Genomic DNA, 106,754 nt, shown 5'->3' on the forward strand with positions numbered 1-106,754 from the left:
CCCGCTAGGGAAACCCCAAAGGGGCGGACACCATCTTCTCCGGCATACCTGCCGCTACGCTACGGGAATGCTCCCGCACTGCTCCCGGACCGGTTCGGGAAACCTTCGACCCGCCTTCGGCTGCGCTTCGACTATCCTTCGACTGTTCTTCGACTCGCAGTCGAACAATAGCCGAACAACAGTCGAAGAACTCCCGAAGATGTCCCGAAGCTGTCCCGAACAGATCTCGAAGAAATGCCGAAGAAATCTCGAACACCAGTCGAAGCCGACCCGAAGAAATATCGAACACCCTCCGAACCAATTTCGGGCAGAACCAAAGAAATATCTCGCTTATGAAAAACTGTTTATCCTTAGGGTAAAATAAACATCTCATATAAAGCTCGGGAAGCAGAGCCTAATATATTTATAAAAATATCCAAAAGCCCTTCGGCATGGAACCGAAGGACTATGGAACAATATTATTACTTAATCGCGGCGAACCATTCGTCAAATTTATCTCCTAAGAATAATGCACCCTTTTCTTTACCGCTTAACGCATTCAAGAAAGACGTAATCCACATCACCAACACCAAAATCGCACCAACTAAGGCTACAATCCAACCTAAAAATGGTATAATAGCGACAAAACTAGATGCAATACCTGTCAACATAATACCTATACTCTGCCGAATATGAAAAGTGCCCAAGCTACTTTTGGCATTGCTATTCATAACAAGAGCGACAACCAAACCAATCCAAGTTAAATACGCTACAATAGCGGTCGTCTTACCATCACCTTGCGGTGCAGGAGGTGGTGGTGTTTGTTGTTCAAAATTTTCCATTTTTTAAAATATTTAAGTTTATTACAGTAAAAATAGAAAAATTATTCAAAAAAACAACGATACTGTTTAAAGGGAAAAGAGTGTTTAAGCGGAAAAAAAAGCTTATTTTCTAAACACCCAATATTTCTGTAGCAGAAAATTAAAAGATAACGAAACGACAAGTTCCACTGCTAATTTGGAATAGAAAGGATTCCAATGTAGATAATCAACCAGCAAATAAATTCCAGTAGATTTCAAGGAAATACTGCCTATGACAACCAGTACGAATTTCCACAACTGATTGCCAATAGGCTGCGTAGTACTTTCAAATGCCCAATATCGATTTATCGTAAAGTTAACAATAGCGCCTAACGTGCCGCTTAACACATTTGAACCATGGGCGGAGAAGCCAAGGACTTGCAAGCAGAAAGTATAAATGGCAAAATCAGATATTCCACCGATAAAAGCAGAAATCTGTGCTTTACCAAAAGAAAGGAAAAAGTTACTCGCCCTATCCCTTTTGTTCATAAGTTGCTGCTTTCTTCTCTTTCTCCTCCTTATCTTTCAAATCGCCCAAATCAAGTAATTTTTTAGTATCCACACAATTGATGATAAACAGAAAAACACAGATCAGAATCACCAAATAATTGATGCTTCCCGGGAAAATAACTTCAGACAAAAGCACCGCACATATAATCACACGGATTTCGGTAGGGCCTAACAAACCAGCATCAATAGTATATTTATCTGTAATACGATAGCGAAGTTGCGAAATAATCATTGCCCAACCATACAAGGACACCAATGCAAAACCCGAATATTTAAAATCATCCGGAGCATAAAGAACATAGCCCAGACCAATAAATACCGTACTCACCCAATCCATCACAATATCCAAAGCAAAGCCATACCATTTTCGTGATTTATTGCGATAATATGCTATACGACCATCCAGCGAATCGCCAAACCATTGCACAAAAAAACCAACGATTCCAAGAAGCAACCAAGGACGAGCAACATATTCCGCCATAAGAAAACTACCTAAAATCATCAGTGAACCGAAAAAACCAATACCTGTTAGCCCATCTGAAGATATCCACGAGGGAATCTTAGGCACCAGGTAAGAAATAAATTTTTGTTCAGGATTACTTAAGATATTTGTTCTTTTCCTATCTTGGAAAAGCTTTTTATTAATTTGTTGACTCATTATAACCAATTATTTTCTTTATACCAAAGAAGACTCTCCTGCATCCCCTTACGCAAATCATATTGAGGGGAAAATCCCAATACAGTCTTTGCTGCAGTAATATCACAGCCCCAGTTCTGAGCAGTTAATTCATTTAAACGTTCAGGGTACAAGACGGGAGTTTTTTTAGACCCTTTGTACAGCCATTGTGAAAAAACAGCTGCTTTTTCCACGACGACGTAAGGAACATGTATACGCAACAGCTTCTTTCCCTGACTTTCCTTGAAAGCTTCTGCCATAGCATAACGGGAATACACTTGACCATCCGTTATATTGAATGTGCAATAACCCGATTGGGATGCAAAACAAGCATTCAACAATACTTCGACCAAATCCTTTACATAAATAAACGATAGTTTCTGAGGAGCTTTTCCCACATAGGCATCAACCCCTTTATTCATTGTATCAAACAGAATGAACAAATCTTTTTCTCGTGGTCCATATACGGCAGTTGGGCGGATGACAGTAATAGGTTTGTCCGCAAATTTAGATCTCAACATCTCCTCTGCAGCCTTTTTACTTCTACCATACACCGTGACAGGTCGATAGGGAGAGGATTCATCAATCAAGGCATCTTCATAGCCCACTGGCCCGATAGCAGCCAAACTACTGACAAAAACCACTCGTTGAGGCATATTCAAGGAAGAAAAAGCAGCTTGTATAAGGCGTTCTGTATGTCCCACATTTACTTCCCACATTGCCTCCTCTGTTTTAGATTTGGTCATTGCAGCAGCATGAACAACATATACATACCCTTCCTCATCGAATAATTGACGGAGATTTGTTAGGTTCTTAAAATCAGGGTAGATAAATTTATGAACAAAAGGGCGGATACTATTGACATCACTGCTCTGACGTACCGCAGCGTGTACTTCAAAACCCGACTGAAAAGCCAATTCTACAAGATGACTTCCCACAAATCCACTCGCCCCGGTTATTAAGATTTTTTTGCTCATAAAGCTTTTTCATAAAGGCGATAACGCTTATAGAATTCAGCGTTTATCTGCTCGATAGCATGGTTCATCATATAATTATGATCCAACATCCACGAACATTCGGCAGCTTCAATACCCGAAGGAAGGGCATTTTTTATGATACGGCCATATAGGCAGGCCTCAATACCCAACTTTCTATAACTTTCCAGCACGCCTAACATCAGGACACGTACTGTTTTAATTTTCTTTAATCCAAACAAAAGTTTGAAAATCCCGAAAGGAAACAAGCGCCCTCGTTTTATCTTAATAAGCACTTCGTTCACATTTGGCACCCCCAACGCAAAGCCTACAATCTCATTCTCTTTTTCAGCAACAATACAATACTTCGGATCAACGATCATTTTCAAATCCTTCGCCGTATGGCTGAATTCATCGTCCGTCATTGGCACAAACCCTAAGTTCTTATCCCAAGCTTTATTATAAACACGCTTTATTTTTTCGGCTTCGTTGTTAAAATCCTTCAAATTAATTTGTCGGAGTACAATTCCCGATCGTTTAAGCCGCTCTTCCAATTTATCAAGCAGCATAACCGAACGTTGACTAGCAGTGCTTTTCGTTACCAAATAAGCCCGCAAATCAACCTTTTTCAGGTAGCCTGAGTTGACCAACAAGTCAACATAATACGGCTTATTATAAGGCATCATCGCCATCGGAGGACGGTCAAAACCTTCCACCAACAGACCGCAACTATCATTTGTAGACAGGTTAATCGGTCCGACAATATTCTTCCCTCCTTTTTCTTTAACCCACATTTCTGCCTGTCCCAACAATGCATCAGCCACAGCTTGATCATCGACCACGTCAAAAAAACCAAACTGCCCCTCTTCTACCTGATTAAAAGCATTATGATTAGTATTCCAAATAGCTAAGATTCGACCAACGATACGATCGCCCTTATACGCCAAAAAGGGTTGGGCAGAAGAATGTTTATAGAAAGGGTGTTTATCAGGCGATAATAAATCCTGTTGAGAAGCAAACAATTCAGGCACATAATTTGGATCATCCGCATATAAATCATGAGGAAAATCAATGAAAGCTTTTAGTTGCTTTTTCGATTCAACAGGAACTATTCTCACCATTGTGTTTTACTTAACTAATAAAAGTTTCAACCTCTAAGGTTTTGAATACTTTTGTCATTTTATCGATAGCTTCATCAATCTGGTCGAAGGTATGTGTAGCCATCAATGAGAAACGAATCAATGATTCTTCAGCCGGAACTGCCGGGGCAACTACCGGATTCACAAATACGCCATTATCTTGAAGCATTTTCGTCACGTAGTACGTTTTATCGTTATTACGCACGAAAATCGGTAATATCGGACTTTCGGTAGGACCTAAATCAAATCCACTTTCCAATAGCAGCTTTTTAGCATAATTAGTATTATCCCATAACTTTTCAATGTGCTCCGGTTCCGCTTGGATAATTTCCAACGCTTTCAATGTAGAAGCTACCGAAGCAGGCGTCATACTCGCACTGAACATCAACGAACGTGCCCTATGCTTCAAATATTCAACAGTATCTTTATCTGCAGCAACAAATCCGCCCAAAGAAGCTAAAGATTTACTGAAAGTTCCCATAATAAGATCCACTTGATCCGTCAAACCAAAGTGGCTGGCCGTGCCTGCCCCCTTATCACCTATCACCCCTAAACTATGTGCATCATCACACAAAATCGCCGCATCAAATTCGTTCGCAATTTTCACCAACTCCGGTAGGTTGACGATATCCCCTTCCATACTGAAAATGCCATCTGTTGCGATAAGTTTAAAACTTTCTTCAGGTAAACGTGCTATTTTAGCACGCAGGTCTTCCATATCATTGTGAGCGTATTTGATCACTTTGGAGAATGAAAGGCGACTTCCATCAATAATAGAAGCATGATTACGCTCATCCAATAAAATATAATCGTTGCGACCTGTCAAGCATGACAATGGCCCTAAATTAGACTGAAACCCAGTACTGAATAGCACGGAAGCTTCTTTACCTACATAAGCAGCTAATTTTTCTTCCAGTTCAACATGGATATCCAATGTTCCGTTTAGGAAACGGGAACCGGCACATCCTGTACCGTATTTTGCTAAAGCTTGTTGAGCCGCTTCAATGATACGTACGTCGGTCGTTAATCCCAGATAGGAATTAGAACCAAACATCAGAACGCGTCTCCCATCTATCAGGACTTCAGTGTCCTGCTTTGATTGGATAGGTCGAAAATAAGCATATAGATTATTTGACTTGATTGGCTCCAGTTCGCTCTGTAAGAACTTAGCTGTTCTTTCACTTAACTTTCCCTTGCTCATGCTGTAGGTATTTCTTTTTCTTGTGATATTCTATTTCAAAAAAGTCATTATTTTTATTTTTGACTCTTTAGCAATAATCGTCAAAAATAAAATAATAAACAAAAAAATACAATTTTACTTTTTTAAGGACGTTAATTAAGTATGTATGTGAACATTACACCAACTTCCCTAAAAAATATAACCAATTGTATTCTATCTTACACTCCAAAAAACCGCTGCAAACATACAAAACTTCATCGGATTTAGTGTAATCAAAAAACATATCAATCTCATAAAATTAAATTATTGTTAAGACATTAGCAATAGTTTGGCACGAAAAAAGTATGTTAAAAATTTAAATTAACTATTTTTGTCGTTTAACAAAGTATAAAATGGCTATAGCAGCAAATATCAATATAAAAAATAAACGCGCATCTTTTGAATATCACCTTATAGACCGCTATGTAGCAGGTATCCGTCTTTTAGGCACTGAAATCAAATCTATTCGCGAAGGAAAAGCGAATATTAACGATAGCTTCTGTTCTTTCTTCGATGATGGATTATACATCCGCAACATGCATATTGCAGAGTACTCCTTTGGTTCTTTTTACAACCATGAAGCAAAACGGGACCGCCAGTTGCTTTTAACAAAAAAGGAATTAAAGAAGCTAAGAGAAAAGGGTGAAGAGAAAGGTTTTACGATCGTTCCACTACGGATTTTCATTAGTGAACGCGGCTTTGCCAAAGTAGAAATTGCCCTTGCACAGGGTAAAAAAGACTTTGACAAACGAGAAACTATTAAAGAACGTGAGTCAAAACGAGAACTTGATCGTGTAATGAAACGATAGTTAATGTTTTAAAACATATTCTCCGGGGGTTAGTCCTTCACGCTGTTTGAATATTCGGATAAAGTAATTAACATCCGAAAAACCGGCTGAGAAACATGCTTCTTTCACGCTTTTGGAAACTTGAAGCATCTTTTTAGCATACTTCAAACGTTCCCGGATCACAAACTCAATTGGGCTGATACCGAACTCCGTCTTGAAAGCTCGAGAAAGCGTGCTTTTACTCATTCCCACCCGTTTACAAAGCTTATCGACCGAAAGTTTCTCCGTTATATTTTCTCGGACATACTGTTTGATGTGTGTAAATACCGAACTGTTGCCCGCAGTATTCTCTTCCAACACCAAAAGCCCCTGCAATTGCATAATCCGGATCAACAGCTCTCTAAGCACTAAATCGGCTAAAGCCTCTTTATGCATATCGCCACTAAGACTAACCTGAAATAGACGGTTTGTCAATCGACAGAGTTCCTCGCTATTGCTGAAATGAAACTTATCCAGTTGAAAGGACCAATGCGTGCTTGTTTCTCGATTCGGGTAGAATTCATTCAGATAGTTTACGACCTCATCCACCTTTTTAGCATCTATCGTAATGGCTGTACACTGCGCAGGTTCTTCCATGCAAGCTTCAGGAAAGTCGATGGACATTTTGGTATATTCCGGCAAGAGCAAGGTTTCGCCCGGAAAATAATCAAAAGACACCTTGTCCTGAAAATGCATAACCTTTTTACCTTGTATCATATTAATGATAACCAATTCACTGAATTCCAAAGGCACAGACATACTTGCCTCATAGGTTTCGAATATATTCAATTCAAAATCATGGAGAGTATAGGCCCGTCGGTTCTCAACGAGCGAATTGAGTTTGTTTATCGATGAAAATGGCAATTTGTCCAGTGCATTTTTTGGGTTCATTTGGCCTCCGGCTTTAAAACACGTCCTTTATCAAAAATAACAATTATAGTATTATTACGCAAAAACTGCTGGGATTATTGTGCTACTCTTTGGCACAATAATGCTACACAAAAAACTTCCTGTCGCCTAACTTTGGATAGCATACCAGAAATAGAGGGAAAACAAGGGGATACAGGAATGAGGAAACCTTGAATAAAGTAAACATAAATTATAACAAATAGTTAAACAATATGGCAACAATTCAAAGACCAACGTTCAAGGAACGTTATGACAATTACATCGGTGGAAAATTCGCAGCTCCAATTTTAGGTAAATACTTTGACAACATCTCCCCTGTGGACGGCAAAGTATTTACCCAAGTTGCACATTCTACCAAAGAGGATCTAGAATTAGCGGTAGATACCGCAAGTAAAGCATTCAAGACCTGGAGCAAAACTTCTGTTACTGAACGCAGCATCATTTTAAACAAAATTGCTGACCGAATCGAGGAAAACTTAGCATACATCGCTGCAGTAGAGACCATTGATAATGGGAAAGCTGTTCGTGAAACTTTGAACGCGGACATTCCATTAGCTATTGACCACTTTCGCTATTTTGCAAGCGTAATCCGCGCAGAAGAAGGTTCACATACCGAATTGGATGCCAATACGGTCTCCTTAATTGTCCACGAACCAATCGGTGTTGTAGCCCAGATCATTCCATGGAATTTCCCTATTCTTATGGCGGTATGGAAACTCGCTCCGGCGTTAGCCGCAGGCTGTACAGTAGTATTGAAACCCGCAGAAAGCACCCCAACCTCTATCTTGGTCTTGATGGAATTGATTGGAGATTTGATCCCTGCAGGAGTAGTCAATGTAGTCAATGGATTTGGAGCTGAATTAGGACGGGCTTTAGTAACCAATCCAAAGGTAAGCAAAGCTGCTTTCACAGGCTCTACTGCCACAGGTCGCTTGGTGATGCAATACGCTACCGAAAACATCATTCCTGTCACATTGGAATTGGGCGGAAAATCTCCGAACGTATTCTTCAACTCTGTTATGGATGCAGACGATGACTTTTTGGACAAAGCTGTAGAAGGCGCTGTATTATTTGCTCTAAATCAAGGTGAGATCTGCACCTGCCCTTCTCGTCTTCTTATCCAGGAAGATATATATGACCGCTTTATTGCCAAAGTTATTGATCGAGTCAATCAAATAAAAGTTGGTGATCCGTTAGACCCCACAACCATGATGGGTGCACAGGCTTCTAAAATCCAAAAAGATAAAATTATGTCTTACCTCAAACTTGGCAAGGAAGAGGGAGCTGAAGTCTTAACAGGCGGCGACGAAAACAATATCGGAGAAGGCTTTGAAAATGGTTATTATATTAAACCCACCTTATTTAAGGGACACAATAAGATGCGCATCTTCCAAGAAGAAATTTTCGGCCCGGTATTAGCTGTAACTACTTTTAAAACAGTTGAAGAAGCTATTGAGATTGCCAATGATACATTATATGGGTTAGGTGCCGGTGTTTGGACACGTGATGCACATGAGCTGTACCAGGTACCTCGCGCTATACAAGCTGGTCGCGTTTGGGTTAATCAGTATCATGCTTATCCGGCAGGCGCTCCATTTGGAGGTTACAAACAGTCTGGTGTAGGACGCGAAAACCATAAAATGATGCTGGCACACTATCGCCAAACGAAGAACATGTTAATTTCGTACAGCAAACAAAAATTAGGATTCTTTTAGAGAATAAAGATGAAAGAGCAAGGATGAAGGACTTTAATCGTCCTTTGTCTTTGCTCCTTGTCCCTTATTCAAAAAACTACCACTATGATCAAACGTATAGACGCAACCGAAGAAGCAAAAAAACTTATCCATGAATTAGCTGAGAAACATGGCGACCTCATGTTCTATCAAGCCGGCGGATGCTGTGAAGGCACACAGCCCCAGTGTTTTGAAAAAGGTGGGTTCTTCCCCCGCATGAATGATGCGATGATCGGACTTGTCGAGGGGTATGAATTTTGGGTAGATAGGGATTTATTTGAATACTGGAAATACGCTCATTTCACGTTGGACGTTTTGGATGGCTTTGGTCCTGGTGGTTTCTCGCTGGAGACCCCATTAGGCAAGACTTTCAAAGTGCACTATCGGTTATTTACTGAAGATGAACTAGAGAATTTAACCGCAGTCAAACGGAATGAGTAACCTGTTGACTCTACTCCTAATCCAACCCCTCTAACACCGGCATTGGCTTTTTATCATCATCCAAAGCGACAAAAGTAAACATCCCTTGGATAGCCAATTCCCGGCCTTCTTCGTACATTTTCTCCAAGAAAATCTCTACTTTCACTTTCAGACTTGTCCGGCCTATACTCTCCACCCGAGCAACGGCTTCAATAATACTTCCGTTAGGAATAGCTTTTTCAAAATCAATCCTATCGGTCGAAACAGTCACCAAGCGTTTACGACAGAAGCGTGTCGCGGCCATAAAAGAAACCTCGTCCATAATGGCCATAGCTTTACCTCCAAAAAGTGTATCGTGGTGGTTGGTTAAAAAAGGAAACACTGTGGTACATACACGTGTTTCGGATTCCCTTATTCGTTGTTCTATAGTCATCTTTTTAGTATTTGAGATGTGAGTATTGAGATATGCGACAGAAATTCAAAAGTCTTTAAGACTAATCAATTTCAAATCTCTAAATTCTTATATTTCCAAATTAACTCTCCACGTCAACTCCGATACCTTTTAACAGCATCGAGGCATTGAAGATCGTACATTTCCCATCTTTCAACTTATAATCAAAAAGCATCTCGCCTTCCTTTACCTGTATGTCGAAATGGTAATTTTGAACCTTCCCGGGATATTCCTCAGCCAATGTCGCCAATTGCAAATCGTGTGTTGCGACCATGCCCTTCGCTTCATACGCGATAAGTTTTTTAATAATCGCACGCGACCCTAAATATTTATCGACAGAGTTTGTTCCCCTAAGCATCTCATCAATCAAAAAGAAGCTTTTCTTATCTTGTTCGACCGTTTCTAATATATATTTCATCCGATCCAGCTCAGCCTTAAAGGTGGATGTACTTTCATTCAGCGAATCTTTGATCCGCATATAAGTAATCAGTTGGTGGATAGGTAAGATAAAAGATTGGCTACAAGTGACCGCCCCGGCATAAGCAAGCACAGCATTTATCCCTATTGTCCGCAAGAAGGTACTCTTCCCTGCCATATTAGATCCTGTAATCAATGCAATAGCATGTTTCTCACTGTTATAATCATTGGCAACAGCGGTGTTCGTAGAAATTAATGGATGGTTGATACCTTTTGTCGATATAATATCCGTCAATGGGTTATCCAATAAGACTGGAGTAGCCCAATCCGGGTGATTGCGTTGCAAAATAGCAAGTGAATTGATTGCTTCAAACTCAGAAACCACATCAAAAGCGATCAATACCTGCCCTTGATACTTTTCTTTCCATTGCACAATCTTCATCACATATTTAAAATCCCATAGAAACAGCATATTGAGCAGAGCACCCATCAGCATATTATTACGTGCATCTAAATGGTTAATCAGGGTTGCTAATTCTTTAAACGCCCTGGAAAGCTTTGTGTCATCAATTAGGAGTTTTTCTTGCGCAGCTTTCAGCTTAGCAGCCTTAAAAGAACGCCCCTCAATACATGCAATTCCTTCGGCATACGCCATAAGCACCTGCCCTACTTTATCAATCTTGCTCGAAAACAAGCCCACTCGCCCCGCCATTCCCAAAGTCCAGAAAAGATGGATAAGTGCTAAGCCGATTACCAGCCCCCAAATCGGCTGAACAAAAACAGAATAGAAGACACCCGCCAATAAGATAAAAGGTGCAACGGTTACGTATAAACGCATAAAGGCATTTCCAAACTGTAGTGCTGAGTCTATAAAATACTTTTGCAAAAAGGCTTTGGCTTCCCATTCTTGCCCTAAATTAAAAATCAACTTGGATTGAAAACGCTGACTCCATTCAAGATCATTGGCAATTTCCTTGGCAGCGGATTGCCTTTCCAATATCTCCCCCTTGCTTGCTGCTTTCCGTAACCAATCAGCCAATTGAAGCACGCCCATACCCGTGGCACATCTATTCAATAAAGTAAATAGGGAAAACGGACCAAAAATATCCAAATCCGAGGTGTAAGGATGCTTTCCATCTTCAAACGTACCGCCTTCGCTATAGATGGTTTTCCGGTGCTTGGCCAGTTCTAGCTCATTTTCATTCACCCTAAGGAATGCCTGCTGACCTTCTCTATGCTTTTCCAGCTTACTTTGCCGATTAACTAAGAAAGCGAACAACAAGACAATGAACAAAGTCAAGCCTAATACCAACCCAATGCTATTCTGCTGGAAAGAGTAGAACAACAATGCCCCTCCTCCCAAAATCACCGCCAAACGCGCTAAACTATTCTGATTGATAGCTTTGCTAAGGCGCTGTATCTCCGCCTTGGCCAGTGCTACGTTATGTTGATAAGTTTGATATATCATATTTTAAAAAAGTGATAGTGGTCATGGAAAAGTTTATTACCAAGCTTGGTCGCCGACAAGTGGTACAAACCGGAACGTGTCCAACTCTATACGTTCAAAGTCATTCTCCCCTACGCGTAAAATAGTAACCATTTTTTGCGATTTTTCATCGCCAACAGGGATGACCAGCAAACCACCTAATTTCAATTGCTTCAGCATAATTTCAGGAACAAAAGGAGCTCCTGCCGTAACAATGATTTTATCATAAGGAGCATGTTCAGGAATTCCTTTCGAGCCATCACCTAAAAAGAAATGTGGCCTATATCCTATATAAGGCAACACTTGGATAGTACGTTGGTATAAATTTTCCTGTCGTTCGATCGTGTAAACATCAGCTCCCAACTCCATTAAAACACAAGTCTGGTATCCTGAACCCGTACCGATTTCCAGAATCTTGTCTCCCTTTTTAACATGTAGGAGCTCGGATTGATAAGCCACAGTATAAGGTTGCGAAATAGTCTGACCATCACCTATTGGGAAAGCAATATCCCTATAGGCTTGATTCCAAAATGTCTCATCAAAGAAAAAGTGGCGGGGAACTTTACCTATCGCCTGCAACACTCGCTTGTCTTCTATTCCTCGTTTTTCAAGATGTCTAACAAGTTGTTTCCTCGCCCCTTGCTCACGGTAATTATCTACAAATTTATAAGCCATTGTTCCCCAAAAATACCATTGTTAGCCCACATTTTACCTATCAATTTGCAAAATGTTTACACTCAACCTCCTATAAAATGGATGTGTTTCCTTATATTCGTCATATAGCACAACGTAATTAAATAATGATGAGAAAACTACATGTATTTCTGTTCCTGATAGGCTTTGTCTTGACTTCAACCACTTTTGCACAATCCCAAAAAGGTGATATTAACAACGATGGTATCATCAAAGTTTTAGCTATCGGCAATAGCTTTTCGGAAGATGCCCTGGATAATTATCTGACAGAATTAGCCATTGCGACTAATAAAAAATTGGTTATTGGCGATCTATATATAGGGGGCGCTCCTTTAGACCTTCATTTAAAGAACCTCATTGCGGATGCATCCGCCTACCGTTACATTAAGATTGATGAAAAGGCAAAAAAAGAGGTACGAAAAGACGTGAGCATAGCACAAGCAATTGCAGATGATAATTGGGATTATATCAGCTTTCAACAAGCCAGTCCTTTATCAGGACAATATGAAGTCATACAAGCCAGTCTGCCGCAAGTCGTACAATATGTTCGTGAACTTGCGGGTGCTGATGTAGTTTTTGTCTATCATCAGACATGGGCATATCAACACGATTCTGACCATGGAGGGTTTGCTAACTATAACAGGGATCAAAAGCAGATGTACAAAGCAATTGCTGACGCAACGAAACGAATTCATAAATCCCGAGATTTTAAATTTATCATTCCGGCAGGAACAGCGATCCAGAATGCACGAACCAGTTCTATTGGGGATACCTATACCCGGGACGGCTACCACCTCCATTTGGATTACGGGCGATTCACAGCCGCATGCACTTGGTATGAAAAGTTATTTGGGGAAGACGTCCGGAAGAACCCTTATAAACCTGAACAGGTAACGGACTTGCAAGCAAAGATTGCCAAAGAAGCCGCGCACAAAGCGATTAAGAAACCGTTTAAGGTTTCAAAGGTGGCGTTGTAATGTATATTTATACTTCCGAAGTTTTGAAAACTTCGGAAGTATAACCCACTTAAAAATACCTTAACACTTCAGCTACCACAAAGTTGCTTCCACCAATAAAAATCAAATCTCCCGATTCATATTGTGATTTTGCAGTATCTAGTGCAGACTGTACGGAGTCGTAAGACTCCCCTTGTAAGTTAAAAATTGCTGCTTTTTCTTTAAGCTCCATCGCTGGCAAGGCACGAGGCATATCGGGCTGACAAAAATAGTAAATAGCTTCCTGTGGCAATTGCGGCAACATATGGTTTAAATCTTTGTCCCGCATAGCGCCAATCAACACATGAAGTCTTTTATAAAGTGTCCGCTGCAGATTCTTCACAACCTCTCGCACCCCATCTTCATTATGTCCCGTATCACAGATAATAAAAGGTTCTTCAGAAAGCGTTTGCCAACGCCCTTGTAGACCTGTATTTTCTTTGACATGCTGTAGCCCCGCTTTCACATCCTGTTCATTTAACACCCACCCTTGATTACGCAACACGTCGAGAGCGGTCAATACGCCTAATAAATTTTTTTGTTGATAGCCTCCAGCCAGATCCACTTGCCAGGATTGTGGTTCTCCAATTGCTTTATTCTTCATCTGAACAAGCAACCCTTTTTTATTTTTTTGTGTTCCCAACACCTCCAATTCATCTGACGCAAATCGTAAAGGAGCTTGTAGCGCCGTTGCCTTTTCTACAAAAACCGAAACCACTTCTGGATCTTTCTCTGAAACTACTACGGGTACCTTCTCTTTAATGATGCCTGCTTTTTCATAAGCAATCTCGACTAAAGTATCGCCAAGCAGATTCATATGATCCATACCAATATTGGTAATTACACACAATTCAGGATGAATAATATTGGTACTATCCAAACGCCCGCCCAGTCCTACTTCTATCACAGAAATATCCACTTGCTGCTTGGCAAAATAGTCAAACGCCATCGCCACCGTGACTTCAAAAAAAGACGGAGCAATGTGTTCTATAAATTCCCGATTCTCGTTAACAAAAGAAACAACAGTTTCTTCGGCAATCATCTCGCCGTTGATACGGATACGCTCCCGGAAATCCAATAAATGTGGCGATGTATAAAGTCCTACCTTGTATCCTGCCGAGGCCAATACCGATGCCAACATGTGGGATGTTGAGCCTTTGCCGTTCGTACCGGCGACATGAATGCTTTTGAATTTTTGGTGAGGATTATCTAATTTTTCACAGAAAAGAATAGTATTATCTATGTCCTTTTTAATGGCTGAAGCACCATCACGGGTAAACATAGGTAATCGAGCATATAAATACTCGATTACCTCTGCATAAGATGTCATCATATATTATCTTAAACGGAAGTTGACAGGGACAATAAAAGTTTGGGACTCAGGCGCATTTTGCAGGACATTCAGCTTTGCACTTCTAAATGCCCGTTCCAACATCTGAATAACATCGGACGAGACATACGTAGAACCTGCAACACCTGCACGTGCATACATCACGTTTCCGTTTTTATCTACTCTTACCTGTACATTTACTTTCCCCTCAAATTGCCCTTTATCTTCAATTTTAGGAGATACCGCCCAAAATCGGCTAGCTAATGTTATCGGTTGGTTTCCAAAACCAGAACCACCTTCGCCATAATTACTAGCAGTGGGATCTCCCAAAGCACTTCCTTGATTACCAGCTACCGAACCCGTTCCATCTCCTCTACTCGTTGCGTTATTCTTTTTGCCTTTATAAAGAGCATTCGGATTGACCGCCGGTGTAGCGTCTTTCTTCTCTACTGTCGCTACATCGGCATTGGCTTTCACCGGTTTTTCATTCTTAGGAAGTGCAGGTGCATCTTCCATATCCTGTGTTGCTACATTTTTATCAGCCACCTGCTGGGATGGTGTAGGGACAGGAGTATTAGTTTCATCTATTTTATCTGGACGTACATTATTGGCATTTTCATCCATAGAGGGCTCTTCAACACTCATAAAATCATCACCCATTCCCTCTTCTGCCGTACCGTAGTTTACAATGATACCTCCCATACCATACTGCGGAATTTCCCCTCCGAATACAATAAAAAAGCCTATAAGCACTAAGACTCCCATCACTAAGGACGAAAGCCCCAAGGCTTTGGGCATATTGTTCTCTTCTTGCGTATGATAATACATATCTTTTATTTTTTGTCGCTGAATCGAGGAACTGACCACCTGATAAATCGTATAAGTCAATTAACCCGTTCAACGATTAAACAGTTAACTTATTAATCTTTTTTAGGCTCTGTCGCCAGAACCAATTTCACTTTATTTCTATTAGCCACATCCATCACAGCAATCACATTTTGGATTGGCACTGAACTATCCGCGTAAAGCATAATCGTCAGCTCTTCCCCATTGACAATCTGCGACTGGATCATCGGTTCCAATTGGTCTAAAACAATAGTTTGTTTATCCACATGATAATTCAAATCTGCAGTGATGGAGACCGTCATCGTTTTCTTTGCCACAGATTGCTCTCCTGCACTTGACTTAGGCAATAACAATTTTACTACCTGTGGATTGGCTACCGCTGAGGCCAACAGGAAGAACAACATCAGGAAGAACATGATATCATTCAGCGCTGCTGTGTGCACTTCGGCTGTAGGTTTATGTCGTCTATTTCTTAAATTCATTATTAAACAGTTTTCAGTGGGCAGTGATAAGTTGTCAGTAGTTAAAATACATTTTCAAATCACCTGATTTCCAAATTTCTATGCTCCCGGTTCGTCCAATAAGTCGATAAACTCCACCGCATCCGTTTCCATACGTAATATTAAACGTTCCACCATCATATTTAACACATGATAGCCGATATAAGCTAAGATACCTACTGTTAAACCTGATGCCGAAGCAATCATCTTCACATATAAACCACCTGACACCGAGCCAATATCGATACCACCTGCAACCTCAACATCACGAAAAATCTGGATTACCCCAAAGATTGTTCCCACGAAACCAAGCATCGGCGCAATACCGGCTATAATTCCTAAGATGTTAATGTTTTTCTCTAGTTTGGATACCTCCAATTTCCCGGCATTCTCAATAGCGCCTTCGATATCCTTGATTGGACGGCCAACACGACCTAAGCCTTTTTGCAACATACGCGCCAAGGCTGAATTACTTGAACGACAAACGGCAATAGCAGCATCCAATCTACCGGACATCACATTGCTTTTGATCTGCGACATCAACCCTGAGTCCGATCTGGATGCCTTACGAATAGTAAGATAGCGCTCGAAAAAGATAACAAGTCCCAAAAACAAGAGGAAGACAATAGGAATCATAATCCATCCTCCTTTCATCAATAATTGAATCAGGTTCAAATTCTCTTCTGTTGTTGCCAATTGTACCGCTTGTTGCTGAACCGTGTTCAAGGAGTCCGCCACTAAATTGTCTTGCATGAATGACATAGTCTATTTATCTAATTATTATTTACTTTTTAAAACTGTTAAATTATGTTCATTTCAACGATTAACCATTTAAACAATTAATCATTTCATCTTTTAACCTCTTATTTAATCTTATCCGGCCAAGCATCTTTTATGATATGCTTCTGCACATATTTTAATGCGGAATCTACTTCCGCTTTCGTTGCGTATGAATCCCAGATTACTTTCTTCCGATTCTTCGCCAAGTTACTCGGAATCACCTTTACCCTCGGATAGCCCGCTTTATGGTAAGCCTCAGCTTGCTCATAAGCCTGTGCCAAAGTCTTATGTGAACCGATAACAATTTGCCAATAATGATGTTCTGGAATCAATGCTGTTTTTTCCTCAACATCGTTTACCAATGTGTCTACCGGCAACGTTTGCGATGTGTCCGATGGTGGTACTATGGAATCGCTTGGTGAAAGTACTTGTTCTGTCGTATCGTGGCTATCGGCAATTTGTACCGGCAATGTTTCTTTCGGTTTCGTTCCTGTATTTTGATAGCTAAAATACAAGACAGCGATAATACCAAGCGCTACAACAGCAGCTACCACATACCATATTGCATTACTTGATTTACGTTCCTCTTCACGATATTCTTCCGTTTCAACCTCAGGCAAAATCACTTCTGCTGCAATAGGTTGTTCCGCTTCCGGCATTGCCGTCGGTTCCTCTACAATTTCCTCCGGTTCGGGTGTTACTGCTATAGGTTCCACAGGTGTTTGTTCCTGAGAAACGATTAGTGGTTGATTCGGCAGTGCTTCTACAGGCTGATAATCAAACCCGGATAAATCCAAAGCCTTGAAAACGTAACTATCGCCATAGCTAACCAAATACCCCAAATCATCGAGCTTCGCTTGTCCTTCATTCTGGATAGCTTCTATTAGCAGGACTACTGCAGACTCTACCATCCGCTCAGCCTCTGCTCTGTCTACTACGTGCAGTTGCTGTGTATATTGGATAAAATCATAGCCCTTATCACTTGATCGGTCAAAGTCGATATAACTTATTGGCGGAAGGTAAACATTCCGTTTTTCATCGTACGTAGCCGAGGTATGGTTGCGCTTGAATGTGCCCAACCCCTTGACATAGACCTCTGCCTGTCGTTTTAATAAGTTATATATACTCTTACCTAAATTCATCCGATATTATCAAGACGCAAAGTTATAATCTTCCGCTGTTAAAATGAAAAATTTAAACCGCCTAATACATTAAATCCTAGACGAGGATAGTACAGGTAGGTTTGGTATTCTGTATTGAACATATTATTCGCTCGCACGAATACACCTAATTGTTTTGTTGCTTTATATTCCGCTCCTGCACTTAGATCCACGAAAGCCGGAACTTCTGCTTTTTTGAAAGTGCGTGGAGCAGGCGTAGGGAATCCCGTTGAAGCAGGAATATCATCCCAATCTTTTCCATAGCTCAACCCATGGAAAAGCACTTCGGCATCGATATATAACTTCTCAGAAATATTGAATCGCGCATTACCGGCTAAGCGGAGCTTAGGTGTATGCCAAGCCTCTTCTTCTTGTGCGGTAGTATACTGGTCGATGTTCAAACGTCCACCCAAATTAATCAACTCGGAAAGACGAATATTCAACTCCCCTTCGATACCGAAATGTTTAACCGATTTGTCGCCATCACCATCATAAACCATATCAAAACGGAATGGTGTAGATGCGTTATTGGCAAATAATGGCATATTTTCCAGTTGGCGATAAGTAGCTTTTACTTTATAACCAAATGTTGCGCCGGCATTCCCCTTGATACCTCCGAAGAAATGCAGACGTTCAACCATATTGCGAATCACCAAGTTTTCGCCTAAGAATGGATTTTGACGAGCAAATTCACGATAAGAGGCTTTCTTCACGCCACCGTTCACACCTCCGAAAATATGGAAGTATTCAGGTGCTAAAGCGAAATCAACTTCTGCCGCAGGGAAAATGTTGAAGCTGGTGCTATCGCCAAATTCCGGCACAAGATTCGCACCCAAGGTAATTGCGTAGTTATCTCCTTTAAAACGGATATAAGGGTTTAAAGTCGCTAAAGAGTTTTTGGTTTGCCCGGTTCCAGCTGGCGTATATGTACCATCTACCGTATTGACGTCCACACTTAAGTTGGCACCAATATTAAACGCACGCACACGCTTATTCAAATAAGCAGAAACCGCAACTGATGTTTCTTTTGCATTATATTTATCACTGAAAGTATAGGCATCTAATTTAGCCGAATAGTTGAAGGCGTCTTCATTATTCGGGTCATAGTTGCTAGTCAGCTCACCAGTGAAATAAATATCATTGAATGTCTGCTTTTCGGGAGTACGGTTCAATGATGTTATGCCATCGTCAGCCATCGGAATGCCATAGAAATTGGTTGCATAACGGTTATAACCGACAACTCCATCCACTGTAAACTGTGGCAATATACGGCGACCGAAAACACCTACTTCTTGACGTGAAAATTTCTGTCCGTCGAGACTTCCTTTTTGTCCCAGATGCTTCACGAAACCGCCTACCCGCATATCCTCATACGCATCGTAGGAGAAATAGCCTTCACCCAAAATGGTATTGAAGTTACCGATACCAAATTTCACATAATTGTCCGTCTGATCCTTTGGTGCAGAGAATGGTGTTTCCTGTACATCCAGTTCCTTCAATCCGGTATTGATATCCAATTTTTTATCGGGAATGCTGCCATAGCTCAGCTTTGGCATATAGCTACGCTTATTGGTCATATCCGGGCTACGACGTATTTTTACAGCGTCAGCCAAAAGCGGTTTATAATCACGCACGACATCAAAAGAATCTATAGTTACCGGCTTTTCAGGCTCAGTTTGCGCATATGCCTCCCCACCTAGTCCAAGCAATAAAGCTACTACTGCGTAATTTCTAAATACTGTTTTATGCAATTTCATGTAATGTTCGTGTTATTTCAATTTTTCCAAACGTGATTTAGCCTCTTTGATGACCCCGTCTGTTTCATCTTCATAGTTATCGATAATACTTTCCAACGTGGTTTTTGCCTGAAACTTATCGCCTTTAGCAGCATAAGCATCCGCCATTAAGATAAATCCTTTTGCTACCCAATAATCATATGACGAGAACGTATTTGAAATATCAAATGCCGATTCTATCGCCTTATCATATTGTTTGGCTTTCAGCTGCTGCGCAGCGACCAAATAGCGTGCTTCAGCCCCTGTTATTGTTTTACTTTTCAGTGCTGCCAGATTAAATTCTTTCAGCGCGTCTGCATCTTTATTATTCGCAGCATACGCTTTTCCTGAATACAAATGAGCTAAAGCGATATCTTCTTCAGATGATTTGTCGTATTCCTTCAACAACTTCGCATAATTATGTGTCTCCACATAATCTCCTACGTTGTAGAAACTAATCAGCAAGTTTCGGATTGCAAATCCATAGTTGGATTTATACTCCGATGTCAACTCCAGTTTACGCAATACCTGAACAGCTTCATTGTAAGCTTTATTCCGCAAATGCAGATTAGCGACTGAAATCAAAGTCTGCTCTGTATAGGCACTGGTCCAATCATTCATAATGATATTGAAATCGTGTAGCGCTTCCTGGTCTTTGTGCAAGCGTGCATTACTTTCTCCACGGATAAAGCGCGCATGCTTCTCATTAATAGGCTTCGGATATTTATCAAAATAAGCATTCACGGCCTCTACTGCGCCTTGGAAGTTTCCTCTATCAAATAGGTTCTTCGCTACGCCGAAAGCATGAGAATCTTGCTCTGCCGTACTCAAATTACCAATATTGGTACTGGTCGCATAACGTATATATCCTGCAGCATCGTCCTTATCAAGGTAGATATTCTCAATAGAACGCATCGCTTGACGTGCTTCGTCCGTCGTTGCATATTGATCCACCACACGTTGGAATGTTTTCAATGCAGCATCGTTATCTCCCTTATCATACTGTACCAAACCAATAGTTATCAATGCACGTGGAACGTAGCTACTTCTTGGGTATTCTTCCACCATTTTTTGCAAACCGGTGATAGCTCCATCATAATTTCCAGTCAGGAAGTACGTATACGGAATTTCAAAAGCGACATCATCTGCATAATTCGATTTCGGAAATTTCTGCACAACAGATTGCAACGTCGCGACCTTACCGCTATTGTCGCCTTGCAAGCCTTGAATAATCCCCAATTGGAACAAGGCATAATCTTGACTTGGTGCTTTAGAACTGATTAAACGATTATAATATTCTTTTGCACGACCGTAATTTTTCGTTCCAAAATACGAGTCTGCCAAACGCGCAATAGCGTCATTGCGTGTATTAGCCTCGATACCATCTTTACCACCTGTAGCTAAGAAACGCTCAAAATAGTTGGCTGCGGTGCTGTATCTGTCATTACGGAACGCTGCATAAGCCAATGCATAATTCGCATAGCTATACACATCTGTTGTACGGGCCGCTGGCAACTGCAGGAACTTATTGAAATTGGTTACTGCTTCACCATATTTACGCACTTCGTACATCGCTTCCGCTTTCCAATAAATCGCCAAAGCATAGATTTCTTCATCATATCGATTTGCTTCCGAACGCATGAACATCGAAATGGCATTTTCAAAAGCACGTTCGTTGTAGAACTCCAGTCCACGGTAATAGGTCACTTTCTGATAAGCAGCATTTGCCTCTTTACCACGACTGCTCAACCCTTCCAACACATCTACCGCTGCTCGGTAATTTTTGGTACTCAAAAGCACCTCTGCTAATAGGGTTTTAGCTTCTTCCTGCTTGCTTGGTGTACGGTAAGTATCTAAGTACTCTTGAATAGCATCCAACGCCACTTGGTGGAATTCTAATTCATACGATAGCTTCGCGTAATTAAATAAACCTTCTTCTTTCAATTGCGGGTCGAAGTCTAATTTTGAAGCCCGAAAGAAAGCGTTACGTGCACTTTGTTTATTGCCGGTTTTCAAGAACGCGTCTCCTAAAGTGACCATTGCACTTTGGTAATATGCGTCTGGCTCTGTAAGCTTTTCCAATTCCTGAATAGCTTTTTCATAATCACCTAACTTGTAGGCGATATAACCGATTTGGTAACTATCTTGGTTGTTTTGGGTCTTTCCTTGGTCCTGTCCTTGGAATTTATCGTAATATTCTTTTGATTTCTGCAGGTCGCCTTTAATGAAATAGGTGGCTGCTACAACACGAAACATTTCGGTTTCATGCTCCTGCTTGGTTCTATCCAATATCGGCAACGCGTAGCTTAACACATCATCATACCGCTTGTCCAAGAAATAAAGCGCAGTAATATAATACGGATAGCTATTTTCGTAGGTTTTGGAACCGTTGAGTCGTTCAAATTCGTTTAATGCCGTTTTATATTCTGCATCTAAATAAGTTAGATAGGCATAATAATAAATAGAAGCTTCCTGATACTGGCTTTTCTCATCTTTCAAACGTTCGAAAAGCGGTTTAGAAGACATGTAATCATTGGTCATGAACTGGGCATAGGCCAGTTTGAAACGGTATTCTGTATTTTCCGCTCCAGCAAGGTTTTTGCTGTCTATTTTGTGGAACCATTCGATAGCTTTGGTATAATCTTGTTTCGCATAATAAGATTTACCAATCTGGAAATACGCAGCTTTCGAATTCGCACTTGCCGGATAATCTTTAATATATTTCAAGAAACGATTTTCCGCGTCCGAATCGCCTAATTCCAAAGCACAAATAGCCTGATAATAGCGTACATTCTCTTTGAGCATAGTCAACTCTGCCGTCTCATCCAGTTGTAAACTGGATTTTGTCCGAATGTCTTCCACCTTGTCAAACTGCTTTGCTGCCGAACTATATTTCCCTCGTTCGAACAACTCCATACCAGTCTTATATGCGTTGTTGATATCTTGCCAAGCTGTCTGCTGGGCAAATGAAGCGGTACTCATCATACCCAACGCAACCCCTACACCATAGATTTTTTTATACATACTTAATATTAAGTAAAAAATGAACTTGTGCGTGCTTATCTGCAAAAGCAGGATTAACCCCGTTCACGCAAGTGTCATTGTCTTTGAAAAACAATTTATTCTAATGAAAAATATCAAAATTACACCTATAGTACATTCCTTCTGAATGACACTATATTCAGCATACTAAATTAACAGTAAAGTACCAAGTTTTCCGCAAAAGTTGTTAACATCTGTTAATAACCGTCTTTATAACGCGTATATCGTCCAAAAAATATGCCTGGGGTGGTTTTGTCACCCGTATTTTCACATTTATTAACGTTTGGAGAGTAACAATATGAAGTGTCTGCTTCTCTTTTAGCTTGGAACTTTCTCGTCCCCGCCCGTCCGAGGATTCAAGCTCACATTCTCCTTTTGCATTTCTAATGCAACCGTCGTAGTACGTACTCGTTACCGCTATCGCTTAAACGAATACGAGGTAGAACTGGTTCGATCGTGTCGCTCGGATCTATAAGAAAAGGAAGCCAGAAGTTTAAAAGCTATACGCAACTCCCGTGTACACGGGTTATCGCCTATTATTAAACACAAAATTTAGCTTGTGTGCTGTATAGTCTTCAAACTTTCGGACAGAGGAAATGAGGATAAGTTTATCGGTAATCGCATGCGAGATGATTGCATGGTCAAAAGGGTCATTGTGATTTTTAGAGATACGGAGCCCTGCCAGTGTCTTGGTATGCTCTTTTGCGAATGGGAGGATTTCTATAAAGTAGTCTTTTTCGATAGCTTTCTGCAGTTCTGTAGAGGTTTTATATTTTTTAGCTTTAATCTTGCCAATACGATAGAGTTGTAAAAGTTCTGTAACCGAAATAGAACTGACATATAACCGATTATTATAATCTTCCATCAAACTCTTAACATCAGAAGAAATATCATCCAATTCCGATGACATTAAAAACATCAAAATATTCGTATCTAACAGATAACGCGCCATGCCGTACTATTTCAAAACAGCTCTCATATCTACGATTTCAATACCTGGATCATTTTTATATTTCAAAACAGCCTCCCAGGTTTTAGATATTCTTTTTGCAGGCGCTTTCTCCTCTGTTTTTACTGCTGATTGTATAGCTTTTTTCTTTTCTATTTTCTTTACTGTTGCTCCCATATCGCTAATATTTAATTCCTACCCAACCAAAGATAAGGTATTTTTAATTAAGACTATAAACAAGAAGAATCGTTTAAAACAGATTATCCGCGCTGTCCAGCCAACAAGTATAACACTGCCATACGTACTGCAACACCATTCTCGACTTGATCAAGGATAATTGCATGTTTGCTATCAGCTACGTCAGAGGTGATCTCCACACCACGGTTGATTGGCCCCGGATGCATAATCGTGATTTCTTTATCCAGTGAATCCAATATCTGTTTATTCAGTCCGTACAACATGGAATATTCGCGCAGGGATGGGAAATAAGCAATATCTTGGCGCTCCAACTGAATACGCAACATATTCGCGACATCACACCAGTTCAAAGCTTTCATCAAATCATGTTCTACTTTAACACCGAGCGAGGTAATATACTTCGGAATCAATGTCGTTGGTCCGCATACCATAACTTCTGCACCTTGTTTTTGTAGGCATAAGATATTGGATAACGCTACGCGAGAGTGCAAAATATCTCCAATTATAGCTACCTTACGTCCAGCTACATCACCAAAACGCTCGCGGATAGAGAACGAATCCAACAACGCCTGTGTAGGATGTTCGTGTGCACCATCTCCGGCATTGACAATCTGTGCATCCACATGTTTGCTCAAGAACACCCCTGCTCCTGCATACGGATGACGCATCACAATCATATCCACTTTCATCGCTAGAATATTATTGACCGTATCAATCAGGGTTTCTCCTTTACTAACAGATGATGACGATGCGGCGAAATTAATCGTATCGGCAGATAAGCGTTTTTCAGCTAGTTCAAAAGAAAGGCGTGTACGGGTAGAGTTTTCAAAGAAAACATTGGCAATAGTAATATCGCGCAAGGATGGAACTTTTTTGATTGGACGATTAAGCACTTCCTTAAAATTGGAAGCTGTGTCCAATATGAGTTGAATATCGTTTTCGTTTAGGTCTTTGATACCCAACAAATGTCGCGTAATTAGCTGTTGCGTTGTTGTAGACATGTTGTTTTTAATTTTCTATCGTCCTTATTGTTTTTCTGTCACCAATTCGATGCTATCGACTCCGTCCACTTCTTCCCAGCTAACAATTACTTTCTGCGAGTCGATGGAGTCAACCTGTATACCGATATAGTCTGGCTGGATAGGAATCTGTCTGGAAAACCGACGGTCTACCAGCACCATCAATTCCATCTTGCCCGAACGCCCAAACGCTTGCATAGCGTCCATTGCCGAGCGGATAGTTCTACCTGTCCAAAGTACATCATCAATCAGAATTACCGATTTCCCGTCCACCATAAAATCAATCTGGGTGCTGTTGGCGGCTAATGGGCTGGATCCTTTCATACGAAAATCATCCCGATAAAAGGTAATATCCAAAATCCCCAGTTGCACCTCCACTCCTGTTATAGATTTGATTTCCTTTTGGATACGTTTGGCTAAATATGTACCCCTTGGTTGGATACCGATCAAAACCGCATCAGAAAAATCACCATGATTTTCAATCAGTTGTTGACAAAGACGTTTGATTGTTATCTGAAACTTAGCTCCTTCTAATAAATTCGATTGCTTCATGATGGGAATGTTTAAGCAAAAATAGGGTATTTTTTTATACTTCCGAAGAGGAAAATTATACTTCCGAAGTCATGAGGACTCCGGAAGTATAACAATATTACTGACCAGCAGCTTCAAAATAATGTCTATATACATTGAACAAGTCGTTCACTTCTTTTTTCAAAGCTTCTTGACTGGTTTCATCCAAGACTTGCTTGTAACGTTGTATGGATGCCAAACCGAAACGCATATTGCGGAGTTCCAGATTGGTTTTGGTTTCTGCGATGGCTTCATAATATACCATATTTTCGCGGATGAATTTCAGGTTACGTCCCACAATCTCATTGGCCTTGTCTACCTCACCTACTTTGTACATAGCATCCACCAGAGATACGTAGCTCATGACTTCCGACATCAAGAAAGCTCTTTTAGGCATATTCTCGTATGCATTGTTCACCAGATTTTTTACCTTCTCCTGCTCTCCGGCAGATAATAATTGCTGCGCAGTCTGGCCAAATATACTACCGACATACATGCTAATATAGCGGTAAGAATCCGGATCAATATAAGATGCTTTTCCTATATTGCCCCAAGAGAACTTGTTCATAATGTTGTCATAGATCTGGTCAACATTTTCAATAGCACTCGGGTCGCCTTCCTCCAAACCAAAATCAACAGGCATCAAACGATAAGCAAAACCTTCACTAACCATAAAACGATCTAAGCCCATATAGTTGTCTTCTGGTGTCGTAATCGTGAAATAAACTGGACGTTTCCAATTGTTATTTGCTAAGATAGACAACATGGACAATTCTGCACGGCTGACATAACGTTGGTTATACGTCCAACGCATAGTATCCACAATATTGGATTCCCAATCTTTTGGGACCACGTTATTGGCAATAACAACATCCTTGTTTACCGCAAGTTCCATTTTTTGCGTTGGAAGAATATTGACAAATTCACCATTTTGCAATTGTGCTTTGTTCTGCGGATTGTCCGAAAGCATAACTTTCAACAAATCCTCTACAGGTACATAACCTGGGATATTGTAGTCATTGTAATAAATCACATCACGCACACCGTCTTTAATCAACTGAGGGTCGATATTGATCGGCAAGGCATCTGCATCATTCACTTTTTCCATCATCTGTCGCATGTACCAATCCGCGCTCAGCAAACTCAGGTTCACCACACGCACATCCGTACGGAAACCTTCAACCTCTTGCGCATACCATAAAGGATACGTATCGTTATCACCGTAGCTGAAAAGAATAGCATTCGGCGCACAAGATTCCAGATAGTTCTTCGCCATATCCAGCGCCAAAGATTTCTCCGAACGGTTATGGTCATCATAGTTCTGCGCGATCAAGATAACCGGACCAGCCAATACACCTGCCGCGGTAGCTACTAATCCCGCTGTTTTTGCGTTCACTTTCTTGGACATCAAGAAATCAGCAATAGCCAATACGCCCAAACCTATCCAGATAGCAAAAGCATAAAAAGAGCCTGCATAGGCATAATCCCTTTCCCGGGGCTGCATTGGTGTCTGATTAAGGTACAAGACAATAGCCAGCCCTGTAAAGAAAAACAACAAGCCTACCACACCGGCATCACGTTGCCTGCGATTGAAATGCCAAAAAGCACCTATCAGTCCTATAATTAATGGCAGGAAGAAATAAGTATTGCGCGATGGATCGGTTTTTGCAGATGTGGGCAATGCGTCCTGCCCTCCCCACAACAGATTATCAATCGGTTTAATCCCGCTTATCCAGTTGCCTTCTGTATTACCACCTTGTCCCTGTTGGTCATTTTGACGACCAGCAAAATTCCAAAGGAAATAACGGCCATACATATGCCCAACTTGATAACCAAAAAAGAATTTCAGATTGTCTGCAAAAGTCGGGGAATCATTAGGCCCTAAGCCCAAATAGTCTCTATAATAAGTCGGGTGACCGTTTTTCTCCGAATAAATCCTTGGAAAAAGGGTCTCCTTATCATATGTATAATCCGAGGTACGCTTCGCAACGACATATCTGTCGCCATCTTTACGGTACACTTTTTTACCCTCGGTCATATCTGTAGGCCGCGAGTCAAAAAACCTTCCTTTAAACAAAGGCTCATCACCATACTGTTCACGGTTCAGGTAACTCAGGAAAGTAAAAGCATTGTCTGGATCACTATTATTTAGTGTCGGATTCGCCTTTGCACGAATCATAATCATTGCAAAGGAGCTATAACCGAAAAGAATAAAGGCAACACTTAGAAGTGCAATATTCAGAATAGGCTTTGCCTTTTTAATAGAATAGAAAATACCGTAAACCAACCCGCCTATCACCAATAGCGCAAACACAGCCGCTCCGCTACCGAAGCCCATACCTAACGTATTGACGAAAAACAGGTCAAAATATGCCGCTAACTTAATCGAATATTGAATCACGCCCCATAGGATAAGCCCTAAGACCACCACACCAATCCCCAAGGATTTTAAGATACCTGCAGACGTGCTTTCTTTTACCTTACGGAAATAGATAACCAAAGCGATTGCTGGAATCACCAAAAGGTTCAACAAGTGTACGCCGATCGAAAGTCCCATGACATATGCGATCAAGACCAACCAACGGTCTGCCCCAGGTTCATCTGCTCGCACTTCCCATTTGAGGATTGCCCAGAAGACCACAGCCGTACATAAAGATGACATGGCATAAACCTCTGCTTCCACTGCGGAAAACCAAAAAGTATCGGTAAAAGCATAAGCTAAAGCTCCTACAGCTCCCGAAGCCATCGTGATAAACAATTGTTGGCTTGTCAACTCTTTTAGGCGATCTGGCCCTACAAAGATTTTCCTGGCCAGAGCTGTGATTGTCCAGAACAAGAAGAGAATCGTTAGTCCACTCGACACTGCCGAGCCCACATTCATCCAAAAGGCTATTTTGGTGACATCACCCATCGCAAAATTGGAAAAAACATTTTCTACCATTAGGAACAAAGGTGCTCCTGGTTGATGGACAATCTGCATCTTATATGCCGAGGCAATGAACTCCCCACAATCCCACCAACTTACCGTACGTTCAACGGTGAGTATGTACACAAAAGTGGCAATAGCAGCGCAAATCCACCCCAAAAGGTTATTAATCTTATTGTAATTCATTCTTATTACGATATAGTTATCCTAAATTTCGGCTCGAAAATAAGGAATACTAAGCGACAATGAAACTTTATTTACAATTTTAACGAAACCTTTACCGGTATAATACATACCACCTCCGCAACTTCCATCATCGCCATCTCTTCCAAATAAAAAATATCCAACTGAAAATCAGTCTCAATACGTCTTTTAGCAAAAAAAGTTTTGGCAATAATAAAATCTGCCTTATATTTGCATCGTCAAAACAAACAAGCACTGTTTCTTCTGACAATGATTGACCCATAGTATAAGGGTAGTACAAGTGATTTTGGTTCATTTAGTCTTGGTTCGAATCCAGGTGGGTCAACAAAAGAGGTCAGCAAATGCTGACCTCTTTTCGTATATTTACACTTATGCAAGCACAGCACGATACAAATCACCCGACCATCTTATTCTATGATGGCGATTGCGGATTTTGCGATCGCACGGTGCAGTTCATGCTCAACCATGAGAAGGACAGCAGCTTACGATTTTCCCCATTACAAAGTGCTTTTGCAGAAGAACTTTTCCAAGCTCATGCTGTTACCCATGATTTTTCTTCCATCTTGGTGTACCATCAAGGCAAGTTCTACCGCAAGAGTAAAGCGGTTATACTTCTTACCTCTTTTCTTAAGCAACCTTACCTCTTTTTAGGCAGTATAGGAAAGTGTATCCCTGATAGGTGGGCCGATTGGATGTACGAAGGCATAGCCAGACGGAGAAAAAAACTCTGGCCAACTGCAAGTTGCGTATTGCCTTCACCAAAAGATAGGCAACGTTTTTTCCACGATTCTGGAAAAACACAGCAAATCGAACAAGTGTAAAAACAATTTTGTTTTCACAAACTATTAGCTAACTTTGCGCCCTATAGGAGACGTGGTCTTTTTGAAAAAGTTTTGTCCCATAGTATAAGGGTAGTACAAGTGATTTTGGTTCATTTAGTCTTGGTTCGAATCCAGGTGGGACAACTTTCTCAGTTGCATAATGTTACGGAAATAAAATTTTCAATTAACCCAACATAAAATTCGCATATAATGCCTTTGCAATTTAACACGGTAAAACTGTTCGCCGGTTCGGGAACGGTAGAACTCGCAGAAAAAATCGCTAAATCTTATGGCAAGCCTTTAGGCGACATAACCTTATCCAAGTTTAGCGACGGAGAAATCCAGCCATTTTACAATGAATCTGTTCGCGGAAGTGACATTTTCCTCATCCAATCCACCAACCAACCTACCGACAACCTTCTTGAATTACTGCTTATGATTGACGCTGCAAAGCGTGCTTCAGCGCATTATATCACAGTCGTTGTTCCGTATTTTGGTTTTGCACGCCAGGACAGAAAAGACAAACCACGTGTGGCCATTGGCGCAAAGCTGATTGCCAACTTGATTATGGCAGCTGGAGCTCACCGCATCATGACGATGGACCTGCACGCAGCGCAGATTCAAGGGTTCTTTGATATTCCGGTAGATCATCTTGACGGTTCGATTATCTTCGTTCCTTATATCAAGTCGCTAAACCTGCCAAACCTGACTATCGCCTCTCCTGACATGGGTGGTTCATATCGTGCACGTACGTTTGCGAAGTTCTTCAATGCAGAAGTTATTATCTGTGACAAACGCCGTAAACGTGCCAACGAAATCGAATCCATGTCGATTATCGGTGATGTAAAAGGGCAAGACGTCGTATTGATTGACGACATCTGTGATACAGCCGGCACATTATCCAAAGCTGCCGCTTTAATTATGGAGAACGGTGCAAATTCAGTTAGAGCTGTGTGTACACACGCTGTACTTTCCGGCAAAGCATATGAGACAATTGAAAACTCAGTATTGTCTGAAATGATCGTGACAGATACGATTCAGTTGGATGCCGAAAAAGCAAAAAACTGTAGCAAAATCAAAGTTTTATCTACAGATAAATTGTTTGCTGGCGCAATTAAAAATGTCAACGAACACGGTTCTATTTCCGACTTATTCGAAATAAAATAAAGGGTCAAAGGCTATGGTAGTGAAGATAGTGATGGATTACGTTGCTTACCTCCATAGCTTTGATAACTTTAAAATAAGGGATAGCAATTAAAGTTTTTACATATCAAATAATAAAACTATCTTTGCACCTCAAAATTTAATAATTTATAACAAATGAAATCAATTGCTATTAGCGGTTCTGCAAGACAGAACGTAGGGAAAAGAGATGCAAAAGAATTGCGTTACGAAGGAAATATTCCTGCAGTTCTTTATGGTGGTAAAGAGCAAACCCACCTTTCTGTATCCGCAGCTGATTTGAAACCGGCTCTTTACACAGCTGATGTTGTATTCGTAGAATTAGACATCGACGGTAAAAAAGCAAGAGCTATCGTTCAAGAAGCACAATTCCACCCACTTACTGATGTGGTAACTCACGTAGACTTTTTAGAATTGTCAGATGACAAAGAAGTTTCCGTAAATATTCCTATCAAATTGACAGGTACTTCTCCAGGTGTTAAAATGGGGGGTAAATTGGTACAGAAATTACGTAAACTACGCGTAAAAGCATTACCAAACAACTTGCCTCAAGTTATCGAAGTTCCTATGGAATCTTTGGAAGTTGGTAAATCATACCGTGTTGGTCAAGTAACTTTAGAAAACGCAAAAGTATTGAACAATGCTGACGATACAATCGTATCTGTTATCATGTCTCGTGCATTGCGTCAAGCAGAGCAAGAAGCAGCTAAAGCAGCTAAAGGCGGTAAAAAATAATTTTAGTAGTTAGTACTAGCTACTTTAAATAGAAAAGCACCGAAAATTTTCGGTGCTTTTTTTATACTGCAAACTTTTTTGTCATGCCGACACACTTTCCTTATTTCCGCAAATAAATATTGCCGTATGTGGATTTGAATTGGTTGGTTGGACCATTGCCCAAGGATGTCTTAATATGATGACGGAAATTTTTAAACTCCACACTACTGAATTGAACATCCAAGTTGGAATAAATTGTTCCGTACGAAGTTTGGGCAGAGAGTTCGCCCATTGACTTTGTTTTTATGGTGGCATCTATTCCCCCGTATTTGGCATCTACGGTTATATTGCCATCAAACCCCTTCACCTCAACAAGACCATAAGTCGATTCTACACGCGCAGCTAACTTCCGAGGCACCTTGATTTTCAACTGAATTTGCATATCTGCCCCTATATTTACTGTGCTAAAAGTACGGTTATGCGTTTTCTGATAACTTGTAAATTCTTCTTTGGTCTCAAAAGTAAGTGTATCTTTTCCGTCAATAGCCTTTACCCGAGACGGAATTTCCTTCGGGTTAACACTGCCCTCCAATACAAACTCCTCTCCTTCCGTGGATTCCCGCAATTGAAACCTATCATCGTTTTTTCCATCATTAATGTTGACAGTACCTGTCACAAGAACCTCATCACCATCCCAAGTCTCTAACTGGATAAGCTTAGGGTAATCAAATTTGAAGGAAATGCTTTTTCCCGTCGGAACATTATAACTCTTGCTTATCGGAGTCTGTGAAAAGGCAACACCATTAGCAATACCTATCACTATGAGTATCAATCTTTTCATTTTGTTCTTAAATATATCCTATCATGATCTGAACGAAGGTCAAGAGGTGTCCCTCCATTATTTATTTTACCGACAACTTGATTACTGTACCGAATCATCTCTCCTTCTTGTTGAATATTAATATTCAATTCTGGAGCTACCAGCAGTTCTCCATGCCTGGTGTTCATCTTCAAATCTGCATGAATATTCTGAGGGACAGTGACATCAACAGCCCCGTGGATAGACACAATGGATATAGGGCCTTTTACATTTCCGCTAAAGACAGCATCGACACTACCATGAACCGTTTTTATCGTAGCTGGCCCGGTAATATTTTCAAGCTCAATATTATTGAATTTGGTAGACACTTCGACCTCACTCTGGATATTTCTGAACACAGTCTTTCCCCCTCCTCCAAAATGAGATTGATGGTCAAATGCAATCGCCATTCCATGCGGCACCAATATTTTCATATTTAGTGCACTCGCACTATTCAATTGTGTTACTTTGACTGCTCCATTTTCCTCCGAAACATTAATACCAAGCCCTGTATTATCTACCACGCCCAATCCATTGATCGCGCGCAGACCTTTCGCTCGCTCATCCTCTCCCCCAGGCTTTCCTAAGGAAGAAAAAACAATCTCATTCCCCGAATACCCCTCAATGACAACCCCAGCAAGATCGACCTCCAACTTCCCGGTACGCTTTGCCAGCTTATACGTCTTAACTTGCTCGTTTTGGATGTCGTCATTTGTCTGCGCAACCCCATATAGGGCAAACGAAAGCAAAGACATCATAATTACAAACTTCTTTTTCATATATTACTTTTTAATTTAAATGGTGTTACTATTTTATTTTAACAATACTGCATACGCCATGTCTTTGACAAAAGACTCTGCCATTGGATCCTCTGTCAACGCCACTAACTTTTGTTCCACCTCGATCCGTTCACTCATATTGCCAAGATTTGAAATAATATCGATCAGTTCAGTCTGAACAATAGGATCATCCTGCTTCACAAAAGCTTTTATTAACAAATCTGACGCTCGGGATTCCGTTATGTGGGCTACCAGTACATCGACTGCCGCTAGCCGAACATTACTATTTTCATCATTTATTGCATATTCCACAACCACATTCATCAGTTCATCATCAATATGGTTTAGCTTATTGGTTTTTATCAACCCCGAAATCCTGGCACTTGGAGATTCTTCGTCTGCGAGCAACTGCAGAACAGCGTCTTTCTCAGTTTGATAAATATCCCCCTTAACTTCTATAGATAGCGGTTCTTTACGTTTGGGAGCCAAAACAAGCGTTGGCTGCACTTTACTCTTGGTCTCTTCTTTTTTTTGTAAAGAACCTGGCTCCTCTGTAAAACTTACAGGCTCCTCTTTTGGTGTAGAATGCTTTGTTTTAGCAACTTGCTCCGTCGGTATTTCTTTGTTCTGCAACAAAAACAGACCTATCCCAAACACAAGGAGAACAGATGCTACTATCGCCCAGCGGGTCAGTACATATAATCTTTTGATTTTTTCATCTGATGCATTCGGTTTTATCTGCCCACTAATCTTTTTCCAGATTTCTGCTGAAGGCTCTAAATCATCAAATTCCTCTCGGTGCTTATCAACAAACTTTTTCAACGGATCATTCATGATAACTCCTCTGTTTTAACTTCTGCATTATTTTTCTCTTAGCCCTGTGATATTGACTTCTGACTGTATTGTGAGACAGTCCGAGCAACTCCCCAATCTCCTGCTGGGGCATATCTTCAAAAAGAAACAGGTTAACAATTGTCCTCGTTTCTAACGGAAGCTCAGCTATTGCCTGCTGCACATCCTCAATTTTACCTTCTAAAGATTGCTTTGCACTAATCTCCTCCTCGCTCGTATCTATAATTGTGGCATCCTCAATTACCGTAAAGTAAATCTTCTTCTTTCGGAGCTGTGATATGGATCTGTTAATCGCTACGCGATTTGCCCACGCCGGAAAACTACGCAGTTCTTTCATCTTAGGCATTTCGGAGAATACCATTAAGAAAACTTCCTGCAACAGGTCTTCAGACTCCTGGACGTCGCCTAGCAAACGGTAGATAGAATTGAAAATAGATTTTGCATACCTATGGTACAACATAGTATAACCATCCTCTTTCCCCGACAAACATCGGTCTATTAGTTCTTTATCACTTATGTTATCTGAAGCTACCGCTTTCAATTCATCCAATCTTTAAACTGTTTCTACTATATAGTCGCAAGATAAAGGGAAATGTTGCTCATTTTTTATTTATTTTTTGCCCCCCCCCCCTTTCTCCATATGCAGTTCCCGATACTCAATACTATTCCTTATTTTTGCAGGTATGAATTATTTAATCGTCGGATTAGGAAATATCGGTAAAGAATACGAGGACACACGTCATAATATAGGTTTTATGGTAGCGGACGAAGTTGCTAAACAAACAGGGGTTAGCTGGTCATTAATGAAACTGGCATACTACACAGAATTCAAGCAACGTGGCAGGAACGTGTATATGATCAAGCCCACAACTTATATGAACCTGAGCGGAAAAGCAATGAACTACTGGATGCAGCAATTGAAGGTCCCAATCAGCAACGTATTGGTGATTGTAGACGATTTGGCTATTCCTTTTGGCTCTTTACGGATAAAACCCAAAGGTTCTGCCGCTGGACACAATGGCCTACGTTCCATTGAGGCGACTTGCGGCGGACAAAACTATGCACGCCTACGCTTCGGAATTGGCGACAACTATCCGAAAGGACGACAAGTTGATTACGTTTTAGGGGCCTTCGACCCCGAAGAGCAAAAAGAACTTCCCGCATTGATTGATCATGCTGTTAAAATGGTACAGAGCTTTGTGAATATTGGCGTCGAACTGACAATGACCAACCTCAACACAAAATAGTCTGTAGATAACATCCATCCGAAATTATAGAAATTTCGGATGGATAAACCGCCTATCACCGAATTGCATAAATTTATCTGGAAAACACCATATTTTTCCGTATATTATTTTCGAGATAAAAAAACTCATCGTACAGGCAGAAGCTAAAGTGAATGAGCTGAAACAACGTACGCTATCGCCTCTGCTGATTCAGTAACAGTTTATCGAAAAGTAGGACGGTTCTACAGTCCTTTACGGGAATACACCGGTTTTCTTTAAAGATTTGAAATAATAAAAATAGCCTTTCTTGCTCACGCAAGAAAGGCTATTTTTTATCGATCTAATTATCTCTCTTATTTCTTCGTATGAATCTCTCTTTTTGTACCCTTACCCTCCTTTTTTCCCGAACCGATTTTCCATTCTATCTTTTCTTCCGGAACAGCTTTGAACTCATTTTTGGACACAGCCTTTCCATCGATAAAAAACGTATCATCGTCTGAGTAATCCACAGCAGCTATACTAACTTCTGCTTTTTTGCCGACTACGACGATTTCTTTCATCTCCTTACCGCTGTCTTTATTCTTTTTAGTTGTAATCAGCAGAACACCATCCTTTCCTTTTGAGCCATAGAGCGCTGCCGCAGACTCATCTCTGAGTACCGTCACGGATTCGATGCTGTTAGGGTCTATCTTTTGCAAAGTTTTATCGTCTTTCTCCACTCCGTCTATTATAATCAGAGGAGAACCATTTTCACCGACACCTTTTACACGAAAAGAACTAATCCTAACTTTGTTCAACGTTGAATCTTGCCTCATTCCAAAACCCAATATTTTTCCGTTGGATAATGACAATTCTCTCTCTTCTGCTTTTTTCTTCTCTCCAAAAGCTTTCACGGTTACTGTTGGATTCTTTTTGTCTTTCAGCGTAATTTCAACAACACCGTCTTTTGCATCCGATCCGAATTTCACAACAGCTGTTTCATCTTTCCAAACATGGATAGATTCGATATCGTCAGGCTGTATATCGTTTATATTATACCCCTTCGCTTTCCTTTGTCCGTCAACAATAAATAAAGGCTCTTCAATAGAGTTCTTACGAAGTACAATCCGAGAGAACTGACCGCTTGGCACAAGTGTCCCAGTATAGGATTTCGTCTTGATATTGACATAATCATAAGCTGTTTCCTTTATATCACCAAAATCAGGAAATTTATCATCTTTATTTTTTGCATCAAAATTCACAGAAACAGATTCAATATCTTCTGCTTTCAATTGCTTAATCTCTTTAAAGGAGACTTCTTTACCATCCAGAATATACCTTCCCTGACCTAGCTGTCTAGAAGAATCAGATGTCGGCCTTGCTTCAAAGACTTTCCTTTCGCCATCTTCAGCAACAAAAACAAGTTTGGCAGTATCTGGCTTCTGCAACATATTCTTAATCACCGCCACTTCCGTTTCTCGCGCCAGCTCTACAACTTCGGTGATCTTTCCATCCGCTTTGCTTACTGTAAATGCTCCGGCAGCAAAAATAACCAGCGGAAGAATAAAAGCATATTTACTCAACTCCAACTTGGAAGAACGTTTCTTATTCATCATACTAATGCGTTTTTTGAGTAACTTGAAATTAAATTGATTAGATACACCTACCGCCACACCTTGTTTCGATACGTTCAACAAGGAATATTGGTAGGATTGTTTGTCCACCCCTTTATTGAGTACCTGTTGATCCGTCAGGAATTCCAGATTTTGACGAACGGCTTTCCGCATCAACCATACCAAAGGGTTGTACCAGCAAACACTTAGCAGTAACTCAAAAAACAGAACATCAACTGTATGCAATCCCTTCACATGGATATCTTCATGCTCAAAAATATCATACAGCTCTACATCCTGATGTTGCTCTTTATTAAGGTATATACGATTGAAAAAGGAAAACGGAACAATAGGAAACAGAACATTCCGATAAATATAGGCTTTCCAGGAATCTTCTACAGAATGTAAATGTATACGCAACAGACTCAACAGTTGCAACAGTAACTTACCAAATAAGAAGATCGCACCGGCACCGATAGTAACATAAAGTACAGTCTCAATCGTCCAGTTTTGAGAGATAACTTCCTGTGCAGGCAACATTGGTAAAAAATCTACTAACTCGCCAACCGGTTCGACATGCCTTTGAAACCAAGAACGGATATCTAAAAACGGATAAATTAAGGAAAAAGCTCCTCCCAGCAGGAAGTACAGACGGTTTAACTGATAAAAAGTCAACGATTTTAAGAGCGCATAATACCCAATATACACCACGCCCAACAAGATATTGACCTGTACAATATATGTCAATAAAGAATCCATAGTCCTTAGGTTTTATTGTTCTTAATCATATCCATGATTTCTTTCAGTTCGTTTTCGGACAGCTTTTCTTCTTTCACAAAGAAAGACACCATTTCCTTATAAGAGTTTCGGAAATAATCGCCTACAAAATGGTTCATAAATTTCGCTTTATACTCACTTTCCGAAATAATAGGCTCATAACGCTTTGCATTGGCATATTTAACAGCTTTCACATACCCCTTACGCTCCAGGTTCTTAATGGTTGAGGCCAATGTAGTATAAGGTGGTTTCTCTACTTTTAAATTATCCAAAACTTCTTTTACGAACCCGCCATTCAACTGCCAGATGGACAGCATCGCTTCTTCTTCTTGTATAGTCAACTTTTGCATAATCAATATATTAAATTTTAGCAATTTTACGAAAAAATCGTAATTAACCAAATTTATTTTAGCTTTTTTTAGATATGAGTATGTAATACCCTTGTTGCAAATAGGGGTGAGAACAGGCAACGTTGATTGTGTAAATTTCAATCCGCCTCGGATGAAAAACCTTATTCTTACCGCAAACTAACGTTATATTATTATTAAGTTTCTCTTTTGAAGAAATAGAGAAAACTTATAAGAGACATCAATAAACCAACATCACATAACCTTTTTCTATATAAAATGACGAAACCGTGTTTTTTAAATAAATTGTGAAAACGAAATATTATTTTCATTTTTATACATTTGTACAATAAGTCAAAATTAAATATGTCAGATAAAGCAACAATAAACGTAGAAGGTTCAGCCTACGAACTTCCTATTATCGTAGGAACGGAGAATGAGAAAGCCATTGACATCTCTAAATTGAGAGATCAATCCGGATATATTACTTTAGACCCAGGTTTTAAAAACACAGGAGCTACCAAAAGCGCTATCACTTTTTTAGATGGCGAGCAGGGCATTCTTCGCCATAGAGGTTATTCTATCGAACAATTGGCAGAGAAATCTACATTTTTAGAGGTCGCTTATTTACTGATCTATGGGGAACTCCCCTCTAAAGATCTTTTAGAGAAATTCCGCACAGACATCCGCAAACAAATGATGATCCACGAGGATATGAAAAATTTCTTCGTAGGATTTCCTTCTAAATCCCATCCTATGGGTCAGCTTTCTTGTTTGGTCGGTGCTTTGTCCGCATTCTACCCAGAATCACTGAACCCAAACCCTACAGAAGAAGAGGAAAACAAGACCATCATCAACTTGTTGGCAAAGATGCCTACAATCGTTTCATGGATTCATAAAAAATCACTAGGTCAGCCAGTGGTTTATCCTAAGAACAACTTTGGCTATATCGAGAACTTTCTGAATATGATTTTCGGCGAGGTAACAGGCGAAACAACCTTTGACCCTGTTGTCATTAGCGCCATGCATAAGTTATTGATTCTACACGCAGATCACGAACAGAACTGTTCTACATCAACTGTACGCATTGTTGGTTCATCCAACGCTAACTTATATGCATCGATTTCAGCTGGCATCAATGCGCTATGGGGACCACTACATGGTGGAGCCAACCAAGCAGTAATCGAGATGTTGGAAGCAATCCAGAAAGATGGTGGCGATGCTGAAAAATATCTTGCCAAAGCCAAAGATAAGAACGATCCGTTCCGTTTAATGGGCTTCGGTCACCGTGTTTATAAAAACTTTGATCCTCGTGCAAAAATCATCAAAAAGGCATGTGATGATATCTTGGAGAAATTAGGTGTAAACGATCCCGTATTATCCATTGCAAAACAATTAGAAGAAGCGGCACTGAACGACCAATATTTTATCGACAGAAGGTTGTATCCAAATGTAGACTTCTACTCGGGTATTATCTACAAAGCCTTAGGTTTTGACTCCGAAATGTTCACCGTTTTGTTTGCTTTGGGTCGTCTTCCAGGATGGATTGCTCAATGGAAAGAAATGCGTGACAACAAAGAGCCTATCGGTCGTCCACGTCAAGTATATACTGGCGCAACCGCACGCGATTATGTCGATATCGAAAATCGTTAATAAATAGAACACATAAAAAAGTCCCGAAATGAACTTCGGGACTTTTTTTATCAATATCAAAGGCGAAAAGTTCGTCGTCACGTCATTGCGAGGAAACGAAGCAATCTCGTGACGGAACAAACACAGATTGCTTCGTCATACTTCCTCGTCCCGAATGCTTTCGGGAACGAGTTTGTTCAATGGGTTAAAAATTTTCCAGACCCTCTCTATTTTTTCTGGAAACGCATAATAGCGATATCACCCATTATGAAATGTAAGGCATTATCTTGTATATCAAATCTGTTTACCTTTTCTAATGCATCTACAAATACACCTTCCCCTTCTCCTGGGCAAGCCATTTTAGTCATACCCAAAGGAGAGAATCCAATATTATGCCCTTCAACAGTTACATTTCCGGTAAAATTATTACAGCTGCTATTCCCTGTTACTTTGCTTGAACCAGCTTCGAATGTCAGTATAGGTTTCTTCTCAGGATAAAGCGCAGTGAAATCCTTTCCATCAGGATCCATGACATAATCCAATTCCCAAGTGCCGTCAAGCAGGGCTATATCATTTTCCTTCGTTTCATTAGCCAGTTTGAACTTCGCAAGCACAGAACCATTTTCTGAAGAAAACACTAAAGTATCGTTCTCCAAACGGTAGTTCTCAGCTTTGCCAAATAGATTTCTTAATCCATTTTCGGCACTCATATCCTGACAGGCCATCATCGTTGACACCCCCATACTGAATTTAATACCGTTATTCTTCGCCCACTCGTATTTACCACCGATACCGTTACATCCTCCACTGGCCGCATAAGTGCTATCTTCTGTACGTAATTCTAAAAAAGGCACCTTCCCATTTACCTTGTCAGCAACAGGATTTCCTTCCAGCTCTATTAATTGCCATTTCTTACCGACAATATCTGAAGTAGCTACTTCTGTAGCTTTCTTCACAGAACAACTGCTTAACATTGCGACCAAAGCTATCATCATATAGCTTACATTCATTTTTTTCATAAATCTATTCTTTAAATTCTACATTGCTATCATCCAACGAAAAACCTTGTTATCTCGCTACAGAATCAACAGAAGAATATATTTTCCTCTTGCTCGTTAAGACGACATTTCCCAACGATATGCAACAAGCATGCCATATTCGCAAAATATTATTCCACAAAACAATCTTTATTAAAAAATATTATTCTTATAAAATCTATTTTCCATAGCTTTGTAGCAAATTATAAATGAGCAATACAAACTTACATTTGGTTTTTGATTCTATTTACCGATTCTTCACAAAAGAATCCAGTAAAGATGCTTTACGGAATATTTTGGCAATCTGCATTCCTGCCGTATTACTATTTTATACCACAAACTTAGACATTGCAATAGCTTTTGCTGTAGGCACTTTATTAGCTTCATTAACCGACTTGCCCGGCAACAGACAGGACAAAAAGCAAACTGCACTTTGGTGCATCCCTTTATTTTTCATAGCAAGTACGAGTACAGTCCTTTCCCTACATGACGCATTATGGTTAACACCTATACTATTAACCTTATTAGGTTTTGGGTGCGCCTTGTTACTGGCCTTAGGAAGCCGAATCGCTACCGTCGGGACATTAACACTAATTGTAATAAGCTTTACTATAGGGTTAAAACCAAACTCTCCTTTAATTTTTTCCATCTCCTTTTTTACGGGTACAGTCTGGTTCTTTTCCTTATCACTTCTGCAAGTATATCTACGCCCCTATCGTTCGTTGCAATACGCCATGCGGGAAGGGTTCAGCACATTGGCACAGCTTTTACGTACAAAGGCCAAATGTTACGACACGGAAATCTCCCTGTCTCAGGTATACAATGAGCTCAGCTTAGTACATATTCAAGTCAGCGAACAGCTGGAGAACGTCCGTTCGCTGCTACTGCGCGAATCCACGCTATTAACATCCGAAGACACCTCTCCTTCCCATTGGTTATCAAAAACATACAGCCTTATCGATTTATACGAGCTGATGATGGCGGTGGACAACGATTACGAAACCATTCGGGAGCAATTAAAAGACACGGCTGCTTTGCCCATTATCCGGAAAGCTATTTACGCCCTATCTGACGAGATAGAAGCTTGTAATGGCACCCACATTTCGACCAGAAAAGTAGCGTACAATCAACATATTATTTCGTCCTGCTTAGGGGATTTGGACAATCTGCAACGCAAAGCTTCTCCTGATATCCACCTGTTGATAAATCCTGTTATAAGCCATATCCGGCAAATCTTAACCATCGTAAGAGACATACAAAGCAATATGTCCAAGGCAGAGCCTACCTCTGTTCCAGATGTTCATTACCAACATTTTATACCAGCTCAGCCAAAAATCAACACACTAAGAAAACAGCTAACTTTCCGCTCTCCAATTTTTATATATGCACTGCGGATGGCACTGCTTTTAGGCTGTAGCGGACTTATCGGCTATTTCCTACCTGAATATAAATATGCTTCATGGATGATATTAACCATCATATTGGTCGCACGCCCAAGCTACAGCAATACGCAACGGCGAAATTATCAGCGAATAGTCGGTTCTGTACTTGGTATTATCATCGGTATGATACTGACCTTTTTCATACATTCGCCTTTACTGCTGTTATTTCTGGCGGCGCTATGTCTTTATGGCTTTTTCCTATTCAACAGACCAGACTATTTGGTGAGCGTTATATTCGTTACCATCGCAATCATCCTTTCTTTAAATGTGCACGAGGGAAATATTTGGGATATTTTAGGAAGCCGATTTGCATTCACATTGTTAGGTTCTGCTTTTGCAATTTTGGGCTGTTTTGCCCTTCCTATTAATCAACGTCGCATGGTCAGCAACGTGACCGACAACCTATTGGACAATTTCCGGGGTTATCATCAGAAAGTGAAGGAAGCCCTTCACGGGGAAGCTGTCAGTACCTACGAATTGCGCCTAGTTCGCAAGCATGCACAAACGACTTTAGCTTTATTCTACGACCATGCCGAGCAATTCCGAAAAGACCCAATCAATCGCCGTAAGGATCGTCAGCAGATGAACCATTTCCAAAGCCTGGCGTATCGGATTCATGCCCATTTATTAGGAATTACCGTGAGCTTGACCAAGTCCTCTATTTCCTCAGAGATGGAAAACAACCTCCAACAACGACTACATTTTATACAAGAACTTCTTGAAGATTTACACGATTCAGCACAACAATTTTCTCCCACACCTAAATAATCTACCAATCCAGTATATTTTATTAAAAAACTCTTTCTTTTCCACCATTTTCCGTATGTTTGCATGCAATTAAGAATTATTCTAAAAAAAGGAATTGGCCGACCTGCTGCTACATATCATTATCCCAATTGCAATATTTCTTTTTATTGCCGGATTTACGCTTTTTGCAGTATATGCTGAGCGAAAAATTGCCGGATTTGTGCAGGACAGGCTGGGACCAATGGAAACAGGCAAATATGGTCTGATACAGACTATTGCCGACATCCTCAAGCTTATTCAAAAAGAGTTTATCACCCCATCTGCTGCCGATAAGGCACTATTCCTAACCGCTCCAGTTATTATTTTCGTGGCGGTATTTATCGGATACAGTGTAGTTCCATGGGCACCTGATTTTCTGCCCACCAATACCAATACTGGATTGTTCTTTATTCTAGCCATTGTCTCCATCGATGCCATCGGTATTTTGATGGCAGGCTGGGGTTCCAACAACAAATACTCTTTATTGGGTGCGATACGTGCCATTGCGCAAATGGTATCTTACGAAATACCGGTAGGGCTATCCTTGATTTCGGCGATCATGATTACCCAAACCTTAAATCTTAATGAAATTGCAGACCTACAAGGCATTCATTCACCGGAAATCATCTATTTCATGGGGTTTTGGGATGTAACCGACATCGGTGGGCTGTTTGCTTGGCATATCTTCCAAGCGCCACACCTTTTAGTCGTGTATATCATTTTCTTCATTGCGACACTTGCAGAATGTAACAGGGCACCTTTTGATATTCCAGAAGCAGAATCCGAACTGATTGGGGGTTTCCATACAGAATATGGAGGGATTAAATTTGCTTTTTTGTTCTTAGCTGAGTATGCCATGATGTTCTTAGTTTCTATACTGGGCGTCATTATCTTCTTAGGCGGATGGAATACCCCTCTGCCCAACATCGGCAGCTTGCGATTGGCCGATTGGACGACCGGTTTAGGCTGGGGACTTTTCTGGACAGTAAGTAAGTCACTTTTAATTGTAGGTATCCAGATGTGGGTACGCTGGACTCTCCCCCGCTTTCGGGCAGACCAGTTGATGACCCTCTGTTGGAAAATATTAATCCCGGTCGCTTTCGTATGCATGGCAATCTCAGGATTATGGCGGATTTTAGTTATTGTATAACGCTTTGGTATTAAAAACAACCATACAAGGATTTTTAACTGCTGTCAAAGGGCTTCTTTTGACGGTACGCCACCTTTTTGCTGCCCGCAAATCGCGGGAGACGATAGACATACGGGATGAAAAATATTTCGAAAAGCAGGAAGGCGTCACAACCGTACAATATCCCAAAGAAAAAATGCCTATCCCCGAGGTAGGGCGCTATCAACTGCATGTAGAGATTGACGACTGTATCGTATGCGATTTATGTGCCAAAGCTTGTCCCGTGGACTGTATTGCTATCGAATCCATCAAATCTCCCGAAGCTATTGGCAAAACTTCCGATGGCAGTGTGAAAAGATTATACGCAGCTCAGTTTGATATCGACATGGCTAAGTGTATGTATTGTGGGCTTTGTACAGTAGTATGCCCCACAGAATGTATTACGATGACCAATCAATACGACAAAAGCACTTCGAAATTAACAGACTTAATATATGGTTTTACGGAGATGACCACGGAAGAAGTTGCTCAACGCAAGGAAGAGTGGACCCGTTTCCAAGCTGAGAAGGAGGCAGCAAAGAAAAAATAAGATGGAAGAAATACTCTTTTATGCCTTTGCTACTTTAGCGATCACCGCAGCACTTTTGGTGGTCAACATCCGAAACACTGCTCGGGCACTATTCCTATTCTTCGTCGTGCTATTTGCTATGGCCGGACTCTATCTTTTTGCTTTAGCAGATTTTGTAGCCATTACCCAGATTTTAGTCTATGTCGGCGGCGTGTTAATTTTACTGATATTCGCCTTTATGCTATCCAATAAAGAACTATTAGCAGACTTACAGAACACTTCCAGGAAGTTCATTTCATTGCCAAATTGGCAATCGGCTCTTCTATCGCTTGCCTTTCTGAGCGTGATGCTCTATGCTTTCTGGGGATGGAAACAGCACACCCCCGATTGGATTATAGAATCTCAACGACAGGGTACGGTTATCCAAGCTACGGACAACAACATTGGAACCCTTGGGTTCAAGTTCATGACACAATATGTGCTCCCTTTTGAAGTGATTTCGATTTTTCTCATGATGGCATTGATCGGTGCTGCCCACTTATCCAGAAAGGGGGATAGCGTATGATTACTTTAACCCATTTCCTTGTCGTCAGTGCTTGTATATTTTGTATCGGACTCTACGCTGTTTTAGCAAAACGGAACAGCATTATGATTTTAGTAGGCATTGAGTTGATGATTAACGCTGCTATTTTGAATTTCGTAGCCTTTGGGAAATACGACAAACTTCAGTATGGAGGGCAGGTTTTTGCTCTATTCGCTATTGTTCTGGCGGCGGCAGCTGTGGCTGTAGGGTTGGCCATCATATTGAACGTGTATCGACACTACAAAACCATCAACCCACAGAAAATAAACGAATTAAAAGATTAGTTTGGATTCCTTGATGCACATATCGCCCATTTATGCCAGCATGCTTGTCGTGCTATTGCCTTTTTTGGCTTTCCTTATACAGGCTATCTTAGGGAAGAAATCTATTTCGGGCAATATTAGCTTGGCGGCTATCATATTAAGCACAGTTATTAGCCTATGCATCGTATTTTTTGAGGTGTGGAACCAATCTCCTATCAACGAAAGATGGGCTTGGTTTACCATAGGTAAAAACACCTTTTATATTGGGATATTGCTTAATAACCTAACCGTATTGATGCAACTATTGGTCTGTGTAATTGCACTTCCTGTACACATCTATTCCCGGGCCTATATGAAAGATGATGCAGGCATACATCGTTATTGGATGTATCTCAGCCTTTTCTGTTTTGCCATGTTAGGTCTCACGGTTTCCATCAATCTTTTTCAGCTCTATATCTTTTGGGAATTGGTTGGCTTTGCTTCTTACCTGCTTATTGGCTATTGGTTTACTAAAGAGTCTGCGGCACAAGCAAATAAAAAAGCTTTTCTAATCAACCGTATAGGTGATATTGGTTTTCTGATTGGTATTGCATTGGTTTATGCCCATTTTGGCACATTGGATTTGGTAGAACTGTTTGGCAAAGACGGCAACACAATCTTGGTTGATAAAAATGTTGCTTGGCTGAGCATTGCCGGCATAGCCTTTTTCTTGGGGGCTATGGCAAAATCCGCACAATTCCCTTTGCACGTCTGGTTGCCTGATGCGATGGAGGGGCCGACCTCCGTTTCTTCGTTGATACATGCCGCAACCATGGTGGCTGCTGGGGTATTTTTACTCTCTACCGTATTCCCATTATTCAATACATTTGTGCTCCTAATTATCACCATTATTGGTTGTATTACGGCCCTTTCTGCTGCTATCTTTGCGTTGGCACAATACGACATTAAAAAGATTCTGGCCTTTTCCACCATCTCTCAACTGGGTTTTATGATGGTCGCCGTGGGTATTGGTGCATGGGATGCTGCTATGTTCCATTTAACCACCCACGCCTTCTTCAAATGTTTACTGTTCCTTTCCGCAGGTGCTGTCATCCACGAAATGGCACATTTTAAAGCACATGAAAAATTGGATATAGATCCACAGGATTTACGCAACATGGGGGGCTTACGAAAATATATGCCTAAAACTTTTGGCTTAATGGTGATTGCTTCTTTAGCCTTGGCAGGTTTTCCATTAACCTCCGGTTATCTTTCCAAAGATAGTATTGTGGTGTCGGCCTATGAGTGGGCATCAGCGTTAGGAACCTGGCACCTTCTTATTCCTTTGACCTTGATTACAGTCAGTATCCTTACGGCTTTCTATATTGGACGTTTAATATTCAAAGCCTTCTTTGGTCGTTTTGCGTTTGAACAAAATAACAGCAGTCCAGCACTTCATGAAGCATCATCGACAATGCTCTGGCCTATGGGCTTTTTAGCAGCATGTTCTTTATTTGTTGCCTTTGGATGGACCCCCATAGATTACCATAATACTTGGCTGATGCATGGGTTTCATGTGAAAAGTACTGCAACTGCCATTCCCATGGCACATAGCATCATTCCACTTATATTGACCCTTGGAGCAGTTGTGGCTTGGGGGATTGGCTGGCGTTGGTATGTGAAAGCAGCATATCCACTTAACCCTAACAACAGCCTGATTGTATTTGCTAACCGTCAAGGCTATCTGAACGAAATTAACAACCTGTTATTTGTTCAAGGCACCGTAAAACTTAGCCAGCTATGTTATGGCTTCGACCGAACTATAATCGATGGTATTACATATGTTGTGAGTGGAATTACAAAAGGACTTTCATCCTTTGCCAATTGGTTTGACAAATACATTGTGGACGGCATTGTTAATCTTATCGGTAGACTGGCTTATCTTATCGGACACTTAGTCCGAAAAGTACAGAACGGGAGAATACAGAACTATCTGGGCTTTGCCCTGACTGTCGTCGTATTAGGAATTATATACTTGATAATTAAATAAAGATGGGGCTATTATCCATACTCATATTTTTACCCTTGCTCGCCGCCTTATTGATTTTGGCTTTGCCAACTTCATCCAAAGGTGCGTATAAATACATTGCCTTAGGCTTTACAGCATTACAGTTTGTCCTGGCAGGTTATCTATATACGAACTTCCAGACCGAAATGGGAGGCATCAACCAACTGGAGGGCTATCAATTTGTCGAACAGTTATCCTGGATACGGATGGATTTAGGGACAATGGGCAAGCTTGAGATCGACTACTTATTAGGTGTAGATGGTGTAGCAATGCCATTACTTGTCCTCAGCACCTTGGTGATGCTGATGGGTGTCGGAGCTTCATGGAACATACAGAAAAGTACCAAAGGCTATTTTGCGCTATTGATGATCCTTAACACAGCAGTGATGGGTATTTTTTGTGCTTTGGATTTCTTCCTATTCTACGTGTTCTATGAAGTTATGCTCCTACCGCTCTACTTCCTCATCGGAATATGGGGGGGCGAGCGTCGGGAATATGCCGCCATTAAGTTCTTCATCTATACTCTTTTCGGTTCGGTATTCATGCTCTTGGTTATCGTAGGCCTTTATTTTTCGGTTATCAATCCTGCAACAGGTGCGCACACCTTCAATATGTTGCACATGATGAATCCACAAAATTATGTACCAGGCTCTTTCTTTGACTGGGCTAGTAATATCCACGAAATATATGGTATCCCTGCACGTTTAATAGGCTTCATTGTATTATTCATCGCTTTTGCCATTAAAGTACCGATTGTGCCTTTACATACTTGGCTACCCGATGCCCACGTTGAAGCTCCGACCCCCGTATCGATTATCTTAGCCGGTATACTCCTTAAAATAGGAGGCTACGGTATCATTCGTGTGTGTTACAGTATTTTCCCCGATATAGCGGCTCAAACCAATTGGTGGTTAGGGTTGATCGGTGTGGTATCGATTCTTTATGGCGCATTGAATGCCTTAGCACAAAAAGATTTGAAGAGGATGATTGCTTACTCTTCCGTATCCCACATGGGGTTTGTCATCTTAGGCGTCGCTTCGTTAACAGCAGAAGGCATTTCCGGCGCTATGTTCCAAATGGTTTCCCATGGGTTTCTAAGTGCTGCTCTATTCTTCTTGGTTGGTGTATTATATGACCGTGTGCATGATCGGTATATCGATAATTTCCGTGGACTGGCGACTGTCATGCCTAAATATACAGCTTTCGTAGCCATAGCCTTTTTTGCATCTTTAGGATTGCCTGGTTTCTCCGCTTTTATTGGTGAGGCATTTGTCATTATCGGGACCTTTAATGCTGAAAGTATGGCGACAGGTATTCCACGGTGGATGGCAATAGCAGGGTCGGTAGGGATCCTTTTGAGTGCAGCTTATTTTCTGTGGACATTGCAACGCATGTTTTTCGGACAAACCTGGCTGCGCGGAGGAGAAGCCTGGGCAACGGCACTTACGGATGTAAGCATACGCGAACGGTTGATACTTTTCCCGACATTAGCTTTAGCTTTGGTATTGGGGATTATCCCTTCGTTGGTTTTCAACCAATTGAATGCATCTGTATTACAGCTTTTGGAAACGATTAAACCCTATTTGTAGGTAGTTATGAGCAATTGTTATTCTTCGACAAGCTCAGAATGACAATTGCTGAAAATAGATACCTTTCCTCTCGCAGGTTTAGCGAAGCGTAACCTGTGAGGATAAATAAGACAAGTTTATAACTTGTCAGTGAATAAACATCCCTGTTACAAGTTACATTGCATTAAACTTGCGACAGAGAGGGATAAAAATAAAAAAACAGCCCCGCAGGGGGGTAATATGATAACAAAACGTGGATAACATCAGCAACATATTAGACCACATCATTGCTTCTGTTTCGGTTTTCAAACCGGAGCTCAGCTTAATGTTGGCGTTTATCGTCTGTATTTTGGTAAGCCTGTTCTTCAAGAAACAAGGTGGTCAAAGCGCATTTGTGGTAAGCTTATTAGGCTATGGAATATCTGCTTATTTTCTGATTGTTCAAATCGACCAACCCACCACAGCCTTTTCTGGCATGTTGCTGGTTGACAATGTTTCCGTGTACGCCCGCTTGCTGATTATTGCAGGAGCTATCCTTTCCGCCCTGTTTATCCAACAACGACATACGGACAATAACGGTGATGCATATAGTATATTAATTGCTGCAACCATAGGAACCAGTTTACTTACGGTCACTTCGCACTGGCTTTTGGCCTTTATTGCCATTGAAACCGTGTCTATCGCATCCTACGTTCTTGTCGGATATTTTTCCAAGAATAAACAGCAATCCGAGGCAGCCATGAAATACGTGTTATTCGGTTCCGTATGTGCTGCCGTTATGCTTTATGGACTTTCGTTGATTTACGGGTTAACCGGAAATCTGGATTTCCAAGCCCAGTCCCATTTGCAGGGTTTGATGAGTGCTCCCGAACCGGTTATTATCATCGCTCTGCTTTTTGTTTTTGTCGGGATGGGGTTTAAGCTCAGCTTTGTACCTTTCCATATTTGGAGTCCCGATGTCTACCAAGGCGCTCCCACTGCCATAACGGCTTTTCTTTCCACCTTGCCGAAGATAGGTGCTATTATTTTATTTAGTCGATTGTATCAAGCTTGGGCAAGTTCTTTATTCTATTTTTCAGAACTCACCTTCTGGTTTATCGCAATAGTCGCTATAGCCAGTATGTTAGCAGGTAATCTTGCTGCCTTAAGACAGCACGATGCGAAGCGTTTAATGGCCTACTCCTCTATTGGCCATACAGGATTTCTATTAATGGCAGTATTGGCCTACCAAAATTCTTTTGCATACCTGCTGTTTTATCTAATAGCCTATGTATTAATGAACTTTGCGGCTTTCCTATTTATTGTCCGCATCGAACAGCAAACCCTTTCTTCTGATATTCGTTCATACGCTGGGTTAGGTAAGAAGATGCCTTTATTATTTACCGCATTTACGATTACCGCCATTTCCCTGATAGGCATTCCCCCAACGATGGGATTCTTCGGAAAACTCTTAATTTTTACCCAAGTATTCGACATTTATCAACTCTCGCGGGACTGGATATACGTATTATTGCTCTGTGTAGGTGCCTTAACCTCTGTTATTTCCCTGTTTTTTTACTTCAAAATCCCTCTTTACGCTTTTCTTCGTCAAAGTGAGGAACCGATTGAGCTGAAGAAGCAAAACAACGTATTGCTCTTCTATATTGGTATTTTGTTGACCTTAGCACTGGTTGTACTTGGGTTATTCCCTTCGGTATTATTAAACGCATTGCAATAAATTCTTATAGGTAATTTAGGAATTAACTCCTAATTTTGTTGACTATGGATGCTTACAAAGCAATTGTTATTACCCCGGTCAAAAATTCTCTAGAGAACACCTTAGAGACCATCAAAGCTATTAAGGAGAGCCAGGGGCAATACCTATATTTCGTATACGATGATTTCAGTGACACCGAAACTTCTGTACAATTAAAGGAAAAGTCAGCAGAACAGGGTGTAACCTATATACACTTGTCTGAATTGACAAATACACCTTCGCCCAATTATTTCACGGTCTTGAAAGATGCTCAGGCAAAAAGCTTACAGCACCAGCTTCCTTTGATTATTGTTGAATCAGACGTCGTTGTTCAAAAAAACACGCTACAAGAATTATTGTCTTTTGTCCAAAAAGAACCAAAGATAGGTATGGTCGGTGCTGTAACGGTTGACTATGACAACAAAATCAACTTCCCGTATTTAAAATTTGAATCAAAGGAAAGAAGACCTATCGCTACCGAGCGTAGTCTCAGCTTCTGCTGTACACTGTTGTCTATTGACTTTTTACAACAATTCTCTTTCAATCAACTGGATCAAGGAAAAGATTGGTTCGACACCTCCATTTCCAATGCTTCCCTTTCCCATGGTTTCAAGAATTATGTTTTATTGAATATACCGGTATTGCATAAACCCCATGGCAGCCGCCCATGGAAACAACTGAAGTATACCAACCCATTAAAGTACTACTGGCTAAAGTTTACTAAAGGACGCGATAAAATATAAACATGACTCCCGCAATAATCGACTATCCACATCAACTAACACACAGACACGGTGTGCCTTTTGTGGTATGGTGTTATTGGGAAGGGCCACCAATGACGGGTAACAGGCGGTTAAGTTTTGAATATCTGCAGGCGCATATCCAAGTCCCTATCTGCTTAATTACTCCTGACAACTTGCACCATTTTATTGTTGAGGGACATCCCTTGCCGAGGGCTTTCAATCAACTTAGCATCGTTCATCGTTCAGACTACATCCGCGCTTATTTATTGCACCATTATGGCGGTGGTTGGCACGACATCAAGGCTACAGAAGTTTCTTATGAAAAGGTGTGGGAAGAATTTAGGAATGACGCCATTTGGATTGTGGGAAAACGGGAAATTGCTAAGGGTGCTGCAAAGATTTATAATGCAGATGGAGATTTTGTACCAGACCATTACCAAAAACTCATTGCTGTTCCTTCCTGGGTAGGCAGACCCCAAACCTCATTGAGTGCTGACCTCCTATCCGGTATAGAAGCGATTATTGAGCAGAATGCCGATACCTTATTTATGTATCCGGCCAAGCATCCGAGAGAAAAGCGTATCTCTTCTAGAAATCCAATCAAGCGCCTTTTTACGATTATCAAATTCAAATACCAGAAACGGTCGATACATTACCCATTGGACTGGACATTATTTGGTAATGTGTTTCACCCGGCTATTTTGAAGTACCATCAACATGTATCCTTTAAACTACCAGCTGACAAGAGAAAGAATGCAGGGATATACCATCGAAGTTAGTCTTTAATAAAGAAATTGATAAACCTTGACCAAGACCTATTCTTCCGCAAGGGACCTCCCAATTGGCTCTTAAAAAAATCAAGGTGTTTAGTATTTAAGTAATCAATTTCATCATTCTTTTTCGCCTTGGACATACTCTTACGCCGTGAGTTTTCATGAATACGGTAATAAAAACCGACAAAAGGCAGGCACACCACGCCCCCTCCATCTTTCAACACCTTAATCCAAAATTCCCAATCTTCCCGCACCAATACATGCTCATCAGTGTAGCCTCCTACTCTTTCCCAATCAGCTTTTCTGTAGACCGCACTTACATAAATCATATTATCTTTTGCCAATCGACGGGGAGAATATTTTTTGAGCTTCCATTTCTTTTGTATACTTCCAAATTTCTCAGCTTCGGCATATACAACCTTTACTTGAGGATCATTTTCCAGTACTCTTATAGCTTCTTCAATATAGGCGGCACTAATTAAATCATCTGCATCAAGCGCCAAGATATATGTTCCTTGTGCTTTCGAGATACCATTATTACGTGCGGCAGATGGGCCTGCATTCTTTTGATACACATAGGTTACTTCTTGAAATTCCTGACTTAATTCTTCACCCACAACTCTGCTATCATCCGTAGAGCCATCATCGACAATAATGATTTCCAAAGGTCTGTACGACGACGCCAAGACAGCCTCTACAGTTTCTTTTACATACTTCCCATGATTATAACAGGGGATAATAACACTAATCATATTTTAAATAGTCACAAGCTGTAAGCTATAAGCCATAGGCTAAGTTTATTACCTATAGCCACTGCCTAAAGCCTATCTACTTTGTTTTAAAGCAAAAAGTTAAATAACGTCAAATATCTAAAATTCTAATATAACGGTACATTAGTTGATAATAACAAAAATGCTACAAAAAACTTAACAACGTGTAGCACAATTTGTATGATTATCGTTATAAAGATAGAAAATTAATACTTTTGAGCATGATTACAGTTCTCATTCCGAATTACAACGGAAGAACATTACTTGAACAGTTTTTACCTTCAGTATTTGCATCCTTAGATTTTTCCCAGGTGGATTATGAGTTCATTATTGTAGACGATTGTTCTACAGATTCATCCGTTGAATTCTTACGATATAATTACCCCGAAATAAAAGTCATACAGAACATAGTTAATTTAGGGTTTTCAAGAACTTGCAATAAAGGTATTATGGTTGCAAAAGGAGATAAATTGCTTCTACTTAATTCTGACATAGAATTATCACCTGCTTACATCAAAACCTGCTTAGATAATTTTGTCGGAGGAGAAACTTTTGCTGTTACCGGTCGAGCTATTGACGACAGTGCAAAACCGCAAACGACTGGTATACTCTATAAACAGGGTTTGTTTACTATTAAAAAATACCCCAATCGAGAGAGTAATTTAACCCACTTCGTATCGGGAGCAAACTCGCTATACGATACAAAAAAATTAAAACAACTTGGAGGATTCAACCCCATCTTCAGCCCCTATTATTTTGAAGATGATGACCTTAGCTACAGAGCCTTAAAAAAAGGTTGGAAGAGCTATTTTATTACGGAAGCTATTTGTTACCACAAGGGCTCGGCCTCTATAAAATCATGTGCCAAGAAAAGGAAAATCAAGCGGATTTATTTCAGAAATAAACTTATTTTCAACCGGTTACACTGCAAATCATCTACAACAACCTTCAATGCTCAGGTATTGACTACCAGCATCCTGCCAAAATGTTGTTTGGGGCAATTCTGGATATGGGATAGTTATAAAGATTCTTTAACTTTGACCTATAAAAATTAAGCATTTATTAGGCTTACATGCCATCCAAATAGCTAAAAAGCTATTAACATCCAATTTCTAATGGGCATCTACTCAAAAACACGTGATTATTTTAGAAAATTAATCTATCTAAACAAGCTTCAAAAACAATACGGCACGACATTTCCCGAATTAACGAAAAAGACACCTTTGGATTTCGTTCAACATTCGGCGCCACTGGTGTCTATTATTATTCCTTTCTACAATCAATATGAATATACATTAAATTGCCTATATTCTATTGCCGAAAATCTTCCAGAGGTAAGTTTTGAAATCATTTTAATAGATGATAAGAGTAGTGAAAATTGTGATTTTTCTTTTGTTAACAATATTACTATTCTCCGTAATGAAGAAAATCTAGGCTTTCTAAGGAGTGTAAATAAGGGAGTCTCCTTTGCTAAAGGTAATTATATATATTTATTAAACAATGATACTAAGGTTCATCAAGGTTTTTTAGATGAACTTTTACTTGTGTACAGGAACTTTGACAATGTTGGGGCGGTGGGTTCTATGCTGCTCAATATGGATGGTACTTTACAAGAAGCAGGAAGTTTTTTTCTTCATGACCATACTCCTACACAAATAGCCAACAAAAAAATATATGCCCCTGAAATAAACTATGTATATCGGGTAGACTATTGTTCTGGATGTAGCCTATTATTCAAAAAGACCAACGACGATGGAGTCCTCAATCTCTTTGACGAACAATTTGCCCCTGCTTATTTCGAAGATGCTGACTTATGCTTTCATTTACGCCATAGTCAAGGGAAAGAAATATATTATACCCCGTTCTCTAAGGTGACGCACTACAATGGAGTCTCTTATAATTCTAAAGAAAAAACAGATAATACAAAAGAAGAATTATTTACAAAAAATCATAACATATTTAGAACAAAATGGGGGACTATATTGAATAACATATCTGCCAAAAGTAAGTGGGAACGAATGGAGGAGCTTTATGGAGATAAGCATATCGTATTTTTCCACGTGCGTCCACCTCAATTTGATAATAATTCTGGAGAATTGCGTTTAACTGAAATTATCAAAACGTACTTAAAGTTAGGTTATAATACAAGTCTAATAGCCCCCAAGAATAGAATTAAAGACCGATACAATGCATATTTTCAGAGACTTGGTGTACGGGTATATTATGCCTACACACCAATAGCCGATCTTACATTTTTTATGCGCCGATTTGTCAAGGACAATCCTTTAGTATGGTTTAGCGCTTCGGATATGTTTGTTAAATATTACGCATTTGCAAAAAAACATTTCCCCCATTCAAAGACGATATTTGACATGGTGGATGTTCATCACTTACGTTATCAACGAGCATTAGAAGTATCCCCTAACAACAAAAAATACAAGAGGCGATATAAAAGGTACTATAAATATGAGAAACAAGCGGCTAATCAGTGTGATATAGTTGTAGCGATCTCGGATGACGAAATGGAGTATATGACCCAATTTTCTCCTGAGGCCAAATTATTAGTCATCTCCAATATACACTATGTGAAAGCACATCAAAAAGACACCCCTTCATTCGAAGAAAGGACAGGGCTTCTTTTTATAGGTTCTACACATCACCCCAATATAGACGCTATTCATTTTCTAAAAGATGAAATTCTTCCCGAAGTTTGGAAATCACATCCCGATATTGAGCTTCATATCGTTGGAGATGTGAAGAATGTATTTAAAGACGTAAATCATCCCAAAATCAAATTCCATGGCTATATTCCAGACATCACCACCCTGTTCATGAATCATAGGATTATGGTAGCCCCATTACGCTATGGAGCAGGAGTAAAAGGCAAAATTGGGCAAGCTTTTGAATACTTTTTGCCCGTCGTCACCAGTTCTACAGGTGCAGAAGGTATGTTCTTAAAACATGAAAAGAATGCCTTGTTAGCCGACAACGGAAAAGACTTTGCTCAACAAATCATCAAGCTGTATAATGATAAAGATACCTGGTTAAAGTTACAGAATAATTCGGAGGATAGCCTACTTCCGTTTTCTATACAAACTTTGATAGAGAAATTAAAAGTCATCGAAGACCTATAGTCATCAAAAACGTCTACTATCATGATTAGAGAGGCCTTAATATCTATTGTTATTCCTGTTTACAATGTAGAAAAATATATCCTTGCATGTCTTGAGAGTTTAATCCATCAGTCATATACAAAGATCGAGATTATTTTGGTAGATGATGGCTCCAATGATGCAAGCCCTTCCATTTGCGATGAATATGCTTTAAGGGATAGCCGAATAAAAGTATTACACCAGACCAACCAAGGCTTATCGGCAGCACGCAACATAGGCATTGAATATTCTAAAGGTGAATATATTGCTTTTGTGGATAGTGATGATATCGTACATAGGGATTACATTTTGCATTTGTACAATACGATTGGTGAGGCTGATATTGCTGTCTGCCGATTGAAAAAGTTCACGGATGGAGAGAAACTCCAGTTAGCCAACTCTGTATCATGTACTTCTCGAACATTTACTGGAAAAGAGGCAAATAATAACCTTTTCCACCATGATTTAGGGATACACATGGCTGTCGTGACTAATAAGCTATTCAATAGAACCCTTTGGGAAAATTTTAGATTTCCTTTAGGTGTACTCCATGAGGATATTGCCATTATTTATAAAATCTTGGATCGTGTAGCCCTTATAAAGTTTTTAGATTGTCAACTATACTTCTATCGACAGCGTCAGAATAGCATAACTATGCTCAGGACCTTCAAAAGCTTGGTTGATGAATATCAGGCATTAACCGAACAAACACTTTTTTTTCAAGATAGACAACAATTTACTGCTTCACGAAATGCAAATCGTTCTAGAAAAACATTATTTCTCTTACATCCTTTCCCTCAAAACTGGGATGTGTGGAAGGACTATAGTATTTTAGATATCTTGAAAGATGATTTGCGCACTGAGACAAAGGTAAAACTGCTACTGAAAAAGTTAAGTCCTACATTATTTCATAAGCTATAAAAGTAGACTTTATAAATCATTGCTATGAAAAAGCTTCTCTCTACTCTACAATCTCTTGTTCATTATCCCTTCATAATAAGGCGTTTAAAAAAGAGTAAAACCAATATTTTTTTCTTTTTTCCTTATTATCATACTGGAGGCGGGGAGCAGGTGCATATTCGTATTATAGAAACGGTGAGAGAACATTCTCCCCTTTGTTTCATCACCAATCAATCGGAAAATAGCGATCTAAAAGAGGATTTTTCAAAAGTTTCAACATTAATAGAATTAAAGAGGTGGTCCTCCAAAGCTAGCTTTAGAGTATTAATGTATAAAAAGATTTCCGCCATCATCAATGCTAGAGATAATGCCGTTGTATTTGGGTGTAATAGTGAGTTTTATCTTGGCCTACTCCCCTATTTACAAGAACAGGTAAGAAAAATCGACCTTATGCATGCTTTCTTAGGAGATAATCAATACAGTTTTGAAAATTATTCACTGCCTGTTGTCAACACATTGGATAACAGAGTTGTCTTAGGTCCTATTCATAGGGAAAAACTCCTTGATTTTTATAAAAAAAAACATATCTACAATCTTAATGATAAAATCCTTACCATTCCAAACTCTATTCCTGTCTCTCGCCAAGTGACAAAGAAAGACTTTAGTAACAATCGATTTGAGATATTATTTGTAGGCCGGAATTCAGAAGAAAAACGTCCCCACTTATTTATCAAAATAGCAGAAGAAGCTATACAAAAGGCTTTACCCTTTTCATTTACTATGATTGGCGATTTCGAGACCTTGAAACGGAGTGTAAATCCAAAAATTCATATTGTCGGCAAAATAAATGACAAAAGAGAGCTCGATAGCTATTATGAAAAAGCACATTTCATCATGATAACCTCTCATTTTGAAGGCTTTCCAATGGTTCTTTTGGAGGGAATGTCCAAAGGCGTAATTCCTATATGCACAGATGTCGGTGAGATTCCAGGTTACATTAACGAAGAAAAAGGGACTGGATATATTATTAACAATAATAGCAATGAAGAAAAAATCATCCAAAGATTTTTAGAGATATTATCATTCGTAATGATATCCCCACAAACAAATCAAATCTTTTCTTTAAATGTTCAAAAGCTGGTAGAAAATGAGTTTAACGAATTAGTTTTCAAGAAAAAATATAGAAAGCTTCTGTTGTTAAATTAGAATATTCTAATCCCACAGCAAGACTTGTCATTAAAATTGTATTTTTGCCAAAATTTTAAATATGAAACATCTGCTATCAACAGTCACCGTGCTCAGTCTATTAATGTGTTTATCCTGTCAGAAAGACACCTCTCAGCTACCTTCGAAAGAAGAAACAGATAAATCCCCTATTAGGGATAGCATCTCCTTTGCTTTAGACGGTATCACATATAGCTCGAACATGATAAGCGGTTGGGGAGTTGGAAACAGACAGGTGAATATAAAATCCTATTCCGATTCTATTCCCGATAGAAGTCCAGCTTATATTACAGGCGGACTGTGGTGGTATGGTGAAAAAGACTCCGTTATCTTTGATCAATCATATTCCTTTAGACATGATAACTTTTCCAAAATAGAAATCACTTTTGGCAAAAAATACCATATTAATGAACTTGACAAGGAATCCCCCACAGTAGGAATACCTTTGAAAAAAGAAACCATCCTTAAAGAAGGGAAAGGGACTTTTGCAACAGACTATGGCTTAGAAAACACAACAGATGGTTTTGTAATGGAGATCCATCCACTTTCTACCGGAGAAACATTCACAACTTATATCCCTGTGTTTTCACCTTTAATACGTTCCTCTCTTACCAATGATTTACAAGATAACTCTACATTTGAAATCACTAAAATTGAAAGAATCACAGACGACATATACTTAGTCGAGGCAAAGTTTGAGGTTAATGTATATACAGAAAAGGAAAAACAAAGTAGGATAACAGACGGATTTGTTAGATTTACAACGCGCCTCCATAACTTCCAATAAATCCATTATAGTATAGGATATTTATATATGTTAGAATAACAAGCTAAGCAACTAACTTTATCTCTTTTCTCGACAGGAATAACAAACGTTCCAAGAACATTAATCCATCGTCATATAGAAATAGCTTTTTTCTATGGGAAAATAAAACAATTGCCTAAAGCTTTGGCCTTATTCCCATAGAAATTACCCCTTTGCTTAAGGCAATTAACACAAAACCTAGGGCAATCTTCTTTTTCCCTAGGTGAATCAACCTTTTCCTTAAAGCAATCAGAATAAAGTTCCGTGCATTCGCCCTTTCTCCCAAAGGAATTAGTCTTTTTCCCAGGAGAATTAAAGAGAATCCCAGGGCATTTTCCCTTTTTCCCAAGGGAAATGACATATTTTCCATGAAAATGAAAATCGCTATTTACAGGCTATAAACACAGTATTTCAGGTATTATCCAAAAAACAGGTGGTAAAATCGTGCCAATATTCTTACCAAAATCGAACAAAATTGGCACACTTTTTTGCTCTTTATCCTTGCTATACTCATATATTTGTCTTATGCGGGGATTTTTTGCGAAGTGCTTAACGCCCAACTAACCATAAAAATAAATCGGCATATCGGCAGATAAATCTAACAGACAAATACTAATAAAGAAATACGTAACTTTACCTGTATGAGAAGAAAGATGTTATATGTAGTCCGTCATGCCAAAGCTGAGGATTACGGCATGGGTAAACGTGATTTTGATCGTGACCTGGTCGAAAAGGGTATAGCTCGAGCAAATCATATTGCCAAAAAGTTGCTTGTTAAAATCGAGAACGAAACGGAAAGGACGTTGGTTATTTCCTCTACAGCCAATAGAGCCGCGCAGACAGCAAAGATATTTTGCAATATCTTAGGTTACCCCGAAGAACGAATACAATGGGAACCTACCTTTTATGAAGCCCATCAACTCTTTCTCTTAAAAAAGATAAACGATGTTCCTTCTTTGTATGACACCGTATTGATTTTCGGGCATAACCCAAGTGTATCCGACTTTGTCGATTACGTCTCCGACCATATTATCAATCTCAGCACCTCTGAAGTCGCCTGTCTGCAACTGGAAGACAATATCGATTATTCTTCGTTATCGGCCAATACCGCATTCTTACAAGCGATAATTACAGAGAAATAAGCTGTAGGCCGGAAGCATTAGGCGGTAAACTATAAGCAATAAATTTATAGTTTTACAAGGTCTAATATCGCAATACCTGCCTACGGCAGGCAGGCGCATATCTCACTACTCATATCTCACTACGCAATACGCACATCTCACTACTATAAAATGGCAAACGCACTTCAATACGAAAACTCTCCCTATCTCAAACAACATGCACATAATCCAGTGCATTGGATGCCTTGGGGTGAAAAGGCTCTAACTAAGGCGAGGGCCGAAAACAAGCTTATCATTGTCAGCATCGGTTATTCCGCTTGTCATTGGTGCCATGTGATGGAACGCGAGAGTTTCGAAAATGAAACTATCGCTAAGACGATGAACCAATTCTACATATCGGTAAAAGTTGACCGTGAGGAGCGTCCAGACATTGACCAGATATACATGATAGCCGTTCAGTTGATGACGAATGCTGGCGGTTGGCCTTTACATTGCATCTGTTTGCCCGATGGGCGTCCCATCTACGGCGGCACTTATTTTAAGCCCCATGATTGGCAACAAGTGCTCCTACAGATTGCGCAGATGTGGGAAGAAACACCGGAAGTAGCTTTGGATTATGCCGAACGGCTAACCAACGGCATACAACAAGCCGAACGCCTCCCTATTTCTCCGATACCCGAACAATACAACCAAGAGGATCTACAACAGATTGTACAGCCTTGGAAAGCCCAATTTGACAAGGAAGATGGCGGATACAACCGTGCACCAAAATTTCCGTTACCAAACAATTGGCTATTCTTCTTGCGCTATGGCACACTCGCAAATGATAAAGAAGCCCTAGAACAGGTACATTTTACCTTGGAGAAAATGGCCAATGGTGGAATATACGACCATGTGGGGGGAGGATTTGCTCGTTACAGCGTAGATAGCGAATGGCATATCCCGCATTTTGAAAAGATGCTATACGACAATGGACAGCTTCTTTCTCTTTACAGCGAAGCCTACCAGCAAAAACCCAATAGTAAATATAAACGAGTAGTAGAAGAGACCATCGCTTGGGCAGCAAGAGAAATGCTTGCCGAAAATGAAGGTTTCTATGCAGCTCTGGATGCGGATAGCGAAGGCATAGAAGGCAAATTCTACACATTTCAACAAGAAGAATTTAAGGCTGCTCTTGGTGAAGACGCTTCCTTATTTAGCCACTACTTTAACCTCACAGAAGAAGGAAACTGGGAGGAAGAAGGAACTAATGTGCTCTGTTGTGCTATGGATGCAGACCAGACAGCTATGGACGCAGGATTTTCCAATGAAGAATGGGCAACCGAGCTCCAGCATGCGAAACAAAGATTATTACAGTATCGCAGCAAGCGGATACGTCCTGGATTAGACCATAAACAGCTGACCGCGTGGAACGCCTTGCTGTTAAAAGGTCTGGTCGATGCCTACCGCACGTTCAAAGAAGAGTCCTATTTAACCCTAGCACAAGGGATCGCCAATTTCATTCAAACGAACTGCCAAGGCGATGCTGGGCTACTCCACCAACCTGCTGATAGCAATCGGAGGATAGCAGGATTTTTAGATGATTATGCATTCACCATAGAAGCTTTCGTTACGCTATACGAAGCCACTTTCGAAGAAAACTGGCTGGATGAAGCACAACGGCTCACAGAAGAAGCTATCCACCGTTTCTTTGATGATGAAACAGCAACCTTCTATTACACGGCCGCGGATAGTGAGCAATTGATTGCCCGCAAAAGTGAAATCATGGACAATGTTATCCCTTCTTCCTCCTCCACCATGGTGAAGAACCTGTTTCGCTTGGGCGAAATGTTGGATGAACAAAGCTATGTACACATTGCAGAACAGGTATTTGCGAACGTATTTCCGCATATTAAACGATATGGCTCGGCTTACTCCAATTGGGCCATACAGCTTTTGGAATTGGTATATGGGAACAATGAAATTGCACTGATAGGCGAAGAAGCTTTACAATGGAGAAAAGAACTCGACAGGCATTATATTCCCAATAAAATAACCATGGGAGGAACAAAAAGCCGCCTACCTTTGCTAAAGGATAAGACAGATTTAAAAGCAAAAGCCTACCTTTGTAGAAACAAGACATGCAGTCTGCCACAAAATTCAGTGGCGGAACTCATTGAATTATTAAATAATAACAGGGCTTAAGCCCAATAAATTAAGTACAATGGCTATAGAAAACAACAATGTAGTTGCCTTAAATTACACCCTTCACACAATTGAAGAAAACGGAGAAAAAACATTTGTAGAAGAAACAACAACAGAAAACCCTTTGACATTTTTATATGGCGTAGGTATGATGTTGCCTAAATTCGAAGAAAATATTTCAGGATTAAACACGGGTGACAAGACTTCATTCACTTTAGCAGCTGTTGATGCTTATGGCGAACGTGATGACCGTGCCGTAGCACAATTACCTGCTGATATGTTCAAAGAAACAGGTCTCCCCCCAGTAGGTGAAGTTCTTCCTTTACAAGACAATCAAGGAAATCAATTCCGTGCAGTAGTTGTAGAGGTTACCCCAGAGGCAGTAGTTGCTGATTTGAACCACCCTATGGCAGGTAAAACATTGAACTTTGATATCGAAATCTTGGCTGTTCGCCCAGCAACGGAAGAAGAGCTGTCACACGGACATGCACACGGCATCGACGGTACAGCAGGTCACTAAGTCTCTCTGAGAGCAACAAGAGCAAAGATGAAAGACAACTCTCTTTGCTCTTTCTTCTTTCACTCTCTCATCTTTACTCTTTTTGTTTATTTATTATTTATCTGGACAACCACAAGGGTTGCCCCTACTATCGACATCCACAAGGGGTGCTGCTACCATCCTCAATCTTCGCGCTATTTCTCAATACTCAATACGCACTACTCAATACTCCTTAACCGCTCTCAACATCTCCCTTTTCCCTGGTGCACCGGGCGCTTTTTCTATCGAACACCCCAAAGCTTTCATTGACCGCTTAAGATTGCCTGTTATGGCATACGTCACAAATACTCCACCCGGTTTAAGAAAACTCACCACGTGGGCTAATGTCTCATCATTCCACATCTCCGGCTGATGAACTGCTGCAAAAGCATCAAAATAAACGACATCAAATAATCTGTCCGAAGTAAACTCCAACACTTTGGTATGGGCAACCTCTAAATCAATATTAGGCATAAAACATATCTTCTGTTTTAAGGCCTCAGCATAGTTCTCTTGGAATTTTGACCATACCACCGGTTGAACATAATTATCATAGCCTGTACGAAATATCGTCTCAGCAGGAAGTGGAAAAGCTTCTATACCACAATAATCCAACTGTGTGGAAGTAGCAGCTATCGCATCAGCAGTGACCAAGAAATTTAACCCCGTTCCAAAACCGATTTCCAGAATAGCGGCTTTTTGCACAGCTTCTTTCTCAAGGAAATAATTCAACCCGGAATGCAAAAACACATGTTTACTTTCCTGCAAAGCACCATGCTTGGAATGATAATGCTCCCCTACTTCGGGATGATACAATGTTTTAGAACCGTCACCTGTTACAACAAAATCCATTTCTCTTATTTTTAGGCAAAACTAATATAAAAAAATCCTATTTTCGTTTTTACACAAGTATGAAAGCAATTATAGACAATTACGGAAATATACTCCTCCTTTTATTGGGTATCATAGTCGGTAGTATTATCGGGCTATGGGTTCCGCAAGCGGTAGCTTATATCAAGCCTCTAGGGGACATTTTCCTCAACATGCTTTTCGTATCCATTATCCCACTGTTGTTTTTTGCTATATCATCCTCGGTGGCCAATCTTGACAGGCAACAGCAATTGAGTAAAATCATCGCTGTTATGGCTTCTGTGTTCTTGATTACCATTATTATTGCAGCCTTGGCTACAGTCGGCATACTGTATATCTTCCCAGTCAGTACTATTGCGGAAGATAGCACAGCGGTAAACGATTACCTCAACGGTTCGGAGGCCAATTGGGGCGACAGAATTGTCAGCTTTCTAACGGTGAGCGAGTTTGGCAATCTACTTTCCCGACAGAGCATCCTCCCTTTTGTGATTTTTTCTTTTCTGGTCGGTATTGCCGCTCGCCGTGTCGGTGACAAGGCTCAGACATTCGTAGCCTTCATACAATCCGGAAACGAGGTGATGAAACAGCTACTGATACTCATCATGAAGGTCGCTCCTGTGGGTTTAGGAGCCTATTTCGCCTATCAGGTACATACTTTAGGACCGCAGCTTTTCGGATTTTATGCAAAACCATTAGCCTTGTACTATTTGTTCGGCATAGCCTTTTTCTTTGTGTTCTTTAGCTTATACGCTTTTATTGCCTATGGGGGCAAAGGTGTATCGATTTTTTGGAAGAATAATATTTTCCCTTCCCTAACGGCTTTGAGTACATGCAGCAGTTTGGCCACTATGCCTGCCAATTTGGAGGCCGCAAAAAAAATAGGCATCCCTTCCGCTATTGCTAATGTGGTCATTCCTTTGGGAAACACGTTATACAAAAATGGTTCAGCAATCTCCTCAATTCTAAAAATATATGTAGCCTTTGTGCTGTTAGGTTGGAATTTCTTTGAATGGGAAACCATTCTTACCGCTGTCGGAATTACGGTACTTGTCACTATCGTAGCCGGAGGTATTCCCAATGGAGGATATATTGGTGAAATGCTTATGATTTCAGTCTATGGCCTACCAGCGGAAGCTATTCCTGCAGTGATGATTATAGGTACCTTGGTTGATCCGTTGGCTACCATCCTCAATGCCACCGGCGACACCGTAGCTGCTATGCTCGTCACCCAGTTTACGAAATCCAAGTTTGAAGTATAAATACCCCTGCTATCCGCCCTCCTCTCTATTTATAATCGTTCTAAATATATAGTAAAGTTTGGTAGATTCCTTGCTTCGAAAAGCATTTCGTAATTTTGCAGATAGTTTAGAGATAGTGCATTATGAAGAAAAGTTCAATTATCTTAATTGTTATCATTGCAGTGGCTATTGCCATGATTTTGGTCATCTATACCGATTCCAGTACATATTCTACTTTTGCTGAAGCAAAAGAAAAACAAACAGAACTGTACGTTGTTGGTGTGTTGAATAAAGAAAAGGAGTTGCATTACAACCCTGTAGAGGATGCTAACCATTTCTCTTTCTTCATGTATGACAATGACAGTACCGAATGCCAAGTCGTATTCAAAGGCGCTAAACCACAGGATATAGAACGCTCTGAGCAGATTGTCTTAACCGGTAAAATGGATGGTGAAGTATTCCATGCCAGCAAAATACTCATGAAATGCCCTTCTAAATATAATGAAGACGAAGTAGAAGTTATCGAGACAGCAGCTACGCCACAAACGGCAATGCAATCATACTAAAACACCCCCTTATTTAAATTACATGGACGTAAATTACGTTGGAGAGAATCTTTTACCCGGAAAAATTGGACAATTTTTCGTTATCCTTTCTTTTGGGGCAGCTTTATTATCCTTTATTAGTTACTTTTTTGCTACTCGTGAGCCACATTTAAAGTCGTGGAAAAAACTGGGGCGTATAGGTTTCTGGCTTAATGCTTTTTCCATTGTCGTGATTGCAAGCACGTTATTCTATATTATTTACAATCACCTATTTGAATATCATTACGCTTGGGCACATTCTTCACGATCCTTACCTACCCATTTTATTATTTCCTGTTTTTGGGAAGGTCAGGAAGGAAGTTTCTTGCTTTGGATGTTCTGGCAGGCAGTACTTGGATCTATACTGCTTTTCACTGCTAAATCATGGGAATCCCCTGTGATGACTTTTGTCATGCTGTGTCAGATCTTTCTGGCCTCCATGCTGCTTGGGGTAGAAATATTCGGATCAAGAATAGGTAGCTCTCCTTTTATTTTATTGCGTGATGCATTGAATATTCCGATTTTCAGCAATCCAAATTATTTAAGTATGATTCCTGATGGTAGCGGGTTAAATGCTTTACTGCAAAACTATTGGATGGTGATTCACCCACCAACCCTCTTTCTGGGGTTTGCTTCCATGGTTGTACCTTTTGCTTACGCTGCAGCGGCCTTATGGACAAAACGCTATAAGGAATGGATAACACCGGGATTACCTTGGGCTTTATTCGCTGTCATGATCTTAGGTGCAGGGATTATCATGGGCTCCTTTTGGGCTTATGAAGCCTTAAACTTTGGTGGTTTCTGGGCTTGGGATCCAGTAGAAAATGTATCTATCATCCCATGGTTGACGCTTATTGCAGCGGTACACGTTATGGTTGCCTACAAAAACTCGGGGCAAGGTTTTTTCACGGCTACTTTCTTAGCACTGATTAGCTTTGTATTAGTGATTTATGCATCCTATCTTACCCGAAGTGGTATTTTGGGAGAAACATCCGTACACTCTTTTGTTAGCTCAGGATTATCAGGCCAATTGATTGTTTTTAATCTATTATTTTTGGCAATCATGGTCGGTCTGCTGATTTGGCGCTACAAAGAACTACCTTCTACCAAAAAGGAGGAAGACATCTACTCCCGTGAATTCTGGTTATTTATAGGGGCACTGGTCTTAACAGTGTCTTGTGTGCAGATGATTGCCACCTCCTCCATTCCAGTCTTTAACGCACTATTTGGCACAAAAGTAGCCCCTCCAATCGACCCTATTCCGCATTACAACAAGTGGCAGGGTGCTTTTGCTGTCGTGGTTATGCTTTTGACGGCTTTCACACAATTTTTAAAATACAAACGCACCGACGCTAAGAAATTTTGGGCTTCCACTATAGCCTCGCTTATCATCGCTGTTGTCATCACCGCTTTGGTCGTATATTTCACGAAGATATACACCAATGTAATGTTCATCTTATTGGCATTTACAGCGATCTTCTGTATCCTTGCCAACATCCGTATTTTAGGCGATGCATTGAAAGGGAAGTGGCGTTTGGCCGGTTCAGCTGTTTCACATATCGGTTTTGCCATGTTGCTTATCGGAGCTCTCATTGCTGCGGCAACCAATGAGGTCATCTCGCAGAACAGCTCAGGCTATATTCAGATTGCGGGATTCGATAAAGTAGAAAATCCGGGAGAAAACCTCTTTCTCACCATTGATGAACCGATTCAAATGGGTGATTATCGTATCACCTATATTGGGGACAGCATCGTTCCTCCGAATGTGTATTATAAAATCCAATACGAGAAGATCGACGAGGAAACCGGCAAAGTGAAAGAATCTTTTGTCTTAAAACCATTTGCCCAGAACAATCCACAAATGGGTGGTCTTATCGGGACACCGGATACCCGCCATTACCTAACCCACGATATCTATACGCTTATCACATCGGCGCAATCAGACACACAAATGCAAGCGGCAAACACGCCGCAGGAGGAAAAAACAGGGTATGAGGATTACGATGAACCGGCTACCTATCAGGTTAGTCTGGGCGATACCTTGCGTTATAGAAACGGATTTTACATCATCGAGGATGTTAATCAGGACGCGAAGATCAACAACATCCCAAAAGGACCAAACGACATCAGTGTAGGTCTGAAAATTCGTGTTGTAGCGGCAGATGGTCGAGAACATACTGTAGAACCTATTTTCCTGATTAAAGACGGTAACACTTTTGATTTCAATAAAGATGTTACCGAGCAGGGGTTACGTTTCCGGTTCACCAATATCCTTCCAAAAGAAGATAAGCTGGAAATCATGCTCTACCAAAAGCCACTTCCAGAGAAAAAATGGATTGTTTTCAAAGCTATCAAATTCCCTTATATCAACTTCTTCTGGGCGGGCACTATCGTAATGACCATCGGTTTTATCATGGCGATTTACCGCAGGTGGAAAGATGGCAAACAGGCAAAACAAAAAACAGTCTAATGGATATTGTTCTCCTTGGAAGTGGAAATGTAGCAACGCATCTGGGCAAAGGTCTTAAAGGTGCTGGACATCATATCGTACAAGTTTACAGTAGAAATAAAGCCTATGCATCAGCATTGGCTTCACTTTTGAAAGCAGATACCATAGATAATATCACAGCCATTCGACAAGATGCAGATCTCTATATTCTAGCCGTCACAGATGAAGCTATCCCTCCCTTGGCTGAAGAACTTTCTCCTGCTATAACCGGCATTGTCGTCCATTGTTCTGGGGCAACACCATTGGCCGTATTACATCATTTCAGCCGTTACGGTGTCATTTACCCTCCGCAAAGCATTTCCAAAACTGTTGAGGCAGATCTCTCTAAAATTCCTTTTGGTATTGAAGGAAACGATACATCCACCAGCCAATATCTATTGGAACTGATGCAAAAGATTTCGTCTCTATCCTTTCTCTGCTCTAGTCAGCAGCGCTTAGCTTTACACATAGCCGCTGTATTTGCCAACAATTTTTCCAATGCCTTATTCCAGATCAGTCATGATATTCTGAAGCAGCATGAGTTGCCGTTTGACCTGCTAAAGCCTATCATCGCTGAAACGGCCCAAAAGATACAAAACAATCAACCTAAAGATGTACAAACAGGTCCAGCCAAGCGTGGAGACCAACAGACCATACGTAAGCATTTAGACTTTATCAGCGAAAACTCGAATTGGGTCAAAATCTATCAACAACTCACCGAAGAAATAACCATTCAGAATAGATAGCACCTTATTTTTTACGAAACAGAAAAAAGTTTACCGAATAACGTTCTTTTTTCGCTTTCCATAAATAAGTTCCTAATTTTGTGCAAACATTTGAATTATGGTGATAGCGCCCTCTTAAACACATCCGTTCTGGAATGGCTTCATTTTTGCAAGCACAATAGCTTGAATTGAAGCTTGATGTTATTCATTAAATACAAAAGCACTTTATTTTTCACAATATATTATGGCTGTTAGAAAACTGATTCTTGCAACGATTGTCATTATTAATTTAATTATCATCTCTTTTGGGGTCATCTTTACCCCACAATGGTTTTGGCTTTTGCTAATACCTTTTCCATTGATGATTTTGGCATTTGCCAACAGCATGCAAACAAAACATGCTATCTTAAGAAATTATCCGTTAGTAGGTTATTTTCGTTTCTTCTTTGAAAGTATCCGTCCAGAGATGCGTCAGTATTTCTGGGAATCCGATACCGATGGCCGTCCGTTCAACAGACGTCAACGTTCTATCGTATACCAACGTGCTAAAAACGAAAGAGAAACTGTAGCTTTCGGGATGCAGACCGATCCACAAGCGGTAGGAAACGAGTGGGTTGCCCATTCCGTGTTCCCATGCCATATCGAAGACCATGATCTACGTACCATGGTCGGTAATTTTCAGTGTAAGCAACCGTATAGCTTAAGCGTTTTCAATATTTCAGCAATGAGTTATGGGGCGCTGAGCAAAACCGCTATTACAGCACTTAATAAAGGAGCTGCCCTACAAAATTTCGCCCACAATACCGGCGAAGGAGGCATCAGTCCTTACCACATCAATGGAGCAGATCTTATCTGGCAGGTTGGAACCGGTTATTTTGGTTGTAGAAGCGAAGAAGGAAAGTTTGATGGGGATCTGTTTGCGGAAAAAGCGAACCGTCCTTATGTGAAAATGATTGAGCTAAAACTATCTCAGGGTGCAAAACCGGGACATGGTGGTATCTTGCCAGCTGCAAAGAACACACCAGAAGTTGCTGCAATCCGCCACGTCGTCCCAGGTACGGATGTGATGTCACCTCCAGCACACAGTGCCTTCAGCACACCTGAAGAAATGATGCATTTCATTCAGCATATGCGTGAGCTTTCTGGCTACAAACCGGTAGGATTTAAGATGTGTATCGGCGATAAGCAAGAGTTCATCGACATTTGTAACGCGATGTTGACCACACAAATTTTCCCGGATTTTATATCCATTGACGGTTCCGAAGGTGGTACAGGAGCAGCTCCATTGGAATTTACGGACAATATCGGGATGCCGTTATACGATGCACTGTCTTTTGTGACAACTACACTTATCAAATTCGGTGTTAAGAAACACATCAGACTGATTGTTTCCAGCAGAATTGTCACAGGTTTCGACCTATTAAAAGTCATTGCCTTGGGAGCAGATGCTTGTTACAGTGCACGGGGAATGATGTTCGCTTTGGGGTGTATTCAAGCCTTGAAGTGTAATGAAGACGTTTGTCCAGTAGGCGTTGCTACACAGCAACCTCACCTATATAAAGCATTAGATGTGCAGGATAAGTATATCCGTGTTGCACAGTTCCACAGAAACACCTTACGCGCCACAGTGGAAATTATGGAGGCTTGTGGATTTAAGACACTGGATGATGTCTCCGCAGATAAGTTCTTCCGTAAGGTCGATAACATACAAACCTTGAGCTTTCAAGAAATATACTTTAGAAATACCGGAAAACTCGTTCGAAGCCACAGTGCTTTTGAAGTAGAAGAGTTTTAAAAAAAATAGGGAATGGCAAAGTTATCCTACTTTGCCATTCCCTATTTTATCAAATTCGCATAAAGCACCTCCAAAGTTCGTTTTGCGTGCGACATATCCTCTCTTTCCAAGCCTTCAAAAGCCTGATTAATCGTTAGTTTAGCTTGCTGCATACATTTTTCTTTAATCTGTCGTCCATGCTTAGTTAAGAAGATTAGGTTCGAGCGCTTGTCCTCTTTATCACTTACGCGCATCACTAATTTAATTTTTTCCAGATTATTAATCAACCGTGAAATACTCGGTTTATCCCGAAATGTTAAACAAGCCAGTTCCTGTTGCGTGCGTCCCTCCTCTACCCATAAGTAGTAGAGCAATGACCATTGCTCCGAAGTGATAAGAATCCCCTCTTCTTTTAAATTACGCTGTAAGCGTCGCCCCAGAGCAGCACTGGCCTTACCCGTCAAAAAAGAAAAGAATTCATCTGCATATTCGATTTCCGATGTCTTCATTATACAAATTAGGTTAGTTGTTTATACAAACAAAATAAAAATCACCTTATGATGCAAATAAAATTTGATTTTTGTTTGTTTTTAGTATATTTATACTAATGGAAAATTTCTTGCCAGCTTTATTAATTATTGGCGGTGTTATCTATAAGATTTACACCGAGTTCCAAAAGGAACAGGAAAAGGCTCGTCAACGGAAGCCATCCATACCTCCTGTGCCGCAACAACAGATCCCCACACCTCCCTCCGTTAAGCCTGCTCCACAGGTTGATAAATACACTGCTCCACCACCTGTATCCGAGGTGAAAGCGGGCCGTTATGAGGAGGCATATTCAGCCTACCAAGGTTTTATTCCCGAAGAGGTAAAAAAGGTCAAACTTGCCCGCGAAAAAACAAGAAAACAGGAATTAAAGGTTGAAGATATAGATGAGCATGATACAAGATTTGACCTCCGCGAAGCCATCATCCAATCGGCTGTTTTAAACAGGCCTTATATAGATTGATTGTTTAAAGGGTTAACTGTTTAAGGGCTTAGACGATAAACCAATAAATAACTTAGTAAAGAAATTCTCAGAGGCCTGCCACTAATAGTCGATTACAAAGAAAAACGATCGGCATCTTTCAAAAAGGGAAATTGTTCACGCGCTTTTTTCAATTCTGCCGGGTTAAGCGTAAATGTATATAGATCTTCATCTTCTGGTTTGTAATACACAACATCCCCTACAGGCGAAATACACATCGATCCTCCCGAATAATAAACCTCATTTCCGTCATAGCCCACACGGTTTACACCGATGACATAGGCTTGATTCTCAATCGCTCTTGCAGGAATTAATGCGCGCCAATGTGCAGAACGTTTGTCCGGCCAACTTGCAGTATACACTAAGAGATCATAAGCACCATCGGTATTTCGGGACCAAACAGGGAACCGCAAATCATAGCAAATCATCGGACATATACGCCAACCTTTAAGTTCAAATATAATCCTTGAACTCCCTGCTGTAAAGACCTTATCTTCATCTGCCATAGTAAATAGATGGCGTTTATCATAATGCACGAAACTACCATCAGGCGACATCCAAACGAATCGGTTATAGAATTTCCCACCTTCTTCGATGATTAAAGTACCTGCTACAACACAACCGTAGGCCTTGGCATGCTCATACATCCAATGCATCGTAGGCCCATTCATGGTTTCGGCACATTTCTCCACATTCATCGTGAACCCCGTGTTAAACATCTCAGGTAGCAGAATCAAATCTGTTTTCTCCTTCAGCGCTGACAAACGAAGAGACAGGTTATTTAAATTCTTCTCTACATTTTCCCAAAATAGATAAGCCTGAAATATTGTAATCTTGATCGGTTCCATATATTTAGCTATGTGCTAATTTTTTTCAAATTTATAAAAGTTGTTACAGTACATGACAAAAAATAATGTCATCGTCATTGCGAGGTAACGAAGTCCCGCCTGAGGCGGGAATGACATTAAAAAAGCAGATTGGTTTCCTTCGGAGCTGCTTCGCGGTCGTCATACTTTCTCGTCCCGAATGCTTTCGGGAACGCGTTTTTTATGACTCATTCAGTTTTGTTATGTACTAAAAAAACAACGACCTTCGCTTTAAGAAGACAATTTACTAAAAAAACAAAAGCGAAACAAATTTTACCTAACTGTACTATTGCGCACGGTGCATTAAAGCATTGGCTAAATTAAAAAGAGATTGTTTGCTTGCTTTCGGGCATGGAATTGCTTCCAGTTTTTCATATGCTACAGCGGTAAACTTTTCCTTCTGATATATAGCTAACGAAGGAATATCGTATTTAGCATATAAAGCCTTCATTTTTTCCACTTTCTGTGGTTCTTTATCGATATCATGTGTCAATAATTCCGTCAATAGTTGTTTATCTTCTTCCGAGGCCAATTCTTTGAGTTTAATAAACAAAATCGTCTTTTTATTGGCCAAGATATCTCCACCAACTTGTTTTCCAAAAGTTTTAGGATCACCGTATACATCCAAAATATCATCCTGCAACTGAAAAGCAATTCCTAGATTTACACCAAAATCATAAAGTAACTGTTGATTCTCCAACGAAGTTCCCGCAATAATAGCTCCCATCTGCAAAGCTCCTCCCAAAAGCACGGAGGTTTTTAGCCGAATCATATCGATATATTCCACTTCGCTGACTTGTGAACGTTCCTCAAAATCCATATCTAACTGCTGCCCTTCACAAACTTCCAACGCTGTTTTATTGAATACCTGTAACAATGGAGCTATTTTCTCTACCGGCGACAAACACAGTTGTTCATATGCTTTTACAAGCAAAGCATCCCCCGACAGAATAGCCACATTGTCATTCCACTTTTGGTGTACCGTAGGTTTTCCACGGCGTAACGGAGCATTGTCCATGATATCATCATGAATCAAGGAAAAATTATGGAAATATTCCACGGCCAGACTTGCCGAAATAGCATCCTTCATCGTGCGTGGTTCAAAAAGCTCTGCCCCCATCAAGACTAATTGCGGACGGATACGCTTACCAGCTAAAGACAGTATATAACGTAATGGATCGTACAGATTATCGGGCTGTTCGGGAAAATCTACTTGTTTGAGACGGTCTTGTATGATTTGAGAATATGTCGAGTTGTTGAACATCTTGAAAAATTATAGACGAAGATAAGGATAATAAAATATAGGTGAAATGCTATCTTTGTATAAATCACGACCGGATGCGGATTTTCATCATTCATAACTTCTATCAACATGCTGGCGGCGAAGACATGGTCTTTCGGCAGGAAGTCCAGGAATTAAAGCGACACCACACTGTAGAGACATTGACTTTCCGCAACAAAAAAGGCTGGCGAGGCTTATGGCAATTTTTGGCTTATCCGTGGAACCTATCTGCACAGCGTAAAGTCAAAAAGCAATTGCAACACTTTAATCCGGACATTGTGCATATCCATAACTTTCATTACGCTTCAGGACCAGCACTGATCCGAACGATAAAAAAACGCCGTATTCCAGTGGTCATGACACTGCATAATTTTAGGATGCTTTGTCCCTCGGCAACACTGTTCTTCAGAGACCGGTTGTATTTGGACAGTATAGGCACTAATTTTCCGTGGAAAGCTGTCCGTTTAAAGGTACTGGAGAACTCGTTTGTAAAGACATTCGGCACAGCCTTTACCTATTTTTCACACAGAAAACTGGGAACTTTCCAGTTGGTGGATCGTTTTCTAACCTTATCGGCATTCTCCCGCCAGCTATTTTTATCTGCTGACCTACCCTTTTTCTCCGCAGATAGCATCTTGGTGAAACCTAACTTTGTTGAAGTAGAAACCAAGACACAGGAAAGGGAAGATTATTATCTTTTCGTTGGACGTCTTTCCGCAGAAAAAGGAATAATGCAGCTTGTCAATACTTTAAAAGGGAGCGATAAAGTACTGAAAATCGTAGGTGATGGACCGTTGATGGCAGAAGTCCGCAATAGTATCCAAGGCGTCCGTAACATCGAGCTCTTAGGACAGAAAGGCAAAGAGGAAACCATGCAACTCCTAGCGAAATGCAAAGCTCTCCTTGTTCCATCAGTATGTTATGAAGGTGGCGTCCCACTCACCATTATCGAAGGCATAGCAACGCAAACGCCGATTATCTCGACCAATATTGGTGCTATACCGGGACTGATAATTCCTAATCAAACAGGCTGGTTATTTGATCCCTATAAACGAGAAAGCATACTTTCAGCCATCACAGAATTTGAAAATTCGGATAAAAAAGACGACATTGTTAAAAATGCGCATGCTGTGTACAGGTCTACATTTACAAAAGACATTGTTATGCAACAGTTAGAAGAAGTTTACCAAAAAGTAATAGCGAAATGAATATTATCATTATGGACAAGTTGAATCTTGCCAACGAGATTCAAGCTCAATTAGAAACAGTTTACGACCCGGAGCTGAAGCCTGCAAATATTGTGGATTTAGGTTTGGTGTATGAAATTATCACCAAGGAAGACGGCACAGCTAAGATTGTTATGACACTAACCGCCCCTGGCTGTCCTGTAGCTGGAGAAATCATGAACGAAGTACAACAAAAGGTTGCTGCAATAGCAGGAATAAAAGAAGCTTTAGTAGAGTTGACATTTGACCCACCATGGACCAAAGACATGATGAGCGAGGAAGCTAAATTAGAACTGGGGTTTTTATAAGCCCTACCCCTCTGCTTTACCAGCCGACTGTTCCAATTGTTCCAAGGTCTTCTTAACCTTTTTCGGTTGTGCTTCTTTCCCAAAGAGTGCGTTCCAGAGATTGCGGGACTCTTTGGTCAGCAACGGGGAGACAATTGATAGAATCAAGACATAAACCACCACAAAAGACTGCAAGATAGGAAGCAAGCCTCCTGCCTTACCGATATTCGCCATGATAATGGAAAACTCACCCCGAGCAGATAACGTAAGACCAATATCAAATGAAGCACGTGGCTTCATTCCCGAGAATTTAGCAGCGAAATAGCCCGAAGCCACATTTCCCACTACCGTAACAAAAGCAGCTAAAGCGCCCCAGCCCAAAGCACCTCCCAAGGTATACATGTCAATCGAAAGTCCGAAGCTGAAGAAGAACATCGCACCAAAGAAGTCCTTGTAAGAGGAAATCATTCCTTCAATTTTCTTAATATACTTCGAGTCGGCAAACACTAACCCTGCCATCAAAGCACCTATCGCCTCTGCCACGTGAATAGTTTCGGAAAATCCGGCAATGAGAAATAACAGGCTAAATACAATAAGTATAAACAATTCGGGTGATTTGTCTTGCAACAGACGGTCAATAGCAGGCACTAATTTCCTGCCCAATATCAAAAAAGTGAGGATAAAACCTAAGGCTAATGCCGAAGTCCCGACAACTGACCAAAAAGAAGTTCCCCCGGTAAGAATCAGACCCGACAGAAAGGAGATGTGCATGGCGATAAACAAATCGTCAAACATAATCATCCCCATGATTACTTCGGTCTCAGCATTAGCAGTACGCTTCAAATCCGTCAATACCTTCGCTACGATAGCGGTCGAAGAACTTGTCATCACTCCACATAGCACCATCATCTCCTTAAAGGGCAAATCCATCAACCAGCCAATGAGTAGACCAGAGACAAAGTTGAGCAAAACATAGGTCAAACCACCTGTGACAATGGATTTCCCGGATTTCATCAACCGACCCACCGAAAATTCCAATCCCAAATAAAAGAGCAAAAAGAGCACACCTAAGCGCCCCATAAAGTCAATAAAGGGCTTGCTTTCAGCAAATGTCAAGTCGATATGCCCAAATTGTGGAGCGTGCTGTCCCAGCACCATACCAATAATAATAAAAAAGGGAATTACTGAAAACCGCAATCGATTCGCCAACAAACCGACAATTGCTACTAAGAAAACAGCAACACCGACTTCTAATATTAAGGTAGGTGACAACATAGAACTATATTAGGATTTCTTTTAAAAGTTTGATATTTGATTTCTTTCCTGCAATAACCAAAGTTACCCCCGGAGAGATAACATAGTCCGGTCCTGGGTTAATAATTGTTTCATCATCGCGGATTGCCGCAATAATGGATGCACCGGTTTTCTGACGTACGCCTAATTCACCAATACTTTTATTCACACCATCGTTGGAAGGCTCTACTTTGTACCATTCGATACGCAAATCATCCAATGCTACTTCAATGGTTTCTAATGCTTTAGGCTTATAAGAAAGCCCTCCAAGGATACCAGCCACCTGACGCGATTCCTCATCCGACAGCGTCATCACACAATGTGTCTCACTGTCGTCGTCTTCCGACCGATAAAGTTCGCGCCTGCCATCATCATGGATCACCACTACCATGTTATCACCGGCCTCTGTCTCAATCTGATACTTCTTTCCAATACCGATCAAGTCACTTTCTCTAACTATAGACATAGCAAAAAGATTTAATACGATTCGTATTTAATTAATAATAGGACAAAAGTAGCAAAAAATAAATAAAGGCTTGGTCTTATGGATACAGCCTTTATTTATTCTTATTTTTCTTTGGAAAGCCAGATCCAAATATAACATCCCAGATGGAAGAGCTCACCCCGAACCCTTTTTCCGGATCAGCATAGTGGTGTAACATGTGGTGATCTTTGATACGTTTGAAAATCCCTGATTTGAAATTCGCATGGTGCATCGCATAATGGCACTCATCGTAGATCAAGTAGCCTAGCATAAAACCCGCAAAAAATGCAGCCAAGGTATATTCCGCAAAAAACAAACTAAATATCAGGTAAATAATGGTGGCCATAGGAATACTTGCCGATAAGGGCATCACCAACCGCAGCCTATCTTTTGGGTAATCATGATGCACACCATGAAAAATAAAGTGAATACGTTTGCCCCAGTCCGAAGTCGGGTGGTAATGAAAAACCCAGCGGTGTAACACGTATTCTGCCAATGTCCAGAACACCAAGCCACTGAAATAGTAAAGTGCAACGGAGCTTACCGACAAACCACCTATCGCATACGCTTTATAAACCAAGTATACTATTACCGGTATCCAGAAAATCAACGGAACAGACCAGTGAATCTTCGTCAGCGACTCCAAAAAATCATTTTTGAACATTCTTGTGGACTCTTCCGAATTTGAAACATACAGTTTTTTAGCCATAACACAGTTGATTTTTCCTATTGAGCAAAAATAAGAAGTATATCTCATTTTTACTTTTTGAATTTTTTCAGTTTTTTGTCAAAAAGTAGTATTCCAGAAGTAACGCTCCTCTTCTATGAGGATGTATTCCTGATCAACCAACTCCCGAACTACTTTTAGCCTTGCCGAATCATTACCGATCGTCAACCCATCGACAAGGTCTTTCAAATCAAGAGGTTGTTCAAGCAGCAAAGTCTTTATCTCTAAGCGAAGTTTTTCCTCTACGCTTTCTTGATGCGTCCGCATTAAGCATAAATCACATTCTCCACAAGTCTCGTCTGTCTGTTCTCCGAAATAAGCCTGCAAAGCAATACTCCGGCAATACTTCTCATCCAGGTAATGATAGACCGCCTTAAGCTGCGTTTCTTTGACTTCCTTACGTTCCTCGATAAATTGTGTATCAATAAATAAGTTCTTGTAATCTACCCGCCCTTGCAGGAATTCCAGCTGAGGCGCATCTGTTTGCGGTAGATAAGATGCTAGCTCCTGCTTCATCAGCCCAGTCAACATTTCCACAACTACATCTCTTGGCAATTTTAACCGCTTGGCCAACTCAAATTCATTAATTGGAATATAATAATCAAAAGCACCTCCATAACTGCGTAGAATCAATTTGATTAATGGATCATATTTCACAGACTGCACCTGAAACTTGTATAACTCCTGAAAATCCACCTCAAACTTAAACCTTGAGGGTATAAACACAGCCTCTGACAGGGAAATCCAACCATCCCGTTCTAAGAATTTCAAGGCACTTTGTGTAGGCAGGATTTCTAACTGATAGCGTTTCGTAAAATCCACTAAATCAAAATCAAAAACCAACCCCTTACCCGCACCATAAGCAATCTGATAATAATTACCTAAATGATGATACACTTGCTGAATAAATTTCACCGACGGAAAACTGTTCTGGAAATTCTCCCATAGACGCTCCCGATCGGCCTGCTGATACATCAATACTGGAAAAGCTTTCTTTCCATCCCGCCCGGCCCGTCCAGCCTCCTGATAATATGCTTCAAGAGAATCGGGAACATCAAGATGCAACACAAAACGCACGTCCGGCTTATCAATCCCCATCCCGAAAGCATTGGTCGCGACCATCACCCGCATCTTATTCGTCGTCCAGTTATCCTGCTTCCACGAACGTGTTTGCGCATCCAGTCCAGCATGGTAATAATCCGCTGAAACACCATGGTTCATTAAGTACTGCGCAACTTCCTGGGTTTCTCGCCGATTGCGAACATAAAGCACCCCTGAACCACCCAACTTATGGATCATCCGCAACATACGGCCAGATTTATCCGATTCATCAAGCGCCATATAAGCAAGATTCTGTCTTCGGAAACTTTTCCGGAACACATTTTTAGCTTTAAACTCCAGCTTTTCCTGAATATCATCTACAACTTTGGAAGTAGCGGTCGCTGTAAGGGCGAGAAAAGGAACTTCTGGGTGTAATTCCCTCAATTTAGCTAATTGCAGATAAGACGGACGAAAATCATAGCCCCATTGCGAAATACAATGCGCTTCGTCAATGGCAAACAGATTGACTTTCATATAGCGGATACGCTCCTGTACCAAATCGCTATACAAGCGCTCAGGCGATAGGTAAAGGAACTTTATCTTTCCGTAGACACAGTTATCCAAGGCAATATCCACCTCCCTCTTTGACATACCGGAGAAGATAGCAATAGCCTCTATCTCCCGCTTTCGCAATTGCTCCACTTGATCCTTCATCAGCGCGATCAAGGGACTCACTACAATACAGATACCTTCCATTTGCAAAGCCGGGACTTGAAAACAAATAGACTTTCCTCCACCAGTCGGCATGAGTGCCAAGGTATCACGCTGCTGTAAAACCGAAGCAATAATATCGTCCTGCAACTCCCGAAATGCCTCGTAGCCCCAGTATTGCTTCAGTATGTCCAGACTTTTATTTTCCATTACCTTTCAGTAGCCCGATCAATTTTTCAGGGTCTTGCCTGCCATCCCAAAAACCCACAATGATAAGTCGTGTATTATCAAATTTGTACAATAGGCAATAATGCCCGAGAGAAGCTATTCGGACATCCTTAAAACTGGATTTCTTCCCTATTTCGGGATACACTTTTAATAACGATATCCTTTGATTTATTTTCCGATTTAGTTTTTTAGAATAGCTTGTACTACCATTTCGTTCATTCCAATAAGAGAATACATAGTTTCTCTGCTTAACAACCGTTTCTGTCCAGAATAATTTTAGTCGAGCCATTTTTTATCGGACTGTTCTAACTCATCCTCAGACACTATTCTTTCGTAGGTTATATCTTCCTCACTCATAAGCAACATTTCTGTCTGTTCAGAAGTCAACTGCACCTGATCCGCCGCTTCGGTGGCGATGAAGATATATTCAATAGCTTGCAATAACTCTTCATTTTTAGTGACAAGAATACGATCAATTAAGCTATGTTTTATATTATCCAGTGTATTCATAACAATGATGCCTTAGTTATACAAATATAAATTAAATCCAACAAAAACCATTCCGCCTACCTGCGTACTATGCTCATCTCTCCCAAACATACGCAAAATTATCTTTCAATATGTAATACGGAATTCCCAGTTCATTTGCCTGTTCCGTCAATTCGGTTAAACGACGATCTGAATTCGTGCCGTCGAAAATAAGGAAGCTATGCCCTACACTCTCCATCGGTGTAAAATTGCCATACCGCCATATAATCATATCCATATTTTGTAGTGATTCCGGATTACGTTGGGCATTTTCCAAGATACCTATACGTTTCCCCAATACTTCTACTTCCCTGTTTTGCTTGGAGCCAGAACCCAAATGTATATACTGCACATTTTCGGCTGACCTATATTGTTGCACATCTGCCAATACCTGAAATTGCAATTGTGCATGTTGCAACGAATCCAAAGAAGATAACAACAATACCTTTCCCTTGTCAAATACACCTATACTTATCTCCCTCTGCGTGTTGTAAAACTTGATACCCGAAAACGACCGCTTATCTATTGTTCGCCACGCAGAGGCACCAATCAGTAACAACATACACCCCAAACCAATAAACAAGGCTGACTTATTCCTGTAATTCCACAGAACAATAAGGCAGATTAAAACTAACGAGAAACTAACCAATTCCAACGGTCCAAAATCAATACCCTGCCAAACAGCATACGGCAGACCGTCTATAGCCTGCAATCCTGCAAAAGTCCAATTTATCAGCCAAGTTAACGCCTTCCCCAACCAAATATTCAGCATGCTCCATGGGCAACATGCCAACGCAACACCGACATACATTATCAAGGTAGAAGGTATGGCAATAAACAGATTTCCCAACAGGAAATAATTCGGGAATTGATGAAAATAGTACAATGCCAATGGTGCGGTGAACAATTGTGCAGCAACAGACACAAAAATAGATTGTAAGAACAGTCTTAGATACTTGTTCTGTACATCGACTGTATTATTCAACAGCGGATAAAGTGTAAACAGACCCAACATCGCCATATACGACAGCTGAAACCCCACATCCATCAGCATCTGTGGGGCGAACAAGAGAATAAAAAACGCCGAAGCGAATAAGGTGTTCAGATTATGCTGGTGCCGATTGGTCCAACTTGCCAGTACGAAAAAGGTAATCATAATCCCTGCCCGCAAAATAGCCGGAGCCATTCCGGTCAGCACCACATAGCTCCAAATAGCGACCAACGTAATACAAAACCGAAGGCTACGCCCCAAGGGCCAGCGATCCATAAACCGAAGCAGTACATGCAGCAAACCAAAAACAATACTCACATGAAGACCGGAAACACTCAATACATGAATAGTACCCGTATTGGTAAAAGCCTGTAGCACCTCTGAACGCATTTCCGTACGATAACCAAAAATCAGTGCCGTACTTATCTGAAACGCATATTCATCTTGTACATATCGACTGAATTTCTCCACCAACGACTCTCTAACCCTCAAAGCAAAAGCCACCACGGGATTACCTTTGCCTACCGCTAAGACCGACACCTCCTGCGCTGCAAGAAAAGCCTGCCGATATATGTTCTTATGGGCAAGATAGCGCTGATAATCAAATTGAGCAGGATTATAGGCCGGAGAAACAGGTCTACTTACATTGGGAAACTGCAACTTGTCTCCATAACTGAACAACTGTACTCCCACACTATCTTTCATCACCGTCATCATCAGCTTTCCTGTAACCCGTTGCTGTAGTCCTCCATCTTGCACGGCAATCACCTTTACCGGAAACCGTATCGTCTTCTCTTTTTCGATAGGTTCATCATCAATAATCCCAATAAGCATAATCGTTGTTGCATTTCCGAAGTAATTTTTCTGGTTCCAAGGTTGGTGTACAGCCATTACCAACACACCCAAAAGACCGATAAAAACATAACAAAGCGTAGGGGCGATACGCTGGGAAACACGAAGTCGCCAACGTTCTAACACCAAGAGAGCAATCAGCATCACACACAAAAGATACGGGATACCAAGCAATATCCAATGTGGCATAACCACAAACCTGCCGACAACAATCCCCAACAAAAGCAATAAGAGCAATTTTGCAAAAGGCATTCGCCTGCCCTCCAATAGCAATACAGGCTTCCTTACCATTGATACCGCATTTGAAGTTTAACCTCCGATCGGATATTTCCCTCGCTCTGTTCCAATCCCGTCCCTACGGTCTCCACACCCCTATATTTTGTCATCGCATACCTCGCCCAAATATCTGTCTTCCGCCCCAGTCTGTAACGGAGATTCAGATAGGTTCGCCAACCTTTACCATTATACAGCGGAAATGAGTTTGCATAAAGCACATCATTCTCAAAGGCATACAGCCGTGCATCATAAGAATCCGTATGAAAAAATGCCATGCGTGCATTTACCTGCAGTTTCCGCCATGTCGGACGCCAGAATACATCCTGATACACCAATCCTCCATACACGCTACCCGCCTCTTTTTCATATTGCACACCCTCTGTCCGTGTTCTGATCTCCCAAACATCCGATAGCTTATATTGAAAATGTAAACGCAGTTGGTTTTTGACAACTTCTGCTAAAAAGTGCTCCGGGGCTAAGCCTGTTAGGTTTTCTTCCTTCAACCGGTAACGATACCGCAAGGATAGATTGCCTTTCTTGTACCAAGTATAGGTCAATTGCGATAGGAAGTCCAGTCCTTCGCTTGGTGCATCGACCCGATACCGTAACCAAGGAAAACGAAATCGGTCGATATAGTTTACCCACTCTATTTTGCGGGAAGGATGATAAACAACACCAGCATAAACACCCTTTTCATTGGAAACAGCCGTCCCCTCGCTCAATGCCTGGGCAAAGAAAGCATGATAATCTTTCTGGTAATTTCTGTAATTGACAAATACCGAAAGTTTGGGGTGCAAACTGCCAATCACGCCGTTGTTAGTCGCCCAACCACCATCCATCTGCCATGCCGTTTCCCCATATAGGTACAGATTCCGCAATGTATACTGATAATTCAGTCCTATATTGCTCTGCTTGCTTCCTTGAAAAGCATACAAGTTCCGGAGCTGATCTGGAGGCGTTACCTCCCCATTGAACTGTGTATGCACAAAAGCCAGCCCCATCTTCAATCTATTCCAACGATATGTTACATCCAGCCCTGCCGTTTTCTGGATAATAGCCTTCCTATAAGCTTGTTCTGTCGGTGTGCGATGCAATCCTGTTGCCGAAATCGTTCCAATGATATTACCCACTTCGGTGGAAGTAAGATCTCCTGTTAAATGGCGATACGAAATAAAAGGCGTCCATTCCCATCGTCCCCGCTGCAAACGAGCACCAACACCACGCAGAAAATTGTGTTCATTCATGGAAGAATAGCTCTTCAATCCTATACCCTGCCGGGCACTGCTATTAACCATTGCTCCTTTCCCAAAGCTTAATCCATTCCACAACAATAGCCCCTGCCCGACCTGCAGGGCGTAGTCGCCAATTACCAACTCCCGCACGATGCCCAGATCCTTTACCGAAAAACTTAGTCCATAATGGTCAAAACCGTAGCGCTGTTTTTCTTTGAAGAAAGGCTCGCCGGCATCCTTCTCCATATTAATCGCTAAGCGGATGGTGTTCTGATAGTTTAGTCGATAGCGAACCATATAGCGGTTCGGGTCGCCCAAATAACGTGAACGGGTATCATCCGTAATGTGGTATCCGTTTTGTTTCTGCAGAATGCGTCCATAGCGCAGCATGACATGCTGCTCACTATCTTTCCATAGCCCTCCGAAAGAGAAATTGTCCAAAGCAGAACCAATTTCTACCTTGACAAAAGACTGTAGCTGTTCGATAGTCTGCAAATCAAAACCATCAATTCCCTGCAATTCCAAAATAGAAAGAAATCGCCCTGTCATCTCCCGATGATGCAAAAGGTTTGCAATCTGCAAAGGAGAAAGAAAGATTAATTCGGACAGCGTAGCTTCATCCGCTGTATTGAGGTCGATAGGATGCTTCCTATAATAACGTAACCTTTCCGTGAATTCGCTGATGTCAAAGTTTTCCTCCAATTCTTCCACCAATTGGTCAATAATCAGATCTTCCACTCCCGTTTCTTCTTCGGTCTGTGCTAATGTTGGAAGCGCCAAGCATAGCAAACAACCCAAAAGCCATCCATATAGTCCTTTAAAATGCATAGCGAACGGATAATTGGGGGGATGTTCCCAGTTTAGAATGAAAAGAGGAAGCAAAATCAAATTGCCAATCTTTGGCTACAAATCCAGCGCCTGCGGTATATTGTACTGGTGTGGAAGTAGCTCCTCCCCTCAGCACAAAACGCGTATCAAAAGCATAAGACAATCCGCCTCTATATACCAACCGATGCGGAAATTCTTTCAGTACGTCTCCCCCCAAAGTAAGCTCTTCTGAAAGGTAATAGCACAGTCCAAGTCCGAGTTCTCTTGCAATCCGCTGGTCTAAGGTGGTGGGGAAAGCACTTTGGGAAATGTTACGAAAAAACGCTCCTATATGGAAACGCTCAGACCAGAGATATTGCACACCCAAATCAGCAGAAAAGGCTTTGGACGTATGGTAATTGGTTACTTGATACTGGTGATAGTTCGCTGTAATGGAGGTCAGAAATTGTGATCCGAAAGCCCTGGCATAGGTTAATCCTCCGCGAAGAAAACTGGATACACCAAAAATACCGTAATTGGTTAAAGATAAACCAATAGCACCTTGGCTTTTCAAAGGAATCCCCAATAAAATGGCCTGACTGGCAATATCTGTCTTCACAAAATGTTGTTGGTAAGATACAGCCACTTCTGTTCGCCTGAGTTGCGCGATACCACTGGTATTGGCACTCAGCGAATAGATTCCCTTTTGTGCTAAAGCTGTCTTACCTGCTCCTAGAAATGGCGCTGGAGAAAATTCTTGGGCAGACAACTTGAGGGATATTAAGGTTAGTAGTAATATCCATCTAATCATATTTTACAATTGTGAGATAAAAATAACTAATAATAAACACCAAAACAAATGAAAATTTAACATTTACAGGAACGTAGGGAGATTCCACAGAAAAAACCTATAAGGCTTTCGAAAACTCTATAGGCTTGGTTTGTTGTTCAAGGATTTTCTCACAACCTCAAGGCTCTAATCCTTCACGGTGTCGTGATTCTGCTTTCCGCCTCTTTATCACGTGTACATACCTTGAAGGAATTAGCGTCATTGAAAAACACATCGTGGTCGCTGAACGACAGACTAAATTGCTTGAAAAGATTCTTTCAATATTCGAAAAAACGGCCGATTGCTTATCTCTGGAACTAACCGCACCCCTTGATAAACCATTAATCGATAAAAATCAGGTCATGGACTACCTGAAGATCTCGGATGCTGCCTATCGATGGTCTATCAGAAGCGGAAGACTTTCGTTGATGGGTTTTGATCAAATCGATTGGTACAGAAAACGGGATGCAAGCAGCGTATTGGAAAAGAACCAGAGGAAAGGGAGGCAATAATCCATCAAACAACGTTGTTTTGACGATATACAAGCAAAGAACACGTGTATGCGGTGTAAGCATGAGCCTGCTCAAGAATGTGTTGCGCAGGTTCGGTTACATCTTGCGTACATACAAAACGCCATTGACCAGTCTTGGTATAGCTTTGCGTGTACGCAAGATTTAATAGCACTCCCTCAATCCGTCGCCGAGTGTGTGCAATACGAAAAGGCATACATGCCGCATCGTACGGAGTATGCTCAAGATGTACATGTATAGCAGAATATACACATTGCGTATGCTCAATGTCTCTTTGTATGTAATCAATGCCTCTTTGCGTATGCTCAATAAGCAAATGTATACACGCAATGTCTCAATGTATGTTGTCGTTGTTTACATGTATACCCTCAAAATGGAGGGTTAGACGATCTCCTCATCTTGGACTAATTGGAGTTATTATTCTGAGGCCTACCACTGCATCTCATCTCAGGCGATGGAAGAATCTGAAAAATTATATAGTTTACTTTGTTAACAGGAGGACAAAAGAAAAAATAGAAATTTAAACAGATTCTTACGCTGTTATTTTTCTCTTCCAGTCACAGGGAGTTTTTACAGAAAAAACCTATAAGGTTTCGAAAACCTTATAGGTTTGATTGGGTAAAAAAATTTTAAACCACTCCTCATAAGAGCACGTTTTGTCTCCTCTCCTATGGCAATTATCGTCAGGTATACAGCCGAAATAGACTTAAAGAATTAAGAAATATGCCCAAATAAATACTTAAAATTTACGAAAACTAATCTAAATTAAAACAGGCGTGTCTCCTATCCTGAAGCACGCCTATTTTTCATCAACTTATTTTTCCTTACCTCTTCACCCAGCGGTTAAGCGCATTATGCTCGCCTTCGATAACAATCTTGAAGGCTTGCTCTTGTGCAAACGCTTCGGGAAGTTCAACTTCTACTTTACGTTTAGCCAAATCCACTTCAGCAATCAGTGCATATTCATCTGCGTTGCCGGGTCCGGACTTATTAAAGTTATCTGTCGGTGTTACGTATATTTTGACTTTTCCTTCTCTGCTAAAAGGTGTCCAGGTAATCGTCAACTTATTGTTCTCCAATTTAGCCGTGGGGTCAGCTATGGATACATCTCCAATAAAAGGCACACCATCTAATTCATATCGCTGTATTGTAGGAATACTTACCCCCAAATGGCGAGCCATGGAAGGTAGAATATCTACTATAGCGGGGGTATGGGCATGAAAGTGCTGATTCAGATTTTTAGCATTGGTTGCAATCCAGATTCCTCTTTCTCGCTCAGATTGCCCGCCATGTGAGAATCCAGTAGCGACATCCCTGCCATGATCCGTAATAACAATAAACATCCACTCCTCATTATGATATTGCTCCCTATAGCGAATAGCAGCATATAGTTCTCCAACCTGTCTATCCGCTTTTGCTATCGCATCTACCATACCTTCCCCATCTCCATAACGATGTCCCGCATCATCAGTATATTGTAAATATACCTAGCTAAAATTTGGTGCATCGGCACGCAGGCTTTGCGAAGCTTGCTTGACCACTTCCTCATCAATTTTATTGATATAAATCGATTCCATGTCATGCGGAAAACGTACCGTGTCATGCTCATATCCATCAAAATGGTAATCCATTTTCAATTTACCAGTTTGATCCAATCCTTCACCGAGTAATTTGGTGCGATTGTCCAACCATGTGGAGTAAATACCTACCTTACTTTCCGGTTTTGTCGCTTTAAGAAAACGAAACATCGTCCAATAGTTATAATTTGGATTCTCCAAACCATTCCCCCATACGTTATGTTTGTTGCCCCAAGTGCCGGTCATCATGCTGGTATAACAAACTGCGGATATTGTCGGTGTTTCAGAATAACCGCCACGTTCTCCTCCCATATAAGCCCGGGTATAGCCCCCATCTTTACTGACAGCATCGATAAACGGTGTATGTACCCGCTCAATCATATCCGCAGGAATTCCATCGACGATAATGACAATTGCTTTTTTTGTTTTCGCTGATTGTGCGGAAACGTTCTGGGCAGCTACAGCCAACAACAATATGCCAAGAAATCTCCCCATAGACCCAATCTTTTTAATCTTCATCTTAATGATTATCTATAATATTATTAAAACTATGTTTTTCTAGTTTAGCATGCAAAAAACATAAACAAAAAACGGGAAGCTAATTAGCTTCCCGTCTTCTATTCTATTTACATCTCCTTATCCGTTGGACAATGCCGCCGCACCGGATACGATTTCTGTCAATTCGGTTGTAATTGCCGCTTGACGCGCTTGGTTATAGGACAGTTTCAATGATTTTAATAAATCACCCGCATTTTCAGTCGCTTTATCCATTGCTGTCATACGCGCACCATGCTCAGATGCATTAGAATCCAACACAGCTTTATACAATTGTATTTTAATCGCTTTCGGAATCAATTCCTCAATGATCTTTTCTTTCGAAGGCTCAATGATATAATCTACCTCTGCAGTGTTTTGCTGTTCGGCTTTTTCCTCTGGCAACAAAGGAAGAATCTGTTCGGCAGTTAAAATCTGCATCGCAGCATTACGGAACTGGTTATACACTACTTCCACGCGATCAATATTCCCTTCCTTGAACTCTTCCATGATGTATTCTGTTACTTTGGATACATTTAAGAAGTTCAGATCGCTATACAAGTCATGGTTCTCACCAATTACGTTATATCCACGTTTCGAGAAGAAATCATGCCCACGTTTACCGATACCAATAATGCTTACATTACCTTGCGCATATTGTTCTGCGTATTTATTCGCGATTAATTGCGAAGCAGTCTTGATAGCATTGGCATTAAAAGCTCCAGCCAAACCTCTATTTGAAGTCAATACAACCACCAATACCTTCGTAGGAATGCGGTCTTGTGTATATGGAGAATCATTACCTTCAACAGAAGCAGAAACTTGTGCCAAGATATCCCTAAGTTTATTGGCATAAGGACGCAATTGCACAATCGCATTAGTTGCACGTTTTAACTTCGCCGCAGCTACCATCTTCATCGCTTTGGTAATCTGTTGCGTGGAGGTCACCGAGGTAATCCGGTTTCTAACTTCTTTTAAATTTGCCATTCTTCTTTATAGTAGTGTGTATTGAGTAGTGAGTAGTGAGATAATTCTCATCGTACTCAATACTCAATACTTTGTACTGAATACTATCTAATATTTTGCTGCTAATTCCTTAGCTACTTTATCCAATACGTCAGTCAATTCGTCTGTATATTTACCTGCTTTCAAAGCTGCCAACACTTCTGGATGACGTTGCTCCAATTGCGTTAAGTATTCCTCTTCAAACTGACGCACTTTATTTACAGGCACTGAACGGAACAGACCTTTAGTACCAGCATAGATAATCGCAACTTGCTTCTCTACAGACACAGGTGAGTACTGTCCTTGTTTCAAGATTTCCACGTTACGTACACCTTTGTCCAATACAGCTTTAGTAGCCGCATCCAAATCCGAACCGAATTTAGCGAAAGCTTCCAGTTCGCGGTACTGTGCTTGGTCAAGTTTTAAGGTTCCTGATACTTTCTTCATGGATTTGATCTGCGCATTACCTCCTACACGAGATACAGAAATACCTACGTTGATTGCTGGGCGGATACCTGCGTTGAACAAATTGGATTCCAAGAAAATCTGACCATCTGTGATGGAGATTACGTTTGTAGGAATATAAGCAGAAACGTCACCCGCTTGTGTCTCGATAATAGGAAGAGCGGTCAATGAACCACCACCTTTTACCAAGTGCTTGATAGAGGCAGGAAGGTCGTTCATATTACGTGCGATATCATCTGAAGAGTTGATCTTCGCAGCTCTTTCCAATAAACGAGAGTGTAGGTAGAATACGTCTCCAGGATAAGCTTCGCGGCCCGGTGGACGACGCAACAACAAAGATACTTCACGGTAAGCTACTGCTTGTTTTGATAAGTCATCATACACAATCAATGCTGGACGACCGGTATCACGGAAGAACTCTCCGATAGCAGCACCTGCCATTGGTGCGTAGAACTGCATAGGAGCTGGATCAGAAGCTGATGCGGCAACAACTACTGTATACGCCATAGCTCCTTTTTCTTCCAATACACGTACAATGTTCGCTACTGTAGAGTTCTTTTGGCCTACAGCAACATATATACAGAATACAGGCTGCCCTGCATCGTAAAATTCTTTTTGGTTCAAGATAGTATCGATACATACCGCAGTCTTACCAGTCTGGCGGTCACCGATAACCAACTCACGCTGACCACGACCTACTGGAATCATCGCGTCAATCGCTTTGATACCTGTTTGCAACGGCTCAGTTACAGGTTGACGGTAAATAACCCCTGGAGCTTTACGCTCAATAGGCATCTCATATGTTTCACCCGTGATAGGTCCTTTACCATCGATAGGCTGACCTAATGTATTTACCACACGACCTAACATACCCTCACCTACTTTTATAGATGCGATACGGTTAGTACGTTTTACCGTGTCACCTTCTTTAATTTCATCAGATGCTCCCAAAAGAACGACACCCACGTTGTCTTCTTCCAAGTTCAACACGATACCTTCTAATCCGTTATCAAATTCAACCAATTCGCCGGACTGAACTTTAGTTAAGCCGTAAATACGAGCAATACCGTCACCAATAGTCAGTACGGTACCCACTTCCTCGAGCTCGGCTTCTGATTTAAAGCCTGACAATTGCTGTCTTAGAATTGCCGAAACTTCATCTGGTCTTACCTCTATCATTGTAATTATTATAAGGGGTTTTTGATTTTATTACTATTCCTGATCAAGAACTATACGCCTTGATTAACAAAATGTTTCTCCAATTTGTTCAACTTGCCTGCAATACTTGCATCGACCTGTCTGTCACCCACACGCACCACGAATCCGCCTATCAATGTTGGATTCACAATATTCTTTAAAACGACTTCAGCTTTGATTTCTGCAGCAATTTGCTTCTGCAACGCAGTTTGGTTAGCCTCAGAAAGTGGAGCGGCTGAAGTAACGGTAGCATGTACAATACCTTTTACTTCGTTATATTCCCGAACAAATTCTTGCGCAATATCCAAAAGGATGGCCGCACGACCTTTGTTTACCAGAATTGTAAAAAAAGACACAATTACCGGGCTGATCTTACCATTAAACAAAGCGTTCAGCACTTGATTCTTTTTATCACCACTGATAATAGGGTTTTTAAGAACAGCTAATAATTGTGAGTTAGATTTCAACACAACAATCACCGCTTCTATATCCTGCTTAACCGCTTCTAAAGAGTTTTGCTCCTGCGCTAGGTCAATCAGTGATTTTGCGTATCTCGATGCGACTGTAAAAATGGACATTGTATTAAATTATCTTCGATGAGCTTGCTAAAGCTCGGTTAAAAAAGTAAAAAGTAAAAATTTCCTCGTAGGGGCAAAAAATGTTTTGCTCCTACTAATTCAATTTAACATCTTTCAACAAATCGCTAACGAAAGCTTCTTGTTTACCTTTGTCTTCAAATTCCTTTGTTAAGACTTTACGTGCAATATCCAAAGATAAGGAAGAAACTTGATTTTTAACCTCAGCTAAAGCTTTGTTTTTCTGTTCTTCAATTTCAATCTTCGCTTGTTCCAAGATTCTCTTGCTCGACTCTTGCGCTTCCGCTTTAGCTTCGCTCACGATCTTATCTTTCAATGATTTCGCCTCTTTCAAGATTTCGTCGCGCTCAGCACGAGCCTCTTTCAACAATTGCTCGTTCTCATTGGTCAAGCGCGCCATCTCTAATTTAGCTTTCTCAGCTGCTTGTAAAGCATCGGAAATACCTCTCTCACGATCTTCTAACGCGCTCACGATAGGTTTCCAAGCAAATTTACCAAGAATGATGATGACGATAACCAATATAATAAGTTGCCAAAAGAACAACCCGTACGAAAACTGATCTAATAGTTTTTCCATTATCTATGCTATAATAATTTTACGTTATTGCTTTTTTAAAAGCACTAATGGCAACCAACCGTTGATCCATTAGTGCTTCAGTTTCACTTATTGGTGATTATTTACCTAAGATTAAAGCACCGAATGCCAAACCTTCTACCAAGGCACCAATAATGATCATTGCAGTTTGGATCTTACCTGCTGCTTCTGGTTGACGTGCGATAGCTTCCATTGCAGAACCACCGATTTTACCTAAACCTAAACCTGCACCGATTACGATCAAGCCTGCTCCAATTAAATTGTACATGATATTTATTTTATATAATTAAACAATAATTCTTAGTGATGCGGATGTTCCTCTACGGCCATACCAATGAACAATGAAGATAACATGGTAAAGATAAAGGCCTGCAAGAAAGCAACCAATAGTTCCAAAAAGAACAAAATCAATGATAAAGCTAGTGACACACCGATACTTCCCGGAACAGTCAACTGATTCTGGAACAAATACACAATGGCAATAAGTCCCATTACAACCGAGTGACCAGCCGTAATGTTAGCGAACAAACGCAACATCAACGAGAAAGGCTTGGTAAACATGCCCAACACCTCGATTGGCGCGAGCACAAATTTGAATGGCACAGGTACACCCGGCATCCAGAAAATATGTTTCCAATAATCTTTATTCGCTTTGATATTTGTAATCAAGAATGTTAAAATAGCCAAACAGAATGTTACAGTGATATTACCTGTCACATTGAAGCCAAGTGGGGTCATACCCAGAAGGTTCAAAATCCAAATCAAGAAAAACACCGATAATAGGTATGGCATGAATTCTCTGTAACGGTGACCGATGTTAGGAATTGCCATTTCATCACGAACATACAATACCAATGGTTCTAAGAAGCGACCTGCACCTTTAGGCAGATTGCCAGAACCTTTTTTGTATGTCTTCGCTAATGAAGTAAAGGCAACAAACATAATCAAAGCTGCAAGCATTAATCCAACAACATTTTTAGTGATGGAGAAATCCAAAGGTTTTGCATTGGTTGGGTGGTGCTTATCATCATAATCCAACACGCCATCAGCACCTGTTTTGTAAATCTTACCATGGTACAATTTGTAATATTGCCCATCCTTTTCTACAACTTGTTTCCCATGGTCAAACTCTCCCGAAGAAAACACTTTCAAACCGCCATCAATCAAGATAACGGGCAATGGAAACCCATAAACTTTGCCTGCCTCGCTATCTGCAAAAAGAGAGAAATAATAGTCATCTTCCAAGTGATGGGCAATGTATTCATTGATTTCATCAGCTTGAGACTTCTCTCCTATCGTGTCCTCTGCAGCTTTTGTTACCACAGGCGCTACTGCAAAAAACAGTGCCGTAAAATATAAAAGTGCTCTTTTAAGACTCACCATATTGATTATGTAGATTGTATTAAAATTTGCGCAAAAATACAATTTTATTTGGCATTAATTCATATTTCCTTAAACTTTTTTTAACTTTTTGAACACTCATTTTTCTGCTGTTGTTGTATCCTGATTTACAAGCACGTACGCAACGTATACATCAAAAAACAGAAAGAGGAAAAACACCGTCAAAAAGTTATACTCTAAGAAGTCATTTTCCAAGAGGCCAAAGCCGTGGCGAATGAATAAATAGCCGGTCAGAGCCTTCAACACAAAACCAGCCAAAAATGCAAAAGCCACATAAGTAGGCATAGCATACTTCACCCCGCATAACAGCAAAACAACCAACAAGGAAGCAACGCCAAAAAACGTATATAATCCAGATAAAGTATAACCCGTCTGCTCCCAATAGACCTGCACATCCAATTTAGTCAATACAAGAGTATGCCCAGCATACCCCAATACAGCAACACCAACCAAAAGCAACAAAAACTTCAGGTAATTATTCATCCTTATTCAAATAGTTAACTTGTCTAATAAATTGATACATAGAGACTACAACCCCTAACATCGTCAGTCCTTTCATCCACCACTCGCCTTCCACTTCATATTTCCCATCCAGCCAACTGCCAACCCAATAAAAAAGATAAATGGTCACCCCCATCTGTATAGGCATACTGGCAAACACCAGCCATCGGTTTTTCTTATTATTGGGTTTGTTTTCGCTCATGGTCTTCTGTGGTCAAAGATAGTATTTTTATGCATTCCTTAAGTACAATCTTGCTTATCAAGCATTCTCTACTTCCAAGACCCTTTGCCCAAGCTTGATTTCCGGATAGGAGTAATCATCACCCAGTATCATCTTCATTTCCGAAGAAGACTTTCCGTCATGCTTGCGTAGCACCGCCAGCATGTGCTCCAGCTTATCCTTATCCATCAGCTCTTCGGCTTCTATATCCGTGCCAACAAAATTAATCAAGTGACCATAAATCGTACCTTCCACCATGCCCCTTTTCAGGGCAATATCCGCTACCGTCAACCCATCTAGAAACATATCCAATGAAATTTGTTTTGTGTCTTTCACCACATCATCATCTTCCTGCTTCACTGAGGTATCTTTACTACGTTCAGTGCGACTCATGTTATCCACCATCTGCGAAAGATCTCCTTCCTGTGTGAGAATATCGGCAATAGTCAGACAATGTGCCAACTGTTCTTTTTTACGTCGGAAATCCAGTAACATCGATTTCAGTTCCTCTACATATCTCTTCGTCCGTTTTTTAATCTTCCAGGCATCAATATGCGCTTGCGTGGGCAACAAGACACCCTCATCAAACTTTGGCAAGAACCAAGCTACGGCGGATTTACTACGTTCACAGATTTTACTATAGTCTAACTGCGCTTTGTCACTCAACATACTGTAAAGCTGCGTAATGAATTTATTCGCAACTTTCTCCTGCTCTTTCAGCTGTTGTATCAATGACTCAAAATAAGTCAAGGCTTCAGGCTTACCTTCGACATTTCGGTCTGCAAGCGATTTCTGGAGCTCTTCCGCTGTCTCCACCAGACCATTCCATCGGAAACTCTGCAACAAAATCTGTCCCAGATAGTTTCGTTGGCAAACCTCCAACATTTTGTTCACTTCCTCCTCAGCCATCATACGCTGCATAAAATTAACCACCTGTCCATCTGTACGGATAGCATGCATCGGAATCTTGGATTTCAGTACCAAACCGTCCAAACCCGTCATCCGGCTTAACGCCACGTAGACCTGTCCTGCGGCAAAGGATGTCCCGGCATCAATAACAGCTTTATCAAACGTCAAACCTTGGCTCTTATGGATAGTTATTGCCCATGCCAACCGCAACGGAAATTGGGAAAAAGTACCCAACACCTCTTCTTCAATTCTATCCTCTCCTTTATCGTATTTATAGCGGATGTTCTCCCAAGTTTCACGACGAACCACCACATCCTCCGAACCATCATTAAACCCAACGACTACCTGATGTTTATCCAGCAACAATTCTTTCACCACACCTATTTTACCGTTAAAGTACTTCCGATCTTCTCCGGTATCGTTCTTGATAAACATAACCTGCGCCCCGATCTTCAAAGCGAGCAACTCTTCTGCAGGATAAGCTCCCTGACTAAACTCATCCTTTACAACAGCACGCACCTGATACATTTTACCCGACAACTTCGCCAACTCTTGCTGATTGATCTGGTCGGCCAATTTATTGTGCGAGGTCAAAGTAATATACTGCTCCCCTTCTTGTGGAGAAAACTCGGGATTATAATGCTCATGTAATTTATCCAGGTCGGACGTTGCACATTGATTGTTACGGATATTGTTCAAAAGGTCAATAAATCCTGAATCACTTTGCCGATAAATTTTATTCAGCTCCAGCATCACTGGAGGATTTTCACGCAGCACTTTTGCATCAAAAAAGAAAGCGCTGGAATAATGGTCGCGAAGCACCTGCCATTCGTGATCACGCACTACCGGCGGCAATTGGTACAGATCCCCGATAAACAGCATCTGCAAACCTCCAAACGGCCGCGCATCCCGACGAACGGATTTCAAAATCACATCAATCGCATCCAACGTATCAGCCCGTACCATCGAGACTTCATCTATCACCAACAATTCCAACTCCTGCAATAACGCACGGCGTTGCTTGGTCAGCTTAATTGTCGAAAAAAGCCGGCTTTTATTATAGATATGTCCATCCTGCTCGTTCCATTGCAACGGATAATCCTCAATAAAAGTTCCAAAAGGCAGCCAAAACAAAGCATGTAGGGTCGTTCCTCCGGCATTCATTGCCGCCACGCCCGTAGGGGCTGTGATCGCCATTTTTTTATAGGAATTCTCCCGGATATATTTCAGAAATGTGGTTTTCCCCGTCCCAGCCTTTCCTGTCAAAAACAAAGGTTGATTGGTTTGATTAACAAAAGAAACCGCTTGAATAAAAGCCTTATTTTGCTCATCAAATTTTATTGCTGTCATGGATATTTATTTAGAAAATCTTCGCTGAACCTCAAAAGTAAGAAAAATATATGGGGCTATCAATTGAAGGTAAATCTGTATGGTGTAAAAAGAAACTTTTGAAGTCAACAGATGCAATTGCTTTTTTCATTAAAAACTTCTACCTTCACGTAAAAAAAGAAAAATGGCACAGTATATTGATAAAGGCGAATTATTTAGCCAAATAGAAGAAAGATTAAAAAACGAAGGCTTTGGCATCGATAACATTGACCAAACAAGACCTTGGGGTGGTTTTTTCGTTATCAACGAAGATCAAGCACAAAAATTTGCAGACCAATATTTTGATGGTTTAGATGTACAGGAATTAAGAATTTCAGGGAAATTGAGCCCAAAAATCTTAATCGTTGCACCTCAGAAACGCCTATCTTGGCAGTACCACCATCGCCGTGCAGAAATATGGCGTGTAGTACAGGGAGAAGTTGGCGTCGTTACTTCCAATACCGATGAAGAAAACGAATTAAAACGCCTAACCGAGGGCGAGTTCATCCGCCTATCCCAGGGCGAACGCCACCGTTTAATTGGCTTAGAAGGTTATGGGGTCATTGCTGAAATTTGGCAGCACACGGATGCTTCGAACCCTTCTGATGAAAGTGATATCGTACGTGTACAAGACGATTTTGGTAGATAAAAGGGGGAAAGCTCGCGATAATCGCGAGCTTTTCATCTTATTTACCTCCAAATATTCCCTTAATTGAATCCCAGAGACCCGGCTTAGCCATCGAAACACCCAAGCCGTATGCACTTTTCCCTACAGCAGCATATTTCTCTCGAAGATCTGCTACTTCCGCAACCGGCACTTCTACATTACAAAGCGGAATAAATTCAATATCGGCCGTAGCTCCATATTTATCCACCTTTTTCTTGAGACTATATTTGAAATGCTGATAATCCAAATTGAGTTGCTTATTGGTATACTCGTCATCCATCTTGATCGGCTTATCCGTACGGATGGTCACCCGATACTTTTCTGAATCAAACACCTGCCAATGCGTAATGTCTTTATGGACATAATCTTTCAAATGCTGTTTTACGATATTCGAATCATAGAATTTCAAATACTTATGTCCCCCGGTGCCTACATAATAAGGAGAATCGACAGAAGCCTTATACTCCGTGACAACAATATTGTTTACCTTATCATCTTCTACAATATTCATTTCCGCATTTTTGAACAATTGCCGCTTATCACTACTATTTTCACCTTCAACCATATCCAAACATGCGAATGCAAAATTGTTCATGTTATCGACAATCGCTTTCTTATTGGTGTTCTTAAAATACCGACGTGTAGAATTAGCTCTTCCATAGCGATATGTTGTTTTAACGGTGATATACCCCACATTCTCTTTTACATCCAACAAAATATCATCATAAATTGCAAAATCCGGATAGGTAAAACTTTCTCTTTGCTGTAAAGTAGCCTGAGGTTTAATAGGCAGGTAATTCAGGAAGCTGATAAAAGAACGATTGCCTAAAGTGCCATATTCATCCCGATAGGTTGCATCTTCAAAATAAGAATTTCCATTATGATTAATTTTCAAGATCACATGATTGAAGTTGAACAATGAAGGCAAATAATAATTTAGGTAAAAGTCTGCATTGTAATTGACCAATATAATCTCCGAATCTACCCCCAGATAATCCAACACACACTTCATCAACACCGTCTTTGCCTTGCAATCACCTTGCTTAAACTCAAAAGTCACCCAAGGGTCTTGTGGCCGGTGCCCATGCATCTCTTCCTCGTTATAGATATAACGCACATTGTTCTGCACATACTCAATACCGAAAGCTATCTTAGTCTCCAACTCCTCAAGAGCATCCAACTTCTGCACGAGATCTGCAGCATATTCCGCCAACGGTTTCGTGCTGACAGCCGTCTGATAATACGGATGGACAAAATCCACAAGCTCCTCATAAGAATGAGCTGTTGCAAAATCTATAAATGGATACACTTCCCGGTTAACGTCCACACCATTATTAAAGTTCTCCAACTTCATGCTGTAACACTCACCAGGTGCTAATGTTCCCGTCTCATCTGGCTGCAGATTACCCTCCTCATCCCGAAAAAACATCTTTTTATACGATATTGGCTTAGTCCGTTGATTAACAAAATCAAATTCATAACTGCCATACGCCCAATACACATCTGGACTGAACCACATATATTTAATCAGTTCTTTGCGCAGGAAATCCTTCTCTGTAAAAGTCAGCACACGTGTATCCTCCACTATCAAAATATCATGCAACCGCACATCTTTGATCGTAATATTTACCTTCTTGGAGCTGTTGATTACACCGTCTATACTTTGATTTTCATTATCTAATACCTTAAATTTTGTATCTGCTAATTTATCCAACAATACCCCATCTCGCAGAACAGCAATACGATGAAAAACAATACGCTCCGATGTATAAAGTACATATTCATTAACAGAAGCAAACTCCAAAGTGCCCGGTTGCTGCACAGAATAAGCCATACAATTATATTCGGCATTCTGCGTATCATCCGTATATTCAATCTTTCTCAGAAAATAGCAGAAATCTTTACCATCATCATACTGCTGTTGAGAAAAATCGCTCTCTTTAATCTTTTCTAAAATATCTTCATCTGACAACTGTGGTGCCCAAGCGGCCGGCGCTTCAATACTATATTTATTCTCTATTTCTTCCATAAATATTAAAATTACGCTTTTGGCTAAAAATAAGGATTTAATAAGTATCATGCAAGACGATATATCATGAGAAATTCTCAAAAACATGGTATAGCTATTGTCTTTTCTCTCATCCGTACTTTTTTTCATATTTTTGTTAGCAAAGTAAAACTGAGAATAACCATATGACTACATATAACGAAGACAGCATACGGTCGCTGGATTGGAAAGAACATATTCGACTGCGTCCGGGGATGTACATTGGGAAGCTGGGCGATGGCTCTGCCTACGATGATGGGATATATGTCCTGCTGAAAGAAGTTGTAGACAACTCCATTGACGAATTTGTTATGGGTGCCGGTAAAACTATCGACATTACCGTACACGACAATAAAGTATCCGTGCGGGATTATGGTCGTGGTATTCCAATTGGCTCCGTAGTAGATGTGGTCTCCAAAATCAATACGGGCGGTAAGTATGACAGTAAAGCTTTCCAAAAATCGGTAGGGTTAAATGGGGTCGGTACCAAAGCCGTCAACGCGCTGTCCAATCAATTTACAGTTCAATCCTATCGCCAAGGTGTTACCCGTATTGCACAATTCAGCCGTGGGGAACTAACCAGCGACGAACAGAAAGAAACAACCCAGCGAAACGGTACAGCAACCAGCTTCTACCCAGACGATACAATCTTCAGAAACTACAAGTTTCGTATGGAATTTGTAGAGAATATGATGTGGAATTACGTTTTCCTTAATTCCGGTCTGACCATCAATTTCAACGGTCAAAAGTTCATATCAGAAAATGGACTAAAGGATCTTTTGGAGCGTAATATCGATACCGAATCCATGCGCTACCCAATTATCCATCTTCGTGGAGAGGATATTGAGATTGCGCTGACCCATGGTCAACAATATGGCGAGGAATACTATTCCTTTGTCAATGGTCAGCACACAACACAAGGTGGTACGCACCAAGCCGCGTTCCGTGAGGCCGTCGTAAAAACCATTCGGGAGTTTTACAAAAAAGAATTTGACGCGTCCGATGTTCGTGCATCCGTTATTGGGGCAATTGCCATCAAAGTGCAGGAACCTGTTTTCGAATCGCAGACCAAAACCAAATTAGGTTCACAGAGCATTGGTCCAGAAGGACCCACCGTAAGGACTTTCATCAATGATTTTGTCAAAAAAGCATTAGACGATTATTTACATAAAAATGCTGACACAGCAGATGCACTGTTAAAACGCATCCTACAATCCGAACGCGAACGCAAAGACATCGCCGGCATCAAAAAACTAGCAAACGAACGCGCTAAAAAGGCATCTTTACACAACAGGAAATTGCGTGACTGTAAGTTGCACTTTAGTGACAAGCATGAACGCAATCAGGAAACCACGCTCTTCATTACGGAGGGTGATTCTGCGAGTGGTTCCATCACCAAATCCCGTGATGTACAAACGCAAGCTGTCTTCAGTTTAAAGGGAAAGCCTTTGAATTCCTTCGGCATGTCTAAAAAGATTGTCTACGAAAACGAAGAGTTTAACCTCCTGCAACACGCATTGAATATTGAAGATAGTCTGGACGGATTACGCTACAACAATATCGTGATTGCTACCGATGCCGATGTAGATGGTATGCACATCCGCCTATTGTTGTTAACTTTTTTCCTACAATTCTTCCCAGACTTAGTAAAGGCAGGACATGTTTCTATTCTCCAAACACCACTTTTCCGCGTGCGGAATAAGAAAGAGACCATCTATTGCTATTCCGATGAAGAGCGTCAACGTGCCATCGCCAAATTAGGCGGTAAACCGGAAATAACACGGTTTAAAGGATTGGGTGAAATATCACCTTCTGAGTTTGGTTTGTTCATCGGTAAGGATATGCGCTTAGATCCGGTCATTCTTTCTAAAGAAAACCGATTGCCTCAGCTGTTAGAATATTACATGGGCAAGAACACTCCTGATCGACAGAAACATATTGTAGAGAATTTACGCGTTGAAGTAGATTTGGAAGAAGAGCTTGCTAAAGCTGCGGCAATAGCTGTATAAGAGAGTATTTTAAAGTGGGTGTCTAAAAGGTTCGCAAACCGTAAAAACGGGTCATTGCGAGAAGCACAGCGACGAAGCAATCTGCGTTTTTGACATCATTAGATTGCTTCGTTGCCTCGCAATGACGATGATGTTTAGCGTTTTAGACACCCCCTTTAATCAATAATTAAACCATAAAGGTTTTATTTTAAAAATATGCACAACCAAACCTTAATCTTGATCCAGTGTAAGGATAGTACTGGATTGGTATCCAGTGTTTCCAATGTGATAGCACGACACCAGATGAACATAGTTTCCATGCGTGAATTTGTGGATGAAGCCAATCAGAAATTCTTCATACGTGTGGTCTGTTCGGGCGTTGTGGAGCATGTGGATGGTTTACAAAAGGAGCTGGAGCAAAACCTGCCTCCACAAGTTGATGTGGTGATCAACCCGGCTAACGATAAAAAAATTGTTGTTTTGGTCACCAAAGAACACCATTGCTTAGCAGATATTCTGACCAGGCATTTTTTCAAAACATGGAATGCTACAGTAGAAGCTGTTATAGGCAATTATGAAAGCCTACAAGAATTTACGGAGAAATTTGACATTCCATTTCATCATGTCACGCATGAGCATAAAACCAAGGAAACGTTTGAAGCAGAATTAGCGGATAAGATTGCCGCTTACAATCCTGATTATATTATCCTGGCCAAGTTCATGCGTATATTGTCCCCTACTTTTGTTGCCCAATTTGAGAACAAGCTTATCAATATCCACCACTCATTCCTACCTGCCTTTATTGGTGCCAATCCTTATCGTCAGGCTTATACCCGAGGTGTAAAAATCATTGGTGCCACGGCTCATTTTGTTACAAACGATTTGGATGAAGGACCTATTATTGTACAACGGACCAAGTCCATTAACCACAGTTACGATGTCCCACGACTTATTTCTGCTGGAAAGGAAATTGAGAAAGCCGTATTGAGCCATGCTATACAGTTACTCACGGAAGATCGAGTTATGCTTCAAGGGAATAAAACAGTCGTATTTGAATAGCAACATGATGAACATCATATTTTTATACCGCTGAGATTACTTTCTTTTAGCTAATCTTTCTGGAACTTGCATCCATATCAGTATTACATGGAGCATCATTTCCACATCCCCGTTTTAGGTCTGGCTTTTTCGATTGACACACCACTCAAAGTTGCAAAATTCGGAATTTCTTCAGTCATGTCTATCGTAGACGACGAACTTATAGAACGCATGCGTCATTATTATGCGGGTTGCTATCAAAAAGCGTACGAGCCTATAAGCAAAAAAGCGCACGATTATAGAGCAAAACGGATTACAGCTTACCTTAATCTCGTTCAGGAAATTGTACAAGAACAGATTCAGGATCTGCTAGAAGGTAATTTTGACAGCAACAAAGATCTACAACAATATTTCGAATTGTTGCCAGAGCAAAGTTTAGCAAAAAAACTATACCTGCAAATGCTCCAAACGGATAATATAGACAGTAGAAAAGCATTACAAAGAGGTTTAAAACAGTTTATTGTACCCGGCGACATTGATGTGAATATTATGTCTAAAGTAGACAAAATTAATACAGATGCACATGGCATCCCTTTAGCAGAACAATTTTCCGATGCATTATCCGCCATCCGTGGTTTTGCGCAGTCTAATTTGCAATCCTCGGTGATTCTTTCTGCAGGAATGAATCCCCGTTTATATGCTTATATAGCTGAACTATCAGCATTCTACCCCCAAGCGGACGGCACTTTTAACAAGAGAATTATTCTAAAAGTATCCGATTATCGTTCAGCCCTTATCCAAGCTAAATTTTTGGCAAAAAAAGGACTATGGATTTCTGAATTCCGTGTAGAATCAGGGCTGAACTGTGGAGGACATGCTTTCGCGACCGACGGTTTCTTACTAGGTCCAATCTTAGAAGAGTTCAAAAACAATAAATCCGCACTCATCAAAGAGTTACTTCCCATCTATGAACAAGCATTGCAGGAGAAAGGTATTTCCCTCACGCTGCAACCATCTATAAAATATACGGTACAAGGTGGAATCGGAACAGCCAACGAACAGCATTTTCTCTTAAATCATTACGGCTTTGACCGCACGGGATGGGGATCACCTTTCTTATTGGTTCCTGAAGCGACAACAGTCGACAAAGACACTTTAGAATGTTTGGTAAAAGCTACCTCAGATGATTTTTATGTCAGCGGTGCCTCTCCTTTAGGTGTTCCTTTCAATAATTTTCGAAACACTTCGGCTGAAAGACAACGTTTAGAGCGTATCGACAAAGGTCGTCCGGGAAGTCCCTGCACGAAGAAATATTTAGTTTCCAACCAAGAATTCACCACCGAACCGATTTGTACTGCTTCTCGCGAATACCAAAACCTGAAGCTCAAGGAACTGGATGCACAAAAACTTCCAACGGAACAACATCAGGAAAGATTTGAGGAAATTACCGAAAAAATCTGCTTATGCCAGGGGTTGGCAACTTCAGCTTACGTTCACTATAACATCCAAAAGAGTAGAGAAAACACGGCTGTAGCCATCTGTCCAGGACCCAATACCGTTTATTTCAAAAAAACATATTCGCTACAACAGATGGTGGATCATATATATGGTCGTCAGAATCTTCTGGCGAGTATTCAGCGTCCGCCGTTTTTTATCAATGAACTAAACCTTTATGTAGATCATATCAAAAAATATGTAGAGACAAACTGGCGGGAAGTAAACGATAAAAAGATAAAATATCTGGAGAAATTCAAAAAGCAGCTTATAGAAGGGATTGGCTACTACGAATCTTTAAAATCTGAATTCAACAAAACGTTTTCGGGATACGCTGGGGAAAGTATTGCTACACAGCTCATGCATGCAAAAAAAGCTTTAGAGAACTTATCCTTCATTAAATAGCAAGACCAATCACTATATATAAAAATAAAACAAGGCTATATCGAGATATAGCCTGTTTTTTACTTTGCTATTTTTCTAAACTTACCAAAGACACCCAATGGTAATTTAGGACCAGCCGTAGCTTGAAGATATAATTCACCGATTTCTAAGTTTTCCACCTGCGGAAAAGCAGTCTTGATTAAGTTCTCAACAATAACCGAAGAAAATCCTAAGGAATACGTATTCAAAATAAGGAAATGCTCTTTCGGATCCAGCAGTTGTATCACATCCTGCATCATTTCCATGATATGGTCTTCCAATTTCCACTTTTCTCCTTTCGGTCCGTGTCCGTAAGCCGGCGGATCTAAAATAATACCATTATACTTATTGCCACGTTTTAATTCCCGTTTCACGAATTTCAACGCATCCTCCACGACCCAACGAATATTATCCAAACCCGAGATTTCTTGATTTTCATTTGCCCAAGTCACCACCTGCTTAATAGAATCCACGTGTGTCGTATCCGCACCCGCAGCCTTTGCTATCAAAGATGCTCCACCGGTGTATGCAAATAAATTCAGCACTTTTGGTTTTTCAGCGGAAAATGAACGCACAGACTGTGAGATATAATCCCAGTTAACTGCTTGTTCCGGAAAAACACCAACATGCTTAAAGGAAGTCAGCCCTAAACGAAACTTAATGGCGGCATCATTATTTTTATACGCAATATGCCAGCGATCCAGTGTTTTGGGGTTCTTCTTCAACCAATCGCCAGATGTCGCCGAACGGCCTCTAAATTTAATATGGTAACGTTTGTTCCACTCGGCATCGCCCAAAGCTTTAGGCCATACGGCCTGCGGTTCGGGACGAATCAAAATAAGATCACCGAAGCGTTCCAATTTTTCAAAATCACCACAATCAATTAATTCATAATCTTTCCAATGCTGTGGTGTCAGTAGCTGTATATCTGTAGTTGAAGTCAATGTTATTAATGGATTTTTATTTTGACAAAGGTAGCGAAAAGATTTATTTGGCTAAAGCCATTTAATAGATTGTGTTTTCTATGGGATACGCTCTAATGGCGTTAGGCTGAGAAGGTTTTGGTATTTTTGAAATTCGGGCAGGTTGGTTTCGGATATTTTGAGCAAAACGTCTTTACCAGCTACATCCGCGTCCAGTACACAAACTTGGCGATGATACGAATTGTCTGCCACCTGCCAAGCCTTTTGTCTGACTTCGGAGCTATTGGATAAGATTTTGGTCGTAATCGAATTTTATCCAAATTACTTTTTTACCGTTGTGCGTACCCCATGAAATCTGAAACAAATTAGGGTCAAAAACAGCCTTCGTATTTTCAATATCCATAGAGGTTCGTATTTTCAATATCTCAAAGGCATAAAAGAGGAATTTAACTGATAAACAACAAGATAAGAAATTGATTGATTTGGAAAAACTTCGTATATTTATAAGTTGGCGGTCAGGCTATGAGCAACCGTGCGGATATCAACAAATTCAAAAAAATCTATTAAGCATTTTGCAAAATGTGATACACTTCTATAGAAAAAGAAAAAAAAACAGAATAAAACTAAATGAATTTATCAGAGTATGTAAAAAAGAAAAACGGTGTTCCAATCGGTCATTCAAACTCACTTCGTAATAATTTACAAAGGTCGCTTGGTGCTAAAAACTTTTCTGTTTTTTGGAATTTTTGGAATCCAATATTCGGATATTATTTAGGCACAAAAATATTTAAACCTTTAAAAAAGATATTCCCAATTGGACTTGCTGTAATTTTCACATTTATTTTTTGCGGATTGGTTCACGATTTGGTAACAACTATAATAAGAGGAAAAATTTCACTATTCTTTACCGTCTGGTTTCTTTTAATGGGATTTGTTGTAGTTATTTCAAAACAGATTAACTATAACCTATCACATATAAAATGGATTTTTAGAGCCTTGGTAAACTTATTGATAATAGGGACTTGTTTGCTGATAACGATATATTTAAGTAAGATTTTCAACTTTTATTAAATACAACAACATAAACAATAACCTTTCAAATAAAGAAACAAAATAAGTATGGATAATTATACGGTAAATAAATATAATGACAATTATAAAGAACAGATTTTAACGATCTGGGAAAATTCCGTTCTTGCAACACACGACTTTTTGACCCCAAATGACTTTAAAGAAATTAAGGAATTAGTAAGTAACATAAATTTTAATGACTTTCAGGTTTTTTGCTTGATGAACGAAAACTTGATTTTGGGCTTTATTGGAGTTGCAGACAAAAAAGTAGAAATGCTCTTTTTAGACCCAAATGTTTTTGGACAAGGACTTGGACGTAAATTATTGAATTTTGCCGTAGAAGAACTAAATGCGGACAAACTTGACGTTAATGAGCAAAACACAAAAGCTTTTAAATTCTATCAAAAATTCGGATTTGAAACATATGAAAGAACAGACAAGGACGACCAAGGCAGAAACTACCCACTATTAAGAATGAAATTAGGCAATTTTAATCAGTAAAGCCCGAACCGCTAACAAGGGTAACCGTTGCACAACTCAAATTTTCAGAGTAAAGACATCAAATACTATCAAAAACAACCTCTTTATAAGCGATTATAGCGATTATAAGGAGGTTTATTTTTAGAAAATTATTCTGCATTGTAAAAATAAGAAGGCTTAAAACCTATGTGTTGAAGTCGTGAAAGCGCTTTTTAATAAAAAGGTGCCATCCCCTTGTCTTATGGATATAACTTGGACTAAGAGGCTAGGCTTTTTCACGAGGGTGTAAAGTAAACTGTGTCAAATAAAGAATTTTTATATTAGACACAGCAAATGGAAAAAGAGGAATTTGATTTTGAGCGCTTCAAGGAAGAAGCAATGAAAGGCCTTTATAAAGGCAAGAAAATGGGTGGTACAGACGGTGTTTTTGCCCCTATGCTAAAACACTTATTGGAATCGATGTTAGAAGGAGAGCTTGATCACCACCTGCAGGAGAATAAAGCTTCCGGAGAGTCGAACCGTAAAAACGGGAAGACAAAAAAGACCGTAAGAAGCCTCCAATCGGGTCATTTTGAACTGGAGAGCGGTCGTGACCGAAACGGCACTTTCGAGCCTAAGATCGT

The 106,754-nt window shown here is 40.6% G+C and carries 100 protein-coding genes, 1 tRNA gene and 1 pseudogene; 44 read left to right on the plus strand and 58 right to left on the minus strand.

Annotation, left to right across the window (positions count from 1 at the left end; translation table 11 throughout):
* Positions 1–4: 4 nt before the first annotated feature.
* The 7 genes from BM375_RS14125 to spt form a co-directional block, all read right to left on the minus strand.
* Complete coding sequence (locus tag BM375_RS14125; RefSeq protein WP_093367005.1) at positions 5–373, minus strand: hypothetical protein; 369 nt, start codon at positions 371–373, stop codon at positions 5–7.
* 88 nt (positions 374–461) lie between these two features.
* Complete coding sequence (locus tag BM375_RS14130) at positions 462–821, minus strand: DUF4870 domain-containing protein (RefSeq protein ID WP_093367007.1); 360 nt, start codon at positions 819–821, stop codon at positions 462–464.
* A 102-nt stretch (positions 822–923) separates the two neighbouring features.
* Positions 924–1,328 carry a GtrA family protein gene (locus tag BM375_RS14135; RefSeq protein ID WP_093367008.1) on the minus strand — a complete coding sequence of 135 codons (405 nt, stop codon included), beginning with the start codon at positions 1,326–1,328 and terminating at the stop codon, positions 924–926.
* A complete protein-coding gene (locus BM375_RS14140) occupies positions 1,312–2,007 on the minus strand; it encodes a CDP-alcohol phosphatidyltransferase family protein (RefSeq protein WP_093367010.1) in 696 nt (231 codons plus the stop codon). Before BM375_RS14140 ends, BM375_RS14135 begins: the two co-directional genes overlap by 17 nt.
* Positions 2,007–3,002 (minus strand): NAD-dependent epimerase/dehydratase family protein, encoded by a 996-nt coding sequence (locus BM375_RS14145; RefSeq protein WP_093367012.1) that lies wholly within the window; start codon positions 3,000–3,002, stop codon positions 2,007–2,009. The genes BM375_RS14140 and BM375_RS14145 overlap by 1 nt, the downstream gene beginning before the upstream one ends.
* Positions 2,999–4,120 carry a hypothetical protein gene (locus BM375_RS14150; protein ID WP_093367013.1) on the minus strand — a complete coding sequence of 374 codons (1,122 nt, stop codon included), beginning with the start codon at positions 4,118–4,120 and terminating at the stop codon, positions 2,999–3,001. The genes BM375_RS14145 and BM375_RS14150 overlap by 4 nt, the downstream gene beginning before the upstream one ends.
* Before the next feature lie 10 nt (positions 4,121–4,130).
* Positions 4,131–5,339 carry a serine palmitoyltransferase gene (spt, locus tag BM375_RS14155; RefSeq protein WP_093367015.1) on the minus strand — a complete coding sequence of 403 codons (1,209 nt, stop codon included), beginning with the start codon at positions 5,337–5,339 and terminating at the stop codon, positions 4,131–4,133.
* 371 nt (positions 5,340–5,710) lie between these two features.
* Here spt and smpB point away from each other — a divergent pair, with 371 nt between their 5' ends.
* Positions 5,711–6,166, plus strand: a complete 456-nt coding sequence (gene smpB, locus BM375_RS14160) for an SsrA-binding protein SmpB (protein WP_093367016.1) — start codon at positions 5,711–5,713, stop codon at positions 6,164–6,166.
* On the opposite strand, the gene BM375_RS14165 is transcribed toward smpB, so the two are convergent.
* Positions 6,167–7,075, minus strand: coding sequence for an AraC family transcriptional regulator (locus tag BM375_RS14165; RefSeq protein ID WP_093367018.1), 909 nt, complete (start codon positions 7,073–7,075; stop codon positions 6,167–6,169).
* 230 nt (positions 7,076–7,305) lie between these two features.
* Here BM375_RS14165 and BM375_RS14170 point away from each other — a divergent pair, with 230 nt between their 5' ends.
* Both BM375_RS14170 and BM375_RS14175 read left to right on the plus strand, forming a co-directional pair.
* Positions 7,306–8,808 (plus strand): aldehyde dehydrogenase family protein, encoded by a 1,503-nt coding sequence (locus tag BM375_RS14170; RefSeq protein WP_093367019.1) that lies wholly within the window; start codon positions 7,306–7,308, stop codon positions 8,806–8,808.
* 84 nt (positions 8,809–8,892) lie between these two features.
* Positions 8,893–9,267, plus strand: a complete 375-nt coding sequence (locus BM375_RS14175; protein ID WP_093367021.1) for a DUF779 domain-containing protein — start codon at positions 8,893–8,895, stop codon at positions 9,265–9,267.
* A 16-nt stretch (positions 9,268–9,283) separates the two neighbouring features.
* On the opposite strand, the gene BM375_RS14180 is transcribed toward BM375_RS14175, so the two are convergent.
* From BM375_RS14180 to BM375_RS14190, 3 genes are all read right to left on the minus strand, one after another.
* Positions 9,284–9,679, minus strand: coding sequence for an acyl-CoA thioesterase (locus BM375_RS14180; protein ID WP_093367022.1), 396 nt, complete (start codon positions 9,677–9,679; stop codon positions 9,284–9,286).
* A gap of 100 nt (positions 9,680–9,779) precedes the next feature.
* Positions 9,780–11,582: a MutS-related protein gene (locus BM375_RS14185; RefSeq protein ID WP_093367024.1), complete on the minus strand. Its 1,803-nt coding sequence runs from the start codon at positions 11,580–11,582 to the stop codon at positions 9,780–9,782.
* A gap of 36 nt (positions 11,583–11,618) precedes the next feature.
* Positions 11,619–12,275, minus strand: a complete 657-nt coding sequence (locus BM375_RS14190; protein WP_093367025.1) for a protein-L-isoaspartate(D-aspartate) O-methyltransferase — start codon at positions 12,273–12,275, stop codon at positions 11,619–11,621.
* A 125-nt stretch (positions 12,276–12,400) separates the two neighbouring features.
* Between BM375_RS14190 and BM375_RS14195 the strand changes: the two genes are divergently transcribed.
* The gene (locus tag BM375_RS14195; protein WP_244525916.1) at positions 12,401–13,270 is read left to right on the plus strand and encodes a DUF4886 domain-containing protein; all 870 of its coding nucleotides are present in this window, start codon (positions 12,401–12,403) and stop codon (positions 13,268–13,270) included.
* A 49-nt stretch (positions 13,271–13,319) separates the two neighbouring features.
* Here BM375_RS14195 and BM375_RS14200 read toward each other — a convergent pair whose 3' ends face one another.
* The 12 genes from BM375_RS14200 to BM375_RS14250 all read right to left on the minus strand — a co-directional run bounded on the left by BM375_RS14200 (position 13,320) and on the right by BM375_RS14250 (position 28,569).
* A complete protein-coding gene (locus tag BM375_RS14200) occupies positions 13,320–14,621 on the minus strand; it encodes a bifunctional folylpolyglutamate synthase/dihydrofolate synthase (protein WP_317614821.1) in 1,302 nt (433 codons plus the stop codon).
* A 3-nt stretch (positions 14,622–14,624) separates the two neighbouring features.
* A complete protein-coding gene (locus tag BM375_RS14205; RefSeq protein ID WP_093367134.1) occupies positions 14,625–15,446 on the minus strand; it encodes an energy transducer TonB in 822 nt (273 codons plus the stop codon).
* A 92-nt stretch (positions 15,447–15,538) separates the two neighbouring features.
* Positions 15,539–15,946, minus strand: coding sequence for an ExbD/TolR family protein (locus tag BM375_RS14210; RefSeq protein ID WP_093367028.1), 408 nt, complete (start codon positions 15,944–15,946; stop codon positions 15,539–15,541).
* 78 nt (positions 15,947–16,024) lie between these two features.
* Entirely contained in the window at positions 16,025–16,726 is a 702-nt protein-coding gene (locus BM375_RS14215; protein ID WP_093367030.1) for a MotA/TolQ/ExbB proton channel family protein, read from the minus strand.
* A 101-nt stretch (positions 16,727–16,827) separates the two neighbouring features.
* The gene (locus tag BM375_RS14220; RefSeq protein WP_093367031.1) at positions 16,828–17,886 is read right to left on the minus strand and encodes an HU domain-containing protein; all 1,059 of its coding nucleotides are present in this window, start codon (positions 17,884–17,886) and stop codon (positions 16,828–16,830) included.
* Between the two features lie 38 nt (positions 17,887–17,924).
* Positions 17,925–19,661 (minus strand): TonB-dependent receptor, encoded by a 1,737-nt coding sequence (locus tag BM375_RS14225; RefSeq protein ID WP_093367033.1) that lies wholly within the window; start codon positions 19,659–19,661, stop codon positions 17,925–17,927.
* A gap of 12 nt (positions 19,662–19,673) precedes the next feature.
* Positions 19,674–22,703 carry a tetratricopeptide repeat protein gene (locus tag BM375_RS14230; RefSeq protein ID WP_093367034.1) on the minus strand — a complete coding sequence of 1,010 codons (3,030 nt, stop codon included), beginning with the start codon at positions 22,701–22,703 and terminating at the stop codon, positions 19,674–19,676.
* 544 nt (positions 22,704–23,247) lie between these two features.
* The gene (locus tag BM375_RS14235) at positions 23,248–23,673 is read right to left on the minus strand and encodes a type II toxin-antitoxin system VapC family toxin (RefSeq protein ID WP_093367035.1); all 426 of its coding nucleotides are present in this window, start codon (positions 23,671–23,673) and stop codon (positions 23,248–23,250) included.
* 6 nt (positions 23,674–23,679) lie between these two features.
* Positions 23,680–23,847, minus strand: a complete 168-nt coding sequence (locus BM375_RS17230) for a hypothetical protein (RefSeq protein WP_170852679.1) — start codon at positions 23,845–23,847, stop codon at positions 23,680–23,682.
* An 83-nt stretch (positions 23,848–23,930) separates the two neighbouring features.
* Positions 23,931–24,869 carry an aspartate carbamoyltransferase catalytic subunit gene (locus tag BM375_RS14240; RefSeq protein ID WP_093367036.1) on the minus strand — a complete coding sequence of 313 codons (939 nt, stop codon included), beginning with the start codon at positions 24,867–24,869 and terminating at the stop codon, positions 23,931–23,933.
* A gap of 24 nt (positions 24,870–24,893) precedes the next feature.
* Positions 24,894–25,439 carry a bifunctional pyr operon transcriptional regulator/uracil phosphoribosyltransferase PyrR gene (gene pyrR / locus BM375_RS14245; RefSeq protein ID WP_093367038.1) on the minus strand — a complete coding sequence of 182 codons (546 nt, stop codon included), beginning with the start codon at positions 25,437–25,439 and terminating at the stop codon, positions 24,894–24,896.
* A 97-nt stretch (positions 25,440–25,536) separates the two neighbouring features.
* Positions 25,537–28,569: a glycosyltransferase family 117 protein gene (locus BM375_RS14250; RefSeq protein ID WP_093367040.1), complete on the minus strand. Its 3,033-nt coding sequence runs from the start codon at positions 28,567–28,569 to the stop codon at positions 25,537–25,539.
* Positions 28,570–28,841: 272 nt separating this feature from the next.
* On the opposite strand from BM375_RS14250, the gene BM375_RS14255 reads away from it, so the two are divergent.
* The 4 genes from BM375_RS14255 (at position 28,842) to BM375_RS14275 (ending at position 31,325) form a co-directional block, all read left to right on the plus strand.
* Positions 28,842–28,912 (plus strand) — tRNA-Gln (locus BM375_RS14255).
* Between the two features lie 46 nt (positions 28,913–28,958).
* Positions 28,959–29,408 (plus strand): thiol-disulfide oxidoreductase DCC family protein, encoded by a 450-nt coding sequence (locus BM375_RS14260; RefSeq protein WP_170852680.1) that lies wholly within the window; start codon positions 28,959–28,961, stop codon positions 29,406–29,408.
* Positions 29,409–29,618: 210 nt separating this feature from the next.
* Entirely contained in the window at positions 29,619–30,575 is a 957-nt protein-coding gene (locus BM375_RS14270) for a ribose-phosphate pyrophosphokinase (RefSeq protein WP_093367043.1), read from the plus strand.
* A 153-nt stretch (positions 30,576–30,728) separates the two neighbouring features.
* Positions 30,729–31,325 (plus strand): 50S ribosomal protein L25/general stress protein Ctc, encoded by a 597-nt coding sequence (locus tag BM375_RS14275; RefSeq protein WP_093367045.1) that lies wholly within the window; start codon positions 30,729–30,731, stop codon positions 31,323–31,325.
* Between the two features lie 100 nt (positions 31,326–31,425).
* Here the strand turns inward: BM375_RS14275 and BM375_RS14280 are convergent, their stop codons facing one another.
* The 4 genes from BM375_RS14280 to BM375_RS14295 are packed head-to-tail and all read right to left on the minus strand — an operon-like array spanning position 31,426 to position 34,344.
* Positions 31,426–32,145: a hypothetical protein gene (locus BM375_RS14280; protein ID WP_093367047.1), complete on the minus strand. Its 720-nt coding sequence runs from the start codon at positions 32,143–32,145 to the stop codon at positions 31,426–31,428.
* A complete protein-coding gene (locus BM375_RS14285) occupies positions 32,142–32,942 on the minus strand; it encodes a DUF4097 family beta strand repeat-containing protein (RefSeq protein ID WP_093367048.1) in 801 nt (266 codons plus the stop codon). The genes BM375_RS14280 and BM375_RS14285 overlap by 4 nt, the downstream gene beginning before the upstream one ends.
* A 33-nt stretch (positions 32,943–32,975) precedes the next feature.
* Entirely contained in the window at positions 32,976–33,776 is an 801-nt protein-coding gene (locus BM375_RS14290; RefSeq protein ID WP_093367049.1) for a HEAT repeat domain-containing protein, read from the minus strand.
* Positions 33,769–34,344, minus strand: coding sequence for an RNA polymerase sigma factor (locus BM375_RS14295; RefSeq protein WP_093367051.1), 576 nt, complete (start codon positions 34,342–34,344; stop codon positions 33,769–33,771). The genes BM375_RS14290 and BM375_RS14295 overlap by 8 nt, the downstream gene beginning before the upstream one ends.
* A 133-nt stretch (positions 34,345–34,477) precedes the next feature.
* Between BM375_RS14295 and pth the strand changes: the two genes are divergently transcribed.
* A complete protein-coding gene (gene pth, locus BM375_RS14300) occupies positions 34,478–35,041 on the plus strand; it encodes an aminoacyl-tRNA hydrolase (protein ID WP_093367053.1) in 564 nt (187 codons plus the stop codon).
* Between the two features lie 332 nt (positions 35,042–35,373).
* Here the strand turns inward: pth and BM375_RS14305 are convergent, their stop codons facing one another.
* Both BM375_RS14305 and BM375_RS14310 read right to left on the minus strand, forming a co-directional pair.
* Entirely contained in the window at positions 35,374–37,371 is a 1,998-nt protein-coding gene (locus tag BM375_RS14305; protein ID WP_093367054.1) for a M56 family metallopeptidase, read from the minus strand.
* Between the two features lie 5 nt (positions 37,372–37,376).
* Positions 37,377–37,739, minus strand: a complete 363-nt coding sequence (locus BM375_RS14310) for a BlaI/MecI/CopY family transcriptional regulator (protein ID WP_093367135.1) — start codon at positions 37,737–37,739, stop codon at positions 37,377–37,379.
* A 363-nt stretch (positions 37,740–38,102) separates the two neighbouring features.
* Here BM375_RS14310 and BM375_RS14315 point away from each other — a divergent pair, with 363 nt between their 5' ends.
* A complete protein-coding gene (locus BM375_RS14315) occupies positions 38,103–39,389 on the plus strand; it encodes a citrate synthase (RefSeq protein ID WP_093367056.1) in 1,287 nt (428 codons plus the stop codon).
* Positions 39,390–39,595: 206 nt separating this feature from the next.
* On the opposite strand, the gene BM375_RS14320 is transcribed toward BM375_RS14315, so the two are convergent.
* On the minus strand, positions 39,596–40,387 hold the full coding sequence (locus BM375_RS14320) for an META domain-containing protein (RefSeq protein WP_093367057.1): 792 nt from the start codon (positions 40,385–40,387) through the stop codon (positions 39,596–39,598).
* A gap of 227 nt (positions 40,388–40,614) precedes the next feature.
* On the opposite strand from BM375_RS14320, the gene BM375_RS14325 reads away from it, so the two are divergent.
* From BM375_RS14325 to BM375_RS14370, 10 genes are all read left to right on the plus strand, one after another.
* Positions 40,615–42,615: an FUSC family protein gene (locus BM375_RS14325; RefSeq protein WP_093367059.1), complete on the plus strand. Its 2,001-nt coding sequence runs from the start codon at positions 40,615–40,617 to the stop codon at positions 42,613–42,615.
* Positions 42,616–42,709: 94 nt separating this feature from the next.
* Positions 42,710–43,783, plus strand: coding sequence for an NADH-quinone oxidoreductase subunit NuoH (gene nuoH / locus BM375_RS14330; RefSeq protein WP_093367060.1), 1,074 nt, complete (start codon positions 42,710–42,712; stop codon positions 43,781–43,783).
* Between the two features lie 4 nt (positions 43,784–43,787).
* On the plus strand, positions 43,788–44,351 hold the full coding sequence (locus BM375_RS14335; RefSeq protein WP_093367137.1) for a 4Fe-4S dicluster domain-containing protein: 564 nt from the start codon (positions 43,788–43,790) through the stop codon (positions 44,349–44,351).
* A gap of 1 nt (position 44,352) precedes the next feature.
* Positions 44,353–44,895: an NADH-quinone oxidoreductase subunit J family protein gene (locus BM375_RS14340; RefSeq protein WP_093367062.1), complete on the plus strand. Its 543-nt coding sequence runs from the start codon at positions 44,353–44,355 to the stop codon at positions 44,893–44,895.
* The gene (gene nuoK, locus BM375_RS14345) at positions 44,892–45,197 is read left to right on the plus strand and encodes an NADH-quinone oxidoreductase subunit NuoK (protein WP_093367063.1); all 306 of its coding nucleotides are present in this window, start codon (positions 44,892–44,894) and stop codon (positions 45,195–45,197) included. The genes BM375_RS14340 and nuoK overlap by 4 nt, the downstream gene beginning before the upstream one ends.
* Before the next feature lie 13 nt (positions 45,198–45,210).
* Complete coding sequence (locus BM375_RS14350) at positions 45,211–47,205, plus strand: NADH-quinone oxidoreductase subunit 5 family protein (protein ID WP_093367064.1); 1,995 nt, start codon at positions 45,211–45,213, stop codon at positions 47,203–47,205.
* A 2-nt stretch (positions 47,206–47,207) separates the two neighbouring features.
* A complete protein-coding gene (locus BM375_RS14355) occupies positions 47,208–48,812 on the plus strand; it encodes a complex I subunit 4 family protein (RefSeq protein WP_093367066.1) in 1,605 nt (534 codons plus the stop codon).
* A 232-nt stretch (positions 48,813–49,044) separates the two neighbouring features.
* The gene (locus tag BM375_RS14360) at positions 49,045–50,508 is read left to right on the plus strand and encodes an NADH-quinone oxidoreductase subunit N (RefSeq protein WP_244525917.1); all 1,464 of its coding nucleotides are present in this window, start codon (positions 49,045–49,047) and stop codon (positions 50,506–50,508) included.
* 44 nt (positions 50,509–50,552) lie between these two features.
* The gene (locus tag BM375_RS14365) at positions 50,553–51,269 is read left to right on the plus strand and encodes a glycosyltransferase (RefSeq protein WP_093367069.1); all 717 of its coding nucleotides are present in this window, start codon (positions 50,553–50,555) and stop codon (positions 51,267–51,269) included.
* Positions 51,270–51,271: 2 nt separating this feature from the next.
* Positions 51,272–52,048, plus strand: coding sequence for a capsular polysaccharide synthesis protein (locus BM375_RS14370; RefSeq protein ID WP_139227607.1), 777 nt, complete (start codon positions 51,272–51,274; stop codon positions 52,046–52,048).
* Here the strand turns inward: BM375_RS14370 and BM375_RS14375 are convergent.
* Positions 52,045–52,794, minus strand: coding sequence for a glycosyltransferase family 2 protein (locus BM375_RS14375; RefSeq protein ID WP_093367072.1), 750 nt, complete (start codon positions 52,792–52,794; stop codon positions 52,045–52,047). The two genes, BM375_RS14370 and BM375_RS14375, sit on opposite strands and share 4 nt — an antisense overlap.
* A gap of 239 nt (positions 52,795–53,033) precedes the next feature.
* Between BM375_RS14375 and BM375_RS14380 the strand changes: the two genes are divergently transcribed.
* From BM375_RS14380 to BM375_RS14420, 8 genes are all read left to right on the plus strand, one after another.
* Entirely contained in the window at positions 53,034–53,867 is an 834-nt protein-coding gene (locus tag BM375_RS14380) for a glycosyltransferase family 2 protein (protein WP_093367073.1), read from the plus strand.
* A gap of 60 nt (positions 53,868–53,927) precedes the next feature.
* Positions 53,928–55,946 carry a glycosyltransferase gene (locus tag BM375_RS14385; RefSeq protein WP_093367074.1) on the plus strand — a complete coding sequence of 673 codons (2,019 nt, stop codon included), beginning with the start codon at positions 53,928–53,930 and terminating at the stop codon, positions 55,944–55,946.
* 21 nt (positions 55,947–55,967) lie between these two features.
* Positions 55,968–56,885 (plus strand): glycosyltransferase family 2 protein, encoded by a 918-nt coding sequence (locus BM375_RS14390; protein WP_093367076.1) that lies wholly within the window; start codon positions 55,968–55,970, stop codon positions 56,883–56,885.
* A 24-nt stretch (positions 56,886–56,909) separates the two neighbouring features.
* Positions 56,910–58,070, plus strand: coding sequence for a glycosyltransferase family 4 protein (locus BM375_RS14395; protein ID WP_093367077.1), 1,161 nt, complete (start codon positions 56,910–56,912; stop codon positions 58,068–58,070).
* Between the two features lie 61 nt (positions 58,071–58,131).
* Positions 58,132–58,875, plus strand: coding sequence for a hypothetical protein (locus BM375_RS14400; RefSeq protein WP_139227609.1), 744 nt, complete (start codon positions 58,132–58,134; stop codon positions 58,873–58,875).
* A 659-nt stretch (positions 58,876–59,534) separates the two neighbouring features.
* Positions 59,535–60,035, plus strand: a complete 501-nt coding sequence (locus BM375_RS14410; RefSeq protein WP_093367081.1) for a SixA phosphatase family protein — start codon at positions 59,535–59,537, stop codon at positions 60,033–60,035.
* A 150-nt stretch (positions 60,036–60,185) separates the two neighbouring features.
* Entirely contained in the window at positions 60,186–62,198 is a 2,013-nt protein-coding gene (locus tag BM375_RS14415; RefSeq protein WP_093367082.1) for a thioredoxin domain-containing protein, read from the plus strand.
* A gap of 19 nt (positions 62,199–62,217) precedes the next feature.
* A complete protein-coding gene (locus BM375_RS14420) occupies positions 62,218–62,718 on the plus strand; it encodes an FKBP-type peptidyl-prolyl cis-trans isomerase (protein ID WP_093367084.1) in 501 nt (166 codons plus the stop codon).
* 201 nt (positions 62,719–62,919) lie between these two features.
* Here the strand turns inward: BM375_RS14420 and mnmD are convergent, their stop codons facing one another.
* Entirely contained in the window at positions 62,920–63,588 is a 669-nt protein-coding gene (gene mnmD, locus BM375_RS14425) for a tRNA (5-methylaminomethyl-2-thiouridine)(34)-methyltransferase MnmC2 (protein ID WP_093367085.1), read from the minus strand.
* 59 nt (positions 63,589–63,647) lie between these two features.
* Between mnmD and BM375_RS14430 the strand changes: the two genes are divergently transcribed.
* The 5 genes from BM375_RS14430 to BM375_RS14450 all read left to right on the plus strand — a co-directional run bounded on the left by BM375_RS14430 (position 63,648) and on the right by BM375_RS14450 (position 70,436).
* Positions 63,648–64,865, plus strand: coding sequence for a dicarboxylate/amino acid:cation symporter (locus BM375_RS14430; RefSeq protein WP_093367086.1), 1,218 nt, complete (start codon positions 63,648–63,650; stop codon positions 64,863–64,865).
* 122 nt (positions 64,866–64,987) lie between these two features.
* On the plus strand, positions 64,988–65,410 hold the full coding sequence (locus tag BM375_RS14435; RefSeq protein WP_093367088.1) for a cytochrome c maturation protein CcmE domain-containing protein: 423 nt from the start codon (positions 64,988–64,990) through the stop codon (positions 65,408–65,410).
* A gap of 22 nt (positions 65,411–65,432) precedes the next feature.
* Positions 65,433–67,898, plus strand: a complete 2,466-nt coding sequence (locus tag BM375_RS14440) for a heme lyase CcmF/NrfE family subunit (RefSeq protein WP_093367089.1) — start codon at positions 65,433–65,435, stop codon at positions 67,896–67,898.
* Complete coding sequence (locus BM375_RS14445) at positions 67,898–68,662, plus strand: Rossmann-like and DUF2520 domain-containing protein (RefSeq protein WP_093367138.1); 765 nt, start codon at positions 67,898–67,900, stop codon at positions 68,660–68,662. Before BM375_RS14440 ends, BM375_RS14445 begins: the two co-directional genes overlap by 1 nt.
* 223 nt (positions 68,663–68,885) lie before the next feature.
* A complete protein-coding gene (locus BM375_RS14450) occupies positions 68,886–70,436 on the plus strand; it encodes an FMN-binding glutamate synthase family protein (RefSeq protein WP_093367091.1) in 1,551 nt (516 codons plus the stop codon).
* Positions 70,437–70,477: 41 nt separating this feature from the next.
* Here the strand turns inward: BM375_RS14450 and BM375_RS14455 are convergent, their stop codons facing one another.
* A complete protein-coding gene (locus tag BM375_RS14455; protein WP_093367092.1) occupies positions 70,478–70,924 on the minus strand; it encodes a MarR family winged helix-turn-helix transcriptional regulator in 447 nt (148 codons plus the stop codon).
* A 98-nt stretch (positions 70,925–71,022) separates the two neighbouring features.
* Between BM375_RS14455 and BM375_RS14460 the strand changes: the two genes are divergently transcribed.
* The gene (locus BM375_RS14460; protein ID WP_093367093.1) at positions 71,023–71,424 is read left to right on the plus strand and encodes a hypothetical protein; all 402 of its coding nucleotides are present in this window, start codon (positions 71,023–71,025) and stop codon (positions 71,422–71,424) included.
* 92 nt (positions 71,425–71,516) lie between these two features.
* Here BM375_RS14460 and BM375_RS14465 read toward each other — a convergent pair whose 3' ends face one another.
* Both BM375_RS14465 and BM375_RS14470 read right to left on the minus strand, forming a co-directional pair.
* On the minus strand, positions 71,517–72,290 hold the full coding sequence (locus BM375_RS14465; RefSeq protein ID WP_093367095.1) for an amidohydrolase: 774 nt from the start codon (positions 72,288–72,290) through the stop codon (positions 71,517–71,519).
* 304 nt (positions 72,291–72,594) lie between these two features.
* Complete coding sequence (locus BM375_RS14470) at positions 72,595–73,572, minus strand: polyprenyl synthetase family protein (RefSeq protein WP_093367096.1); 978 nt, start codon at positions 73,570–73,572, stop codon at positions 72,595–72,597.
* Positions 73,573–73,646: 74 nt separating this feature from the next.
* Between BM375_RS14470 and BM375_RS14475 the strand changes: the two genes are divergently transcribed.
* Together BM375_RS14475 and BM375_RS14480 are read left to right on the plus strand one after the other, a co-directional pair.
* Positions 73,647–74,798 carry a glycosyltransferase family 4 protein gene (locus BM375_RS14475; protein ID WP_093367098.1) on the plus strand — a complete coding sequence of 384 codons (1,152 nt, stop codon included), beginning with the start codon at positions 73,647–73,649 and terminating at the stop codon, positions 74,796–74,798.
* Positions 74,795–75,124, plus strand: coding sequence for a metal-sulfur cluster assembly factor (locus BM375_RS14480; RefSeq protein ID WP_093367099.1), 330 nt, complete (start codon positions 74,795–74,797; stop codon positions 75,122–75,124). The genes BM375_RS14475 and BM375_RS14480 overlap by 4 nt, the downstream gene beginning before the upstream one ends.
* 3 nt (positions 75,125–75,127) lie before the next feature.
* Here BM375_RS14480 and BM375_RS14485 read toward each other — a convergent pair whose 3' ends face one another.
* The 9 genes from BM375_RS14485 to BM375_RS14525 form a co-directional block, all read right to left on the minus strand.
* The gene (locus BM375_RS14485) at positions 75,128–76,378 is read right to left on the minus strand and encodes a cation:proton antiporter (protein WP_093367101.1); all 1,251 of its coding nucleotides are present in this window, start codon (positions 76,376–76,378) and stop codon (positions 75,128–75,130) included.
* Between the two features lie 4 nt (positions 76,379–76,382).
* Positions 76,383–76,862: a cation:proton antiporter regulatory subunit gene (locus tag BM375_RS14490; RefSeq protein ID WP_093367102.1), complete on the minus strand. Its 480-nt coding sequence runs from the start codon at positions 76,860–76,862 to the stop codon at positions 76,383–76,385.
* Positions 76,863–76,953: 91 nt separating this feature from the next.
* Entirely contained in the window at positions 76,954–77,589 is a 636-nt protein-coding gene (locus tag BM375_RS14495) for a sterol desaturase family protein (protein WP_244525918.1), read from the minus strand.
* A 78-nt stretch (positions 77,590–77,667) separates the two neighbouring features.
* A complete protein-coding gene (locus BM375_RS14500; protein ID WP_093367104.1) occupies positions 77,668–79,569 on the minus strand; it encodes a RecQ family ATP-dependent DNA helicase in 1,902 nt (633 codons plus the stop codon).
* Positions 79,559–79,876, minus strand: a complete 318-nt coding sequence (locus BM375_RS14505) for a type II toxin-antitoxin system RelE/ParE family toxin (protein WP_093367105.1) — start codon at positions 79,874–79,876, stop codon at positions 79,559–79,561. Before BM375_RS14505 ends, BM375_RS14500 begins: the two co-directional genes overlap by 11 nt.
* The gene (locus BM375_RS14510; protein ID WP_093367106.1) at positions 79,864–80,097 is read right to left on the minus strand and encodes a hypothetical protein; all 234 of its coding nucleotides are present in this window, start codon (positions 80,095–80,097) and stop codon (positions 79,864–79,866) included. The genes BM375_RS14505 and BM375_RS14510 overlap by 13 nt, the downstream gene beginning before the upstream one ends.
* A 73-nt stretch (positions 80,098–80,170) precedes the next feature.
* Complete coding sequence (locus tag BM375_RS14515) at positions 80,171–82,249, minus strand: ComEC/Rec2 family competence protein (RefSeq protein WP_093367108.1); 2,079 nt, start codon at positions 82,247–82,249, stop codon at positions 80,171–80,173.
* Positions 82,243–84,294, minus strand: a complete 2,052-nt coding sequence (locus BM375_RS14520; RefSeq protein ID WP_093367109.1) for a helix-hairpin-helix domain-containing protein — start codon at positions 84,292–84,294, stop codon at positions 82,243–82,245. The genes BM375_RS14515 and BM375_RS14520 overlap by 7 nt, the downstream gene beginning before the upstream one ends.
* Complete coding sequence (locus tag BM375_RS14525; protein ID WP_093367110.1) at positions 84,284–85,084, minus strand: hypothetical protein; 801 nt, start codon at positions 85,082–85,084, stop codon at positions 84,284–84,286. Before BM375_RS14525 ends, BM375_RS14520 begins: the two co-directional genes overlap by 11 nt.
* 483 nt (positions 85,085–85,567) lie before the next feature.
* Between BM375_RS14525 and BM375_RS17045 the strand changes: the two genes are divergently transcribed.
* On the plus strand, positions 85,568–85,780 hold the full coding sequence (locus BM375_RS17045) for a hypothetical protein (protein WP_139227611.1): 213 nt from the start codon (positions 85,568–85,570) through the stop codon (positions 85,778–85,780).
* A 676-nt stretch (positions 85,781–86,456) separates the two neighbouring features.
* Here the strand turns inward: BM375_RS17045 and BM375_RS17365 are convergent.
* The 11 genes and pseudogenes from BM375_RS17365 to BM375_RS17625 form a co-directional block, all read right to left on the minus strand.
* Positions 86,457–87,107, minus strand: a pseudogene (locus BM375_RS17365) (alkaline phosphatase family protein); the annotation flags it as partial.
* Positions 87,108–87,119: 12 nt separating this feature from the next.
* Entirely contained in the window at positions 87,120–87,704 is a 585-nt protein-coding gene (locus tag BM375_RS17370) for an alkaline phosphatase family protein (RefSeq protein WP_212611691.1), read from the minus strand.
* 141 nt (positions 87,705–87,845) lie between these two features.
* Complete coding sequence (gene atpG / locus BM375_RS14545; protein ID WP_093367114.1) at positions 87,846–88,730, minus strand: ATP synthase F1 subunit gamma; 885 nt, start codon at positions 88,728–88,730, stop codon at positions 87,846–87,848.
* 87 nt (positions 88,731–88,817) lie between these two features.
* On the minus strand, positions 88,818–90,392 hold the full coding sequence (gene atpA / locus BM375_RS14550) for a F0F1 ATP synthase subunit alpha (protein WP_093367116.1): 1,575 nt from the start codon (positions 90,390–90,392) through the stop codon (positions 88,818–88,820).
* 50 nt (positions 90,393–90,442) lie between these two features.
* Positions 90,443–90,988 carry a F0F1 ATP synthase subunit delta gene (locus BM375_RS14555; protein WP_093367117.1) on the minus strand — a complete coding sequence of 182 codons (546 nt, stop codon included), beginning with the start codon at positions 90,986–90,988 and terminating at the stop codon, positions 90,443–90,445.
* A gap of 94 nt (positions 90,989–91,082) precedes the next feature.
* A complete protein-coding gene (locus BM375_RS14560; RefSeq protein ID WP_093367118.1) occupies positions 91,083–91,583 on the minus strand; it encodes a F0F1 ATP synthase subunit B in 501 nt (166 codons plus the stop codon).
* Between the two features lie 97 nt (positions 91,584–91,680).
* Entirely contained in the window at positions 91,681–91,869 is a 189-nt protein-coding gene (atpE, locus tag BM375_RS14565) for an ATP synthase F0 subunit C (RefSeq protein WP_039053475.1), read from the minus strand.
* Positions 91,870–91,901: 32 nt separating this feature from the next.
* Positions 91,902–92,984 carry a F0F1 ATP synthase subunit A gene (gene atpB, locus BM375_RS14570; RefSeq protein WP_093367120.1) on the minus strand — a complete coding sequence of 361 codons (1,083 nt, stop codon included), beginning with the start codon at positions 92,982–92,984 and terminating at the stop codon, positions 91,902–91,904.
* 96 nt (positions 92,985–93,080) lie between these two features.
* Positions 93,081–93,485, minus strand: coding sequence for a hypothetical protein (locus tag BM375_RS14575; protein WP_093367121.1), 405 nt, complete (start codon positions 93,483–93,485; stop codon positions 93,081–93,083).
* The gene (locus tag BM375_RS14580) at positions 93,478–93,705 is read right to left on the minus strand and encodes an AtpZ/AtpI family protein (protein ID WP_093367122.1); all 228 of its coding nucleotides are present in this window, start codon (positions 93,703–93,705) and stop codon (positions 93,478–93,480) included. Before BM375_RS14580 ends, BM375_RS14575 begins: the two co-directional genes overlap by 8 nt.
* A gap of 57 nt (positions 93,706–93,762) precedes the next feature.
* The gene (locus tag BM375_RS17625; RefSeq protein ID WP_093367123.1) at positions 93,763–95,982 is read right to left on the minus strand and encodes a helix-turn-helix domain-containing protein; all 2,220 of its coding nucleotides are present in this window, start codon (positions 95,980–95,982) and stop codon (positions 93,763–93,765) included.
* A gap of 163 nt (positions 95,983–96,145) precedes the next feature.
* On the opposite strand from BM375_RS17625, the gene BM375_RS14590 reads away from it, so the two are divergent.
* Positions 96,146–96,649: a cupin domain-containing protein gene (locus BM375_RS14590; protein WP_093367124.1), complete on the plus strand. Its 504-nt coding sequence runs from the start codon at positions 96,146–96,148 to the stop codon at positions 96,647–96,649.
* Between the two features lie 37 nt (positions 96,650–96,686).
* On the opposite strand, the gene BM375_RS14595 is transcribed toward BM375_RS14590, so the two are convergent.
* Positions 96,687–98,696 carry a transglutaminase-like domain-containing protein gene (locus BM375_RS14595; protein WP_139227613.1) on the minus strand — a complete coding sequence of 670 codons (2,010 nt, stop codon included), beginning with the start codon at positions 98,694–98,696 and terminating at the stop codon, positions 96,687–96,689.
* A gap of 164 nt (positions 98,697–98,860) precedes the next feature.
* Here BM375_RS14595 and BM375_RS14600 point away from each other — a divergent pair, with 164 nt between their 5' ends.
* From BM375_RS14600 to BM375_RS14610, 3 genes are all read left to right on the plus strand, one after another.
* Complete coding sequence (locus BM375_RS14600) at positions 98,861–100,723, plus strand: DNA topoisomerase IV subunit B (protein WP_093367127.1); 1,863 nt, start codon at positions 98,861–98,863, stop codon at positions 100,721–100,723.
* Positions 100,724–100,918: 195 nt separating this feature from the next.
* Entirely contained in the window at positions 100,919–101,761 is an 843-nt protein-coding gene (gene purU / locus BM375_RS14605) for a formyltetrahydrofolate deformylase (protein ID WP_093367128.1), read from the plus strand.
* Between the two features lie 87 nt (positions 101,762–101,848).
* On the plus strand, positions 101,849–103,639 hold the full coding sequence (locus tag BM375_RS14610; protein ID WP_093367130.1) for a hypothetical protein: 1,791 nt from the start codon (positions 101,849–101,851) through the stop codon (positions 103,637–103,639).
* A 59-nt stretch (positions 103,640–103,698) separates the two neighbouring features.
* Here BM375_RS14610 and BM375_RS14615 read toward each other — a convergent pair whose 3' ends face one another.
* Positions 103,699–104,601 (minus strand): class I SAM-dependent methyltransferase, encoded by a 903-nt coding sequence (locus BM375_RS14615; protein WP_093367131.1) that lies wholly within the window; start codon positions 104,599–104,601, stop codon positions 103,699–103,701.
* A gap of 78 nt (positions 104,602–104,679) precedes the next feature.
* Positions 104,680–104,832 carry a hypothetical protein gene (locus BM375_RS17235; protein ID WP_170852681.1) on the minus strand — a complete coding sequence of 51 codons (153 nt, stop codon included), beginning with the start codon at positions 104,830–104,832 and terminating at the stop codon, positions 104,680–104,682.
* 375 nt (positions 104,833–105,207) lie between these two features.
* Here BM375_RS17235 and BM375_RS14620 point away from each other — a divergent pair, with 375 nt between their 5' ends.
* The 3 genes from BM375_RS14620 to BM375_RS14630 all read left to right on the plus strand — a co-directional run.
* Positions 105,208–105,651: an acyltransferase gene (locus BM375_RS14620; protein ID WP_093367132.1), complete on the plus strand. Its 444-nt coding sequence runs from the start codon at positions 105,208–105,210 to the stop codon at positions 105,649–105,651.
* A 48-nt stretch (positions 105,652–105,699) separates the two neighbouring features.
* Positions 105,700–106,152, plus strand: a complete 453-nt coding sequence (locus tag BM375_RS14625; RefSeq protein ID WP_212611692.1) for a GNAT family N-acetyltransferase — start codon at positions 105,700–105,702, stop codon at positions 106,150–106,152.
* Positions 106,153–106,464: 312 nt separating this feature from the next.
* Positions 106,465–106,754: transposase (locus tag BM375_RS14630; RefSeq protein WP_170852682.1), on the plus strand; the 290-nt coding region annotated here is incomplete at its 3' end.

The sequence above is a fragment of the Sphingobacterium wenxiniae genome, assembly GCF_900116225.1.
In the GTDB taxonomy this organism is placed as follows: domain Bacteria; phylum Bacteroidota; class Bacteroidia; order Sphingobacteriales; family Sphingobacteriaceae; genus Sphingobacterium; species Sphingobacterium wenxiniae.

What these genes read in the sequence shown, in the direction of transcription:
- BM375_RS17045 (WP_139227611.1), top strand. Translation starts at nt 85,568, where the DNA reads ATGCAAGCAGCGTATTGGAAAAGAACCAGAGGAAAGGGAGGCAATAAT.
- BM375_RS14235 (WP_093367035.1), bottom strand. Translation starts at nt 23,673, where the DNA reads ATGGCGCGTTATCTGTTAGATACGAATATTTTGATGTTTTTAATGTCA.
- BM375_RS14230 (WP_093367034.1), bottom strand. Translation starts at nt 22,703, where the DNA reads ATGTATAAAAAAATCTATGGTGTAGGGGTTGCGTTGGGTATGATGAGT.
- BM375_RS14195 (WP_244525916.1), top strand. Translation starts at nt 12,401, where the DNA reads ATGATGAGAAAACTACATGTATTTCTGTTCCTGATAGGCTTTGTCTTG.
- BM375_RS14415 (WP_093367082.1), top strand. Translation starts at nt 60,186, where the DNA reads ATGGCAAACGCACTTCAATACGAAAACTCTCCCTATCTCAAACAACAT.
- BM375_RS14315 (WP_093367056.1), top strand. Translation starts at nt 38,103, where the DNA reads ATGTCAGATAAAGCAACAATAAACGTAGAAGGTTCAGCCTACGAACTT.
- BM375_RS14410 (WP_093367081.1), top strand. Translation starts at nt 59,535, where the DNA reads ATGAGAAGAAAGATGTTATATGTAGTCCGTCATGCCAAAGCTGAGGAT.
- BM375_RS14200 (WP_317614821.1), bottom strand. Translation starts at nt 14,621, where the DNA reads ATGATGACATCTTATGCAGAGGTAATCGAGTATTTATATGCTCGATTA.
- purU (WP_093367128.1), top strand. Translation starts at nt 100,919, where the DNA reads ATGCACAACCAAACCTTAATCTTGATCCAGTGTAAGGATAGTACTGGA.
- BM375_RS14240 (WP_093367036.1), bottom strand. Translation starts at nt 24,869, where the DNA reads ATGTCTACAACAACGCAACAGCTAATTACGCGACATTTGTTGGGTATC.
- BM375_RS14440 (WP_093367089.1), top strand. Translation starts at nt 65,433, where the DNA reads ATGGACGTAAATTACGTTGGAGAGAATCTTTTACCCGGAAAAATTGGA.
- BM375_RS14135 (WP_093367008.1), bottom strand. Translation starts at nt 1,328, where the DNA reads ATGAACAAAAGGGATAGGGCGAGTAACTTTTTCCTTTCTTTTGGTAAA.
- BM375_RS14340 (WP_093367062.1), top strand. Translation starts at nt 44,353, where the DNA reads ATGGAAGAAATACTCTTTTATGCCTTTGCTACTTTAGCGATCACCGCA.
- BM375_RS14250 (WP_093367040.1), bottom strand. Translation starts at nt 28,569, where the DNA reads ATGAATTACAATAAGATTAATAACCTTTTGGGGTGGATTTGCGCTGCT.
- BM375_RS14480 (WP_093367099.1), top strand. Translation starts at nt 74,795, where the DNA reads ATGAATATTATCATTATGGACAAGTTGAATCTTGCCAACGAGATTCAA.
- BM375_RS14225 (WP_093367033.1), bottom strand. Translation starts at nt 19,661, where the DNA reads ATGAAATTGCATAAAACAGTATTTAGAAATTACGCAGTAGTAGCTTTA.
- BM375_RS14280 (WP_093367047.1), bottom strand. Translation starts at nt 32,145, where the DNA reads ATGAAAAGATTGATACTCATAGTGATAGGTATTGCTAATGGTGTTGCC.
- BM375_RS14320 (WP_093367057.1), bottom strand. Translation starts at nt 40,387, where the DNA reads ATGAAAAAAATGAATGTAAGCTATATGATGATAGCTTTGGTCGCAATG.
- BM375_RS14600 (WP_093367127.1), top strand. Translation starts at nt 98,861, where the DNA reads ATGACTACATATAACGAAGACAGCATACGGTCGCTGGATTGGAAAGAA.
- BM375_RS14130 (WP_093367007.1), bottom strand. Translation starts at nt 821, where the DNA reads ATGGAAAATTTTGAACAACAAACACCACCACCTCCTGCACCGCAAGGT.
- pth (WP_093367053.1), top strand. Translation starts at nt 34,478, where the DNA reads ATGAATTATTTAATCGTCGGATTAGGAAATATCGGTAAAGAATACGAG.
- BM375_RS14190 (WP_093367025.1), bottom strand. Translation starts at nt 12,275, where the DNA reads ATGGCTTATAAATTTGTAGATAATTACCGTGAGCAAGGGGCGAGGAAA.
- atpE (WP_039053475.1), bottom strand. Translation starts at nt 91,869, where the DNA reads ATGTACAATTTAATTGGAGCAGGCTTGATCGTAATCGGTGCAGGTTTA.
- BM375_RS14275 (WP_093367045.1), top strand. Translation starts at nt 30,729, where the DNA reads ATGAAATCAATTGCTATTAGCGGTTCTGCAAGACAGAACGTAGGGAAA.
- nuoK (WP_093367063.1), top strand. Translation starts at nt 44,892, where the DNA reads ATGATTACTTTAACCCATTTCCTTGTCGTCAGTGCTTGTATATTTTGT.
- BM375_RS14380 (WP_093367073.1), top strand. Translation starts at nt 53,034, where the DNA reads ATGATTACAGTTCTCATTCCGAATTACAACGGAAGAACATTACTTGAA.
- BM375_RS14400 (WP_139227609.1), top strand. Translation starts at nt 58,132, where the DNA reads ATGAAACATCTGCTATCAACAGTCACCGTGCTCAGTCTATTAATGTGT.
- BM375_RS14365 (WP_093367069.1), top strand. Translation starts at nt 50,553, where the DNA reads ATGGATGCTTACAAAGCAATTGTTATTACCCCGGTCAAAAATTCTCTA.
- BM375_RS14355 (WP_093367066.1), top strand. Translation starts at nt 47,208, where the DNA reads ATGGGGCTATTATCCATACTCATATTTTTACCCTTGCTCGCCGCCTTA.
- mnmD (WP_093367085.1), bottom strand. Translation starts at nt 63,588, where the DNA reads ATGGATTTTGTTGTAACAGGTGACGGTTCTAAAACATTGTATCATCCC.
- BM375_RS14370 (WP_139227607.1), top strand. Translation starts at nt 51,272, where the DNA reads ATGACTCCCGCAATAATCGACTATCCACATCAACTAACACACAGACAC.
- BM375_RS14435 (WP_093367088.1), top strand. Translation starts at nt 64,988, where the DNA reads ATGAAGAAAAGTTCAATTATCTTAATTGTTATCATTGCAGTGGCTATT.
- BM375_RS14555 (WP_093367117.1), bottom strand. Translation starts at nt 90,988, where the DNA reads ATGTCCATTTTTACAGTCGCATCGAGATACGCAAAATCACTGATTGAC.
- BM375_RS14310 (WP_093367135.1), bottom strand. Translation starts at nt 37,739, where the DNA reads ATGCAAAAGTTGACTATACAAGAAGAAGAAGCGATGCTGTCCATCTGG.
- BM375_RS14510 (WP_093367106.1), bottom strand. Translation starts at nt 80,097, where the DNA reads ATGAATACACTGGATAATATAAAACATAGCTTAATTGATCGTATTCTT.
- BM375_RS14260 (WP_170852680.1), top strand. Translation starts at nt 28,959, where the DNA reads ATGCAAGCACAGCACGATACAAATCACCCGACCATCTTATTCTATGAT.
- BM375_RS14590 (WP_093367124.1), top strand. Translation starts at nt 96,146, where the DNA reads ATGGCACAGTATATTGATAAAGGCGAATTATTTAGCCAAATAGAAGAA.
- BM375_RS17230 (WP_170852679.1), bottom strand. Translation starts at nt 23,847, where the DNA reads ATGGGAGCAACAGTAAAGAAAATAGAAAAGAAAAAAGCTATACAATCA.
- atpB (WP_093367120.1), bottom strand. Translation starts at nt 92,984, where the DNA reads ATGGTGAGTCTTAAAAGAGCACTTTTATATTTTACGGCACTGTTTTTT.
- BM375_RS14215 (WP_093367030.1), bottom strand. Translation starts at nt 16,726, where the DNA reads ATGTCATTCATGCAAGACAATTTAGTGGCGGACTCCTTGAACACGGTT.
- BM375_RS14185 (WP_093367024.1), bottom strand. Translation starts at nt 11,582, where the DNA reads ATGATATATCAAACTTATCAACATAACGTAGCACTGGCCAAGGCGGAG.
- BM375_RS14460 (WP_093367093.1), top strand. Translation starts at nt 71,023, where the DNA reads ATGGAAAATTTCTTGCCAGCTTTATTAATTATTGGCGGTGTTATCTAT.
- BM375_RS14125 (WP_093367005.1), bottom strand. Translation starts at nt 373, where the DNA reads ATGAGATGTTTATTTTACCCTAAGGATAAACAGTTTTTCATAAGCGAG.
- BM375_RS14395 (WP_093367077.1), top strand. Translation starts at nt 56,910, where the DNA reads ATGAAAAAGCTTCTCTCTACTCTACAATCTCTTGTTCATTATCCCTTC.
- smpB (WP_093367016.1), top strand. Translation starts at nt 5,711, where the DNA reads ATGGCTATAGCAGCAAATATCAATATAAAAAATAAACGCGCATCTTTT.
- BM375_RS14220 (WP_093367031.1), bottom strand. Translation starts at nt 17,886, where the DNA reads ATGAATTTAGGTAAGAGTATATATAACTTATTAAAACGACAGGCAGAG.
- BM375_RS14445 (WP_093367138.1), top strand. Translation starts at nt 67,898, where the DNA reads ATGGATATTGTTCTCCTTGGAAGTGGAAATGTAGCAACGCATCTGGGC.
- BM375_RS14430 (WP_093367086.1), top strand. Translation starts at nt 63,648, where the DNA reads ATGAAAGCAATTATAGACAATTACGGAAATATACTCCTCCTTTTATTG.
- BM375_RS14485 (WP_093367101.1), bottom strand. Translation starts at nt 76,378, where the DNA reads ATGTTGTCACCTACCTTAATATTAGAAGTCGGTGTTGCTGTTTTCTTA.
- BM375_RS14145 (WP_093367012.1), bottom strand. Translation starts at nt 3,002, where the DNA reads ATGAGCAAAAAAATCTTAATAACCGGGGCGAGTGGATTTGTGGGAAGT.
- BM375_RS14520 (WP_093367109.1), bottom strand. Translation starts at nt 84,294, where the DNA reads ATGCATTTTAAAGGACTATATGGATGGCTTTTGGGTTGTTTGCTATGC.
- BM375_RS14270 (WP_093367043.1), top strand. Translation starts at nt 29,619, where the DNA reads ATGCCTTTGCAATTTAACACGGTAAAACTGTTCGCCGGTTCGGGAACG.
- BM375_RS14595 (WP_139227613.1), bottom strand. Translation starts at nt 98,696, where the DNA reads ATGGAAGAAATAGAGAATAAATATAGTATTGAAGCGCCGGCCGCTTGG.
- BM375_RS14170 (WP_093367019.1), top strand. Translation starts at nt 7,306, where the DNA reads ATGGCAACAATTCAAAGACCAACGTTCAAGGAACGTTATGACAATTAC.
- BM375_RS14140 (WP_093367010.1), bottom strand. Translation starts at nt 2,007, where the DNA reads ATGAGTCAACAAATTAATAAAAAGCTTTTCCAAGATAGGAAAAGAACA.
- BM375_RS14470 (WP_093367096.1), bottom strand. Translation starts at nt 73,572, where the DNA reads ATGTTCAACAACTCGACATATTCTCAAATCATACAAGACCGTCTCAAA.
- BM375_RS14285 (WP_093367048.1), bottom strand. Translation starts at nt 32,942, where the DNA reads ATGAAAAAGAAGTTTGTAATTATGATGTCTTTGCTTTCGTTTGCCCTA.
- BM375_RS14180 (WP_093367022.1), bottom strand. Translation starts at nt 9,679, where the DNA reads ATGACTATAGAACAACGAATAAGGGAATCCGAAACACGTGTATGTACC.
- BM375_RS14620 (WP_093367132.1), top strand. Translation starts at nt 105,208, where the DNA reads ATGAATTTATCAGAGTATGTAAAAAAGAAAAACGGTGTTCCAATCGGT.
- BM375_RS14500 (WP_093367104.1), bottom strand. Translation starts at nt 79,569, where the DNA reads ATGGAAAATAAAAGTCTGGACATACTGAAGCAATACTGGGGCTACGAG.
- spt (WP_093367015.1), bottom strand. Translation starts at nt 5,339, where the DNA reads ATGAGCAAGGGAAAGTTAAGTGAAAGAACAGCTAAGTTCTTACAGAGC.
- BM375_RS14455 (WP_093367092.1), bottom strand. Translation starts at nt 70,924, where the DNA reads ATGAAGACATCGGAAATCGAATATGCAGATGAATTCTTTTCTTTTTTG.
- BM375_RS14305 (WP_093367054.1), bottom strand. Translation starts at nt 37,371, where the DNA reads ATGGATTCTTTATTGACATATATTGTACAGGTCAATATCTTGTTGGGC.
- BM375_RS14165 (WP_093367018.1), bottom strand. Translation starts at nt 7,075, where the DNA reads ATGAACCCAAAAAATGCACTGGACAAATTGCCATTTTCATCGATAAAC.
- BM375_RS14290 (WP_093367049.1), bottom strand. Translation starts at nt 33,776, where the DNA reads ATGAATGATCCGTTGAAAAAGTTTGTTGATAAGCACCGAGAGGAATTT.
- BM375_RS17370 (WP_212611691.1), bottom strand. Translation starts at nt 87,704, where the DNA reads ATGGGGAGATTTCTTGGCATATTGTTGTTGGCTGTAGCTGCCCAGAAC.
- BM375_RS14515 (WP_093367108.1), bottom strand. Translation starts at nt 82,249, where the DNA reads ATGGTAAGGAAGCCTGTATTGCTATTGGAGGGCAGGCGAATGCCTTTT.
- pyrR (WP_093367038.1), bottom strand. Translation starts at nt 25,439, where the DNA reads ATGAAGCAATCGAATTTATTAGAAGGAGCTAAGTTTCAGATAACAATC.
- BM375_RS14625 (WP_212611692.1), top strand. Translation starts at nt 105,700, where the DNA reads ATGGATAATTATACGGTAAATAAATATAATGACAATTATAAAGAACAG.
- BM375_RS14385 (WP_093367074.1), top strand. Translation starts at nt 53,928, where the DNA reads ATGGGCATCTACTCAAAAACACGTGATTATTTTAGAAAATTAATCTAT.
- BM375_RS14390 (WP_093367076.1), top strand. Translation starts at nt 55,968, where the DNA reads ATGATTAGAGAGGCCTTAATATCTATTGTTATTCCTGTTTACAATGTA.
- BM375_RS14580 (WP_093367122.1), bottom strand. Translation starts at nt 93,705, where the DNA reads ATGAGCGAAAACAAACCCAATAATAAGAAAAACCGATGGCTGGTGTTT.
- BM375_RS14490 (WP_093367102.1), bottom strand. Translation starts at nt 76,862, where the DNA reads ATGTCTATAGTTAGAGAAAGTGACTTGATCGGTATTGGAAAGAAGTAT.
- BM375_RS14450 (WP_093367091.1), top strand. Translation starts at nt 68,886, where the DNA reads ATGGCTGTTAGAAAACTGATTCTTGCAACGATTGTCATTATTAATTTA.
- BM375_RS14325 (WP_093367059.1), top strand. Translation starts at nt 40,615, where the DNA reads ATGAGCAATACAAACTTACATTTGGTTTTTGATTCTATTTACCGATTC.
- BM375_RS14465 (WP_093367095.1), bottom strand. Translation starts at nt 72,290, where the DNA reads ATGGAACCGATCAAGATTACAATATTTCAGGCTTATCTATTTTGGGAA.
- BM375_RS14350 (WP_093367064.1), top strand. Translation starts at nt 45,211, where the DNA reads ATGCACATATCGCCCATTTATGCCAGCATGCTTGTCGTGCTATTGCCT.
- atpG (WP_093367114.1), bottom strand. Translation starts at nt 88,730, where the DNA reads ATGGCAAATTTAAAAGAAGTTAGAAACCGGATTACCTCGGTGACCTCC.
- BM375_RS14575 (WP_093367121.1), bottom strand. Translation starts at nt 93,485, where the DNA reads ATGAATAATTACCTGAAGTTTTTGTTGCTTTTGGTTGGTGTTGCTGTA.
- BM375_RS14420 (WP_093367084.1), top strand. Translation starts at nt 62,218, where the DNA reads ATGGCTATAGAAAACAACAATGTAGTTGCCTTAAATTACACCCTTCAC.
- BM375_RS14175 (WP_093367021.1), top strand. Translation starts at nt 8,893, where the DNA reads ATGATCAAACGTATAGACGCAACCGAAGAAGCAAAAAAACTTATCCAT.
- BM375_RS14505 (WP_093367105.1), bottom strand. Translation starts at nt 79,876, where the DNA reads ATGGCTCGACTAAAATTATTCTGGACAGAAACGGTTGTTAAGCAGAGA.
- BM375_RS14475 (WP_093367098.1), top strand. Translation starts at nt 73,647, where the DNA reads ATGCGGATTTTCATCATTCATAACTTCTATCAACATGCTGGCGGCGAA.
- BM375_RS14150 (WP_093367013.1), bottom strand. Translation starts at nt 4,120, where the DNA reads ATGGTGAGAATAGTTCCTGTTGAATCGAAAAAGCAACTAAAAGCTTTC.
- BM375_RS14560 (WP_093367118.1), bottom strand. Translation starts at nt 91,583, where the DNA reads ATGGAAAAACTATTAGATCAGTTTTCGTACGGGTTGTTCTTTTGGCAA.
- BM375_RS14495 (WP_244525918.1), bottom strand. Translation starts at nt 77,589, where the DNA reads ATGGCTAAAAAACTGTATGTTTCAAATTCGGAAGAGTCCACAAGAATG.
- BM375_RS14210 (WP_093367028.1), bottom strand. Translation starts at nt 15,946, where the DNA reads ATGAATTTAAGAAATAGACGACATAAACCTACAGCCGAAGTGCACACA.
- BM375_RS14375 (WP_093367072.1), bottom strand. Translation starts at nt 52,794, where the DNA reads ATGATTAGTGTTATTATCCCCTGTTATAATCATGGGAAGTATGTAAAA.
- BM375_RS14610 (WP_093367130.1), top strand. Translation starts at nt 101,849, where the DNA reads ATGGAGCATCATTTCCACATCCCCGTTTTAGGTCTGGCTTTTTCGATT.
- BM375_RS14205 (WP_093367134.1), bottom strand. Translation starts at nt 15,446, where the DNA reads ATGTATTATCATACGCAAGAAGAGAACAATATGCCCAAAGCCTTGGGG.
- BM375_RS14525 (WP_093367110.1), bottom strand. Translation starts at nt 85,084, where the DNA reads ATGATTAGATGGATATTACTACTAACCTTAATATCCCTCAAGTTGTCT.
- BM375_RS17625 (WP_093367123.1), bottom strand. Translation starts at nt 95,982, where the DNA reads ATGACAGCAATAAAATTTGATGAGCAAAATAAGGCTTTTATTCAAGCG.
- atpA (WP_093367116.1), bottom strand. Translation starts at nt 90,392, where the DNA reads ATGATAGAGGTAAGACCAGATGAAGTTTCGGCAATTCTAAGACAGCAA.